Source organism: Rhizobium sp. GW821-FHT14E12 (assembly GCF_058803745.1).
In genome coordinates, this window is sequence record NZ_JBXAPH010000004.1 from 169,953 (window position 1) to 282,435 (window position 112,483).

The window sequence follows — 112,483 nt, forward strand, 5'->3', positions numbered from 1 at the left end:
CGGCCACTGCGGACACGAGCTCATTCTTATTCATGTTTCCACCCCTTTCTACTGGTATGAAACGACTAGTCTGTTAGCGGGGCGCAGAATACGTATGCTCCGGCCCGCCGCAACCCCAAAAGCCCTGCAAATCAAGGAAAAGCAAGCACCGCCAAAAGCTTTTCACAAAAAAAGACCGGCAAAAACGCCGGTCTTTTCTCGTTTTGTGTCAATTTGTCATAAATCAGGCGAAACCGCACTTAATGCGCGATCGTCGCTCCAACATCGTCCACACCTTCGACCGTTGCGATCACCGGTGTTTCGACGGTGCCGTCCCATTCGATCGGCTCGGGCCGGCGAACCAGCGCATGCTTGATCACCTCGCCCATGCGGGATACCGGGATGATCTCCATGTTGTTCTTCACGTTGTCCGGGATCTCCGCCAGGTCCTTGGCGTTTTCCTCCGGAATCAGCACCTTCTTGATGCCGCCGCGAAGCGCCGCGAGCAGCTTTTCCTTCAGGCCGCCGATCGGCAGTACGCGGCCGCGCAGCGTGATTTCGCCGGTCATGGCGACATCCTTGGACACCGGGATGCCGGTCATGATCGAGACGATAGCGGTTGCCATCGCGACACCGGCCGACGGACCATCCTTCGGCGTTGCCGCTTCCGGTACGTGGACGTGGATGTCGCTCTTGTCGAAGCGCGGCGGCTCGATGCCGAAATCGACAGCGCGCGAGCGGACATAGGAGGCCGCGGCGGAAATCGATTCCTTCATCACTTCCTTCAGGTTGCCGGTAACGGTCATGCGACCCTTGCCCGGCATCAGCACGCCTTCGATCGTCAGCAACTCGCCACCGACTTCCGTCCAGGCGAGACCGGTGACGACACCGACCTGATCCTCACGCTCGGCTTCGCCATGGCGGAAGCGCGGAACGCCGAGATACTGGTCGATATTCGCAGCGGTAACCGCGACGGACTTGCTCTTGCCCTTGATGATCTCCGTGACCGCCTTGCGGGCGAGCTTCATCAATTCGCGTTCGAAGTTACGAACACCGGCTTCGCGGGTGTACTGCTGGCTGATTGCCATCAGGGCATCGTCGCTGACCGAGAATTCCTGCGGCTGCAACGCATGTTCCTTGATGGCCTTCGGCAGAAGGTGCCGCTTGGCGATTTCGCGCTTCTCGTCTTCGGTGTAGCCGGCGATACGGATGACTTCCATGCGGTCCATCAGCGGTGCAGGGATGTTCAACGTATTCGCCGTCGTGATGAACATCACGTCCGACAGGTCGTATTCGACTTCCAGGTAGTGATCCATGAAGGTCGAATTCTGCGCCGGATCCAGCACTTCGAGCAGAGCCGAAGACGGATCGCCGCGATAGTCCTGACCGAGCTTGTCGATCTCATCGAGCAGGAAGAGCGGGTTGGACTTCTTGGCCTTCTTCATCGACTGGATGACCTTGCCGGGCATCGAGCCGATATAGGTGCGGCGGTGACCGCGGATTTCGGCTTCGTCACGAACGCCGCCAAGCGCCATGCGGACATACTCGCGGCCGGTCGCCTTGGCGATCGACTGTGCGAGCGAAGTCTTGCCGACACCCGGAGGGCCGACGAGGCACAGGATCGGACCCTTGATCTTGGTCGCGCGTGCCTGGACCGCCAGATATTCGACAATGCGCTCCTTGACCTTTTCCAGGCCGAAATGATCGGCTTCGAGGATCTTCTCGGCATTGCTCAGGTCGGTCTTGATCTTCGACTTCTTGTGCCAGGGGATGCCCAGCAGCCAATCGAGATAGTTGCGCACGACAGTGGCTTCCGCCGACATCGGGCTCATCTGGCGCAGCTTCTTCAGCTCCGCATCGGCCTTTTCCTTGGCTTCCTTGGACAGCTTCGTCTTGGAAATGCGCTCTTCCAGTTCGGCCATCTCGTCGCGGCCTTCCTCGCCGTCGCCGAGCTCCTTCTGGATCGCCTTCATCTGCTCATTCAGGTAGTATTCGCGCTGGGTCTTCTCCATCTGGCGCTTGACGCGCGAGCGGATGCGCTTTTCGACCTGCAGGACCGAAATCTCGCCTTCCATGAAGCCGAGCGCCTTTTCGAGGCGGCCCTTGACGCTGGTGGTTTCCAGCATCTCCTGCTTCTCGGTGATCTTGATCGACAGGTGCGAGGCAACCGTATCGGCCAGCTTCGAATAGTCTTCGATCTGGCTGGCGGCACCGACCACTTCCGGCGAAATCTTCTTGTTGAGCTTCACATAGCTCTCGAACTCCGAAACGACCGAGCGGCTCAGCGCCTCCAGTTCGACCGGATCTTCCTGCGGCTCATGCAAGACGTGGCCGAGGGCCTCGTAGAAATCCTCGCGTGCCGTGTAGGTGTCGACCTCCGCGCGTGCCTTGCCTTCGACCAGCACCTTCACGGTGCCATCGGGAAGCTTCAGGAGCTGCAGTACATTCGCCACGGTGCCGACCTTGTGGATCGCATCCGGGGCCGGATCGTCATCGCTGGCGTTGATCTGGGTGAGCAGCATGATCTGCTTATCAGACCCCATGACCTCTTCCAGCGCGCGGATGGATTTTTCCCGTCCGACGAACAGCGGCACGATCATGTGGGGGAAAACCACGATGTCGCGCAACGGCAATACCGGATAGGCAATGCTCTCATTTGCCGCAGACGTTTTCTTAGTCATGTCATTTCCTTTCCGTCGTCCCGTTCCCGGGCTCTCTGCCGGCCTTAGGGGATTAGCCGGCTCTCTCACTTGGCTTAGAAGTGGAGCTTCACATTATCTATTTCAAGTCGTGCGGGACGCGCGCCGTGAGGCAGCGAGACACGAATTCACAAGGAGGAACGCAACAACAAACATCGGACCCCGGCTACTCGAACACTGCCGGCAACGCGGGTCCCGGAGGATCAAAGCCGGGCGAAAACCCGATCCACCGACGATTCCGGAATCATGCCATCATGGCCGCGGCGGGCGCTCTTCACAACCGGTTTGGACGGCGTTCCCATAAGCTTATCCCGGACTTTATCAGGAAACTGTACGATTTTTCAAATAGAAAGGGGCTCGTCAACGACGAGCCCCTGTATTTAAGCCGCAGATCTGTCGATCAGGCGGTGGCGTTGGCCTTTTCATCCTGCCGATCGGCATAGATGTAGAGCGGACGGGCGGAACCGCGAACCACTTCCTCGGAAATGACCACTTCGCGAACGCCTTCCAGCGCCGGCAGATCGAACATGGTGTCGAGCAGGATCTTTTCCATGATCGAGCGCAGGCCGCGAGCACCGGTCTTGCGCACGATCGCCCTGCGGGCGATTTCGCGCAATGCGTCCTCGTGGAAGTTCAATTCGACGTCTTCCATCTCGAACAGGCGCTGGTACTGCTTGACGAGCGCGTTCTTCGGCTCCGACAGGATCTGGATCAGCGCATCCTCGTCCAGGTCTTCCAGCGTCGCCAAAACCGGCAGACGACCGATGAATTCCGGGATCAGGCCGAACTTGACCAGATCTTCCGGCTCCAGCTCGCGCAGCACTTCGCCGACGCGGCGGTCATCCGGACCCTTGACGGCAGCACCGAAGCCGATCGAGGTCTTCTCGCCACGGGCTGAGATGATCTTGTCGAGACCGGCAAAAGCGCCGCCGCAGATGAACAGGATGTTCGTCGTGTCGACCTGCAGGAATTCCTGCTGCGGATGCTTGCGGCCACCCTGGGGAGGAACGGAAGCGACCGTGCCTTCCATGATCTTCAGAAGCGCCTGCTGCACACCCTCGCCCGAGACATCGCGGGTGATCGACGGATTGTCCGACTTGCGGGAAATCTTGTCGACTTCGTCGATATAGACGATGCCGCGCTGGGCACGCTCGACATTATAGTCGGCAGCCTGCAGCAGCTTCAGGATGATGTTTTCAACGTCTTCACCGACGTAACCGGCTTCGGTCAGCGTCGTGGCGTCAGCCATGGTGAAGGGCACATCGATGATGCGGGCCAGCGTCTGCGCAAGATAGGTCTTGCCGCAGCCGGTCGGGCCGACGAGCATGATGTTCGACTTCGCCAGTTCGACATCGCCGTTCTTGGACGCATGCGCGAGACGCTTGTAGTGGTTATGCACCGCCACCGACAGGATCTTCTTCGCCTGCCTCTGGCCGATGACGTATTCGTCGAGAACCTTGATGATGTCCTGCGGCGTCGGCACGCCGTCACGGGACTTGACCATCGAGGATTTATTTTCCTCGCGGATGATGTCCATGCACAATTCGACGCATTCATCGCAGATGAAGACGGTCGGTCCGGCAATCAGCTTCCGGACTTCATGCTGGCTCTTGCCGCAGAATGAACAATACAGAGTATTCTTGGAGTCGCCGCCGTTGCTGCCGCTGACTTTGCTCATATCCTTTTCCTTCCAGCACGCCGCGGATTTTCCAATCGAAACCGCGGTCCACTCAATGCGCCCGCCGGACCTGCCCCTCGTTTCATCAGCAGATCGCGGCGCTCTTCGGGGTACTGAACGCAGCCCAGTAATCATACCGGGCCGCGGTGGCAACGAATCCCCCTTCGAATGCCGAATGCCATGTCATAAAAACGCTACATAGCATGAATGCGTACTATTACCGTGTTCCGCTCCACATTAAACCCCTATTCGATCACAAATGGGATAGAACTGTGGCGTAGAAGTCACCGCCGCGTGGATAACTCACGTAGCGGCTTCACCTTCCATTTCGGTACGCGACGTCAGCACCTTGTCGATCAGACCCCAATCCTTGGCCTCGTCGGAGGACATGAAATGGTCACGATCCAGCGTCTGCTCGACCTCTTCATAGGTCCGGCCGCAATGCTTGACGTAAATTTCGTTCAGGCGGCGCTTCATCTTGATGATGTCGCGCGCATGGCGCTCGATGTCCGAAGCCTGCCCCTGGAAACCGCCTGACGGCTGGTGAACCATGATGCGGGAATTCGGCGTTGCGAAACGCATGTCCTTGTCACCGGCGGCAAGCAGCAGCGAGCCCATGGACGCAGCCTGGCCGATGCAAAGCGTCGAAATAGCCGGCTTGATGAACTGCATCGTATCGTAGATCGCCATGCCGGCGGTCACGACGCCACCCGGCGAATTGATGTAGAGCGCGATTTCCTTCTTCGGGTTTTCAGCCTCGAGGAAAAGAAGCTGGGCGCAGACCAGCGTCGCCATGTGATCTTCGACCGGGCCGGTCAGGAAGATGATGCGTTCCTTCAGCAGGCGGGAATAGATATCGTAGGACCGTTCCCCGCGGTTAGTCTGCTCAACAACCATCGGCACCAGAGCCATAGCTGTATCGACTGGATTTCTCATGTGCGTCCTTTACCAAGCTTGCCCCGACGGCGATAACGCCGGGAATCGAATAAAATCCTTTATCCCTACATAGAGTGTCCCTGCCCTACACTTCAAGACGCCCGAAGGGATAACGCCAAAAAGGCCTAATGCTCATTAGATGTTGAAGAAGCGTTTCCAATCGCCAATGCCAATAGATCCGATGACGCGATACGCGTACTCCACCGCATTTCCCAACCAAAAGGTGAAGGAAGAGTGAAATCCAGGCGATGTTGGCACAGCGCCGGCCGCAAGCGCAGCTAAAATTTACCAAGCGGCTTAAGAAACTCACCATCTTATTCGGCGACGATACACCGGTTGCAAGCGTTGCCGTGTCCCCTTACGCCGACGCGATCCGCGCCGCGGAAAGGGAGAGACGCCGACCGTGCTCAATATCACCACGGGACTGACCATCTGGTGCTCGGAAGCGATCACGCTCGCCGCCGTGCTTTTTCTCGCCTGGCGGCACGATCGCCGTATGCCGGCCTATCTGATGTGGGCGCTGGGCTTTGCCTTCAGTGCCGTCGGATTTGGCCTCGTGGCGGCGCGTGGCCTCATTCCGGACATTTTCTCGATCGAGTTCGGCAATGGCATCGCTCTCCTCGGCGAGAGCGCCTGGATCGCCGGTTTCCACCGGATGGACAAAGGCAGGCTCCAATGGTCGGCGTTGCTGCCGCCGGCGATCTGGATCGTCGGCATCGGGCTGCCATGGATCCATGAGAGCTATGCCAACCGTATCTTCCTGTATGACCTGGCGGGCACCGTCGGCGCGATGCTGATGGCTCGCGCGGTGCGCCCGACGGAAGGCCGGCGTGAGGCAACGCGCGGCCTCCTTGGTCTCGTGTTGATGGCTCTCGCCTGCGTCTGCCTTGTTTCGTCCATGTCGATGATCCTGCTGAGACCGAGCTTTGAGGAGGCGTTGACCTACCGCGGCTACTCTGCGCTTGCCTGCGCGCTGCTGATCACCATAGCCATTGCGCTCAGCGGCCGGCTGCTGATGGAGCGCGCGGAGCGGCGCTGGCGGATGATTTCGATCACGGACATGCTGACAGGCGTCCTGAACCGGCGCGGCCTGCAGGATTACCTCCCGCTTGTCGTCGAAAAGGCAGCAAGAGGCTCGCACAGGATTGCCGCGCTGCTGTTCGATCTCGATCACTTCAAGGCGATCAACGACCGCTATGGCCACCAGACTGGCGACACCGTGCTTGCCGAATTTGCCCGTATCGGCCGGCAATTCATACCCGGAAGTGGCGCGTTCGGCCGCATGGGTGGCGAAGAATTCATCGCCTTCGTCTCCGTCAACGATCAGGCCGAAGCCGAGGCGATCGCGGAGACGGTCCGTGCCGATTTCTGCCGCACGCCATTGCTCGCCGGCCAATCGCTGGTATCGGCGACGGTCAGCGTCGGGCTGGCGATCATGCCTTGCGACATCGCCAGTTGGGATCGGCTCGTTTCCGCCGCCGATCGGGCGCTCTATGCCGCCAAGAGCGCCGGCCGCAACTGCACCGTCGTCTTCGGCGAGGCGGAAGCAGTAACCGCGATAGAGGCGCCGCCGGATCCGAACGGCGGCGAACTGGTGCCGACGCTCGACGACCAGATCCATGCACTCCGTCGTCTCGGTACGCTCGCCCAGATGTAACGGTCTTTTCCCATCCGAATTATTCCGATAATCCTCTCGTCATGACCATATCCTCCGCTTTTTCCATCGACCCCGCCGCGCGCCGCGTCTCTCTCAACGGCCGCAATCCCGCCTTCTACAGCAACCCGAATGCGGTCTACGCCGCCTTGCATGCCGAATGTCCCACTTTCTATTGGGAAGAGCAGAAGCGATGGTATTTCATCGGCTACGACCATGTGAACGGGCTGCTGCGCGACCGCCGATTCGGCCGGCAGATCCTGCACATCGCCAGCCGCGAAGAGCTCGGCATGCAGGCGCCACTGCTGCATCTGAAAAACTTCGATCTTGCCGAACAACATTCCCTGCTCGAAATCGAGCCGCCGGAACACACGCGGCTTAGAACGCTTGTCAACCGCGCCTTCGTCTCCCGCCATGTCGAGAAAATGAAACCGGAACTGGCGGAGCTCGCCAACCGGCTGATCGGCAAGTTCGAGAAGAACGGCGAAGTGGAGTTGCTGTCGGCCTTTGCCGATATCATTCCCGTCACCATGATCGCGCGGATGATCGGCATCCCGGAGGAGATGGGGCCGCAGCTTCTGAAGTGGTCACATGCCCATGTCCGCATGTACCTGTTCGGCCGCACGCGCGAAGACGAGGACGCGGCGGATCAGGCGGCGAAGGAATTCTCCGACTATGTGAAAACCATCATCCGCGAACGCCGCGCCAATCCGCGCGACGATCTCCTGACGCATATGATCACCACCGAGCACAAGGGGCAGTATCTGACCGAGGACGAGCTGGTGTCGACGACGATCGTGTTGCTGAATGCCGGGCACGAAGCGACAGTGCATCAGATCGGCAACTCTGTCCGCGTCATCCTCGAAAGCGGCTATGCGCCATCAGAGCTTTTCAAGGACGAGGCGACGACCGAGCGCACCGTGGAGGAGACGCTGCGCATCTGCGCGCCGGTGCATATCTTCGACCGCTGGTGCCTGGAGCCGACGGAAATAGACGGGGTCTCCTTCCAGCGCGGCGACAAGGTGGCGATGATCCTCGCCGCCGCCAATCTGGACCCCAAGAAATTCTCCGATCCCCTCACCTTCAAGCCCGACCGCAACGAAGCGCCGAACCTCTCCTTCGGCGCCGGCATCCATTTCTGCATCGGCGCGCCGCTCGCGCGGCTGGAGCTGAACGTGGTGCTGCCGATCCTCTTCGAACGCCTGCCCGGCCTGAAGCTCCAGAAGACGCCCGAGGTCAAGGACGTCTATCACTTCCACGGCCTCGACAAGCTCGAACTGAGCTGGTGAGCTGAGTGTGGCGGGGGCGCCTTTCGGTTCGCTCGATCATGCCTCAAAACGCAAAATGGCGCGCCGGGTGGGCGCGCCATGGTAAAACGACCGACCGCGGGCGATACCCGCTTTTGCCGTATCAGCCGTAACGACCGGTGATGTAGTCTTCCGTGCGCTTGACCTTCGGCGCCTGGAAGATCTGTTCGGTCGGACCGTATTCGATCAGATCGCCCAGATACATGAAGGCGGTGCTGTCGGAGATGCGGCTTGCCTGCTGCATGTTGTGCGTCACGATGACGATCGTGAACTCGCCCTTCAGCTGCGATACCAGCTCCTCGATCTTGGCGGTTGAGATCGGGTCGAGAGCCGAGGTCGGCTCGTCGAGAAGCAGGACTTCCGGACGCAGGGCGATGGCGCGGGCGATACAGAGGCGCTGCTGCTGACCACCGGAAAGGCCAAGTCCGCTCTGGTGCAGCTTTTCCTTCACTTCGCTCCACAAGGCTGTTTCCGTCAGCGCCGCTTCGACGCGAGCATCCATTTCCGCCTTGGAAATCTTCTCATAGAGCCGGATGCCGAATGCGACGTTTTCATAGATCGACATCGGGAACGGCGTGGGCTTCTGGAACACCATGCCGACCTTGGCGCGCAAATCGTTCAGATCGACGTCCTTGGCAAGAATATTGCGGCCGTCCAGCAGGATCTCGCCGGCAACCGTCTGGCCCGGATAGAGATCATACATCCGGTTGAAGGTGCGCAGCAGCGTGGACTTACCGCAACCCGAAGGGCCGATGAAGGCTGTGACCGCATTTTTGCGGATGTCCATATTCACACCCTTCAGAACACGATGGCCGTTCTGATAGGTGAAATCGAGGTTCTTCACCTCAAGTTTCGCGATCATGCCGAGATCCGACTGGGAAACAGCGTTTTTTCCCGGCTGTGCGTTGACGCTCTGGAAATTGTTGTCGCTCATGTTCATGGTCTCATTCCTATCGTTCGGCGGCGTCATTGGCGGCGTCCACTCAAGACACGGGCAAGGATGTTGAGGGCGAGGATGGCAACGGTGATGATCAGCGCTCCGGCCCAGGCCAGTTGTTTGAGATCCTCGCCTGCATCGGCGGCGAGCGTATTAATGGCAACCGGCAGCGTGGCGATCGGACCGGTCAGGCTTGCATTCATGAACTTGCTGTAGCCGGCCGTGAAGAGAAGCGGCGCGGTTTCACCGCTGATACGGGCGACGGCCAACAGGATGCCAGTGAGGATGCCCGTCCAGGCGGAACGGTAGATCACCATCGTCATGGACTTCCAGCGCGGCGCGCCGAGCGCGGCGGTCGCCTCACGAAGCTCGTTTGGCACCAGCAACAGCATGTCCTGCGTCGTGCGGTTGACGACCGGAAGGGCGATCAGCGCCAGCGCGAGGATGCCGGCGAAGGCGGAGTTGCCGTGCATGGGCACGACCACGGCGCCGTAGACAAACACGCCGATGATGATCGAGGGTGCGGACAGCAAGATGTCGTTCAAGAACTTGGCGGCCTCGGCAAGCTTGGTGCCGTTGGCATACTCCACCAGATAGGTGGCGGCGAGAATGCCGATCGGCGCGGCGATCAGGATGGCGCAGCCCGTGACCAGTACTGTGCCGTAGATTGCGTTGATCAGGCCACCGCGCGAACCCTGGGCCGGGATCGACATGGTGAACACGTCAAGATTGAGCGCCGATACACCGCGATAAACCAGGGTTCCGAGGATCACGCTGAGAAAGAATATGCCGAGAATGGCCGCGATGAGGCACAAGACCATCATCACCCGGTTCTTCCCATAACGCCTCGAGACGAGGTTCTGACGAATTGCATTGTCCATGGGTTTATTCCTCAAAGCGCATTGCCGCGGCCGATCATCCACCTCGCCACCGCAAGCACGCAGAAGGAAAGGACGAACAGGAGCAGGCCGAGCGCAATCAGGCTCGACAATTGCAGACCGTCGGCATCGCCGAAGTTGTTCGCGATCTGGGCGGAAATGGTGGTGGACGGCGAGATGATCGACGATTGCAGACGGCTCACCGAACCTATGACGAACGTTACAGCCATGGTCTCGCCGAGCGCGCGGCCGAGACCGAGCATGATGCCGCCGACGAGGCCGCGACGTGTGTAGGGAATCAGGATGTGGCGTGCCACTTCCCATGTGGTCATGCCCGTGCCGTAAGCGGATTCACGCAGCATCGGCGGCACGGTGCTGAACACGTCGCGGGAGATCGCAGTGATAAAAGGCAGGATCATGATGGCCAGCACGAGGCTTGCCGTCAACAGGCCTACGCCCGGCGCCGGCGGCTGGAACAGCAGGCCGATCAACGGCACCTGGCCGATCGTCATCATAAGGAAGGGCAGGATATAGGTCTGCATCAGCGGCACGAGAATGAAGAGGCCGACGATGCCGTAGATAATGGAGGGAATACCGGCCAGAAGCTCGATGGCCGTACTGATCGGACGTCGCAGGCTACCGGGGCAAAGTTCCGTGAGGAAGATGGCGATGCCAATGCCCAGGGGAACGGCAATCAGCATGGCGATGAGCGAACTCACCAGCGTACCGACCACGGCAGGAACGGCACCATAGATATCGGCGGGAGCACTCCACTTCGTGCCCCAGAGGAACGAAAACCCGAAGGCCTGGAAGGTTGGCAGGGCATCGATGATAAGAACCACAATGATTGCCAGCAGCAGAAGCACGACAAGAGCAGCCGAGCCAAGCGTCATAAAATAGAAAATCCGATCCTGTATCCGGAATTTTCTGGTGCTGGCGCTGGTATCCACTCCCTGGAAGCCAGCCGTCTGAGTCGCGTCAGCCATCGATTTCCCCTTGTCCTGTCACGAAAGGCGGACAGGGCCGTGCCCTGTCCGCCGTAACTTCTCAGCTAGCACAAATTACTTCGCGCCAAAGTCCTTCGTCCAGGACTTCTCGACAACCGCGGCAACACTCTCCGGGATCGCAAGATAGGACAGGGCAGTCGCGTCCTTCTGGCCGTGCTCATAGGACCACTTGAAGAACTTCAGCGCTTCTTCATTGAGAGCAGGATCGGCAGGCTTCTTGTAGAGCAGAACCCAGGTCGAAGCTGCAATCGGCCAGCTCTTTTCGCCCGGCTGATTGGTGATGATCAGGTTGAAGTTCTTGGCATTGGCCCAATCGGCGTTGGAAGCGGCAGCCTTGAACGTGTCGAGGCTCGGCTCGATAACCTTGCCGGCAGCATTCTTCATCTTCGCGAAACCGATGTGGTTGGCGATGACGTAGGAATATTCAACGTAGGAGATCGAACCAGCCGTCTGGTTGACAGTGGTGGAAACGCCTTCGGAACCCTTGGCGCCGAAGCCGACCGGCCATTCAACCGCGGTGTTCGAACCAACCTTTTCCTTCCACTCCGGCGAAACCTTCGCCAGGTAGTCGGTGAAGTTGAAGGTCGTGCCCGAGCTGTCGGCGCGATAAACGACGGAGATCGGCGTGGAAGGCAGCTTGACATCGGGGTTGAGGGCCTTGATGGCCGCATCGTCCCACTTGGCGATCTTGCCGAGGAAGATGTCGGACAGCGTCTTGCCGTCGAGAACGAGTTCGCCCGGCTTTACGCCTTCAACATTATAGGAAACGACGATACCGCCGGAAATCATCGGGAATTGGGCAATGCCGTTCTTCTCGAGGTCAGCGTCGCTCATCGGCTTGTCCGAAGCGCCGAATACGATGGTCTTGTCGAGGAGCTGCTTGATGCCGGCGCCCGAACCGACCGACTGGTAGTTGACGACATTGTTCGTCGCAGCCTTGTAGCCTTCAGCCCACTTGGACAGAACCGGCGCGATGAAGCTCGAGCCGGCGCCCGTGATGTCGGCGGCCGAGGCCGAAACGGACATGGCAGCGATAAAGCCTGCCGTCAGGCAAAGCGAACGAAATTTCTGGTTCAGCATGTTAGACTCACTTCCTCAAGTGATGAAAGGATGGCGAGCAGGAGTCCGGCGCGGGGTGTCCCATCGGTTGGTAGCGCCCACCTGAATCTCCTGGCGACAGAGATGCGTCTAAAGGCGCAGTGTTTCAGTTTGATGACAGTTTGGTGAAAGCCCGGTGACACAACCTCTGGCAATGGAAACGACCTTCGCGCGGACGGCACGACAAAGACCGGCGCGCAATCGAAGCGGCACCGGTCTTCATGTTTTGATTCAACTGGCTTTGCGGCGAAATCCAAGGCGCCGTCAGAGACGGATCACATAGTCCTTGCGAGTCGTTTCAATGACTTCCCAGGTCCCCTTGAAGCCGGGCCTTAGGATCATCCGGTCGCCGGCGCGCAGGTGAAAAGTCTCGCCATTCTCGTCGGTTACCACCGAATGACCGGACAGGATGTGGAAATATTCCCACTCGTCATAGACGATCTTCCATTTGCCCGGCGTCGCCTCCCAGATGCCCGCATAGACCCCGCCATCGGCCTCCTCGGCATTCCAGGTGCGGAACTCCGGTGCTCCAGCAATGATGCGATCCTCGGCTGGGGCGCCCGTTTCCGGCTCGATACCGGCGGTATCCAATCGCAAATATGTTGTCATAAATCCCTCATGACGATCTGGAAACACTTGGCCGTAGTGCACTGCATTTGGTCGGCTTCGCAACGTTCAAGAATACCGAAACCTGAAGATCCGGCTATCGACCGCCTCTTGCAAGCCCGTGTTCGATCAGCCGGTCGACGAGCGCCGGGTAGGAGATCCCCGTCGCTTCCATGGCCTTCGGGTACATGCTGATATTGGTGAAGCCCGGCATCGTATTGACCTCGTTCACCACCATGCTCATGTCCGGCCTCACGAAGAAATCGACGCGCGCGAGACCTTCGCAGCCCAATGCGCGAAACGCATCCAGCGAAAGCTCGCGGAGACGCTGGGTGAGATCGGCAGGCAATTGTGCCGGAACGCTGGTCACAGCACCATCCTCATCGACGTATTTTGCGTCATAGGTATAGAAGCTGTGGTCCTGGCCGGTGACGATCTCGCCCGGCAGGGAAACGAACAGCGTGCCATCGGTCTGCTCCAGGACGGCGCATTCGATTTCGCGCGCCTTGACGAACTCTTCTATGAGCACCTTGTCATCATGCTTGAACGCCTCGACGAGCGCCGCGCGAAATTCCTCGGCGTTCGCCGCCTTGCTGACGCCGACCGAAGAGCCCTGTCGCACCGGCTTGACGAAGACCGGCGAGCCCAAGGCGCTCGCAGCTTCCTCAAACGATAGAGTATCGCCAGGTCTCACGGTGATCGAACGGGCGACCGGCAGGCCGGCGTCGCGCAGCAGACGTTTGGCAATGTCCTTGTCGATGGCGGTTGCCGATCCGAGGATGCCGCAGCCAACCAAGGGCACTCCGACAATTCGAGCGAGGCCCTGGATGGAGCCATCCTCGCCATAGAGACCGTGCAGAACCGGAAACAGGATATCTATCGCCTGCAGCTCTCGCGCTCCGGCGGGATCGCCGACAGCAAGAATCCGACCCTTGCCGCCCGGCAACAGGCAGACTTCACGACCGGCATAAGCGACCGGGTCCGGCAGAGATCCCCCTTCCACATCGATCAGCAACCACCGTCCGTCGCGGCTTATGACGATCGGCACGATCTCGTATTTCTCGGCATCGATTGCTTTTATGACGTTGCGGGCGGACAGGAGGGAAACATCGTGTTCAGAGGACTGTCCGCCGAAGAGGACCGCTACGCGCAATCTTGAGATCATGGTTTTCTGGAGCTCACCGTTTCAAATCGTCGCTAAAGTTGTAGCGGACCAATTGTAACGAAATTGAGATCGCCACGAGGCCGTGAACCGAGAAAGTAGTGGGCGCCCGTCAAACCTTCGCCAGGGCCTGCTCCAGATCGGCGATAATGTCCTTCACGTCCTCGATGCCGACCGACAGGCGCACGACATCAGGACCGGCGCCTGCGCCGATCCTCTGCTCGTCGGTGAGCTGCTTGTGTGTCGTCGATGCCGGGTGGATCACCAGCGAGCGCGTGTCGCCGATATTGGCGAGGTGGGAGAACAGTTCCAGCGCCTCCACGAAGCCCTTACCCGCCTCATAACCGCCCTTCAGGCCGAAGGTGAAGACGGAGCCTGCTCCCTTCGGCGAATAGCGCTGCTGCAGCGCATGGTTCGGGTGGTCCTCGAGGCCGGCATAATTTACCCAGGCCACCTTGTCCTGCCCCTTCAACCAGCGCGCGACGGCGATCGCATTGTCGGAATGGCGCTGCATGCGTAGCGGCAACGTCTCGATGCCGGTCAGGATCAGGAAAGCGTTGAAGGGGGAAATGGCGGGACCGAGATCGCGCAGGCCAAGGACGCGGCAAGCGATCGCGAAGGCGAAGTTGCCGAAGGTCGCGTGCAGCACGATGCCGTTATATTCCGGCCGCGGCGTCGACAGCATCGGATAGTTGCCCGAGGCGGACCAGTCGAAGGTGCCGCCGTCGATGATGATGCCGCCCATGGAATTGCCGTGACCGCCAATAAATTTGGTCAGCGAATGCACGACGATGTCGGCGCCATGCTCCAGCGGCCGGATGAGATAGGGGCTGGCCAAGGTGTTGTCGACGATCAGCGGCAGACCATGCTTGCGGGCGACGGCGGCGATGGCGGCGATATCGACGAAGGTGCCGCCGGGATTGGCGAGGCTTTCGATGAAGATGGCGCGGGTGCGTCCGTCGATCTGCGCCTCGAAGGTGGCGGGATCATCGGAATCGGCCCAGCGCACATGCCAGTCGAAATTCTGGAAGGAATGACCGAACTGGTTGATCGAGCCGCCATAGAGCCGCTTGGCCGCGACGAAATTGTCGCCCGGCTTCAGGATGGTGTGGAAGATGAGCAACTGGGCGGCGTGGCCGGAGGCAACGGCGAGGCCCGCCGTCCCGCCTTCAAGAGCCGCCACCCTCTCCTCCAGCACCGCCTGGGTCGGGTTCATGATGCGGGTATAGATATTGCCGAACTGTTGCAGCCCGAAGAGTGCGGCGGCATGATCCGCATCCTGAAAGACGAAGGAGGTCGTCTGGTAGATCGGCGTCGCGCGGGCACCCGTCGTCGGGTCCGGCTGTGCCCCCGCATGGATCGCCAGTGTGTCGAAACCCGGATTGTTCGTCGCCATGGTCTTTCCTCCGTCAACATTATTATCGTGATGACAGGATCATAGCGCCTTGGATCTGAAAGGTAACCGCGAAGATTTCCAAGCTCTTCCTCTTACAGGAAAAACTTGCTCTCTTTCGTTGATACCGCGCGACAAATGGCCAGCGCTCTTTGGCGAGCGCACTGCCCGTGTCAGGCGACCAACCGCGGATATTCGATTGCCGGGCAGCGGTCCATGACGACCTTGACGCCGGCTGCTTCCGCTCTTGCGGCGGCGGCATCGTCACGCACACCGAGCTGCCCCCAAATGACCGGCGGGCGCGGCTCGATCATGATCGTCTCCTCGACCACCGTTCGGAGATATTCCGGCGCGCGAAAGACGTCGACCATGTCGACCGGCTCCGGGATATCGGCCAGATGACCGAAGACCCATTGGCCCATGATCTCCTTGCCGGCCTGTCCGGGATTAACCGGAATGACGCGATAGCCCCGGGCCAAAAGATAGGCCATGACGCCGTTGCTCGGGCGCTCGGGATTGGGTGATGCGCCGACGAGCGCGATGGTCCGCACGGATAAAAGAATATCGGCGATATAGGAATCGTCATAACGGTCGTGGTTCATCACGGAGCCTCCCTATTCGATCACACTTGTGTTTTGTCACAAATCCAGAAGCCAAAGCTTCTCTTTTGGATGTATATATAAGAATTATAACAGTTTCAGGGAGGATTGCCTCGATGAAAAAAATCATCCTGCTGGGCCTGCTGTTCGCCTCGGCCGCCACGCCGGCTCTGGCGATATCGCGCTATAACGCCTTGTCTTTCACCTGTGCCGAAGCCCGGGCGGTCATCAACCGTGAGCGGGCCGTCATCATGCGCTATCCGTCCACGAGGGTGCGCAACATGACGCTCTACGATCGCTATGTCTCTGACAGCAATGCCTGCAATGCCGGCTACTATGCCTATCAGGACTACATGCCGACCAAAGACCGGGCCAACTGCCCCGTTTATATCTGCCGGCCGTCAAGCGACTTCGACGACGACGATATTCTCTTTCGGCGCTGATAGGATTTTCATCGTCACCGGATCAATCATGGCCCGACAAGCATCTGATCGCCCCGGGCCTTTCTCCATTTTCAATTGAGCCCGCCCGGATTCGAATCGGAGCGGCCGTTGTCGCCAGTCCGCCGTTTGCGGCCGTTGCAACGCAAAATAGTTTCTGGCGCATAGATTTTGCGAGTATTGCCCAAAGCGCTTTCAATCGCGCCTGTGTTATTTGGTGAATTCTGTTCTCGTGAAATGCGATTTTTGTTCACTATTCATTCAGAGGCTAATTAGTGAAGCCTCATAATGAGTTGCGAAATGAGAACCGACTGCGAACGGGCGATATATGCCACGACATAAACTTCAACAGAAAAAATATTACAGTTAAAAATCTACAACTCGGCAATAAATATTACTTTTTACTGTTTCAAGCGGGAATACTAGTCGATTTCCTCAGGAAAAGCCAGAGCTACGTCGATATGATGTCGCCCTGAGTTTTGCCCATACGCGGATCCGTTTATCGCCTTTCAATGCCGGAGTATGCGCGTCGCGCGCATCGGGCCGATGACGGCGCATCGCCGGATCGGAAAATTGATTAACCTTGTTTCCCTCCCATATTTTCACAGCGCTTTGGGAACTTATCGAAAAACACTGCCACAGTGCGTTCACTCCACATCCGATTTTTGTTCTCGCTTCATACTCACATGCATTAGAAACGCCTTATAGTTGCATGCCGAAAATAGAACAGACAGGAAACAAGAAGACCCATATATTTACGAGGGTATTTAGGCGGGTCTGAAATACAGCGATACGGCCGCAGCGTCCCACAGGCAGCTCATCTGTTGCTTTTTGATGCATTGAGGATCAAATGGCGGCGAGATAACCACAAATTATCAAGTTTTTTGCCCGCCATAGCCTATTCCCCCGAGGTTTCCGTGTCTCTCGACGTCATCGCTCTCGTCCTTTTCGGCGCTCTGCTGCATGCGACCTGGAACGCGATCATCAAGGCCGGCACGGACAAATCGCTGGATGCGGCATTGGTTTCGGCCGGCGGCGCGGTCACCGCCCTGCCCTTCCTGGCATTTCTGCCGCTGCCAGCCCCGGCTGCATGGCTCTTCATCGGCGCGTCGGCAATCCTGCAGTTTGCCTATTTCCAACTGGTGGCCGCCGCCTATCGCGCCGGCGATATCGGCCTCGTCTACCCCCTGATGCGCGGCGTTGCACCGATGATCATCGCGTCGACCAGCGGCTTCATCCTCAAGGAGAGCCTGTCGGGCGGGGCCATAGTCGGCATCATGACCATCTGCGCAGGCATCATGACGCTGGCCTTCGAAGCAAGGAAGGGTGGTCGGACCGCCATTAAGCTCGCGCTTTCCAACTCTGTGGTCATCGCCACCTATACCTATGTCGATGGCATCGGCGCGCGGCTGTCGGGTAACTCCATATCTTATACACTGTGGATGTCGCTGCTGCCGCCGGTGCTGCTGTTCACCTGGGCGGTCTCACAGCGCGGCGTGAATGCCGTTGCTGCTCATGTCCGCTACAACTGGTGGCGTGGCCTGATCGGCGGCGCCGGCTCCATCGCCTCCTATGGCCTGGCGCTATGGGCCATGACAAAGGCACCCGTCGCCACCGTCGCGGCGCTGCGCGAAACCTCGATCCTGTTCGCGCTGGTGATTTCCGTGGTCATTCTGAAGGAGCGCTCGAGCATCTGGCGCTACATTGCCGGCGCGATCATTGCTGCGGGCGTTCTGATCCTGAAGCTGGTTTGAGGCCGAAAAGTATGTGGTATATAAATACCTTACAATCAACATGCTGATTTTGCTTGTTAATTTTTACAGACGTCAAAATCCGTCATATTGACCTTCTCGCACATTCCCTCTATAAGCCGCCCCAGATCGCAGCCTTTCCGGGCTGCTTTCTTTTTGGCGTGTGTTTCGCTCGCCAAACCAAGCAACAAGAAACGCCCTGATGCCTTCGGGTCCGGGGTCCTAAAAGAGAGTATACAACATGGCAACCTTCTCCCAGAAGCCTGCAGAGGTGGAGAAGAAGTGGATTCTCATCGACGCCGAAGGGCTTGTCGTTGGTCGTCTCGCTTCTATCATCGCTATGCGTCTGCGTGGCAAGCATAAGGCTACCTTTACGCCGCACGTCGACGACGGCGACAACGTCATCGTCATCAATGCCGACAAGATCGTTCTGACCGGCAAGAAGTACGAAGACAAGGTTTACTACTGGCACACCGGTTATGCCGGCGGCATCAAGGAGCGTACTGCTCGTCAGATCATCGAAGGCCGCTTCCCGGAGCGCGTCGTTGAAAAGGCTGTCGAACGCATGGTTCCCCGCGGCCCGCTCGGCCGTCGCCAGATGAAGAACCTGCGCGTCTACGCCGGCTCCAACCATCCCCATGAAGCGCAGCAGCCAGTCGTTCTCGACGTGGCCAAGCTGAACAAGAAGAACGTAAGGAGCGCCTGATAATGGCTGATCTCTCTTCCCTGAAGGATCTCGGCACGGTATCGGAAGCAGCTGCTCCCGTTCACGTCCGCAAGGTTGACTCGCTCGGTCGCTCCTACGCGACCGGCAAGCGCAAGGACGCTGTTGCCCGCGTATGGCTCAAGGCCGGCTCTGGCAAGATCATCGTCAATGGCAAGGATTACACGGCATACTTCGCCCGTCCGGTTCTGCAGATGATCCTGCGTCAGCCGATCGTCGCTGCTGCCCGTGATGGCCAGTTCGACATCGTTGCTACCGTTGCCGGTGGCGGTCTTTCCGGCCAGGCCGGTGCCGTTCGTCACGGCCTGTCCAAGGCTCTGACCTACTTCGAACCGGGCCTGCGCTCGGTCCTGAAGAAGGGCGGCTTCCTGACCCGCGACAGCCGCGTCGTCGAACGCAAGAAGTACGGCCGCGCCAAGGCTCGCCGTTCGTTCCAGTTCTCGAAGCGTTAATCGCTTATCCGAGATCGGATTTTGGAAAGGCCGGGTTTTCACCCGGCCTTTTTGTTTTTCCTGTTCTTTTTTGACGAATGCGATATCGCCATGCAGGCAAAGCGCGCATTTTATGGCAAACTCCCGCATCACTCATGGAGGAGCCTCAGGATGACACGGACGATAGTTGGATTGATCCTGCCATTTCTGCTTGTGATATCGGGCATCTCGCCTGCCCTTTCGGCAGACGCTCCGCAGCCGACGACGCAAGAGCAAACGCAAATGGAAAGCATGAAGGAATTCATACAGGCCAATCCGGATTGCAAGGAGTTCACCGATCAATGCTCGATCTGTACCCTCACCGACGGAAAAGCCGAATGCTCCACGCCGCAAATCGCTTGCGTCAAGCAGGCCTACCAATGCTCGGCTCCAGCCAGTAAATAATAGAGACGGGAAAACCTCTATTCGAAGCCTTGCAGGCATGGACGTTTGCGCGCGTCGAGCCAGCCTGTGTTTTCAGCCTAACCGAAGGAGAAATCCGTGCCGAGCACGTCGATCGATCATGCCTTTACAGCGACCAGCCTGACGTCCGCAGCCAGCGACCCGACTTTCGCCGGCGCGCTCTCCTTCATGCGCCGCCGTTTCACCAAATCGCTTGAAGGCGTCGATGTCGTCGTCTGGGGCATCCCCTTCGACGCGGCCACATCCAACCGACCAGGAACGCGCTTCGGGCCGCAGGCAATTCGCCGCGCCTCGGCGATCTTCGACAACGACCCGCAATACCCCTTCAACCGCGATCTCTTTGCCGAGATGTCCGTGATCGACTATGGCGACTGCCTGCTCGACTATGGCAATCACCAGGAGACGCCGGCGGCGATCGAGAGCCAAGCGAATGCGATCCTCGATAGCAGCGCCTTCCTGCTGACGCTTGGCGGCGATCACTTCATCACCTGGCCGCTGCTCAAGGCGCATGCCGCCAAGCACGGCCCCCTGGCGCTGGTGCAGTTCGACGCGCATCAGGACACCTGGTTCGACGACGGCAGGCGCATCGATCATGGCTCCTTCGTCGCCCGCACCGCCCGCGACGGCCTGATCGATCCCGACCGTTCCATCCAGATCGGCATCCGTACGCATGCGCCGGAGGACTACGGCATCCGGGTTCTCTACGGCCATGAGGTGGAGGATATGAGCGCCGCGGATATCGCGTCGACCATCATTACCCATACCAAAGGCGCGCCCACCTACCTGACCTTCGATATCGATTGCCTCGACCCGGCCTATGCGCCGGGCACGGGAACGCCGGTTGCCGGCGGCCCGTCGAGCGCGAAGATCCTGTCGGTGCTGCAGCGTCTGCATCAGCTCGATATCAGGGGCGCCGATGTCGTTGAGGTGTCGCCGGCCTATGACCATGCCGACATCACCGCCATTGCAGGGGCGACAGTGGCGATGTATATGCTCGGTCTCCACGCTGAAAGGCGTGCGGCTGGACGTTAGGGCATGATCCCGAAAAGTGTGAAACGGTTTTCGGATAAGATCATGATCAGGCAAATGCAGCTGTTATCATTTTGAATCAACTTCATGGCAAACTGAGTCCGAAAACATTCTGAACCTATTGAAAGAGCAGGAATAAAGAACATGGCACCGAAGATCTTCATCGATGGCGAACACGGAACCACGGGCTTGCAGATTCGCACGCGCATGGCCGACCGCCGCGACGTCGAGCTTCTGTCCATTCCGGAAGCGGAGCGGCGCAATGCCGCCATGCGCGAGGACATGCTGAACAGCGCCGATATCGCCATTCTCTGCCTGCCCGACGATGCGTCGAAGGAAGCGGTGAAGATGGTCTCGGCCAACAACAATGTCCGCGTCATCGACACCTCGACCGCCTTCCGCGTGCATCCGGACTGGGCCTATGGCTTTGCCGAAATGGACAAGGATCAGGGCGGCAAGATCACGAGCGCGCGTTTCGTCGCCAACCCCGGCTGCTATCCGACCGGCGCCGTCGCCCTCATCCGGCCACTGCGCGCCGCGGGCATCCTGCCGGACGGCTATCCGGTGACCGTCAATGCCGTTTCCGGCTACACCGGCGGTGGCAAGCAGATGATCGCGCAGATGGAAAATGCCGATCATCCGGATGCGATTACCGCGCCGCATTTCCTCTACGGCCTGCCGCTGACCCATAAGCATGTGCCGGAAATGACGACGCATGGACTGCTCGACAGCGCGCCGATCTTCTCTCCGTCGGTCGGCAAGTTCCCGCAGGGCATGATCGTGCAGGTGCCGTTGCATCTCGACAACCTCGCAGAAGGCGCGACACTGGAAAGCATCCACGCCGCGCTCGCTGCCCACTTTGCCGGTCAGGACATTGTACAGGTCGTTCCGCTTGCCGAAAGCCGCGCCCTGCCGCGCGTCAACGCGGTCGAGTTGGCCGGCAAGGACACGATGAAGCTGTTCGTGTTCGGCACGCCCGGTACCACCCAGGTCAATCTCGTCGCCCTGCTCGACAATCTCGGCAAGGGCGCCTCTGGCGCTGCTGTCCAGAACATGGACCTGATGCTCTCCGCTTAACACTCTCAGCGGCACTTCCAATCTTCGGCGGTCGGGATTTCATTCCGGCCGCCGAATGCGTTTGACGATTGCTTTGCCGATAAGATGAGCGGACCCGCCGCTATAGCGGATTCACCATCTAAGAAAAAAATGATTGTATGTGATAATTACGCCACATTCGCCCCCTACGGCCTGCATCAGCCGCTCCGGGGACGCAGCGGTTATGGGCATTGCTCGTCAGGCAATTTTCAAGATCGCGCCAGCGTAAAGGAATTGGTTACCATAATTCGGCATGCTTTCCGACAACCGGCAAAGTGACGTCCGGACGCAGATTTTGCGTCTCGGCATGGGCCTTTTTGTGAGCCGGCGTGGTGCGTATTTAGTTTGGATCAAGAGTATCATGGCGTTTGCGACCGAGACGACGTTCGGTAACATCAATCCCCGTTCCGGGTCCGCTCTGCGCCGGAAAAAATCCTCCGGGATCAGTCCCGGTACAGTCGTCACCGGCATCTCGGTGGTGGTTTTCGCCTGGGTGGCAGCAACGCTGATCACCACGCAATCGATGGTTCTCTCCCTGCCCGGCGCGGATATGTCGGCGATAGATTCGTTCACGCCGAGGGCGTCTGCCTTTATCGTGCCGCAGAACCATCTGACACGCCCTGCCCGCCTGGCGAGCCAAACCTTGCCCGTGAACCAGCAAAGTCGCACCAGCAGCGTGCCGGCCGACGCGCCGATCGGCGGGGCCGGATATACGGCGACAAGAGACGTCGTCGTTCAGCCCAAGGCAACCGCTGCCGATGCTATGCGGGCACAGCTTGCAAGCGCCCTTGCGCAGCAAGCCTCCGAGTTTCGACAGGCGCAGGCTTCGGCATCCAGTATGAAAGGCAATCGTCCGGTCATAGAGGCCTCTCCGGCCGTGATCGACCATCTGCGCAAGGTGATCGCCGTCAACTTCGCCAATACCGTGCAATCGCTGATGCAGGTCAGATATGCCGCCGCATCCTTGCCGACGGCCGCTCCGACAAATGCCGCTCCGCAGCCGGTTGAAATCGCCTCCGCAGCCCCCCTTGCCGGCGCGCCGGCGGTGGTTGATGCCGTGCCGCTGCCTGCAAAGGACACCGACCTGCCCGCCGCGGAGACCTTGCCGGTCGCCGCGAACCTGCCGAGCGTGATACCGCTCGCTCGCCCGGAACATGTGGTGGAAAAGGCGCCCGTTATCGCCTCGGCTGCGCCCGCCAGGTCCCGCAGCGACGACACCGTTCCCGTGGCGCCGCCCGCACGTTTGATGGCCTATGCCAAGACGGACGACGACGAAACCAGGCCGAAGCGGTTCCTCAATCCCTTCGCGGCGATCAGCCCGCGCGGCGGCAACGGCACCGCCATCTACGATATCTCTGCCGGAACCGTCTATTTGCCGAGCGGCGAACGCCTCGAAGCGCATTCCGGCCTCGGCCACATGCGTGACAATCCCCGCTATGTCGACCGCAAAAACACCGGCCCGACGCCGCCTGAAACCTATAACCTGACATATAGGGAAAGTCTGTTCCATGGCGTGCAGGCACTGCGCCTGACACCCGCGAACGGCGCCCGCGTCTATGGCCGCGACGGCTTGCTCACTCACTCATACATGCTCAGAGGAGGCCGCGGCGAATCGAACGGCTGCGTGGTCTTTAAGGATTACAACCGCTTCCTGGCTGCCTTCAAGCGCGGCGAATTCAAACGTATACAGGTGGTGGCGCGTCTGTCGTCGGCTCCCAACAATAGCAATATTGCGTCGCGCTGAAGCTTCGCGAAACAAGAGGGCGAGGCGATCATCCGCCTCAGTCCCTCACGGCAATGACCGTCTGGCGCGGATACTCTCCGTAAAAACCGCGCCAGTTGGCGATAGCGAAACCGAAGACGATCAGCGCGCCGGCCTGGTGGGTCAGTGCCAGATGCAGCGGCACCTGCAAGAGCAGCGTCGTAATCCCGAGGATCGCCTGGATCAGCACCAGCACGAACAGTACGACCGAGCGGCGGGCATGGGTCGTCTCCGCCGCGGCGCGCAGCGAGATGATCATATTGATCGCCACGACAGCAAAAAGTGCATAGGCGCCGAGCCGATGGACATATTGCACCATCTTCGGGTTCTCGAAGAAATTGATCCAGCCCGGCGACTGCACGAACAATCCGCCCGGCACCACGGCTCCGTCCATCAACGGCCAGGTATTGTAGGACATGCCCGCGTCGAGGCCGGCAACCAGCGCGCCGAGATAGATCTGAAACAGCGACATGAAGGCGATAAGGCCGGCGAGTTTCGCCGAATAGCGTGTCGGCGCCGGCTCGTTCGAATGCGGCGACAGCGCGCGCATGAACCACATGCAGGCAGCAAAGATCAGACAGGCGGTGACGAGGTGAGTGGCGAGGCGATACTGGCTGACATCGGTGCGCGCCTGGAGGCCGGACGAGACCATCCACCAGCCGATCGCTCCTTGCAGTCCGCCAAGCAGGAAAATACCGCCAAGCGGCAGCCATAGCTTGCGCTCGACACGGCCGGTCAGCACGAAGAACAGCAGCGGCACACCGAAGATGACACCCATGGCGCGGGCAAGAAAGCGATGCGCCCACTCCCACCAGAAGATGCCCTTGAACTCGTCGACTGTCATATCCTTGTTCAGCAGCTGAAACTGAGGAATGCGCTTGTAGAGGTCGAACTCCTCCTGCCATTCCTGCGCATTGAGCGGCGGGATGACGCCATGGATCGGCTGCCACTGCGTAATCGACAGACCGGATTCGGTGAGGCGCGTTGCGCCGCCGACCAGCACGAGGGCAAAAAGCGCCAGAAGCACGCAACCGAGCCAGATGCGGATAGCGCGGCGATTGCGGTCCTGACGGGCCACTTCGTTCAAAACAGCCTGTTCCGACGTCAAATTTGCGACAGCCATAGTATCTCCCTTCATGCGCCTGTTGATTTGCCTGATGGGGGCGTGCAAAACAAGTCCCGGGAGTTTGCGGCATGCCGTCGCGGTATGCCGTCGTAAGAGGAGAGACCAACCCGTGCCCCTTCGCCTGCGCAAATTTGTCGGGATGATTTTACTCGTCCTGCTGGTGGTGATCTATGCGATCGTGGCGATGATCGTGGCGGTACGCACGCTGGCCGATCAACCCGGCTGGATGCATTTCCTCTATTTCTTCATCAGCGGCATCATCTGGGTGCTGCCGGCGATGGGGATCATCAAGTGGATGGCCGGCCCCCGCGCCCGATAAACATCTGTTCAAGCCATCGCGGATTAACGTGGGGATAACCGTGATGAGCGGGAAATCCTTCGCATAACCTCTCCTTAAATCAAAAATAAGCCGCCTGAGCGAAGACTGCGCCCGAATGCCGTCCGATCGGAGACATCAGGTGCAGAGGCAGAAACTCGATATCGCTGACATGCCCGCTACGAATGCGGTGCGCGGGGATATTACGTCCGCTGCCGTGCCATCGGCAGCGAGCAGCCGCATTGAGGTCTTCGATAGCATGGCGCCGCTGGAGGCCGAGTGGCGGGCGCTGGAGCGGGACGATCTCGCCTCGCTTCACCAGAGTTATGACTGGTGTACGGCTTGGGCCGAAACCTCTGGGCATCGACTGGCAATCGTCCGCGGCTCTTTCAACGGCCGCACTGCCTTTATCCTGCCGCTGGAGATCATTCGTTCCAACGGCGTGCGCCGCGCCGAATTCATCGGTGCGCATCACAGCAACATCAATACCGGCCTGTTTTCGGCGGATTTTCTGGAAACCACAGTCGATGGCGTGACGGTCTCACTACGGGCGGAGATCGGGCAGGCATTGCGTGGCAAGGCCGACCTGATGCTGTTGCGCAATGTGCCGCTCACCTGGCGAGGCCGCACGAGCCCCCTCGCCTCGCTGCCTGCTGTCGAGAACCAGAACCACGCTTTTCAACTGCCCTTCCTCGGCTCTTTCGAAGCGACGCTGAAGCAGGTGAATGCAAAGCGGCGGCGCAAGAAATTCAAGCATCAGAGCCGCATCCTCGATGAAAAAGGCGGCTATGAGCATGTGATCGCGGGGCCTGATCAACAGGATGCACTGCTCGACCTGTTCTTTCGACAGAAGGCGGTTCGGTTCAACGCCGCGGGCCTGCCGGACGTGTTCCGGGATGCACCAACTCAATCCGCCCTACACCGGCTGTTGGCGCAGCGGGACATGGGAGGATCCAATGCCGCGCTGGAGATGCACGCGCTGCGACTGAAGGGCGAGCATGATGGGCATATCCCGGCGATCGCCGCACTATCGCGCAAGGGCGATCACGTCATCTGCCAGTTCGCCTCGATCGACGAGACGCTGGTTGCGGAAGCGAGCCCCGGCGAACTGCTATTCTGGCTGATGATCGAGCGGTTGCATCGCGAGGGCGTCGCCCTCTTCGACTTCGGCATTGGTGATCAGGGCTACAAGCGCTCCTGGTGCCCGATGGAGACCGTGCAACACGACCTGATCCTGCCGGTCTCGTCGGTCGGCCATATCGCAGCCTTCGCGCAAAGAGGCATGACCCGCGCCAAGGCGGCCATCAAGGCCAATCCTCGGCTCTATGGCCTGATCCAGCGGCGACGCGCGCGGCAAGGCATCAACACCCCCTCGACGGAAGAAACCGACAAGGATTGATCAGGCTGCATACTGGCGGGCGTCGGAGCCACGCTCGACGCGCCAGCCGGACATCAGGATGATGTGTTCATAGCCGGCTTTCTGGAATTCCGTCATCGCCGTCATGAACTGCTCTTCGTCAGGCTCCGGCATGGAGAGCAGGATTTCCGTATCCTTGCTGCGCGTAAGACGTGCGACGCCGGAGACATCGGCGGCACCGCATTCGACCAGGACGATGTCATAGGCAGAGCCAAGCGCGTCGAGGATGAGCGACAGGCGGTCGGCGCCGCGCATGGCGCGGCTGACATCGCTGGTGCCCTGCGGCACGAGATGCGCGTCGGAAAGGCGATCCGGGTGAATGGTATCGGCAAAAGCAGCCTCGCCGCAGAGCAGATCCGTCACCCCTGATAGATCGTCGGATTCGGCCATCAGCCGCGACGGGCAGCCGGTTCCCGTCATATCGACCAGCACGATGCGGCACCCGGCATCGGCGATGGTACGGGCCAGCATCACGGTCGCCGTGGAGCCATTGTTACCGGTCGGCGATATGGCGATGGCAAGGCGGGAGCCGCGATCGATCAGATAGTCGGCGACCGACTGGATGGAGAAATCCTCCTCGTCTTCCGCCTCTTCGGCTGTCTCATGGGGTAAATGCCCGAAATCGACCGCCTCCTCCATCTCGCGCGCCAATGCCTGATCGGCAGCGACGGAGAGCATACTTGCCGGCACGGTACTCTGTTGTGTGTTAGCAGCGGTCAGCGGACGAGCAGCAGCTTCTTTCCGGGCCGAGGGCTCGCGCTCGGCCGGGCCGACCGGACGCAGGGCGCGGCCGCTGAAGAGTTCGATCAGCATAATGACGATGCAGGTCAGGAGAAAGGATGCGAGCGCGGCGACGACGACGATCGGTCCGACCTTCGGGAAATAGGGATCGACCGGCTCAACGGCCTGAGAGACGACGCGGGCATCCGCCGGGCTTGAATTCTTGTTGACGCGGGAGGCAGCCTCGCGATAGCGGGCGAGATAGGTTTCCAGCAATTGCCGTTGCGCGGTCGCTTCACGGACCAGCGCATTGAGGCCGACTTCATCCTGCCCTGCCCGGGCGCTATCGGCCTTCAGCGTGTTCGACTGCGCCACGAGCTGCTGTTCACGCAACTGCGCGACCTTGGCTTCGCTCTCAATGCTGGCCAGGATCTTCTGGGTCTCGCGGTCGATCTGCTGGCGGATGTCAGTCAGTTGGGCGCGCAGGCTCTTCAGCCGGGGATGCCCCTCCATCAAGCTCGTGGACAGATCCGAGATCTGCGACTCCAGGCCGGATTCCGTTGCCTTCAGCCGCTGGATGGTCTGCGAACCCGAGACGTCGGTCAGCGCATCGGTGGAGCGGCCGGAGGCGAGCGCACCACGCACGGCCTGGGCGCGCGCTTCGGCATTGGCCCTTTCACCACGCACCTGCGCCAGTTGACCGGAGATATCGGCAAGCTGCTGCGTCGCGAAGGTATTGGTGTCGCTGGTCTGCAGGAGACCGTTAGCCGAGCGGTAATCGGCGACCTTCTTTTCGGCCTCGCTGACCTTCTCGCGCAGATTGGCGATCTCCGGCTCCAGCCAGCGCGTCGCCTCGCTATTGGAATCGAGCTTGGCGCCGCTCTGCATCGACAGATAGACCTGCGCCATGGCGTTCGGAACGCTGGCCGCCAGATCCGGATCGCGGGAGGTGAAGCTGACGCCGATGACGCGGGAACTGTTGATCTGATAGACCTGCAGCCGGTTGGTGAAGGCATCGAGCATCCGCTCTTCCGGCGCCTTGTCGAGCGAGCTCTTCTTCAGGTGCAGCATGACCAGGATGTCGGAAAAGGCAGAGCTTCTGGTCGCGGCATCGAATTCCGGATGCTCATAGAGCTTCAGATTGGTGATCACCTGCTTGACGAGATCGGCCGATTGCAGGATCTGCACTTGGCTGGCGATGTTGAGCTCGTCCAGCAAGGGAGCCGAGCCGGCGTCATTGTTCTGCGTCGTCGTCGCGAAGGCCGGCGCGCGCTGCTCGATCAGAATCCGGGTTTCGCTGCGATATTCCGGGGAGACAACCTTGGCGACGGCAAACGCCAGGCATGCGCCGACGAGCGTGATGGCGATGACCCGCAGCCGTCGCTGCCATACGGCGCGAAAGAGCAGCGCCAGATCAATATCAACATCCTGCTGGCTGTTATTGACGCCGGGCATATACAAGAACTCCATAATATAAAGCCAAGATTAAATGTAAACGACTATAGTAACCCAAGCGTTAATAGTATTTCTGAGTATTATTTTCGCAATCCCTAATGAATGACATGAAATTTTCTTCGCTCTTTACCGACCGTTAACCCTAACGGATCGATAACGACGACAGTGATTTTCCTCACCCGTGAGCGCGAAATGTCCTTCGCAAAGCCAAAGATTGTTCTGGCACTCGGCATGGCTGCCGTGAGCGCCGCGCTCAGCGGCTGCAACACCTATCAGCCTGCGCCGAAGGCCTTCAGTGAAGCGACGATCCAGCCTTATATGCTGGACAGCGGCGATCGCCTGCGCGTGACCGTCTTCGACCAGGAAGGCCTGACCAACACCTATACGGTCGACCAGGCCGGCTACATTTCCTTCCCGCTGATCGGCCAGGTCCCTGCCCGCGGCCGCACGCTGCAGCAGCTCTCCGGCCAGATCGCGCAGAAACTTCGCCAAGGCTATATCCGCGATCCCGATGTCACCATCGACATCGACCGCTACCGCTCGGTCTACATCATGGGCGAAGTCGGCCAGCCCGGCCAATATTCCTACGTGCCAGGCATGACGATCCAGAACGCCATCGCGGTTGCCGGCGGCTTCAGCAGCCGTGCCAACCAGGCCAATGCCGACGTGACCCGCAAGATCAACGGTCACGTCATGACCGGTCGGGTCGGCATCTCGGATCCGGTGCTGGCGGGCGATACCATCTATATCCGCGAACGGCTGTTCTGACCGTTCACGATCATGACAAAACCGCTCCGCATCCTCCATTGCTTCAGGTCACCGGTCGGCGGGGTCTTCCGCCACATCCGCGACCTGGCGGAGGAGCAGAGCAAGGCGGGCCATGAGGTCGGCATTCTCTGCGACAGCCTCACCGGCGGGGCGCATGAGGACCGGCTGTTCGACGATGTCCGGCCCTTCCTCGCGCTCGGCGTGACGCGCCTGCCGATCCGTCGTCATATCAGCCTGTCCGATATGACGACGCTCTGGAAAAGCTATAAGATAATCAAAAGTTTGCGGCCGGATGTGCTGCATGGGCACGGCGCCAAGGGCGGCCTGCTTGCACGCATCATTGGCTCAGTCCTGCGGGTGAAGAAGTATCGCGTAGCCCGCCTCTACACAGCGCATGGCGGCAGCCTGCATTTCTCGCGCACCTCGCCGCAGGGCGTTCTGGTCCATAGCCTGGAGCGGCTGCTGGAATTCCTGACCGACGGGCTGATCTTCATCTGCGATTTCGAACGTCGAAGTTACGAGCGCAAGATCGGCAAGCCACGGACGCGCACCGCCCTGATTTATAACGGCATCAGCGATAATGACTTCAGGACTGTCCCCACACGATCGGACTCGGTTCATTTCGTCTATATCGGCATGCTGCGGGACCTTAAAGGTCCCGATCTGTTTGTAGAGGCCTTCGCCAAGACCGAACGACGGATCGGACGCCCCCTCTCGGCGCTGATGATCGGTGACGGGCCGGACAGGGACAAATATCGGACGATGATGATCGAGCGCGGCCTCGGCCAACGCATCGGCCTGTTGCCCGCCATGCGCGTGCAGGACGCTTTTGCCCTGTCACAGACCGTCGTCGTTCCGTCGCGCGCCGAGGCCATGCCCTATATCGTGCTGGAGGCGCTTGCGGCGGAAAAAGCCGTAATCGCCTCGCGCGTCGGCGGCATTCCCGAAGCGCTTGGCGATGATAGCGCGGCGCTCGTGGTTCCCGACGATACAGACGATCTTTCGCGCGTGATGGCCGAGGCTATCACCGAGCCGGATTGGGCTCGCCGCGTGATGCCCGATATAGGCACAATCCGCTCAGCGTTTTCAGCCTCGATCATGGCAAGGGATACTGTCGACCTATATTACAATATACTTGAGCCAGGTGCCGAACGTTAGAATACAAGCGAGTGTTGTAAGCGTTTCTTAGCTCATACCTGCTAGGCGATATCCGGTAACGATCGGATGAATTGCCATGAACCCCATCGAGAAGTCCAAGCAATTTGACTTGGACCATATTCGCAAGCAGGTTTCGGAAATCCGCGCCCGCAGCGCCGAGGAAAAGGGCGGCGAGACTCTGTCCGGCGACATCAATGCCTATGCCCGCCAGATCGCCGAGCAGTTTCGCGAAGGCAACCAGACGCCGGCGATCATCATCGGCCAATACAGGCTCTTCGAATTCCTGTGGCTGCTCGTCGTCGGACTTGCGGTTTTCTTCTTCCTGACAGCACCGGGCGATCATTCCTTTCTGGCGAAAGCAACGGTAACGATCTCGCTCAGCACGCTCGCCATCATCTTTCTGCAGGTGGCCGACGCCTATCAAATCCCGATGCTGCGCATGCCGCACCGCTTCCTGCAGCGCATCCTGCTGCCATGGGTGGCGGCATTCGCGGTGGTCGCCATTGCCCTCCTGCCGTTCCACGTCGATGGCGTCTATTCCGTCCGCCTTCTCACCACCTGGTTTGTCGCCGGTGCGATTTTCCTTGTCGGCGCGCGCCTGATGTTCGCCTATGGCATCCGCCACTGGGTTCGCAACGGCATCATGGAGCGGCGCGCCGTCATCGTCGGTGGCGGCGAGCCAGCCAAGGAACTGATCCGCGCGCTCGAGCATCAGCCCGACAACGATATCCGCATCTGCGGCATTTTCGACGATCGCGGCGAGAAACGGTCGCCGGTCATGGTGGCCGGCTACCCGAAACTCGGCACCGTCCCCGAGCTGGTCGAATTCGCCCGGCTGACCCGGGTCGATATGCTGATCATCGCGCTGCCGATGAGCGCCGAAGACCGTATTCTGCAACTCCTGAAGATGCTCTGGGTGCTGCCCGCCGATATCCGCCTGGCAGCGCATGCCAACAAGCTGCGCTTCCGCCCGCGCGCCTATTCGCATATCGGCGCGGTGCCGATGCTCGACATCTTCAACAAGCCGATCCGCGATTGGGATGGCGTTGCCAAGCGCATCTTCGACGTCTTCTTCAGCCTGCTCGCGCTGTTGCTGCTCTGGCCGGTCATGCTTGCCGCCGCAATCGCCGTGAAGACGACCTCGAAGGGGCCGGTCTTCTTCATGCAGAAGCGTCACGGCTTCAACAACGAGATCATCAAGGTCCTCAAGTTCCGCTCGATGTACACGCATATGAGCGACCCGACTGCCCGCAACGCGGTCACCAAGAACGACCCTCGTGTCACACCGGTCGGCCGCTTCATCCGCAAGACCTCGGTCGATGAGCTGCCACAGCTCTTCAATGTGCTCATCGGCAACCTGTCGCTCGTCGGTCCGCGTCCGCATGCCGTACTGGCGGCGAGCCATAACCGCACCTATGCCGATGTGGTCGAGGGTTATTTCGCCCGCCATCGCGTCAAGCCCGGCGTCACCGGCTGGGCGCAGATCAACGGCTGGCGCGGCGAGATCGACAGCGACGACAAGATCAAGTTCCGCACGGCCTATGACCTCTACTACATCGAGAACTGGTCGCTGCTCTTCGATCTGAAGATCCTGTTCCTGACGCCCTTCCGTCTTCTGAACACGGAAAACGCCTATTGACCGCGATCGATCTCCCATACCAGCGTGTCGACCGGCCGCAGCTTGCCACGCTTCGGCTGATCGGCACGGCTTGCGTCGCCTTCGGGGTGTTCCTGTCGGGCTTCGTCATCGCCGAGCCCGCGCCCTATGAGCTGTGGCTCGCCTTTCTCATCGGCGCGTGGTTCATCCTCGGGCTGAAAATCTCGCGCAACACCGCACCACTGCTGGCTCTGTTTCTGGCCTTCAATGTCGGCGGCATGCTGTCGTTGACGCAGATGCGCGATCTCGGTGCCAGCGATCATCTCGACGGTCCGGTCTATATCGCCGTCTCAACCTTCCTGGCGCTCAGTGCCGTCTTCTACGCCGCGATCATCGAGGACAGCGAAAAGCGGCTGAAACTGATCTTCAACACCTGGGTCGTTGCCGCGCTGATCACGGCAAGCCTTGGCATCCTCGGCTATTTCCACGCCGTCCCAGGCTTCGGGATTTTCACGCGCTACGACCGTGCCATGGGCGCCTTCCAGGACCCGAACGTCTTTGGTCCCTACCTGGTGACACCGACGATCTTCCTCATGCACGGCATATTGATTGGTGACCTCAAAAAAGCACCGATCAAGGCGCTATGCCTGATCGTCCTGGCCTTCGGCATCTTTCTCTCCTTCTCGCGTGCCGCCTGGGCGCTGTTCGCCTTTGCCTCGGTGATGCTGATCTTCTGCATGCTGCTGAAACACCGCAGCAATGCCTTTCGGCTGCGCATTCTCGTGATGTCGCTGACGGCAATCGTTCTCATGGTCGCCGTGCTGATCGTCGCGCTGCAATTCCATCAGGTCAGCGACCTGTTCTCGACCCGCACGCAGCTCGTGCAGGATTATGACGGCGGCCATCTCGGCCGCTTCGAGCGCCATCGCCTCGGCTTCATGATGTCGATGGAAAGGCCGCTCGGCATCGGCCCGCTGGTGTTCTCCACCCTCTTTCGCGAGGACGAGCACAATATCTGGCTGAAGACACTCACCACCTATGGCTGGCTCGGCTTCTTCTGCTGGGTCAGCATGATCTGCTGGACCATCTACATCGGCTTTCGCAACCTTTTGAAGGAGCGGCCCTGGCAGCCTTACGTGATGATCGCCTGGATCGTCATTCTCGGCCATGTCGGCATCGGCAATGTCATCGATACCGACCATTGGCGCCATCTCTACATGCTGATCGGTATCGTCTGGGGCTGCGGGGCGCTGGAGCAACATTATCAGCGTGGCCTGTCCCGAAGGGAAGCGGCACCATGAACATCAATGTCGGCGTCAAACGCCTGTCACTGATGCAAGTCCTCGAACCCAGCGGCGGCGGCTCCGGGCGGCACTTCCTCGACCTCTGCCGCGCCATGCAGCACCGGGGCCATTCGGTGACGGCGGTCTATTCGCCGCTGCGTGCCGAAGCCGCCTTCGTCGCGGAGCTGGAGGGCATGGGCCTCGACAGCGTCATTCCGCTCGCCATGCGGCGCGCACCGGGGCCGTGGGATCTCACCGCATGGTGGGGCATTCGCCGGATCGCTGCGCGGCATGGACCATTCCACCTGATTCACGGTCACAGCTCCAAGGCGGGTGCGCTGACGCGTCTGCGGCTACCGGGACCGCATGTCCCGGTCATCTACACACCGCATGCCTTCCGCACCATGGACCCGACGCTCGACCCCAAAGGCCGGACGATCTATGGCGGCATCGAGCGGCTGCTCGGCAGCCGGCTCTCCGACCGCCTGATCTGCGTGTCCCGCGATGAGTATGATCACGCGCGGTCACTGGGCATTCCGGAAGCGCGCCTGCGCATCGTCGTCAATGGCGTCAGCGCGCCACCATCAGGGCAACGCGCCGCTATCCGCGCCCGCTATGGAATCCCACAGGACGCCCTGCTCTTCGGTTTCGTCGGCCGGCTGACGCGGCAGAAGGCACCGGAGCGGCTCGTCCAGGCTTTTGCCCGCATTGCCAGGGAGTTGCCGCGAGCCCATCTATTGATGATCGGGGTCGGGGAGCTGGCCGACACGGTCAAGGGCATGATCAAGACGGCCGGCCTTGAGGATCGGGCTTATCTGGATGATGCCATCCCCGGTGCCGCCGCCATCGATGCCTTCGACGTCGTCGTCATGCCCAGCCGCTATGAGGCCATGTCCTATGTCATGCTGGAGGCCGCGGCTGGCGGCAAGCCGCTGCTTCTGACCGATGTCGGCGGCGCGCGCACGGTGATCGAGCCCGGACGTAACGGCTATATCGTCGCCAATAGCGACGATCCGTCGGAACTGGCGATGACGATGCGGCGCTTTGCCGACCCGAAATTGCTGCGGAACTTCACCACTGAGGCCCGCCAGCGCAAGGATGGCTATACGCTCGCCGGCATGGCCGACGCGACAGAGGAAATCTATTTCGAACTGCTCGGCTATCGCGCACCCGCGCCGTTGCGAAGACAGGAAAAACTCCTGCTGCGCAGCGCCTCCTGAAGGATGCACGAAAAAGGCGGCATTCTTTAAATTTGCAGGTGAACTCTCTCCGAAATCGGTTCCGATTTTCGGGTTTTTGCGCTAAATTTCAACCATGATCACATCAGCGCAACTCCGCGGCGCACGCGCCATGCTCGGCCTCACACCGGAGGCGCTTGCCGCAGAAAGCAAGCTGCCCCTGGCAACGATCAAAACGCTGGAAACGGATGTCAGTTCGGCGGACGCCAAATCGCTCGTCGCCGTGCGCTCCGTCCTCGAAGCCCATGGCGTCCTGTTTCTCGCCAACGGCAGCGACGGAAACGGCGGCGCTGGCATCCGCTTCAAGCACTGGGCGGAAAATGGCGGCACGCGGCCGGAAAACCTGAACGCCACCAACGACGACTGACCCTTACGCCAGCTTCCAGCTTTGAACCAGCTGCTCCGGCGCCGAGATGGCGGCCGACAGGATGAAGCGCTCGGTATCGTTAGCCGGCTCCTTACCTGCGACACTGGAACGGACCGGCAGGCCATGACCGAAATCGTTGAGCGTTACCAGCTCTACAACCACGTCGCCATGGTCGCCGCGCCATTCGCGCCGCTCGCCGCCTTCGAACAGGCGCAACCGGCCCTTCGTCTGCGGACGCTCATGCACCGCCAGCCACTGCGCCACCGAAGCCTCGGCATTGGCGTATGAGACGGTGCCGTCGTCAGATCCATGCCAGATGGAGACTGACGGGAACCGGACGGCATCCGGCGAGACTTCGCGGACGAGTTCGGCCCATTTTTCGGCCGGGCGCGCAGAACCCCTTCTCATCACATCCAGTGCCGACATGGCATCGCGGGCGGCACCAAAGGGCAGGCCACCGATAATGGCGCCGGCGGCGAACAGTTCCGGATAGGTGGCAAGCAGCGCCGACGCCATTGCGCCACCGGCCGAGAGACCCATGACGAAAATCCTGTTGTCGTCGATCTTGTGCAGCCGGCGGCTGAAGTCGATCATCTCGCGGATAGACCCCAGTTCGCCGCGATCGCGCGTTACCGAACTCGGACGAAACCAGTTGAAACAGAGATTGGGATTGTTGAACGGCTTCTGCTCGGCATAAAGAACGGCGAAGCCATGCTTGCGCGCCAAGGCCGTCCAGCCACTGGCCCGATCGAAATCCTCGACATTCTGCTGACAGCCATGCAAGACAACAACGAGCGGCATCGGCCCCTCGACGCCTGGCGGCACATATTCCAGCATGCGCAGGTCACCCGGATTGCGCCCGAACCACAAGACCTCCGTCAGGCTCTGCGGCACGAGCTGCGTGGATACGCGCTGACGTGCCGGCTGCGAGCGCGGCCGCGTTACGGGAAACTTGAGCTGTGGCAACTCGACGGAATCGACGAGCAAACGGCGCAGCCGGCTCGGAACCTTGAAATTCATCCTAGACCTTTCAAATTATCCGCACCCGCCGTTGTTGATCTTGTTTGGCGGGCAGCGACCGCACTCCGTCCCCAAGGGGCCGGCATCGAGCAATGCGACTCTATTTGTGCGATGCAGCAAATATAGGGCGGAGAACGGGATTCGAACAGTCACAATGCATCATTGCAGCTATGTGAAATCAGCTTAAATCGATTAGATTATCGTCAACAAAAAAGCCTAGATGTCAGAGATAGGCTCGCGCCAGCGCGATGAGCTTCGCGTCTTCCTTCACGCCCTGACGATAGAGCTGGATGATCAGCGCGCCGAGACGCTCCGCCTCCGGGCCGCGATGATCGATGCCGCGATCCTTGCAGACTGCACCCAGCACCTTCTCCAGACGATCCAGATCGTCCGAAAACAAGGGTAAATCCTGGGGGTGGATGGAGGTTTCCAACATCTGCGCTGCCTCGTCCGTCGGGCGGAAGCACGCTAGTACACTCGCCGGAGCCCGCTTTATAACCGGCACATCGTGGGTAACTATGCGCCCTGTCCTAGGGCTTGGCAAGGAAGGTTTTGTCGTACTGCCAGTTCACAGCCGTACATTGCAATCTGCAAATGCGCAGCTGCAACAATCGAAAAACCAACGGATCGGTAAGAAATCGCGGCGATAATCCCCCCGCAATTAAGGGATGACACCATGGCAAAAGCGAAACGACGCACGCGGCGCAAGCCACAGTCCAAAGCGGGCAATTCGATGTGGCTATGGGGCATGGTCGGCCTCGCCGCCATAGCCGGCATCTTCGCCTATGAGCATCGCCGGGAAATGCCGGCACTGCTGGCCAATGCCGGCGCCACCGGCGCCCGGCATATATCGCAGGTGACAGAGGCAGTACAGGCGGCACCGACGCCGGCCGTGAAACCGAAGATCAAGACGGCGGTCGTCGTGCCTGAGCGCCCGGACTCTGCAATGCCTGTTCCGCCCGCCGCCATTCCCATCTCCTTGCCGGCGGAGCGGGCAGCGCCGGTTCTGGCGACCGCCCCGGCCCGCGAGAGCGGCGGCCGATTCGGCCTATGTGGCGGCACGACCGGGATCAATTGCGTCGTCGACGGCAGTACCTTCTGGCAAAATGGGATCAAAATCCGCCTGGCGGATATCGATGTACCTGACATCGCCCCCTCGCGCTGCACCGGCGAACAACAGAAGGGCGCCGCCGCGAAACTGCGGCTGCAGGCGCTCCTCAACGACGGCACGTTCGCACTCTCCGGCAGTGCCCGCGGCGAAGATCAAAATGGCGGCAAATTCCGCATCGCCATGCGCGCCGGCCGTTCCATCGGCGATCAACTGGTGTCCGAAGGGCTGGCACGCCGCTGGACAGGGCGGACAGTGTCCTGGTGCAGTTGATCAGTGAGAATTTGATTGGGAGTTCAAGGAGATAAATGGTCGGGGCGACAGGATTTGAACCTGCGACCCCTTGACCCCCAGTCAAGTGCGCTACCGGGCTGCGCTACGCCCCGACCTGCCTAAAAAGGCCTGATTGCATTAGTCTGTCAGCCATGGCAGCGCAAGAGGTAAAATCGCGGCCTGGGAGAAAAATGGCGTGCAGAGCGAGAAAACCCTCGCTCTCTTGCTCACCTGCATTCCCGACGTGGCCCTCGGTTCGGCTGGTAGGTGTTGTCCGACGCGCGGTAGGATTGATGGCGGCTGGCACAGGTGCGTGCGTGGCCATCATAATAGCGTTCCGCGTGCTGCCTATAGAACAGCGTTCCGGTCACGAAGGACTTGAAGAGCACGCCGCTATCCGAATTGTCGTCGTAATAGCTGTCGGAGCCATGGCGCTTGTGGCCGCCGCGCCAGTGGTTGTGGCTATGCCAATGGTCGTGAACCTGGATGATGTCGGACTGCTGTTCCGGCACCGAAAGCGCGGGCATGGTGATGGCGCTGACGGGCGCGACCGCGCTGGCGGCCAGCAATAGACTGAGACCAACGGCAGCCATCGACCTGGTGATCATTCGCATCTGTAGCTCCTTCCAAGTCCGACAGCGGCGGATCCAAGCACTTCTGCGTGAAAAACCTTGCCGCCGACCACTCCGACATTACCTATATATAGTGGGTTCAAGCCACGCTCACAGGTGTCTTTCCGTCTTTCTTCCCGACGGATTGTCATTGAATAAGAAGTCATTGGAACGTTACACGATGAAGCCGCTGATTGCCCTTCTGCTATGCGCGCCGATGCTTGCCGCATGCACAACGACCGAACAATCCCTGCAGCCGATCCCCGGCAGCATCACCTATCGCGGCCAGCCGGAGATGAAGCTGACGCAATCGCCTCCAGGCACGCGTCTGCCGCATCATTTCACCAATCAATGGGGTGAGGATGTTTATGAGACCTACATCATCCAGCCGGATCACAGCCTGAAGCTGGTCAGCCGCCAAGTGATGACGCGGCCGCTATAGGCTGAGAGCATATTTGCAAACAAAAACTCCGCCGGCGCAGCGTCGGCGGAGTTTTTGTATTCTGTCGTATCCGGCTTACCAGCAGCGATAGCAGCGGCGATAATAGGGCCGGCCATAATAGCCGCGGTGATGATTGTCGCTGACCGCAGCGCCGACGAGAACGCCGCCGATGACGCCGGCGGCAATGCCTGCCGCAGCCTGGTTTTCGGCCTGCTGTGCCTGCGAGCGATTTGCCTGATAGGTGGCGCCGACGCAACGGCTGTAACGCTGCGTGCCCGGACGCAATCCCTGGGATTGGCAGGTCATTTCGGCGCTTGTGGCGGATTGTTCGGGTGTCTGGCAGCTTGTCAAAATGGTCGATATGGCAAAAAGACCAACCGCCATGGTAGCACGTACGCGCATATTCCTCTCCAGCAATCTAAAGTGTTGTCCCGGAGTTGAGAAATACAGCCAAAGGTATTTCAGCGCAAGTCGTTCATTACCAATTAGTTAATAAGGAGACACCATGGACAAGGCGCATTTCGCCCGGCGCATGCTCGCGAGATGACGTCAAACAAAAGGGGCCAGCACAACGGCTAGCCCCTCTTCCATTCTCTTATCCCTGACCCTGTTACACGAAGGTCAGCGAGATCATGTCCGATCAGAAGTTCCGCTCGAAACGCAGAATGCCGGCAACGGTGTCATCGTTGATGAAGTCATAATGCATGTAGGTCAGTTCCGGCTCGATGAGCAGGTCCTTGACCGGGTTGAACTTCAGGTTCGTCGTCGCCTCGAAGATCTTCGAGTCGGTATAGGCAAGCTGCAGGTTCCACTTCAGCTTGTCGTTGACCGGCACGCCAATGCCGCCCCAGACGGCCCAATCGCCCCAGCCGCACTTTGCCCCATGAACAACGCCATCGGAGGTCGTGCAGGCCGATTCATCCTGATAGGTGCCGGCATACTGGTTGAGCTTCTTGCCGTCCGTATTCCAGCCGCCCATCAGGAAAGCTTCCACGCCGCCGAACTTGGCGTCGACGCGGGCCTTGATGGCGCCCTCCTCGACGATGGAGTCATAACCGCCGACGACCTTGAAGCCGAGTGTGCTGGTCGTATAGCCCAGACCGGCAACGACGTTGGGCGCGTATTGATCGGCCTTCGAGGTAACCCAGGCGCCGCCGTAGCTGTCGGAATTTGATCCGGAATTGCTGTCTTCCAGCGAGATGACGGCAGAGAAACCCGTGCCGGTATCATATTTGTAGGTCAGCTGATTGAGCTCATACGGGCCATCATAGATCGCATCGTCGTTGATGACGTCGCCGGCGTAACCCGCATAGAGATTATACTGCGAGTCAAGCTTGCCGACGGTGAAGCCGGCCAGGCTGATATTGGCAAACAGCAGCTTATCGGCCGTGGCGCCTCCGTCATTCCATTCCCAGCGCAGGATCATGTTGGTCTTAAGGGGACCATATTCCGTGTCCGTCGCCGTATCGACATTGAGCTCAACGCGCTCATGCCAGAGCGTGCCGACCTTATTCGTCGGATTATAGGCGTCGTACCATTCGCCCTCGGTGCGAACCTTGCCACCGATCTTCAGGCAGGTCTCGGTGCCCGGAATGAAGAAATAGCCGGTGCCGTAGGCATCGCAGATGCGGACATATTCCAGTGGCTCTGGTTCGGCCGCAACGATGGCATCGGCCGCATGGGCGCCGCTCACCGTTGCCAGCGCGGCAGCGGAGCCGAGAAGAAGGCTCTTGATGTTCATGGTATCTCCATTCGAATATCCATCAGGGGATGGAGTCCGCGGTAGACAACTTCACACCGCCCCATAGCCTGATTTGGCATCTCCCCATGACGGGGCGAAGCAATAATGCTTCATTAAGAAAATTGAACCCGGGGCAGAGCGCTTGCAAGCCAATAAGCATAGCAAGCTAATTGTCACATTGGCATGGATTGTCGTTCGTGACAAAAATATCACTGCCTTTGATCCGGCGGGACGGCGCTCACGCTGCGCCAGGCTATATTGAAGGGCGGCGATACATAAATATAATCGCCAGCCGGGTTCAGGAGGCGGTCGCGATCACACGCGATGCCAGTGAGGTATGATTCGGAGGAGAATCGATGGCTTTCAAAATCTTAAGCGTATGCCTGCTCATCGTCGGCATGGGCACGGCAGCAATGGCCGCCTCCGGCGGAAACGGGGGCGGCGATCGAGGCGGCTGGGGAGATAGCCCTGGCGCCGAAGACAACAACTATCGCAGTACCATCATCGACAGAAGCGACACCGACGGTACGGACGAAAAAGATCCGAATGCCTGCTGGACGCTGCCACGCTCCGCCGACGGCAAATCCATTGTTGCGCCGAGCCAGGCTAAGCCCATCGTTCCGCGGAAGTGCAATTGACCAGACAGTTTTGAAGCAGAAGGCTTCGCCTAGCGCACCTGGTCGAGCAGTCGCTTGCATTCCAGGAGGTCGTAGAGCGTTTCCTGAAGCAGCGCCCTGTCTTCCTTGCCGACGCTCGACTTGCCGAGGGAAACATCCGGCACGTCGTCTTCGCCGCTTACGAAGTTGAAGAAGCGGCGGCTGATCGGCGCCTTGGCGCGTCCGACGATCTGATCCTCGTCGGGATGGCCGGATCCGACGCGCGGCTCGGCCGGGGCCGGTTCCTGCGCGGCGGCGGCAAGCGCCTCGACACTGGCGAGATCGCCATGGCCGACGGCGATGACGAATTTATTGCCGTTGGTTTTCAGGAGTTTCTGGACACCCTTGATCGTATAGCCGTGATCATAGAGCAGATGGCGGATGCCGTTCAGCAGATCGACGTCCTCGGGCCGGTAGTAGCGCCGGCCACCGCCCCGTTTCATCGGCTTAATCTGCGGAAAACGGGTTTCCCAGAAGCGCAGGACATGCTGCGGCAGATCAAGGTCTTCCGCGACTTCGCTGATCGTGCGAAATGCATCCGGGCTCTTGTCCATCGTCATACTCCCACAGCATGTTTCCGACGCCACGCGGGCCAGACCATGCAAAACCGGATATCCGCACCGCAGCTCGTCGCGATACGACTCACCATATTTCAACGGTTTGCCGGGAGAAATTCAAGTCATCTCTTCGGTTGTTTCACAAGCAAGTCGAAAAACAACGCAGAAAGGCCGGGAAAACGGCGCGACCGCACCGGTGCCAGGTCACGCCGGCAGCAGTTTTCAATGGATCAGGAAGCGGGATTTGCCGGCCGTGCCTTCGCCTTGCGGCTGGCATGGGCCTTCAGGATACGCGTCTTCAGGACGTTCGACGCCTTGAAGGTCATGACGCGACGCGGAGAGATGGGCACCTCTTCGCCGGTCTTCGGATTTCGACCGATGCGCTCATTCTTGTCGCGCACCTGAAATGTCGCGAAAGAAGAGAGTTTCACAGTTTCGCCACGCACGATGGCGTTGCAAATCTCATCGATCACCGTCTCGACGAGTTCCGCAGATTCGGTCCGTGAGAGGCCAACTTTCCGGAATACCGACTCCGCCAGGTCTGCGCGCGTCACTGTCTTGCCCGTCATGGTTCCCCGCCCAAATTGCTGCGTATTATTATCCAAGTCGCGAGAGTATTGCCCTTGCGCCAAACGGTCAAGCTCTTGTTCGGAATCGGATTTTAGAGACTTGGCCTACCAGCGCAGCAGAACCGCGCCCCAGGTGAAACCGCCGCCCATGGCCTCCAGCATCACCAGATCGCCCCGCTTGATTCGGCCGTCGCCGGCAGCAACAGCCAGCGCCAACGGGATCGACGCGGCAGACGTATTGCCGTGAAGATCCACCGTCACCACAACTTTTTCGGGAGCAATTCCGAGCTTCTTGGCCGAGCCGTCGATGATGCGGCGATTGGCCTGGTGCGGCACCAGCCAATCGAGATCATCGGCCGTCACCTCGGCTGCCTTGAACGTCGCTTCGATGACATCGGTGATCATGCCGACCGCATGCTTGAACACCTCGCGGCCAGCCATGTGCAGCACGCCGACCGTCCCCGTCGAGGACGGTCCGCCATCGACATAGAGCTTGTCCTTGTGCGCGCCGTCCGAGCGCAGGCTTGCCGTCAGCACGCCGCGATCTGTATTGGCGCCCGTCCCCTCGCCCGCTTCGAGAATCAACGCGCCGGCGCCGTCGCCGAAGAGAACGCAAGTGGTACGGTCGGTCCAATCGAGAATGCGAGAGAATGTTTCGGCGCCGATGACCAGCACTCGCTTGGCAACGCCGCCGCGAATATAGGCATCGGCGGTGGTCACGGCATAGACGAAGCCCGAGCAGACAGCCTGAACATCGAAGGCGAAGCCATGATGCATGCCGAGCCGGTTCTGGATGTTCACCGCCGTGGCGGGAAAGGTGTTATCCGGCGTCGAAGTGGCGACGATGATCATGTCGAGATCGTCGGCCGTCAATCCGGCATTGGCAAGGGCTGCCCGTGCCGCCTGCTCGCCGAGCGAGGCCGTGGTTTCGCCTTCGCCGGCGATATAGCGCTGGCGAATACCGGTGCGTTGGACGATCCAGTCATCACTGGTGTCTACGACTTGCTCCATATCACGGTTCGTCATGACGCGCTTAGGCAGCGCCGACCCGAATCCGCGAACAACTGAACGAATCATTCCTGTTATACCCCGTCACTCATGCCGCTTCAGGTCCGATCGGCGGCTGCCGCCTGGCATGGTATCTTTTCAGATCATTTTCGATTTTTTGTGTCAGGCCATTCTTGGCCATATCGTAACCGACATCGATGGCCGCCGCGAAAGCCTCGGCGTTGGCGCTGCCATGGCTCTTGATGACGATGCCATTGAGGCCGAGGAAGACGCCACCATTGACCTTGCTGGGATCGAGCTTCTCGCGCAGCAGGTCGAAGGCACCTTTCGCGAAGAGATAGCCGATACGGGCAAGCAGGGTGCGCGTCATCGCCGCGCGCAGGTAAGCGCCGATCTGCTTTGCCGTGCCCTCGGCGGCCTTCAGCGCGATATTGCCGGAAAAGCCTTCCGTCACCACCACGTCGACCGTGCCCTTGCCGATATCGTCGCCTTCGACGAAGCCGGAATATTCGAGCGATTCAAGATTGGCTTCGCGGATCAGACGGCCGGCTTCCTTGACGTCTTCCTGGCCCTTGATTTCCTCGACACCGACATTCAGGAGGCCGATGGTCGGGCGTTCGATCTCGAAGAGGGCGCGGGCCATCGCCCCGCCCATCAATGCGAAATCGAGCAATTGCTGCGAATCGGCGCCGATCGTTGCGCCGACATCGAGCACGATGCTTTCGCCTCGAAGCGTCGGCCAGATCGCGGCAATCGCCGGGCGTTCGATGTTGGCCATGGTGCGCAGGCAGAACTTAGCCATCGCCATCAGCGCGCCGGTATTCCCCGCGGAAACGACGACATCAGCCTCGCCGACTTTCACCGCCTCAATCGAGCGCCACATGCTGGAGACGTAGCGGCCACGACGCAGCGCCTGGCTCGGCTTTTCGTCCATGCTGATGGCGACATCGCATTCGTGGAAGACGGATTTGTCGCGGAGCTTTGGATATTTGCCCAAGATCGCTTCGCAACGATCCTTCATGCCGTACATGATGAAGGTAATATCGGGATGCCTCTCCAGCGCCTTGGCCGCGCCAGGAATAACAACCTCAGGGCCGAAATCGCCACCCATTAGGTCAAGAGAAATTCTGATCACGCGTCCCTAGTCCTTCTTGTCCGCCGGGCCTGGCGAAATTGGCGTCAAAATACCGGTTTCTCCCCGCGTTACAACTGAATTGTGTTCAATTGCCAGGGGTGTCTATTCCTTTTTCCAGTCTTTCAGGACAGCGAATGGCGACGGTTTCTTGTCATTTTCGCCTGTGTCTTCGATGTGGTCTTCAAACTCGATACCGGGCTTGCGCGGGTAAGGATCGATGGCAAGCGCGGCGAATTCCGCGACGGCCGCACCGGCGTCGATCGTATCGCCGGTGAAGGTTTCCGGAAGATCCGCACCATCCGGGTCAAGCACCATTTCCCCGGCATCCACGGACGGCACCCGCGCCAGCTTCGACCCCTCGGGGACGAAGATCTGCTCGAATTCCTCGTCGATATCCGATTCGACCGGCTCGAGCGTCACGACGCAGGCCTGGACGATCTTTGCGCGCACATTGCCCTTGAGGCGAACGCCGTCACGCTTCCATCGCGCTATCTTCAGGTCCGCCTCAAGTTTCGGCACGGAGAGCACATTCCAAAGCTTGGCGAGACCCTCAAGCTCCCGGTTGTCGGCTGCAAGACGCACCTCCACCGGATTGGCGGAGATGTGGCCGACTTTTACCGGATAGGAAAAGGGCGTTTCATCGGAGTTCGGTTTCTTCATTTTCTTGTCTCCTAGGCTACGTCTTTGTCGATCCCGCCGGGCTGCGGGAGGATTGCCGAACCGGTGGCGATCTCGGCTTCCGGCACGCGCGCCAGATGCGCCTCTGCCATCATCATCCAGTCCGCCAGGCCATGCATCGAGGGAGCATCCTTTCCCGGCTTGGGGTAGATATTGCGCTGAAGTGCCGCGGCCAGTGCATCGCGATCATTACCATCCATAGCGGCCGCATAGCTTTCGAGCCGCCCGTAGAACATGCCGGCCAGCTTCTTCATCCGCTTCGGCACGCTGTTGTCACCGATTCCAAGTTCGCGGATGGAATAATCGATATCCTCGAAAAAGGCATCGATAATTTCCTGCGCAAGTTCCTGGCCGCTGGTCGCGGAAGAACGCGTTCGGCGAAAAAACAGGATCATCACCGCCGACAACAGTTCGAAACGCCCCATGACCGTGTCCGGCACGTCATAGTCGGTATAGAAAACCGGTTGGCGCGCCATTGCGGTCAGAACATCATATTGTCTGACGACGATGATCTGATTGTGATTTCTTTTGCGGAACAGCCCAAAAATCATGAAAATTCCCGGAATTGGCCATTCAGAGCGCCGTGTCGCGCTTGGCCTTGTTGCATCCACTTAAAAGCTGGTTTACCGAAGCAGGCGCGAATTGCAATGCCGTTTGTGCCCGCTTCAAGGCCCCGCCCCGACCCGTCGTCACGCTGTGCACGATTGGTGATGAAGAGTGCCGAACAACATCGCTAATGCCTTACCCAATCGCGGAAAGGCCACAATGATGTGCACAGCAAGATCTTATTGGCCGCTCGGCCATCGGTTTGATTCATTAGGGGAGATGGGATGTCGTTGACGAAACGGTATTTCAAGTCTGACAGAACTTTCATCAGCAGTGCCGCCATCGCCCTGGTGATCGGGACCGCGGGGCTTACGAGTTGCAAGACCACAGAGGTCATGAACAACGGCTACATCTTCGATCAGCAATCGCTCAATCTCGTGCCCGTCGGCTCGAGCCGCGAGCAAGTGCTGCTTTCGCTCGGTACGCCATCGACGACGGCGACCTTCGACGGCGAAGTCTTCTATTACATATCCCAGAAGCGCACCCGCGCCGCGGCCTTCATGAAGCCGAAGCTGGTCGACCAGAACATTCTGGCGATCTACTTCGACAAGGATGGTATCGTGAAGCAGGAAGCCAACTATACGCTGAAGGACGGCAGGGTCTTCGACATGATCAGCCGTACGACGCCGACCGGCGGCCGCGACATCACCTTCCTGCAACAGATCCTGCAGGGCGGCGGCAACGGCGTCAACGGTGCGAGGAACTTCCTCAACAACCTCAATCCGGGTCAATAAACCGGATAGACCGCATCAAAAAACCCGCGAGGCGCGAGCCCCGCGGGTTTTTCATTGGTTACGCTTTCGCCCTTAACCGGCGAGAACGGCAAGCAGCAGCAGCGCGACGATATTGGTGATCTTGATCGCCGGATTGACCGCGGGGCCAGCCGTATCCTTATAGGGATCGCCGACGGTATCGCCGGTCACGGACGCCTTGTGTGCCTCCGAGCCCTTCATGTGGCGCGTGCCGTCCTTGTCGACAAAGCCGTCTTCGAAGCTCTTCTTGGCATTGTCCCAGGCACCGCCGCCCGACGTCATGGAAATGGCGACGAACAGGCCGTTGATGATGACCCCCAGCAACGAAGCCCCGAGTGCCGCGAAGGCCGAAGCCTTGGAGCCGGAGATCAGCAGCACGCCGAAATAAACGACGATCGGCGCCAGCACCGGCAACAACGACGGGATGATCATCTCGCGGATGGCGGCCTTGGTCAAAAGGTCGACGGCGCGGCCGTAGTCAGGACGCTCCGTGCCCAGCATGATGCCCGGCTTTTCGCGAAACTGCCTGCGCACCTCCTCGACGATCGCGCCCGCCGCACGGCCGACGGCCGTCATGGCAATGCCGCCGAAGAGATAGGGAATGAGCCCTCCGAACAGCAGGCCGGCGACGACGTAGGGATTGGAGAGATCAAAGGAGATAGGCCCCACATCGGCGAAATAGGGGAACTGATCCCCGTGGAACGCGAAATACTTCAAGTCGTTCGAATAGGCGGCAAACAGCACCAGCGCGCCGAGACCGGCCGAACCGATGGCGTAGCCTTTCGTCACCGCCTTGGTGGTGTTGCCGACGGCGTCCAGCGCATCGGTCGATTTGCGCACTTCCGGCGGCAGGTGCGACATCTCAGCGATGCCGCCGGCATTGTCGGTGACCGGGCCGAAGGCATCGAGCGCGACGATCATACCGGCAAGGCCGAGCATGGCGGTGACCGCAATGCCGGTGCCGAACAGGCCGCCGAGCTGGTAGGTGGCGAGAATACCGCCAACGATGACGATCGCCGGCAGGGCCGTCGATTCGAGCGAGACGGCCAGCCCCTGGATGACGTTGGTTCCGTGACCGGTGACAGACGCCTGGGCGATCGAGTTGACCGGCCGCTTGTTGGTGCCGGTGTAGTATTCGGTGATCACGACGATCAGCGCCGTGACGATCAGCCCGACAATGCCGCAAAGGAAGAGGTTCGTTCCGGTAATATCGAAACCTGCGACGGCACCGATCGAACCCCAGCCGATGGTCAGCTGCGTGGCCACGCCGAGACCGATGATCGACAGGAGGCCGGTGGCAATCAGACCCTTGTAGAGCGCACCCATGATCGAACCATTGGCGCCGAGCTTGACGAAGAAGGTGCCGATGATCGAGGTGATGATGCAGGTGCCGCAGATCGCCAGGGGATAGACCATGGCGGAGGCCAGCACCGGCGTGCCGGCGAAGAAGATCGCGGCGAGAACCATGGTGGCGACGACCGAGACCGCATAGGTTTCGAAGAGGTCGGCGGCCATGCCGGCGCAATCGCCGACGTTATCGCCGACATTATCGGCAATGGTCGCGGGATTGCGCGGATCGTCCTCGGGAATGCCTGCTTCCACCTTGCCGACGAGGTCGCCGCCGACGTCGGCACCCTTGGTGAAGATACCGCCGCCGAGACGGGCGAAGATCGAAATCAGCGACGCACCGAAACCGAGCGACACCAGCGCATCGACGACATCGCGCGAGCCCGGCTCATGGCCGAGAATGCCCGTCAGCACGTAAAAATAGATGGAAACGCCCAACAGCGCGAGGCCGGCGACCAGCATGCCGGTGACGGCGCCCGACTTGAAGGCGATATCGAGACCGGCCGCCAGGCTGTGCGACGAGGCCTGCGCGGTGCGGACGTTGGCGCGCACGGAGACATGCATGCCAATGAAACCGGCAGCGCCCGACAGGACCGCACCGATCAGGAAACCGAAAGCGGCTTCGGCCGAAAGCAAAAGCCAGGCCGCGATGAAGACGATGACGCCGACAACGGCGATGGTCCTATATTGACGCGCCAGATAGGCCTGCGCGCCTTCTCGAATATAACCTGCAATCTCCTGCATGCGTGCATTGCCCTGGTCGGCGGCAAGCACCGACCGGGTTGTCCAGATGGCATAGACCACCGAGAGCAATCCGCACGCGATAACACCAAAAAGAATCGACATTTCGCTTTTTCCCTCCAAAAAAGCCGGCGGTTCACTCCTCCTCCGGCCGCCTGCGACAACGGTGACCCCCCTCCTCCAAGGCGGTCGACAGATGTGCATAGCGGAGATTGCGTTTGGGAAAACGTCGCGTCAAGACCGCCCGCGGGTAAAACACCCGATGGCGGTTCAAAAGAACATTCGTAGCTGAAATCAGGCGCGAACGAAGCAAACGAAAGTAGACGGCGCCATCAACGGCGCCGGCATCGCTGCTTATTTCTTGGCTTCGCCGCGAACTTGCTTCGCGATTCGATCGAGCACGGCGTTGACGAGCTTAGGCTCATCATCATCAAAGAAGGCGTGGGCGATCTCGACATATTCGGTAACGATGACCGCGACGGGGACATCCTTGCGGTCAAGAATCTCGAATGTGCCGGCGCGCAGGATGGCGCGCACGGTGCTGTCGAGACGCGACAGCGCCCAGTCGTCCTGAAGCGCGGAACCAATCAGCGGATCGAGGCGGGTCTGCTCGCGCACGACGCCAGAGACGATGGAGCGAAACCAGGATGCGTCGGCCTTCAGATAGGTGTCGCCATCCAGCTCCTGCCCGAGACGATGCGCCTCATATTCGGCCACCACCTCCAGCACGCCGGTTCCGCCGATATCCATCTGATAGAGCGCCTGAACGGCGGCAAGGCGGGCTGCCCCGCGCTGGTTCGCGGTCTTTGCCGGTCGCTCGTTATCCTGATTGCTCATGAACTTATGCACCCAACTTTTGTTTCAGCGCGATCATCGTCAGCGCTGCGCGAGCGGCAAAGCCGCCCTTATCCTTGTCCGAACGGCGCGCGCGCGCCCAGGCCTGGTCATCGTTCTCGACGGTCAGGATCCCGTTGCCGATCGCCAGGGATTCGCAAACGGCGAGATCCATGAGCGCGCGCGAGGATTCGTTGGCGACGATATCGAAATGATAGGTCTCGCCGCGAATGACCATGCCGAGGGCGACATAGCCCTGATATTCCGTGCCGCCGTTGTCGGCGCCGTCGAGCGCCATGGCGATGGCAGCCGGAATCTCCAGCGCGCCGGGCACGGTGACGATGTCATAGGTCGCTCCGGCTTCTTCAAGCGCGGCCTTGGCGCCATCGAGAAGGGCGTCAGCCATATCATCGTAGAAGCGGGCTTCCACGATCAGGATGTGGGCATTGGTAGAGCTGGACATACGTCACCTGCGGAATGAGAGGGCGGGCAGCACCGATAACGGCGGGTCAAACCACGGCGGGCCGCGCTTGGCAAGTGTTTTTCGGCTATCCGCCCCGATTCTGATCGGGATTTGGGGAAGATCGGGCCTTGCTGGAAATTGCATCTTCCGCCGCCGCACTCGCTCCGATAATAATTCGCGACCGGCAAGGGAGGGCCTCATGACAAAGAAGACCAGACGCGCCGTCAATATTGGCGAGCTTCAGCTCGACCATTGGCAGCAGGGAGATTTTTTTGCCGGTAGTGACGCCTCTTTCGGCGCGCTGCTCGGCCTCAAGGATCTCGGCATCAGCTACAACGAAGTACCATCAGGCAAATCAGGCTGTCCGTTTCACAATCATCATGTCGAGGAAGAGCTTTTCGTCATCATCGACGGCGAAGGCGAATATCGTTTCGGCAATGAACGCTTTGCCGTTGCAAAAGGCGATGTGCTGGGGGCTCCGGCCGGCGGCCAGGAAACCGCTCACCAGCTTATCAACACCGGTCCGGGCGTGCTGATCTATCTTGCCATCTCGACCAAGGCGCAGACGGAGATCGTCGAATATCCCGATTCCGGCAAGTTCCTGGCAAAGACCAACCGGGCCGACGAGACACGGTTCCGCTTTATCGGTCGCGACGGCACGCCCGTGGACTATTGGGATGGCGAGCCGGGAGCGTGAAAAGATGAGCATGAATTCTGCAATGCCCGAAAGGAAGGAAATCGCCCCCGCCATGACCACCATTCCCACCTTGACGACAGAGCGGCTAATCCTGCGCGCCCACCGGTTGGAGGAGTTCGAGGATTATGCCGATTTCTGGAAACAGAACGACCTGATGCGCTTCGTCGGCGGTGAACCGCCATCACGCGAGCAGACATGGGCGCGTTTCCTGCGCTATACCGGCATGTGGCATCATCTGGGCTTCGGTTTCTTCGCCATCGAGGAGCGTGGCAGTGGCCGCTTCGTCGGCGAGGCCGGCTTTTTGGACTCCCATCGCGATATGAATCCGACGACGGAGGGCACCCTGGAGACAGGCTGGGCCATCTCGCCGCCGTTACAAGGCAAAGGCTACGCAACGGAAGCCATTCGGGCGGCAATCGCATGGGCCGACGGGACTTTCGCGGATCGGCGCATGACCTGCATCATCGACCCTGAAAACACGCCATCGCTGCGGGTCGCCGAAAAGATCGGTTTCCGCCGGATCGGCGAGACCGTCTACAAGGGTGGAACAAACGTCATGCTCGAGCGATGGAAATAAAGCGACCGCGACCGTCGAAGGGGTCGATGCCCATGAATTCACCAGATGACATCGGCATCAGGGAATATGACGCTACGGACGCTAGCGCGACCATCGACATTTTCCTGCGAGCAATTCGGGAGGTCGCGTCGAGGGATTACAGTCCCGCGCAGATCGATGCCTGGGCAAAGGTCGATGATCCCAAAGTCTGGGCGCAGTGGCGTGCCAGCAGGCCGACCTGGCTGGCGATCTGCGCGATGCAGCCCGTTGGATTTGCCGATCTGAAGGCGGACGGCTACCTGGACATGATGTTTGTCTACCCAGACCATCAGGGCAAGGGCGTCGCCAGCCTGCTTTTAAAAACCGTGGAAGCCGCGGCCCACCATCAGGGGCACCGGCGGATTTTCACCGAGGCCAGCCTTACCGCCAGACCCTTCTTCGAACGAAAGGGATTTATTGTCCTCGCCGCTCAAACCGTGGAAAAGCGCGGGCAGACCCTTCCAAACTTTCGCATGGAAAAGATGCTCGCCTGATTGGGTCGAAGGTCAGCCTTCCCGGACAGCCGGGAATTCCGCCAGCCGTGCAGCATAGCGGGCCATGGTGTCGACTTCGAAATTGACGAAATCGCCGGCCTTGCGCTCGCCCCAGGTGGTGACTTCCAGCGTGTGGCGGATCAGGAGCACGTCGAAATCGGTGCCGTCGACGGCATTGACCGTCAGCGACGTGCCGTCGAGGGCAATCGAACCCTTGGGCGCGACGAACTTGGCAAGATGTTCTGGCGCGCGCAGGCGATAGCGGGTGGCGTCGCCCTCCTCCGTCACCGAAAGGATTTCCGCCTTGCCGTCGACATGGCCGGAGACAATATGGCCACCGAGCTCATCGCCGATCTTCAGCGAGCGTTCGAGGTTGATGTTGCTGCCGGCCTGCCACTTGCCGATGGTGGTCAGCCGCAGGGCTTCCTCCCAGGCTTCCACCTCGAACCAGCGCCCATTGCTGCCCGCTTCCGGCAGACCGGTCACCGTCAGGCAGATGCCGGAATGGGAGATCGAGGCGCCCATGTCGATCGTCGCCGGGTCGTAACTGGTGGCAACACGCAGCTTGATGCCTTCCTTGAGAGGGGAGACGGATTCGACCGTGCCGATATCGGTGACAATTCCGGTAAACATCAAAAACCTCTTTCAAATTCGTCGCAGCGATCATCGCCAAACTGGCTCGCGCGGATATGTCTGAAACTGGGTGGGATATTGGTCTTCGTAACCGGCGATTCAATACCGCCCTCGCCGATCACATCCGGCCCCTGGAACAGAAGGATACGGTCGACCAGATCGGAATCGAGAAAACGTTGCGCTACCCTTGCGCCGCCCTCGACGAAAAGAGAGGAGATGCCACGCGTACCGAGCGCTTCCAGCAATTCACCCAGTTCGCTGGAATTGGATTGCAGCACCTCGACGCCGGCGGCGTCCAGCGCGGCGCGGCGCCCCATGAAGGCCTTGTCGGTATTTTCATCGAAGGGTGGCGGATGACCGGCAACGGCGATGACCGGATATTGCCGCGCCGTCTTGACGAGCTTGCCACCGAGCGGAAGCTGGAGTTGCTCATCGATGACAATGCGCAGCGGCGTTCGTTCTTCCAAGCCCGGCAGGCGGCAGGTCAATTCCGGATCGTCGGCGATGGCCGTGCCGATGCCGACCAGGATGGCATCGCTTTCGGCGCGCAGGACTTGCACCTGAGCGCGGGCGACATCGCCGGTGATACGTACCTGCCCTGTACCGGCCTTGCCGATCATCCCGTCTGCGGAAACGGCAAGCTTGAGAGTCACATAGGGCCGGTTTCTCGTCTGGCGCATGAGATAGCCGGCGAGCGCACGCCTGCCCTCTTCCTCGAGAATGCCGATATCGACCTCAATCCCCGCATCCCGCAGCATGGCGATGCCGCGTCCGGAAACGCGCTGATCGGGATCAGTGACGCTGATGACGACACGGGCGACGCCATAGGCGATGAGCGCCTCGGAGCATGGCGGTGTCTTGCCGTAATGGGAACAGGGTTCGAGGGTGACATAGGCCGTGGCTCCCCTCGCCGCCTCGCCGGCGTCGGCCAGCGCCTGCGTCTCGGCATGCGGCCGGCCTCCAACCGCGGTAACGCCGCGGCCGATAACGGCGCCGTCCTTGACGATCACGCAGCCGACGGAGGGATTGGTGGAGGTAAGCCCCAGATGCCAGCGCGACAGGCGGATCGCCGCGGCCATGAAACGCTCGTCGTCAGGCCGCGTCGCCATGGTCAGGGGTCCAGCGGATCGCGGGCGATCTTGGCGTTGATCTCGGTGATCACGTTCTCGAAATCCTCCGCATGCGAAAAATCGCGGTAGACGGAAGCATAGCGCACGAAGGCGACATCATCGAGGCTCTTCAGCGCTTCCAGCACCTGCAAGCCGATCTGTTCCGAGCTGATTTCCGTCTCGCCTGAGCTTTCAAGCCGGCGGACGATGCCGGAGACGGCGCGCTCGATCCGATCCCGGTCGACCGGGCGCTTGCGCAGCGCGATCTCGAAAGACCGCACCAGCTTGTCACGGTCGAAAAGCACCTTGCGGCCTGTCTTCTTGATGACCATCAGCTCGCGCAACTGCACACGCTCGAAGGTCGTGAAACGGCCGCCGCAATCCGGACAGATCCGCCGCCGGCGAATGGAGGTATTATCCTCCGCCGGCCGCGAATCCTTGACCTGGGTATCTTCCGAACCGCAATAGGGGCAGCGCATTCGCTCTCCTCAGCCCATGTAGCCGTACATCGGGAAGCGATCGGTGAGCTTGACCACCTTCTCGCGCACGGCAGCCTCGACAGCGGCATTGCCTTCATCGGAGTTGGCGACCTTCAGGCCATCCAGCACTTCGATGATGAGATTGCCGATCTCGCGGAATTCAGCTTCCTTGAAGCCGCGGGTCGTGCCGGCCGGGGTGCCGAGACGGACGCCGGAAGTGACGAAGGGCTTTTCCGGGTCGAACGGGATACCGTTCTTGTTGCAAGTGACATAGGCGCGGCCAAGAGCAGCCTCGGCGCGCTTGCCGGTGGCGTTCTTCTTGCGCAGGTCGACCAGCATCAGATGGTTGTCGGTACCGCCGGAGACGACGTCGACGCCGCCGGAGATCAGCGTTTCGGAGAGCGCCTTGGCGTTCTTGACGATCTGCGCGGCATAGTCCTGGAATTCCGGCTGCAATGCTTCGCCGAGCGCCACGGCCTTGGCGGCGATGACGTGCATCAGCGGGCCGCCCTGAAGGCCCGGGAAGACGGCCGAGTTGAACTTCTTCGCCAGATCCTCGTCATTGGTGAGGATCATGCCGCCGCGCGGGCCGCGCAGCGACTTGTGGGTCGTGGTGGTCGCGACGTGGCAATGCGGGAACGGCGACGGATGCTGGCCACCGGCGACGAGACCGGCGATGTGCGCCATGTCGACCATCAGATAGGCGCCGACGCTGTCGGCGATCTCGCGGAAGCGCTTCCAGTCCCAGATACGGGAATAGGCGGTGCCGCCGGCGATGATCAGCTTCGGCTTGGTTTCTTCGGCCTTGCGCTGAACCGCTTCCATGTCGAGCAGGTTGTCGCCTTCACGCACGCCGTAGGATACGACGTTGAACCACTTGCCGGACATGTTGACCGGCGAACCATGCGTCAGGTGGCCACCCGAATTGAGGTCAAGACCCATGAAGGTGTCGCCCGGCTGCAGCAGCGCCAGGAACACGGCCTGGTTCATCTGCGAACCGGAGTTCGGCTGGACGTTGGCGAAGTTGACACCGAACAGCTTCTTGGCGCGCTCGATGGCGAGCTCTTCGGCGATATCGACGTACTGGCAGCCGCCGTAATAGCGCTTGCCCGGATAGCCCTCGGCATATTTGTTCGTCATGATCGAGCCCTGCGCTTCCAGCACGGCGCGAGAAACGATGTTTTCCGAGGCGATCAATTCGATCTCGTGCCGCTGGCGACCCAATTCCTTGCCGATTGCGCCAAAGATTTCCGGATCGGTATCGGCGAGCGAGCGATTGAAGAAAGGTTCGGTGGAAGCGGTGGTCATGGTGGAAGCTCCTGAACAGGCCGGAACGGCAATGGAGACACGGTATTAGCGTCAGGGTTGCCCGAGGGCAATACGATCAGCGACATTTGCTGGGCATTCTACGATGAGCACCTCTCGCAAACGAAAAAGCCGCATCCGAAGACGCGGCTTTTCACAAATTTCCTCAAAGCAACGCCGATTATTGAACCGGCTGCTCCATGCCCTGCGTCGTGTCGAGCGCGAGCTGGGAGTTGCCGTCGAGATTATAGATATCGTCGCGGAACTGGACGATGCCGTCGGCAGCGCTCCAGGCGGAGATATAGACGAAATAGACCGGCACTTCCGTGGCCAGCTTAATCGGTGTGTTGACGCGCGTGGAGATGACCTGCTCGATGTGCTGACGCGGCCAGCCCGGTGTGTCGGTCAACAGCCAGGTCGCCAGGTCGCGCACGTTCTGAACGCGCACACAGCCCGAGCTGTCGAAACGCATCAGCTTGTTGAACAGGCCCTGTTCAGGCGTGTCGTGCATATATTCGTTGTTGGGATTATAGAAGTTGATCTTCGTGGACGCCATGGCGTTGGTCTTGCCCGGATCCTGACGGAACATCAGGTTCGGAGCCTTGTCCGAATTCCAGTCGATCGTCTCAGGCGCAACTTCCTGGCCCTTGCCGTCGAGAAGGCGGATGTTGTTCTTCGTCAAGTAGGTCGGATCCTTCCGCATCAGCGGCATGATGTCCTTGATGATGATGGAGCGCGGCGCCGTCCAGTATGGGTTGAGGATGACCTCGTAGATCTTTGAGTTGATAAGGTGCGTCGGTCGCGATTCCCGGCCGACGATTGCCTCGTGACGCAGCGCGACTTGACCGTCCTCTACGGCTTCGACACGGGTCGCCGGAATATTGACCATGACGTGACGACGGCCCAAATCGGCCGGGAAGGTCTGCAAGCGAACGAGGTTGGTGTTCAGCTGCTGCAGGCGGAGATTGGCAGGGATGTTCATTGCCTTCAGCGTGAAGTCGCCGATGACACCATCCGGCGGCAGGCCGTGGCGGGCCTGGAAGCGCTTCACGGCGCCATCGACATAGGAGTCGAAGGCGGAGGAAATGCCGGCTTCTCTCGGCAGGTCGCCCGTTATCATCAGATGTTGGCGCAGCGCCTGAACGGCGCCGTCGGTGACGCCAAGCTGCAATTTCTGATCGCCGGGGGTAATCTGCGGCCAGCCGCCATTGGCTGCGATGTTCTGATACTGGGCAATCGCCTGTTGGATGTTCGGGACGGAATCAGGCCCGAGGATCGGCGTGTTCGACTGGACGGCGGCGGCCGTGCGTGCCGCGGCCTTTGCGTCGAACTGGTCATCCCAGTTGCCACGGGCGCGGTTGTTGATCAGCGCGTCGAGAGGCGTCTGATCCTGCTGTGCAAGAGCAGGAGCCGCCAGGGCAGCCACGCCAAAAGTTGCCGCAGACCGCAGGAAGGAGCGGCGCGAGAAAGGTTCAATTCCGTTTTTCTTCGACATATCCCTACCGTTCGACGCTGCGATCAATTCCATCCGCAGCCAAGAGAGGAAGCAGCAAATACCCCGGCTCGCGCCAAGTCGTGCAGCTCAGTATCAATCCGTTGCCTCAAAGCACCACAAAAACTTCGTCACGGACCGTCACAATATTGCGAGCCCAAAGCGCTCAGGCATGAAGATCAAGACTTGAAGCGCAGCTTGCCGTTCGTTTCCGCTGTCATAGCAATATGGCCGATTCGTGTCGCCCGGCATGAAACTTGCCTTCGTCTGCCGGATCGGAAGAAATGCCATGTTGCACTTGCTAAAATACCACTAGATGAGCGCGGTTAATAGCGCCTGTTGATCCGGCGTCAATGGTGCAAAGGTCGCGGACGACGCTACTCCCGTAAGGTCGCGACGGGACGTGGCAAAAAGCCCACAGAACGGGGCACATATCCCTCCCCTTGAACAAACACAGCCGGACGCGCAGGGAACGCATCCGGCTTGTTTTGACTGGAGAGTCTTGCGGTCAATCCGCTGACATTGCTTACAGGCGATACAGGATCTGGTCGTTCCAGAAGCGGTCGAGGCGCTGCAGGAGCTTGTTCATCTGGGTGAACTCGTCGGTGCCGATGCCACCGACCTTGTCGATCGAGCCGATATGGCGGTCGTAGAGCTTGGCGACGGTTTCGGCGATGTCCTGGCCGCTCTCGGTCAGGCTGATGCGGACCGAGCGACGGTCGATGCGCGAGCGCTGGTGGTTGATGAAGCCGAGGTCGACCAGCTTCTTGACGTTGTAGGAAACGTTGGAGCCGAGGTAGAAGCCACGCGAGCGCAGCTCGCCGGCGGTCAGCTCGGAATTACCGATGTTGAAGAGGAGCAGCGCCTGGACGGCGTTGACGTCGTCGCGACCCTGGCGGTCGAACTCATCCTTGATCACATCGAGGAGACGGCGGTGAAGACGCTCCACCAGGTGGAGGGATTCCATGTACAGACCACGGATGTCCTCGACCTGCTGGTCCCGAGCGGTTGCAACTGCCTGCGGCTTGATTTTCGTGTTCATCATGACTTGGCCTCACTGTTTGTTTGGCGGTGTCGTTTTCTTCCCGCCTTGAGTGAGACCCTATCGAATACACATAAAATTCTACTTAAACTGCAAGCTTAACAGCACCTTACCACGACGGGTTAGTGTCTCAGGGTAAATCAACCATTACCTGCTGCTGGCGCCGGCGCTTTTCCAGCCATAACAAAATGCGGAAAGCACAGTAGAGAACGGCCACGCAGGCATGCAGGATTACGATCAATAAATTGGAGCCGAAGATCTGCGGCCAGAGGCCATACATCAGCGCCTGGCCGCCCGCGGCCAGCACCCAGATGACCGGCCCCCAGGAGACCGTCAGCCACAGGCCGAGCGCCGCAACGGGGAAGACGACGGCCAAGCCGGCGCTCGCCACTTTCCAGGGCAGATTGAGCAGATCGAACCGGGCCTGGCCCGCCAGCGAATAGCCGACCAGCATCGACCAATATTGCAGGCCGAGCCAGAAACAGGCGATGGCGATCAGCCGCAGGAACACGACGAACAGGATGTCCGTCAGCGTGCTCTTGGGTATGGCGGAAGAATCAGGTTCCATGCGCGAACAATACGTAGGAGGCCTCGGGCTCGCCAGAGTTATAATGGCTGCGGCCTTTCGCCTGGTTTTGAATCCTGGGGACAGCGTGATAGGTACGCTGCCTGTATATTAAGGCTTTAGATAGACCAAAGAGGACGGCGGGACCATGCAGGACAAGACGCATCTTGTTGACGAGATAACCGGGCATCGGCGGATGCGGCGCAACCGCAAGGCCGCCTGGACGCGTCGCCTGGTGCAGGAAAACCGCCTGACCGTCGACGACCTGATCTGGCCGATCTTCATCATTCCCGGCAGCGGCATCGTCGAGCCGATCCCGGCCATGCCCGGCGTCAACCGCATGACGGTCGACAAGGCCGTGGAGGCGGCAAAGGAAGCCGCCGATCTCGGCATCCCGGCGCTCGCCACCTTCCCGAATATCGAAATGGAACTGCGCGACGCGACCGGCTCGAACAGCCTGGAAAAGAATAATCTCATCAATCTCGCCACCGCCGCCATTAAGAAGGCCGTGCCGAACATCGGCGTTATCACCGACGTCGCGCTCGATCCCTTCACCAGCCACGGCCATGACGGCATTCTGCGCGGCAACGAAATCGTCAACGACGAGACGGTCGAGCAGGTGATGCGCGCCGCGGTCTACCAGGCCGATGCCGGCGCCGACATCATCGCGCCGTCGGAAATGATGGACGGACGCATCGGCGCCATCCGCCAGGCGCTCGACGCTGCTGGCCACCAGGGTGTCGGCATCATGAGCTACGCCACCAAGTTCAGCTCGGCCTTCTACGGCCCCTACCGCGAGGCCATCTCGACCGGCGGTCTGCTGAAGGGCGACAAGAAGACCTATTATATCGACCCGGCGAACGGCACCGAGGCCATTCGCGACGCCGCCCTCGACGTCGAGGAAGGCGCCGACATGCTGATGGTCAAGCCCGGTCTGCCCTATATCGACATCTGCTGGCGTCTGAAGGAGGCATTCGGCCTTCCAACCTTCGCCTATCAGGTCTCCGGCGAGTATTCGATGATCAAGGCCGCCGCCGCCAATGGCTGGATCGACGGCGAGCGGGTGATGCTGGAAACGCTGCTCGCCTTCAAGCGCGCCGGCTGCGACGGCATCCTCACCTATTTCGCCATGGATGTGGCGAAGCTTCTGGCAAAGAGGTGATTGCTCACCACAGACTTATTGCATTTGCCGAACCTCACACCATATGTTCCGCGAATGTTTCTCTAAGGAAGAAGACAATGAGCTCCAATCCCAGCCCTCTTTATGCAGCACCGGACGACTGGCGCGCCTATAGTGGCGTGCTGAGCCGGCGCATCTTCGCGTTCATCATCGACTACGTCATCGTCGCCCTGCTCTGCATCCCGGCGGCCGTCGTTCTGTTTTTCGTATCGGTCCTGACGCTCGGGCTCGGCTTCTTCCTCTACCCAGTCCTCTTCATCCTCGTGGCCGGCCTCTATTTCGGCTGGACGCTCGGCGGACCGCACCAGGCCTCGCTCGGCATGCGCGCCGTGGGCATCGCCATGGTGCGGGTCGATGGCCGGCGTATGGATTTCCTGACCGCCATCGTGCATCTGGCGCTGTTCTGGATCCTCAATTCCGTCCTGACGCCGCTGATCCTGCTGGCAGGCCTGTTCATCGAACGCAGCCGCCTGATTCATGACCTGTTGCTCGGCACGGTTATCGTCAAGACAGCGTAGAACAGGGCGATATCCACCTTAGATATACTCGCGGCCCGGTTATCCGGGCCGTTTATTGTGCATCGAAAGGCATTTTGCATCAAAACAGGGCAGGAAACTGTGATCTCACATGAAGGACATGGTTGACGTTTTCCAAACTTGGGCCATGCTTGTGCGATGTCGAATGCCGGATGAAAGGTCAACCAGCGGCAGATGAATACGCAGTCGACGCCATCTCCGCAGTTTTATCTGACGGCACCGGCAGCCTGCCCGTACCTGCCGCGTGAGATGGAGCGCAAGGTCTTCACCCATCTCGTCGGCCCGCGCGCGGCGGAGATGAACGATATTCTGACCCAGGGTGGTTTCCGCCGCTCGCAGAACATCGCCTACCGCCCCGCCTGCGAAGCCTGCCGCGCCTGCATCTCCGTCCGCATTCTCGCCCAGGAGTTCGAGCCCAGCCGCTCGATGAAGCGTGTGCAGTCGACAAACAGCGACATCATCGCCACCGAATTCCCGGCCCAGCCGTCCAGCGAGCAATATTCCCTCTTCCGCCGCTATCTCGATTATCGCCATCAACAGGGCGGCATGTCCGACATGACCGTGCTCGATTATGCGATCATGGTCGAAGACACCCACGTTAACACCCGCATCATCGAATATCGCCGGCGCGAGGAAGGCTCGGGACTGGAGCAGAGGCCGAAGGGCGAACTGCTGGCAGCCGCCTTGACCGACGTGATGAGCGACGGGCTGTCGATGGTCTATTCCTATTTCAATCCCGATCAACAGGATCGCTCACTCGGGACCTTCATGATCCTCGATCATATCAGGCGGACCAAGGCGCTCGGCCTGCCGCACGTCTATCTCGGCTATTGGGTCAAGGGCTCGCGCAAGATGGACTATAAGACCCGGTTCCAGCCGCAGGAGCATCTGACGCCGCGCGGCTGGGAGCGCTTCGATCCCGCGGATGCCGGTGAAGATCACTCCCGCTGAATGGCCTCGCATCTCTCCGATCACAGGAAAGGCCTGCTGCTGAGCACGATCGGCGGTCTCGCGATGTCGGTGGATATTCCGTTGATCCGGCTTTCGAGCGGCGACGCCTGGTCGGTGCTGTCGGCGCGCAGCGTCGCGACCGTCATCGTGTCGCTTCTCGCACTTGTCGTCATTCGCCGCCTCACCGGCTCCCTGCGCAGTGTCCTGCCGGGCTGGGCCGGACTTCCCGTCGCCCTGCTCTACGGCCTGACGACCATCGCCTTTGTGCTTGCCGTCTATTACACGACGGCGGCGAATGTCGTCTTCATCATCGCCCTCAATCCGATGTTCGCGGCACTCCTCTCCTGGATCTTCCTCAAGGAGCGCCCTGCCTTTTCCACCATCCTCACCATGATCACCATGATCTTCGGCGTCGGGCTGATCGTGCGAGATGGCATGGAAAGCGGCCATATCCTCGGCGACGCGCTCTCGGTTTTCGCGTCCTTCGCCATTGCCTGCGCTATTACCATCGGCCGCGCCTCGCGCCGGGACATGGGCTTTGCCTCGCTGCTCTCCGCCGTCATTCCGGCCGCGGTCGCCCTCTATCACATCGTTCCCTCGGGCCTCAGCATCGACCATCCCGGCTGGATCCTACTCGACGGCGGGATCCTGATGCCGCTGGCCTTCTGGTGCCTCGCGACCGGCACACGTTTCCTCTCGGCGCCGGAAGTGGCGATGTTCTACCTGCTGGAAACGATCCTCGCGCCGATCTGGGTCTGGCTGATCTTCGCCGAAGCACCGAGCAACATGACGCTCGCCGGCGGACTGGTGTTGATCGTGGCGTTAGCGGCGCATTCGCTGTGGCAGGCGCGGGTCAGGGCAAGAGCGGTGGCGGCGGGGTGAGGCGTTGCGCCGGCGGTTTCCTAGTGTTATAACTTTGTTATTACACTAGGAGTATCGAGCATGAACATCGTCATCCGCAAGATCGGCAATTCCGAAGGCGTGATCATTCCGAAGGAAGTTCTTGATCAGTTTGGTCTTGAAGCTGGCGACGCGCTTGAACTCCATGTCGACAAAGACGGCTTCCGATTAGAGCCCACTGACAAGGATTTCGCTCGGCAGATGGAAGCAGCACGCATCTGCATGGAACAGTACAAGGTCGCACTCAAGAAGCTTGCTGAATCGTGATGCCGATGATCTTTCTGGATCAAAGGCTTGCAATCCGCATGCATGCCAAGCTGATCAAGAAGTTCGGCGGCATTTCGGGCTTACGTGACGACAACCTGCTAAAATCCGCGCTCGCGCGAATACCCCAAAAAGCCAGTTACGGCAATCAAGACATTTTCGAATTGGCTGCCGCTTATCTGTTCGGCATCAGCAAAAACATGGCCTTCATTGATGGCAATAAGCGCATATCACTTTTGGTAGCCATCGTCTTTCTCAACGAGAATGGTTACGAGATCGAAGCAACGGATGCCCACCTCTATGCGCTCACGCTTGGTGTCGCGAGCGGCGAGATCAACGAAGAAGGAGCCACGCGTTTCTTTAGAGATTTTGCCAAGTCGCGCGCATAGCGAAAGGCTCTCCATTTGTCGCACCACCCAGCCCTTCGCTTAAGCTCAGGGCATTCGTCGTCTGAAACGCCCCAACGGGGCGTTTCATCAACTACGCCGACCATTCCTCACCCCGAAAACTTGCCCGTCCTGGGGAAGCCCTTCGGCACAGCACGGCCAGCGGCGGAGCGATCGCCCAGCCATTCGGCCAGCTCGTCCTTGGTCTTGGTAAAGGTGCGGCCGGCGCTGTCTTCCCAGGTCAGGCCATCGGCGATGGCGAAGCATTTGATATCCGAGACACCGCCGTCCTTGTAGCGCTGCAGGCGAACGCCCTTGCCGCGCGACATTTCTGGGACCTGCGACAGCGGGAAAACCACCAGCTTGCGGTTCTCGCCGACAACGGCGACATGATCGCCAGAGACGGGCACGAGCAGCTTCGTCTCGTCCGGGGTCGTGAGGTTCATGATCTGCTTGCCCTTGCGGGTATTGGCGACCAGCTCCGTCTCCAGCACGACAAAGCCATTGCCAGCCGTGGAGGCGACGAGTTGCTTGCGCTGCGGATCGTGGACGAAGGCGGTCAGCACGTCCTGGTCGTTTTCCATGTCGACCATGATGCGCAGCGGCTCGCCATGACCGCGCCCGCCGGGCAGCTTGTCGCCGCCAAGCGTATAGGCCTTGCCGCCGGTGGTGACGATCAGGATCTTGTCCGTCGTCTGGGCTGGGAAAGCCACCTTCAGCGCATCGCCTTCCTTGAAAGTGAGCGTTGAGGTCTCGGAGATGTGACCCTTCAGCGCGCGAATCCAGCCCTTTTCCGAAACGACGACGGTGATCGGTTCCTTCTCGATCATCGCCTGCTGGAGCGCCGCATCGTCAGCCTCGGGCGCTTCGGCAAATTGCGTGCGGCGGCGGCCGATCTCGGTCGCCTTGGCGAACTTCTTCTTCACTTCGCCGATTTCCCAGGCGACTGTCTGCCACTGCTTTTCGTCGGAGGCGAGCAATACCTCGATCTCGGACTTTTCCTTGCTGAGGCCATCGAACTCCTTGCGGATTTCGAACTCCTCGAGCTTGCGCAAGGAGCGCAGTCTCATGTTGAGGATCGCTTCGACCTGATTGTCCGTGAGCCCGAACCGCTCCATCATCACAGGCTTCGGCTCATCCTCCTCGCGGATGATGGCGATGACCTCGTCGATGTTGAGGTAGGCGATCAGGAAGCCGCCGAGGATTTCCAGGCGTTTCTCGATGGCCGCGAGCCGGAAGCGCGAGCGGCGCTGCAAGACTTCGCGGCGGTGGTCGAGCCACTCCTTCAGCACCTCATTCAGCGCCATGACCTTCGGGATGCGGCCCATGGACAGGACGTTCATGTTGAGCGGGAAGCGGCTTTCCAGCTCCGACAGCTTGAACATCGATTCCATCAGGATCGTCGCATCGACGGTGCGGCTCTTCGGGATCAGGACGACGCGGATGTCCTCGGCGGATTCATCGCGAATGTCTTCGAGCAGCGGCAGCTTGCGCGCCAGAAGCAGCTCGGCGATCTTCTCGATCAGCCGCGACTTCTGCACCTGGAACGGGATTTCCGTGATGACGATCTGGTAGCCGCCACGACCGAGATCCTCGATCTCCCATTTGGCGCGAACGCGAAATCCGCCGCGTCCGGTCTTGTAGCTCTCGATGATGCTCTGGCGATCATCGATGATGATACCGCCGGTCGGAAAATCGGGGCCGGGAATATAGAGCTCCACCAGCGTTTCGACGGTAGCCTCGCGGTCCTTGATCAGATGCAGCGCTGCGTCGCAAAGCTCGTGGGCGTTGTGCGACGGGATCGAGGTCGCCATACCCACGGCAATGCCGGAGGAGCCATTGGCGAGCAGGTTCGGGAAGGCGCCGGGCAGGACGATCGGTTCGGAATTCGACTCGTCATAGGTGTCGCGGAAATCCACGGCATCCTGGTCGATACCTTCGAGCAGCAGCTCGGAGACCGCCGTCATCTTGGATTCGGTATAACGCATCGCGGCCGGGCTATCGCCGTCGATATTGCCGAAATTACCCTGGCCGTTGACGAGCGTGTAGCGCTGCGAGAAATCCTGCGCCAGGCGGGCCAGCGCATCATAGATCGATTGGTCGCCGTGCGGGTGATAGTTACCCATCACTTCGCCGACGATCTTGGCGCATTTGCGGAAGGCCGAGTTGGGGCGCAGGCCCATCTCGCTCATTGCATAGACAATACGACGATGAACCGGCTTCAGGCCGTCACGAACATCCGGAAGCGCGCGATGCATGATCGTCGACAAGGCATAGGCCAGATAGCGCTCTTCGAGCGCGGCCTTCAGATCGACCGGAACGATGCTGTTGTCGTCTCCGCCACCAGGCGGTAAAAGATTTTTTCCCATGGCTCTTGACTAGCGGAGAAGCCGATTCCCGGCAAGAAATCACTGGAAAGCACTTGTGGATGACGCCTCAGTTCAAGCACATTCTCGCGCAAGGTTGCACACAACTCCCGTGCTCGCGCCTGCAGCCGCCATTGTCATTGGAATTTCAGGCAAAGGTGAATATATACCGCCGCAGTACACGCAGAATCTGTACGCCCGCCGACAACAGCTCAATGAGGAAACGCCACCATGACTTTCTATCGGACAACACGGCTGATGCTGTCCAGCGCCGTCATCCTGTCTTTCGCCAGCTCCGCCTTTGCGCTCGACGGTAACGACCTGCTGAAGAAGATCAATGACGCCTATGCACAGCAGGGCGGTTCGATCGCTGCGGAGAGCGTCGATGTCAGCGGCACGACGGTGACGTTGAAGGGCGCAAGCTTCAAGGCAGCCGGCACGCCTGACGGCGTCAAGCTGGGCGACGTTACCTTCTCCGGCGTCGCTGAAGCGGGCGGCGGCTATACCGTCGATCAGGTGGCCTTTCCCGACGTGGCTTTGAACAAGGACGGCGTGGCTATCACCGCCGCCGACCTCAAGCTGAACGGCGTCGAAATCCCGGCCGACACGACAAAGGGCGATCTCGACTCCCTGCTCTTCTACAAGAGCGCGCATGCAGGTGCGATTTCCGCCACCAAGGACGGCACGCAGGTCTTCGCAATCTCCAACGCCGACGCCACGATGACCAAGCGTGCCGACAAGTCCGGGCTTGATTTCGGCGTTGAAGTCGACGGCGTTACGGCTGACCTAAGCAAGGTCGATGACCCGCAGAGCAAACTGGCCATCGAACAGCTGAACCTGAAGCAGTTGAACGGCAAGATCGCCATGAAGGGCGGCTGGGAGCTAGCTCCGGGCAAGATCGACATCACCGAATACTCCTTCGATTTCAAGGATATCGGCAAGCTGAACATCGCGCTCAGCCTTTCCGGCTATACGCCGGCCTTCGCCAAGTCGCTGCAGGAAGCGCTGAAGACCGTTCGCTCTAACCCGAACCAGCAGGATGCACAGCAGTCCGCCGGCCTCGCCATGCTCGGCCTTCTGCAGCAGCTGACCTTCAACAGCGCCCAGATCCGCTTCGACGACGCTTCGATCACCTCTCGCGCGCTGGAATTTGCCGGCAAACAGCAGGGCGTTACCGGCAAGCAGCTGGCTGACACGCTGAAGGCGATGACGCCGATCATGCTGGCACAGCTCAACATTCCTGAACTGCAGAATGCTGTCTCCACCGCCGTCAGCGCCTATCTTGACAATCCGAAGAGCCTGACGGTCACGGCTTCGCCGGACAAGCCGGTGCCGCTGCCGATGATCATCGGCGCCGCCATGGGCGCTCCGAATTCGATCCCGCAGGTCATCGGCCTCAAGGTTTCGTCCAACGATTGATCGGACCTTCGATCGCAACAATAAAAAGAACCCGGCGATTTCGATTGCCGGGTTTTTTCATGGCTTCATTTCACCGCGACCGACCCAAGCGAATGCCGCATCAGCTCGCCGCGGGCGTGAGCAACGATCTCGAGCAGCTCCTCCCTGGTCGCGCCGTCCCGCGCCTGGACGGACATGCCCTGCACGATCGCTCCGAGAAAGCGGGCCAATGACCGCGCATTCGCATCCGGCCGCATGTCCCCCTCCGCGATGCCACGCTCGATCCGTGCCGCAAACAGGTCGAGCGTCTGCAGGCGCATGGAAGCAACATGATGGGCGACCGGCTCATTCTCTTCCGCACAATTCAGCACGGCCGTCGATATCATGCAGCCCTTCGGGTGTTCCGGCGCAGTAAATATCCCGGCTGCATTGCGGAGAAAGCGATCGAAAGCGGTGACGGTGTCCACCGCTTCCTGCAACGGATTGCCCGGCTCGGGTCGTGGCATGCGTCGATATTGCTCCAGCGCTTCGCGGTAGAGATCAGCCTTAGAACTGAAGGCGGCATAAAGGCTCTGCGGCGTGATCCCCATGGCGACGGTGAGATCGGCGATGGATGAGCCGTCATAACCATGCTTCCAGAAGGTATCGCGCGCGGCCGCAAGAACCGTCTCGCGATCGAAGGCCGGCGGCCTGCCGCGCTTGCGTTGAGTGGATTTTTTCATGTCTTCGCTATTTTTCACAATGGTCACTCTAGAAATATCTCGCAATCTGGTTTATTCAGGAGCGGTCATTGTGATTATAGAAGGTTTCTCACCATGAGTCTTCCCCTTGAAAACGCCTCTCGGCCATCCCTCGGCTCCCTAGCCGAGGGCGTCGATGCCGCAATCGATGCTGCCCTGACGGATAAGAGACTGGTCGGAGCCGTGGTTCTGATCTCACGGAATCGCGAGCAGATTTATCGTCGCGCCGCCGGCCTGGCGGATCGCGAGAATGCCGTGGCGATGCGGGAAGAGACCATCTTCCGCCTCGCCTCCGTTACCAAGCCGATCGTCGCCATCGCCGCCATGCGGCTTGTCGAACAGGGCCGGATAGGCCTGAACGATCCGATAACGAAATGGCTGCCGGATTTCCAACCACGTCTGCCGGACGGGACCGAAGCGGTCATTCGCATCCGCCACCTGCTGACGCATACATCCGGACTGGGCTACGCATTCGCCGAGGAAGAAGGCGGCCCCTATCACCGAGCCGGCGTGTCCGATGGGCTTGGTGAACCGGGTCTCGCGCTTGCCGAAAACCTGAAGCGTCTCGGAAGTACACCGCTGCGCTTCGCCCCCGGAGATGGCTGGCAATATTCGCTGGCGATGGATGTGCTCGGCGGCATCATTGAAAAGGAAACCGGCGGCAGCCTCGACAAGGCCGTCGCAGAGTTGGTGACTGGGCCGCTTGGTCTTGTCGACACTGCCTTTTCCGTGCGTGACCCGAGCCGCCTCGCCGCTCCCTATATGAACGGTTCCCCGGAACCGCAGCGGATGGGAGACGAGGCCGTGGCGCCCATACTCGACGGCTTCATTCGGTTCGCGCCGGACCGGATATTCGATCCGGCCTCCTACCACTCCGGCGGCGCAGGCATGGCCGGAACGGCGGACGATGTACTCGCCATTCTCGAAACCGTACGCAAGGGTGGCGCTCCGCTATTGTCGGCCGACACCGTGAAGACGATGACGACGGACCAAGCGAACGGGCATCTCCAGCCGTTACAGCCCGGCTTTGGCTTTGGCTACGGCTGGTCCGTCGTCATCGACCCCGTCGCGGCGAATGTTCCGTTCTCCGTCGGTACGATAAAATGGGGCGGCGTCTACGGTCACAGCTGGTTCGTCGACCCCGCAAAGGGGTTGACCGTCGTGGCGCTGACCAACACGGCGCTCGAAGGCATGTGGGGCCAGTTCACCGTCGACCTTCGTGACGCGGTCTACGCTGCCCTCTAAGTCTCTTCCGAGACCAATAAAAAACCCGGCGATTTCGGTCGCCGGGTTTTGCATGTTCAAAGCTCGTGAAGAGCCTCAGTCCTTCTTCACCGGCGGAACCGGGCGGATCGCCAGTTCGCGCAGCTGCGTCGGTGTCGCCACAGACGGCGCGCCCATCAACAGATCCTGCGCCTGCTGGTTCATCGGGAACAGCGAGATTTCGCGCAGGTTCTTGGCGCCGACCAAGAGCATGACGATACGGTCGATACCGAAGGCGGCACCACCATGCGGAGGTGCGCCGTACTGGAAGGCACGGTAGAGGCCGCCGAAGCGCTCCTCGACGTCAGCCTGGCTGAGGCCGACCTTTTCGAAGGCGGCGACCATGGTTTCCGGCGACTGGTTACGGATCGAGCCCGAGGCGATTTCGAAGCCGTTGCAGACGGCGTCGTACTGGTAGGCCTTGATCGTCAGCGGATCCTGGTTCTGCAGCGCCTCGAGGCCGCCCTGCGGCATCGAGAAGGGGTTGTGAGCGAAGTCGACCTTCTTCTCTTCCTCGCTCCATTCGAAGAACGGGAAGTCGACGATCCAGCACAGCTCGAAACGGTCACGGTCGATCAGGTTCAGTTCGTCGCCGGCGCGGGTACGCGCTTCACCGGCGAACTTGTAGAACTTGGCGGGATCGCCTGCCACGAAGAAGCAAGCATCGCCATCGTCAAGACCGAGCTGCGTGCGGATCGCGTCGGTACGCTCCTCGCCGATGTTCTTGGCAAGCGGGCCGGCGCCCTCGAGCTTTTCACCTTCCTTGCGCCAGAAGATGTAGCCAAGGCCGGGCTGGCCCTGGCTCTGCGCCCAGGCGTTCATGCGATCGCAGAATGCGCGCGAGCCGCCGGTCTTGGCCGGGATCGCCCAGACTTCAACCTTCGGGTTCGACGCGATCATGTTCGCGAAGACCTTGAAGCCGGAACCGGCGAAATGGTCGGTCACGGCTTCCATGACGATCGGGTTGCGCAGGTCCGGCTTGTCCGAACCATACTTGCGGATTGCGACGTCGTAGGGAATGCGCGGCCATTCCTTGGTGACGGGCTTGCCCTCGGCGAATTCCTCGAAGATGCTGGTCATCAGCGGTGCCATCGTGTTCCAGACGTCTTCCTGGGTCACGAAGCTCATTTCGAGGTCGAGCTGGTAGAATTCGCCCGGCAGACGATCGGCGCGCGGGTCTTCGTCGCGGAAGCACGGCGCGATCTGGAAGTAGCGGTCGAAACCGGCAACCATCAGCAGCTGCTTATACTGCTGCGGCGCCTGCGGCAGCGCGTAGAAGGTGCCCGGATGGATACGGCTCGGCACGAGGAAGTCGCGCGCGCCTTCCGGCGACGATGCCGTCAGGATCGGCGTCGTGTATTCGGTGAAGCCGACTTCGCCCATGTGGCGGCGCATCGAGGAAATGACCTGCGTGCGCTTGACGATGTTCTTGTGCAGCGTGTCGCGGCGCAGATCGAGGAAGCGGTACTTGAGGCGCACATCTTCCGGATAATCCGGCTCGCCGAAGATCGGCAGCGGCAGCTCCTTGGCAGCGGAGAGCACTTCGATCTCCTGCGCGTAGAGCTCGATCTCGCCGGTCGGCATGGTCTTGTTGACGGTGTCTTCCGTACGGGCCTTCACCAGGCCATCGATGCGGATGACCCATTCGCCGCGCACGGTCTCGGCCAGCTTGAAAGCGGGCGAATCCGGGTCGGCGACGACCTGGGTGATGCCATAGTGATCGCGCAGGTCGATGAACAGCACGCCGCCATGATCTCGGACGCGATGAACCCAGCCGGAGATGCGGACAGTCGAACCGACGTCGGACTTGCGCAGGGCGGCGCATGTGTGGCTGCGATAGCGATGCATAGTATATATCCTGGACTTGGCGGTCGGCGGCGAATACGGACAAAAGCCCCTCGCCTGCCGACGAGAAAATCGGGCGGAAAAGCGCATGGTGCGCCTGATTTGTCAAGGCTCGAAGCACTGGGGAGCTGGTTTAATACTGCTTTCGTGAAGTTACAACCACCGCCACCGCCAGTAGCCGATGCGGCGGTTTGGCTACCTCAATGCTATTGCTGAACACCGCGCTCAACTTTAAACAAGCAGGCACAGTCCCCGCGTCCCTGGAGCCCCGCATGCCGATCCTGACCCGCCGCAACCTTTTGAAAGCCTCTGCCTTGGCCGGTGCCTATGGCGTCGGGCTTGGCATAGCCGGCAAGTTCAGCGGCAAGGCGCTGGCGGCGGAACCGCAGGTATTGAAGACCGTGAAGACCCAGGCCGGCCTGGCGGATGGCGGCGTGACCAGGGATGTGTTGACCTATGGCGATGCGGGCCAGCCGCCGGTGGTGCGCATGAGGAAGGGAGAACCCTTCGCCGCGCGGCTGATCAACGGCATCGACGACCCCACGACGATCCACTGGCATGGCATCCGGCTGCCCAACAAGATGGATGGCGTGCCGTTCCTGACGCAGCCCTATGTCTATACCGGCGACCACTTCGACTACGCCTTCACGCCCCCGGATGCCGGCACCTTCTGGTATCATCCGCATTGCAACACGCTGATCCAGATGGGCCATGGCATGACCGGTGTCATCGTCGTGGAAAATCCTAGGGATCCGACGTTCGATTCGGAAGTGGTGCTCAATCTGCGCGACTGGCGGCTCGGCGGCGACGGGCAATTCATCGCCCAGTTCCGACCGCGCGATGCCGCCAAATCCGGCACCTATGGGACGGTGCGAACCGCCAACTGGCAGCAGCAACCGCAATATGATGCGCCCTCCGGCGGGCTGGTGCGCCTGAGGCTTGCTATTACCGACGTCACGCGCATCTACTCCTTCCGAATGGATGGAGCCCAGGCGACGGTGATCGCCATCGACGGCAATCCGGTGCCGGAGCGTTTTCCGCTGGATCTGTTGCAGCTCGGCCCCGGCCAGCGCCTGGAGCTGGCCGTGCGGATGCCGGACGAGGAAGGCGCGATCGTCAAGCTGGAGGATATCCGGGGCACCGATCCGAAAGTGCTGGCGACGTTGCGCTCGGTCGGCGGCTCGCTAAAACGCGACGTCCGCGATCTGGCGCCTCTTGAGGACAATCCCGTCGCGAAGGTCGACATCGGTGCCGCGCAGCACATCCCGCTTATCCTCAGCGCCACGGCGGAGGATACCGCCACCGACAGCATCTGCGGCTCGCTCGGCTATAGTTTCTGGGCGATCAATAAGGTGCCGTGGCCGGGCGATACGCCCGATCCGACAGCACCACTTGCCGAACTGAAGCTTGGCAAGAGCTATGTCCTCGACATGGAAAACGTGACGCCGCATGCCCATCCGATTCATCTGCACGGGATGAGCTTCACCGTACTCTCTTCCTCGACCCGGCAGGTGCAGCCCTTCGTATCCGACACCTACCTGATCCAGCCGGACGAAAAGGTGCAGCTCGGCTTCGTCGCCGACAATCCCGGTGACTGGCTGCTGCATTGCCATATCATCGAGCATCAGAAGACGGGAATGACCAGTTACATGCGCGTCGCCTAGAGCAGTGGCCTTTTTGACGAATTTTCCGAAAAGCGGAATGCTGTGAGATACTTCCTCTCTCCACGTATTGACTTATCCGGCCGAAAGGAGAAGGAAGATTAACAAACTATTTTACCGATGAATGTGTTGATATGATCGAAACTACCGCCCAGTTAGAGGCGGCCTGCCAAGAGCTGGCCAAGTCAGAATTCATTACCATCGACACCGAATTCCTGCGCGAGACGACCTTCTGGCCGGAACTCTGCCTGATTCAGATGGCAAGCCCGACGACTGAAGTGCTGGTCGATCCGCTGGCCAAGGGCCTCGATCTGAAACCCTTCTTCGAGCTGATGGCCAATTCCGCCGTCATGAAAGTGTTTCATGCTGCCCGCCAGGACATCGAAATAATCTTCAATCGCGGCAATCTCATCCCGCATCCGATCTTTGACACGCAAGTGGCCGCCATGGTCTGCGGCTTCGGCGACTCGGTCTCCTACGACCAGCTGGTCAGCCGCATCAAGAATATCCAGATCGACAAGTCCTCGCGCTTCACTGACTGGAGCCGCCGGCCGTTGTCGGAAAAGCAGCTTGACTATGCGCTGGCCGACGTCACCCATCTGCGCGATGTCTATCTTTCGCTGAAGGAGCAGCTCGAGCGCGAAGGCCGCGCCTCCTGGCTGCTCGAGGAAATGGCGATCCTCGAAGCGCGCGAGACCTACGACCTGCACCCGGATGACGCCTGGCAGCGGCTGAAGATGCGGCTGCGCAAGCCGCAGGAACTGGCCGTGCTGAAATATGTTGCCGCCTGGCGCGAGCGCGAGGCGCGCGCGCGCAACGTGCCGCGTGCCCGCGTGCTGAAAGACGATGCCATCTACGAAATCGCCCAGCAGCAGCCGAAGGATACGGAAGCGCTCGCCCGGCTGCGCACCATCCCCAAGGGTTGGGAACGTTCGGCATCGGGCGCTGCCGTGCTGGAAGCAATCAATCAGGCGCTAGCACTACCCAAGGCCGACATGCCGCACGCACCACGTCATCAGCAAGCCCCCGAAGGCACGGCTGCCGCCGCCGAACTGCTGAAGGTTCTGCTGAAGCTCACCGCCGAAAAGCATGGCGTCGCTCCGAAGGTCATCGCCAATAGCGAAGATCTGGACAAGATCGCCGCCGAAGGTGAGAAGGCCGACGTAGCCGCCCTCACCGGCTGGCGGCGCGATCTTTTCGGCGAGACGGCGCTGCAGCTCATCCAGGGTCAAGTCGCCTTGCGTTTTGTCGGCAAACGGGTCGAGACGGTCGCCCTGTAATCGCGGTGCGCTCTTTTCCGGCCGCAACCACGAATACGCCGTAAATCTCTTGGAATGAACGCTTGGCGTCATCATATCCTTGATGACGCATAGTCTTTGCCGAAACGCTCCGTTTTTGGCAGTATGCGTCATCTCTGGGTGGGCCGGCCGAATGGGAACGTTGCCTTCAATACGTAACTGGATCCTGACGGTGCTCTTCGTCGCGGGAAGCGGCGTTGCCTATGGCAAGATGTTCTTCCCGGAAGCGCCCATGTATATCGGCGCCGTCTTTGCTCTGTTCACCGGCATGCCGCTCTTGGCCTTCGAACGCCGCATGATCCTGCCGCGCCTGAACCACTGGATGCATCGCCTGCCCACGCCGGCCTTCGTCGCCTCCGCGCTTATCGTCGATTTCGCCCTGATCTCCATCGGCTTTGCGATCGCCGGTAGCCTGATGAAATCCCTGGGGCTGATAAATGGCTCCTGGGCCGACGTGACGCTGCTGCAGATCAACGTCTATCTCTATGCCGTGGCGGTGACCGCAATCGTCATCTTTATCGGGCGCGTCCGCGAACTGCTCGGCCGCGACGTCTTCCTCAGCCTGTTGACCGGCCGTTATCGCAATCCGGTGCAGGAAGAGCGCGTGTTCCTGTTCATCGACCTTGTCGGCTCGACGGCGTTTGCCGAAGAGCATGGCGACCTCAAGGCGCAGGAGTTCCTTGGCTCGCTGTTCAGCGCCTTCGCAGAGCCGGTGCGGCGACACAAGGGCGCAATCGACGACTATATCGGCGACGCCGCCATCATCACCTGGCCGCTGGAACGCGGCATCAAGGATGCCCGCTGCGTGCGCTGCGTCTTCGATATCCTTGCCGACATCGAGGCAAACGCGGAGAAATGGCTGAAATCCTACGGCCGGGTGCCGCGCCTGCGGGCAGCGCTACACGGCGGGAATATCGTCACCGCCGAAATCGGCGTCGATCATCACAAGATCGCCTATTTCGGCGACACGGTGAACACCACGGCAAGGCTGGAATCCTTCTGCAAGACGCTGGAGCGTCAGGTACTGATCTCGACCGACCTCGCACGACAGCTGGAGCTTCCCGATGGGGTCATCAAGGAAGACCTTGGCGACCATGCCGTGCGCGGTCGCGACCAGACGCTCGGCGTCATTGCCCTGCACATGCAGAGGCGCGCAGTGCCGCAGGCCATCAGTGGTGTGCAGTAGGCAGGTCTTCATCGGGCGCCGACGGACTACAGCCCATGAGTTGTGCACAGTCACCAAAGCTTCACTTAAGCGTTAATTCGCCGACATAGCTCGCCTGTTAAGCGAGGGTTGTCTTGCCAACCCAAGCCAACAAGGTGACATGATGACCCGAATTCTTTTCGCTTCCACGGCACTTCTTGTTCTGATGGCCGCCTCGGTTCAGGCCGATGAGCAGCAGTTTCCCGCCAAGCTGACCTCGCAGGCCATTCTTCCGGCCAATACCATGGTCGCGGCCCCCGCCGACGCACCCGACTTCCTGAAGACCTCCGGCAAGTTCACCACGCCGGACCGCAAGCGTACCGAAGCGCTTGGCACGGTTCCGGGCAAGGACGGCGCGCGCGTGACCGACCTGAAGCTGCCTTTCGACGGCCAGCCGATCCAGGGCTTTTCCGGCATCAAGGCCATGCCCGACGGCAGCTTCTGGACGCTGTCGGACAACGGCTTCGGCTCCAAGCAGAATTCGAGCGACTCCATGCTGTTCCTCCACCAGCTCAAATTCGACTGGGACAATGGCAAGGTCGATGTCGTCAAGAACCTATTCCTCTCCGATCCGAACAAGAAAGCCCCCTTCCCGATCGTTCTCGAAGGCTCGAATACGCGTTACCTGACGGGCGCCGATTTCGACATCGAATCGATCCAGCCCGTCGCCGACGGCTTCTGGATCGGCGACGAATTCGGCCCCTATCTCTTGAAATTCGACACGAATGGCCAACTGACCGACGTTTTCCCGACCACGCTCGACGGCAAGCCGGTGATGTCTCCCGACAACGCCCTGCTGCAGCTTCCGGGTAACCCGACGCTGAAGATGCCGGTCTTCAACCTGAAGCGTTCCGGCGGCTTCGAAGGTCTCGCTTTGTCCAAGGACGGCTCTAAGCTCTACGGCCTGCTGGAAGGCGCACTCTACAAGGATGACGGCCAGATGGAGAGCCTCGACGGCCACACCGCCATCCGCGTCATCGAGTTCGACGTCGCCTCGAAAAGCTGGACCGGCCGCAGCTGGCTCTATCCCTTCGCAGACAAGGGCGTATCGATCGGCGACTTCAACATGCTGGATGACAAGACCGCCCTGGTGATCGAGCGGGACAACGGCGCCGGCACCAAGGAAAAAGCCTGCGCCGATCCGAAGCAGCCGAAGCCGGATTGCTTCGAGGCGCCGGCCGAGTTGAAGCGTGTCTACAAGATCGAATTCAGCGACGCCAATGTTGGCAAGGCCGTGCGCAAGATCGGCTATATCGACCTGCTGCGTATCGAGGATCCGGACCACAAGCGCCGGCAGGGCGGCGGTGACGGCTTCTACGACATGCCGTTCGTCACCATCGAAAATGTCGACCGTGTCGATGCCACCCACATCATCATCGGCAACGACAACAACCTGCCCTTCTCGGCCGGCCGCGCCGTCGACAAGGCTGACGACAACGAGTTCAGCATTCTCGAAGTCGGTGATTTCCTGAACGCGAAGTAAAAAGCCAGCCTTCTCCCTTCGGGGAGAAGGCTTTTCTATTCAAACCGGAACGCCAGCCGCCGGTTCGTCAGCTTAGCGAGCTGTTGCAGTCGGCCGTCCAGCCGTTCGCCGGCGAAATCGTGGTACTCGGCCGGGACGACGAATTCGAGATCCAGATCCGGGCTTGACGAACGGCGGATCGACAGGTTGCGCACGATGCCGGGCATCGAGGCCGAAAACAGATAGACGACGCGCAGCAAGCCGCCCAGCAGCTTGGCGCGCTCGATGAGCTGCGGCGTGGCGATGGTTGCCAGCGGCTCGGTCGCGCCGTCGTCGTGCAGGCCTTCGAAACGATAGTAGTTGGCAAGCGCGATGAAGGCGCGGCCGGCATGGGTGATGCCGACGAAGGACGTGTGGGCGATGATGTTCAGCGCCTGCAGGCCACGATAATCGGGATGGGCGCGCCAGCTAATATCGGCAAGCAGACAGGCCGCCTGGCGATAGCGGCTCTCTTCCTCTGTCTCGGTGATGCCGAAGAAGGGCATCATGCGGCCGGTCCATTCGGCAAGCTCGCGGGCATGCTCCGGCGAGCGGGCACGCAGGATGGCAAGTTCGCCGGCGGCCGTCAGCAGCGGGTCGCTATTGCGCTCCGCCTCGGTCAGCAGCGAATAGAGATAGCCTTCGCGCACGCCCTGGGCCGAGAATGTCACGACGGACGGCTTCATCGCCGCCAGCACTTCCCGCATCGCTACGGCACCAAAGGGTAGCAACGAACGGCGATGCTTGGAGATCGACAGGAATGCCGGATCCCGCGTTTCCTTGGCTTCGCCGATCTGATCGAGGAAGCGCATCATCTCATCGACCGGCACTTCATAGCCCTGCATCATGTGCAGCGGGTATTTGCGGATTTCCATGTGCAGCTTGGCGATGTTTCGCCAGGTGCCGCCGACCGCGTAGAAGGTCCGCCCCTCGCCCTGGCCGAGCAGCTTTGCCGTCTTTACATGCTTGCGGGCAAAGCTGCGGGCTTTCTCGATCGAGCCATTGGCATATTCCGACAATCGGAGACCGCCGAGCGGCAGGGTGATACCCTTGCCGATCTCCCGGTCCTTGATGTCGATCAACTCCAGCGAGCCGCCGCCGAGATCGCCGGCGATGCCGTTCGGATGGAAAAAGCCGCTGACAATGCCGAGCGCCGAAAACCGTGCCTCTTCCTCGCCCGATAGCACGCGCACTTTCCGCTGCAGGATCGTCTCGGCCTTGTGGATGAATTCAGGACCGTTGCTCGCCTCGCGGGCGGCAGCCGTCGCCAGGACATAGATGGTCGATGCACGCGCCTGGTCGGACAGCGCCTTGAACCGGTGCAGGGCGGCGAGCGCGCGCGCGACGCTCTCCTCGTCCATCTTTCCGGTCAAGGCTATGCCCTTGCCGAGGCCGCACAGCACCTTCTCGTTGAAAAGAATGGTCGGCGACCGCGAATGGCCTTCATAGACGACAAGACGAACGGAGTTCGACCCGATATCGACAACGGAGACCGGGGCTATACCGGGAAGGCGCCCCTGGGCTTCTGATTCAACCATGCAGGTCCAGTTATTTCTTGCGGCCCGACAACAGCCCGGCGATCAGTTTCGGCGCACTGGATTTCAGAGCTTCACCACGGCCGGACAGGCTGGGATTGGTCATGAAATACTGCTGCGCGTTGAACGGCTCTTTCCCCGCGCGCACCTCAGTACGCCTCGAAGTACCGTCCGGCAATATCTCGTAGCTCTGCTGATTGTCAATGATGTTGCCCAGCATGATCTGTGAAAGAACCTGCTCATGCACGGTCTTGTTGGTCAGCGGAACGAGGGTTTCGACACGGCGATCGAGGTTTCTCGGCATCATGTCGGCTGAGCCGATATAGACCAGCGCCTTGTCCGACGGCAGGCCATGGCCATTGCCGAAACAGAAGATGCGGCTGTGTTCGAGGAAGCGGCCGATGATCGACTTGACGCGGATATTCTCGGACAGACCTTGCACCTGCGGACGCAGGCAGCAGATGCCGCGCACGACGAGATCGATCTCGACGCCGGCATTGCTGGCGCGATAGAGCGCATCGATGATATCGGGATCAACAAGCGAATTCATCTTCATCCAGATCGCCGCCGGCTTACCGCTCTTGGCGTGCTCGATTTCCTCCTCGATGTGCTGAAGGATGCGCGGGCGCAGCGTATAGGGCGAAACGGCGATCTTCGTGCTCGGCTCAGGCTCGCCATAGCCGGTGATGAAATTGAAGATGTTCGCCATGTCATGGGCGATCTTCGGGTCGCAGGTGAAGTAGGACAGGTCCGTATAGATCTTGGCGGTGATCGGGTGGTAGTTGCCCGTGCCGAGATGGCAATAGGTGCGCAGCTTGCCGTCTTCGCGGCGTACGACCATCGACATCTTCGAATGCGTCTTGAGTTCGATAAAGCCGAAGACGACCTGCACGCCGGCACGTTCCAGATCGCGCGCCCAGCGGATGTTGGCCTCTTCGTCGAAACGGGCCTTGAGCTCGACCAGTGCGGTCACCGACTTGCCCAGATCGGCGGCGTCGATCAGCGCACGCACGATCGGGCTGTCGTTGGAGGTGCGGTACAGCGTCTGCTTTATCGCCAGGACGTCAGGATCGCGCGCAGCCTGGAGAAGGAACTGGACGACCACGTCGAAGGATTCGTAAGGATGGTGAACCACCATGTCCTTTTCGCGGATGGCGGCGAAGCAGTCGCCGGCATGCTCGCGGACGCGCTCAGGAAATCGCGCATTGTAGGGCTCGAAGCGCAGATCGTCGCGCGGAGCCTTGCAGATCTCGGAGAGGGTGTTGAGCGCCAGCAGGCCCGGCAGAACGGCGATGCGGTTTTCCGGTACGTTCAGCGATTCCACCACGAACTGGCGCAGTTCGAGCGGCATCTCCGAGTCCGTTTCGATACGGATCACCGACCCGCGGCGGCGGCGCTTCAGCGCCGTCTCGAAGAAGCGCACCAGATCTTCGGCTTCTTCCTCGACTTCGATATCGCTGTCGCGGATGAGGCGGAACGTACCTGAACCCTGCACCTCATAGCCGGGATAGAGCCGCTGAATGAAGATGTTCACGACATCTTCGAGCGTGATGTAGCGGATGACGTTGCTGGCGTCGGGCAAGCGGACGAAACGGTCGAGCGCCGGCGGCAGGCGCAGAAGCGCAGTCATCGGCTCGCGGCCGTTCATGCTGTTCAATTGCAGCGCGATCGAGAAGCCGAGGTTCGGAATGAACGGGAACGGATGCGCCGGATCGATGGAGAGCGGCGTCAGGACCGGGAAGATCGCCTGTTCGAATTCATTGGCGAGCCACACCCGGTCGGTGTCGGACAGAGCCGGCGGCCGGACGATCAGAATGTCTTCCTTGGCGAGGTATTGCTGCAGCACGGCAAGCGATGCCTGCTGCTCCATCTGCAGATTGTCGATCTCGCGCAGGATATCGTCGAGCTGTTCGGCGGGCGTCTTGCCGTCCGGCGTGCGCACGAGGATCTTCTGGCGAACCTGGCCCTCGAGGCCGGCGACGCGCACCATGAAGAACTCATCGAGGTTGCCGGCGGAAATGGAGAGGAAGCGGATGCGCTCCAGCAGCGGATGCGCCGTGTTCAGCGTTTCCTCGAGGACGCGGCGGTTGAACTGCAGCCAGGAGAATTCACGGTTGATGAAGCGTTCGGGGCTGCTCAGCAACTCGTTGATCGGCGGCGTGGCCTCCGGGGCTGGCTGATTGGCGTCCTGATGTTCCGTTACTGCCGAGTCCATGTTCCACCTACCCTCATCTGAGACCTTGCCACGTATAGCAGTTTGACGACGGAACTGTGACAGTTCCCCTGCCGCTCAATCTGCCGGGCCGGAATTGCCCAATTCATTCAAGACTTCAGCGGCCAGTATGCGTGTAATTCTCGTGCCGCGGCCAAGCGCCAGCCGGTCCAGCCGGTCGACGATCAACTGCGCGGCATTCAGGGACCGCTCCATCCGATTGACGATATAGAGGACAAGTTTGTCATCGATATAAAGCTGTCGGTCGGCAAAGAGTTTTACGATCACCTGCGACAATAATTCTTCATCCGGCTCGCCGATCTCGACGACGGTTGCCGCTTTCAGCCGCGAGCGCAGGTCGGGCAGCGTCACCGGCCAGGACATCGGCCAGAGCCTGCTTGTCATCAAAAGGCCAGTGCCGTTTTCCCTGACACTGTTGATGACGTGGAAAAGTTCAGTGTCGTCGAAGCCCAGACGATCGACGTCCTCGAAGATGACAGGCCCGTTTGCCGCGATAACGGCTGCGTCCGAGCCGGTTTGCGGATGGATCGGGACAGCGCCGCTTCTCTCGCACCAGATGCTGGCGAGATGCGATTTTCCCGAGCCGACGGGGCCGGCGAGAATGACCACCGGCGACGGCCAGTGCGGCCAGGAATCGACGATCTTTACCGCCGCGCTCAAGGGATCGGCGACCAGCAGGTCGTCCCGGCCGCTCGCGGCGTCATGGGTAAAGGCCAGGGGTAGCTGTTCGGCGGGCTTGCGCCTCAAATCAGCGTTCTTCACATCGGTCATGTCTAGTTTTTCTCAGGATTGCCGGCCTTGGCCCTACGCGCCTTATCGGCTTCCGAGTGTCCATAATAAAGGTCGCTCTGAAGGTATCGCGAAAGGGCAAAGCGAACAAGCACGCCGCAGGCGGCCGCAGCCGGAACGGCGACCAGCAGGCCGACGAAACCGAAGAGTGCACCGAAGGCGAAAAGCGCGAACATCAGCCAGACCGGATGCAGGCCGACGCTTTCGCCGACCAGCTTGGGCTGAAGCACATTGCCTTCCAGGAACTGGCCGGTGAAGAAGACGGCGAGCGTGAGGCCGACCCAGATATAATCCGGCCAGAACTGCACCAGCGCGACACTGACCGCGATGAACAGGCCGACCAGTGAGCCGACATAGGGAATGAAGCTGATCATGCCGGCGAAGAGGCCGATCAACAGGCCGAAATTCAGGCCGACCAGCGACAGGCCGACGCCATAATAGATGCCGAGGATAATGCAGAGCGAGCCCTGGCCACGGATGAAGCCTGCGATCGACTGGTCAATCTCAGTGGCAATCTGCCGGACGGTGGCGACATGATCGCGCGGCACCCAGGCGTCGACCTTGGCGATCATGCGATCCCAGTCGAGCAATATATAGAAGGCAACGACGGGCGTGATGACCATCAACGAAAGGATGTTGACCAGCGCCTTGCCGGAACTCCAGATCTGCGCGAAGAGGCCGCCGACAAAGCTCAGTCCGTCCGACATGATATTAGAGATATTGTCCTTGATGACGCCGATCTGATTGCGGATCCAGTCCGGCAACACCATCGTCTGGGTCTTGGCGATCAACTGCTGAAGCTGCTGCACATAGCCCGGTATGTGCTGGACGAAATCATTGAACTGATTGATGATGATCGGGATGAAAATCGTCAGCGCCAGGGCGAAGACCAGCACGAAGGCAACCAGAATGACGATCGTCGCCATCAGGCGGCTGAGGCCGATCCTTTCCAGCCGGTCCGCCACCGGATCAAGGAAATAGGCAATCGACATGCCGGCGATAAAGGGCAAGAGGATCGAGCTGAAGAGGTAGAGAAAGACAATGAAGGCGCCGAGCACAATCAACCAGAAGGTGACTTGACGCTTGAGGCTTGTCCCGCTGACTTGTTGCTTCATCGTCGTCCCCACTGCTCGCCGGCCTGCTGCCGCTCGCTTAGGACATAGGATGACGCCGCAATTATGGTCAAGCCTGCGGCCGGAAATCGGCCTTCAAGCACTGTGAAGCGGGGAAAATCGAGGCTTTCCCTATGTTAGCGCCTTGCATAAAGGCCCACGTCATGCAATGGCGACCCGATCAAGGCCCTGTCGCGATTGAAGGGCGGCCATCGGAGGCGTAAGCATGAGCCAGTCTGGAAAAAACGGTCTGACCTATAGCGACGCGGGCGTCGATATCGATGCCGGCAACCTGCTGGTCGAAAAGATCAAGCCCGCCGTGCGTTCGACGCGCCGTCCTGGCGCCGACGGCGAAATCGGCGGCTTCGGCGGTCTCTTCGATCTGAAGGCCGCGGGCTTCACCGATCCGGTGCTGGTTGCCGCCAATGACGGCGTTGGCACGAAGCTGAAGATCGCCATCGACGCCGATTATCACGACACTGTCGGTATCGACCTCGTCGCCATGTGCGTCAACGACCTCGTCGTCCAGGGCGCCGAGCCGCTGTTCTTCCTCGACTACTTCGCCACCGGCAAGCTCGACCCCGACCAGGGTGCGGCGATCGTCGGCGGTATTGCAGCCGGCTGCCGCGAGGCGGGCTGCGCATTGATCGGCGGCGAGACGGCGGAAATGCCCGGCATGTATTCCGATGGCGACTACGATCTGGCCGGTTTTGCCGTGGGTGCGGCCGAGCGCGGCCAGCTTCTGCCCTCCGGCGATATCGCCGAGGGCGACGTCATTCTCGGCCTCGCCTCCTCCGGCGTTCATTCCAACGGCTTCTCGCTGGTGCGCAAGATCGTCGATCTCTCCGGCCTCGCCTGGGATGCACCCGCTCCCTTCGCAGAAGGCAAGGCGCTGGGCGAAGCCCTGCTGACGCCGACGCGTATCTATGTGAAGCCGCTCCTGAAGACGATCCGCGAGACCCATGCCATCAAGGCACTCGCCCACATCACCGGCGGTGGTTTCCCGGAAAACATTCCGCGCGTGCTGCCGAAGCATCTGGCCGCCGAGATCGATCTGGCCGCCGTCGAGGTGCCGCCGGTATTCTCGTGGCTCGCCAAGACCGGCGGCGTCGAGGCCAAGGAAATGCTGCGCACCTTCAATTGCGGCATCGGCATGATCGCAGTTGTCTCCGCTGAGAATGTCGACACCGTCAAGGCCGCCCTTGAGGCCGAAGGCGAATCCATCGTCACACTCGGCCGCATGATCGCCCGCGACGAAGGCGCTGCCGGCACGGTCTACAAGGGTACGCTGGCAATATGAGTTCGGCCCGCAAACGCGTCGTCGTCTTCATTTCGGGCAGCGGCTCCAACATGATGGCGCTGGTCAAGGCGGCTGCGGCTTCGGACTACCCGGCCGAGATCGTCGGCGTGATTTCCGACAAGGCGGATGCCGGCGGACTGGCGAAGGCCGCCGCCGAGGGCATCGCCACCTTCGCCTTCGTGCGCAAGGATTTCGCCAGCAAGGACGCGCATGAGGAGGCCATCCTCGCGCAGCTCGAGGCACTGTCGCCCGACATCATCTGCCTTGCCGGCTATATGCGTCTGCTCACCGGCCGCTTCATCCAGAGCTACGAAGGCCGGATCATCAATATTCACCCATCGCTGCTGCCGCTTTTCCCCGGCCTACATACACATCAGCGCGCCATCGACGCCGGCCAGCGGATCGCTGGCTGCACCGTGCATTTCGTGACCGAAGGCATGGACGAAGGTCCGGTGATCGGCCAGGCCGCCGTGCCGGTGCTCACCGACGATACCGCCGATGCTCTGGCCGCCCGCGTGCTGACGATCGAGCATCAGCTCTATCCGCAGTCGCTGCGACTGCTGGCGGAAGGCAAGGTACGGATGGAAGGCGGCAAGGCCATTGCCACGGCAAAGACACCGGCTGTCGCCGGACAGCAGATCCTGTCCCTGCTTGGCGACGTCAGCCGGATCTAGTCGAACTTCCCCCTCAGGCAGCCATCGCCATCAGCGGATGCAGCGTGCCATCACTATAGACGACGCGGCCGTTGCGGAAGGTCGCGCGGATGCGGTGAACCGCACCGTGCTCGACAGCCACCAGATCTGCCTTCTGTCCGACAGCGATCGCGCCGCGGTCCGTCAAGCCGGCAGAGCGCGCAGCATTTGCCGTCGCCATGGCGACCGCCGCAGGCAGGCCACCACTGGCAACTTCGGCAATCTTGAAGATCGCCGGCACGAAGGCAGCCGGATGATAGTCGGCGGCGATGATGCCGAGCAGGCCCGCTTTCGCCGCATCGAGAGCGCTCAGATTGCCTGACATGGACTGACCCCGCAGCGCGTTCGGGGCGCCCATCAGCGTCCAGAGGCCACGACGATGCGCCTCTTCGGTAGCCGGCAGCGTCACCGGGAATTCGCTGATCGTCACGCCAAGATCATGCATCTCGGCCACCTTCTCTGCGCTATCGTCATCATGCGACGCCAGCGACAGCTTATGCTTCAAGGAGAGGCCGACGATGTCGTGCAGCTTGCGCTCGATATCCGGGTCCTGCCGCATGGCGATACGCCGGGCCACCATCTCTTCCGCCGCTTCCCGTGACATCGAGCGGCGCTCGGACATGCTGAGCACATAGGCCTCGATATTATTGTATTGCCCCTGCCCCGGCGTGTGGTCGGTCAACGACACCATATCGACGACGCCATCCTCCAGCAGCCGCTCCAGCGTCGGTGCGGCGCCGACATTGGTGATCTCGTAGCGAGCGTGGACGCGATGGTCGATCAGCAGGTGATCGCGTAGGCTGCTGATGCCCTTGATGACTGCCGAAGTGGTCTCCAGCGAGCGCACATGACCGTAGACGCTTTCCGTGGCGAAGGAGACGGCTGCGTAAGCGGTGGTGACGCCGGCTGCGGCAAGCTTCTTGTCGAGTTCGTGGATGCCGAAATCGATCGGCATGGTCGCATTCGGGCGCGGCGCGATCTCGCGCTCGATCATATCGCCGTGCAAATCGACAAAGCCCGGCATCAGCAACCGTCCACCGCCGTTAAAGGTCGCGTTCGCCACTGGCTCGGCGCGGATTTCGGCGATCACGCCGTCCTCGATGCGAACGGAACCCTGATCGACGACCTCATTGGGAAGAACGAGCGTGAAATTGCTGAGCCACATCGGCTTTCTCCTAGAATAGCGTCAATTGTTTCAAACACATGACAATAGTCCGGACCTATCCGGCGAATGCCTCCCGATAGGCGCGATTCGTGACACCGTGATGAAGATCGCAGCACTGATTTTGACAGTGCTTGCACGCTTCCAAACGACCTATCCCAAGCTCGCCCTGTTCAAGGCGGCCCATTGCAGCAACATGACCGTCTTGGCGTCGTAGATCTCGCCGGCCTCGATCATCGCCACCGCATCGGTCAGCCGGACTTCGAGCACCTCGATGTCCTCGTGTTCCTCAGCAAGCCCGCCGCCGTCAGCGATACGGTCCGTGGTGTCGATGACGGCGGCGAAGAAATGGATGATTTCGGTGACCGCGCCCGGCGAGGTGAATGTCTTGAAAAGAAACCTGATATCGCGGACGCGGAAGCCGGTTTCCTCCATCGCCTCGCGGCGGATCGCCTCTTCCGGATGATCGCCATCGAGCAAGCCGGCCGGCACTTCGATCATCCAGGCGGGAAAACCGGTGAGATAGGCCGGCAGGCGGAACTGCCGCACGAGGATGACCGTCTCGCGCTTGGGATCGTAGAGCAGAATGCAGGCGGCCGGTGTGCGATGATAGATCTCGCGCTTCAGCCTGTGCGTCTCACCGCTGGAATCCGTATAGTCGATGTCGTAGTTGCTAAGCCGCGTCCATTGATCCGAGAGCGTCTTCTCGTTGACGATCTCGACCTTCGCCTTTTCGAACTTCGTCATCTCGCATCCTTGCGCAGCCAGACCTTGTTGTCGTGAACGGCCGCGCCGCCATAGGGAGCGACGGGATCAGCGCCGGTGAGCACATTGATGCCCTCGCCATCGACATGCGCCTTGTTCGGCCACAGCCCCTCGGCGATCAATACACCGGGCTTCACTTCCGTCGTGATGCGCGCATGGAGGCGGATGTCGCCCCTGATATTGCCGATCTGGATGAGATCGCCATCGATGACGTCAAGCGCTGCGGCGTCCGCTGGATTGATCATCACCTCTGGGCGGCCCTCCTTTAGGCGTGAGGTCTTGGTTTCCGCGAAGCTCGAATTCAGGAAATTGCGCGCCGGCGAAGTCGCAAGCCGGAAGGGATGGTCCGGATCGGCAACTTCGATGACATCGACTTGATCCGGAAACTCCGGCAGTTCAATGTGCGGACCGAGCAAGCCGACAGCTTCCGGCGGGCGGTTCGGAGCGGGCTGGTTGACCCAGTCCGGACGGAAACGGAACTTGCCGTCGGGATGGGCGAAGCCGTTGAGGAAGTGCGCCTCCTCGAAAGCCGGCTGACGGTCAAACCATTTATGCTCGAGGAAGTAATCGTAATCCGGCAGGCCGCTATCCGACAGGAGACGGTCGACCATCTCGCGCGCGGAAAAGCCGAAACCGGGACAATTGGCGACGCCGAGGCGCTTGGCCAGTTCCTCGATAACGAAGAGATTGCTGCGCACCGCCGAAGGCGGCTCGACCAGCTTGGGGCCGAGCAGGATGTGGTTCTGGCCACCGGCGCGATAGATATCGTCATGCTCGACGAACATGGTGGCGGGGATGACGATATCGGCCATTTCGGCGGTATCGGTCATGAATTGTTCGTGCACGGCGACGAAGAGGTCGTTGCGGGCAAAGCCGCGCTTCACCAGCCGCTGTTCCGGCGCGATGTTCACCGGATTGGTGTTCTGGATCAGCATCGCCGTCACCGGCCCGCGATGGCGCAGCGCCACGGCATCGCCAGTGAGCGCGCGGCCAATCTGCGACTGGTCGATCATGCGGATATCCTGATCCAGCATCGACCGGCCAGTCAGTTCGCTGCTGTCCATGCGAAAAATATCGCTGTTGGAATGAAAGGCACCGCCGCCCTCATACTGCCAGGAGCCGAGCACCGTAGCGATCGAGGCCGCCGCATGCATGGCGACGGCGCCGTTGCGCTGGCGGGTGAAGCCGTAGCCGAGACGGAAATAGGATTTCTTCGTCGTGCCGACGAGTTTGGCGAAGGTCTCGATCTCATCTACGGACAGGCCGGTGATCGCTGCCGCCCATTCCGGTGTCTTGGTCTGCAAATGCGCTTCCAGACCGGCGGGATCGTCAGCATACTTGGCCATATAGGCGCGGTCGGCATAGCCGTCGCGGAAGGCGACGTGCATGACGGCGCAGGCGAGTGCCGCATCCGTGCCCGGCCTGACGATCAGCGCCAGATCGGCCTGCTTCATCGTCGGATTGTCGTAGATATCGATGACGACGATCTTGGCGCCGCGCTCCTTGCGCGACTTCACCGCATGGGTCATCACGTTGACCTGGGTCGCAACCGCGTTGGTGCCCCAGATCACCACACAATCAGTACGGCCCATTTCATGTGGGTCCGGGCCACGCAGCGTGCCGGTCGCCATGGTAAAGCCGGTCCAGGCGGGATTGGTGCAGATCGAGGAGAAGAAGCCGGAATAGCGCTTGGCATGCCGCAGGCGATTGATGCTGTCGCGCTGCACCAGGCCCATGGTGCCGGCATAGTAATACGGCCAGACCGCCTCGCTGCCGTCCCTCGCCTCGGCCTTGACGAAGGCATTGGCGATCTCGTCCAGCGCGTCGTCCCAAGAGAGCTCCTGCCAGCGTCCGTCGCCCTTAGCGCCAGCGCGGCGCAGCGGCTTCATCAGCCGGTCGGGATGATAAAGCCGCTCGGCATAGCGGGCGACCTTGGCGCAAATGACGCCCGACGTATAGGAATGGTCCCTCGCGCCGCGCACGCGACCGACCTTGCCATCCTCGGTCAGATCGATCTCCAGCGCACAGGTGGAGGGACAGTCGTGCGGACAGGCCGTGTGACCTATCTTGGATTTGGCTGGAATGGGGGTCGCAATGTTCATCGTATTTGTATATTTCAAGCCATGTCCGGCCAAAAGGCATAATCTCGCCCATCGCAACAAATCATACGGACTTCACCGAAAATGAACTATCGGCATATCTACCACGCAGGCAATTTCGCCGATGTGCTCAAGCACGCGGTGCTCGCCCGGCTCGTCCGCTACATGCAGAACAAGGACAAGGCGTTCCGCGTTCTGGACACCCATGCCGGCATCGGACTCTACGACCTCTCCTCGGAAGAGGCGCAGAAGACCGGCGAATGGCAGGACGGTATCGGCCGGCTTCTCGACGCCGAACTCGTGCCGCAGCTCGCCGATCTGCTGGAGCCCTATCTGACCGCCGTTCGCGAGCTCAATCCCGATGGCGGCCTGCAATTCTATCCCGGCTCGCCGAAGCTTGCCCGCATGCTGTTCCGCCCGCAGGACCGGTTGTCGGCCATGGAACTGCACCCCGAGGACTTCCAGCGGCTGCACCGGCTGTTCGAGGGCGACCACCATGCCCGCATCACCGAGCTCGACGGCTGGCTGGCGCTCGGCGCGCATCTGCCGCCGAAGGAGAAGCGCGGCATTGTGCTGGTCGATCCGCCCTTCGAGGAAGACGGCGAATATGAGCGGCTGGCGGATGGCCTTGCCAAAGCCTGGCGCCGCTTTCCCGGCGGCACCTATTGCCTTTGGTATCCGATCAAGAAAGATGCGCCGATCAAGGCCTTCCACGAGGCGCTGCAGGCATTGGAGATCCCCAAGATGCTCTGCGCTGAACTGACGGTCAAAAGCGACCGCGGCTTCACCGGGCTGACCGGCTCCGGTCTCATCATCGTCAACCCACCCTTCACGCTGAAAGACGAGCTGCACGCGCTGCTGCCGGCGCTGAAAGATATGCTGGCGCAGGACCGTTTTGCCTCGCAACGGGCCTTCTGGCTGCGCGGCGAGCACTGAATTTCATTCCGTACATGACAAGGTGAATCCATGAAGCTGCTCTGCTCGTCCACCTCCCCTTTTTCCAGCAAGGTGCGGATGGCCGCCCGGCATCTCGGCATCGAGATCAACGAAATCCGCGTCGACACCAATGCCGGACCTAACGTGCTGGTCGACAACAATCCGCTCGGCAAGATCCCGACGCTATTGACGGATGACGGCGAAGCGATCTTCGACAGCCGCTCCATCATGCAATATTTCCATCGGCGGAAAGGCAAGAAGCTCTATCCCGCGAAAGACAGCAAGCGTACTGAAGCCGAAGTGCTGGAAGCGCTTTGCGACGGCACCAACGAATGCCTGCTATCGATCGTCTACGAACGCCGCCTGCGCGATCCGGACAAGCAGCATCAGCCCTGGATCGACCGCCAGTGGACGAAGGTCGGCCGCGCCCTCACCCATCTCAATGCCGAGCCGCCGAAGATCGGCAAGAAGCTGCATGGCGGGCACTTTGCGCTGGCTTCCCTGCTTGGCTACCTGCAATTGCGGTTCGAAGGAGAATGGGAAGCGGACCACGCTGACCTGATCGGCTGGGCACGCAAGTTCGAAAAGCATTTCCCCGACTATCAGTCGATGAAGCCGCAGGGCTGATTGTCGTCAAGCTCCCGCATGACGAATGCGCGGATCCACCAGCATACTGAAACGAAAAAAGCCGGGGCAAAACCCCGGCTTCTTCGTCAGACATTGCTGTCAGATGATTAGAACTTCACGCCGATACCGACCTTGACGCTCTGCTCGTCGTAACCGCGAGAGAAGTTGCCAGAGTCGAGGTTGAACTTTTCCTTGCCGTAGTCGGTGTAACGATATTCGATACGAGCCGTTACGTTGTTGGTCAGGAAGGTTTCAGCACCGGCACCAACCGTGTAGCCGACAGCGGTCTTGCTGTCAGACGAGGTGTCGTCGGAAAGCTTGTTCTGGCCGACAGCCAGACCGGCCGTGCCGTACAGCATGAACGGGTTGAAGTCGTAGCCGAGACGACCGCGAACCGAGCCGTTGACGCCGTTCTTGGCAGTCAGGCCGTTGCGGCTCGCGTCCAAACCGGAGTAGCCGAGGTCAGCTTCAACGCCGTATACGATCTGGCCCTGCTGCCAGTTGTAACCGGTGAACGCCTGGCCGCCGAAGCCGTAGCCGTTGCCAGTGCGCTTGTGGAATTCACCCTTCTGCCAGTCACCTGCACCACCGATGTAAAAACCGGACCAGTTGTTGATGGCCGGAGCGGCGTCCTGTGCAACAGGCGGCTGCGGAATCTGCTCTACGGCGTCTGCGGCATGAGCTGCATTGAAGCCGCCAATAGCAAAGGCGGAGACCATGAGGGTCTTGATAAGAGTACGCATACTTTTCTCCTTTCAGGCTCGTGTTCTTGGTCTACTGTTGTCGACTTCGGAGCACCACGAGCAATTACTAAATGTCCCCTCCCGGATCGACACTGAAATTGGAATGCAAATGAGGAAATCGAAGAGCTAAATTATGATATCATTGTGGCACACGCGTGGCTGAATTTCGATGTTGCTTCAGCGCAACAGACGAATTGTTAACCATAACGAGTGGTTAAAGCGCGTATACTTATTTTACTCCAAATATATCTAAAGATTTACACCGGTCATCGTCGTCGCTTGTGTTGCATAAGCACCATTTCATATGGTGTATCGACGCCCTATATGAGCTTCTGTTGGGTAACGGCGAGGAAAAGGCAGCATCTTGAGCCAGGAAAAACTACACACCGCGCTGATAACGGGTGCATCAAAAAGAATAGGCCGAGCAATGGCCGAGGATTTGTCGGCCAACGGCTTTGCGGTGGCGCTGCACGCCAACCGATCGTTCGCCGAGGCGGCCGAGATCGTGGCGGAATTGCGGCAACAGGGCAAAAAGGCAATTGCGATCAAGGCCGACCTGCAAAATTCGACAGAGACCTCGATGCTGATCGAAAGGGTCGTTTCGGAGCTTGGACCGCTGGATTTGCTGGTCAACAACGCCTCTGTTTTCCAAGGCGACTCCGCCGACCGATTCGATGCCGAAGCCTTTGACGCGCATTTTGCCGTGCATGTCCGCGCGCCCTCGATCCTGGCAGCCGATTTCACGCGCCAGCTTCCGGACGGCGTTCCCGGGCTGATCGTCAACATTGTCGACCAGCGCGTCTGGGCGCTCAACCCGCGCTTCTATTCCTATACGCTGTCGAAGGCCGCGCTTTGGACGGCGACCCAGACGATGGCACAGAGCTTTGCGCCACGCATCCGCGTCAACGCCATCGGCCCGGGGCCGACAGTGCGCAGCGTCCGGCAGACGGAAGAGGACTTTCAGGCGCAAATCGACGGTCTCATATTGAAGGCCGCGCCCGGACTTGGGGAATTCGGCCGCACCGTCCGCTTTCTTTTTGACACGCCCTCGATCACGGGCCAAATGATAGCGCTCGACGGCGGCCAGCACCTTGCCTGGGAAACGCCTGATGTTTCGGAGAGCATGGAATGAACGGACGAAAGCTGCCCGACGGCGGCATTCTCTATGACGAATCAGAAGACATCGAAGACGACATCGAGGTAGAGGGCGATGCTGGCGCCTCCCCTGTCGCGCCCGTCGACTGGAACGAAGGCGGCAAGAACGAGACCGGCCTTCGCGGCGCCGAGTTGATCGCTGAATTCGTCAAGCGGCTGCCGAACAATCCCGGCGTCTACCGCATGTTCAACGAAGCCGGCGATGTGCTCTATGTTGGCAAGGCACGCAGTCTGAAGAAGCGTGTCGCAAACTATGCGATGGGCCGGGTGCATTCCAACCGCATCGCCCGCATGGTGCGCGAAACCGCGAACATGGAGTTCGTCACCACCCGCACAGAGACGGAAGCGCTGCTGCTGGAAGCGAATCTGATCAAGCGCTTGCGGCCACGCTTCAATGTGTTGCTGCGGGACGACAAGTCCTTTCCCTATATTCTCATCACCGGCAATCACCGGGCGCCGGCAATCTTCAAGCATCGCGGCGCCCGCGCCCGCAAGGGCGAGTATTTCGGTCCCTTCGCCTCGGCCGGCGCCGTCGGCCGCACCATCAATTCGCTGCAACGTGCCTTCCTGATCCGCACCTGCGCCGACAGCGTCTTCGAAACCCGCACCCGGCCCTGTCTACTCTACCAGATCAAGCGCTGTTCCGGCCCCTGCACGCATGAGATCAGCGATGCAGGGTATGCCGAGCTGGTGCAGGAGGCGAAGGATTTCCTGTCCGGCAAGAGCCAGAACGTCAAGGCGCATATGGCCGAGGCGATGAACGCCGCCGCCGAGGATCTCGATTTCGAGCGCGCCGCCGTCTTTCGTGACCGGCTGGCCTCGCTGTCGCATGTGCAGAGCCATCAGGGCATCAACCCCGCCGGCGTCGAAGAAGCCGATGTCTTCGCCATCCACCACGAGGGCGGTATCTCCTGTATTCAGGTGTTCTTCTTCCGCACCGGCCAGAACTGGGGCAACCGCGCCTATTTCCCGAAGGCCGACCCATCGCTTTCAGGCGCCGAGGTGCTGAACTCCTTCCTGGCGCAGTTCTACGACGACAAGCCGGTGCCGAAGCAGATCCTGCTGTCGGAAACGGTGGAGGAGATCGAGCTGCTGGCGGCCGCGCTCAGCGAAAAGACAGGCCACAAGGTCTCGATCCTGGTGCCGCAGCGCGGCGAGAAGCGCGATCTGGTCGATCATGTCGTTGCCAACGCCCGCGAGGCGCATGGCCGCAAGCTTGCAGAGACGGCCTCGCAATCGCGGCTGCTCGAGGGCTTCAAGGAGACCTTCCAGCTCCCCTACGTGCCGCAGCGCATCGAGATCTACGACAACTCGCACATCATGGGCACGAATGCGGTCGGCGGCATGGTGGTGGCCGGGCCGGAAGGCTTCGTCAAAGGCCAGTACCGCAAGTTCAACATCAAATCGACCGACATCACGCCCGGTGACGACTTCGGCATGATGCGCGAAGTCATGACAAGGCGCTTCTCCCGTCTATTAAAGGAAGAGGGCATACCGGATCGCAGCGGCGCGGCGGAGGCTGCCGTCGTAGATGCAGCCGATCAGCCCTTCCCCGCATGGCCGGACGTCATCCTCATCGACGGTGGTCAGGGGCAGATGACGGCCGTGCGCGCCATTCTCGAAGAGCTGGGAATCACTGACAGCGTCATCGCCATCGGCGTTGCCAAGGGTGTCGACCGCGATGCCGGCCGCGAGCGCTTCTTTGCCGCTTCCCGCGAGAGCTTTACGTTGCCGCCGCGCGATCCCGTGCTCTACTTCATCCAGCGCATGCGCGACGAGGCGCACCGTTTCGCGATCGGGTCGCACCGGGCGCGGCGCAAAAAGGAGATGGTGAAGAACCCGCTGGACGAAATCGGCGGCATCGGCCCCTCGCGCAAGCGGGCGCTGCTGCAACACTTCGGCACGGCCAAGGCCGTGTCGCGCGCCGCGCTCTCCGATCTGATGGCGGTCGAAGGCATATCGGAAGCCGTGGCAACGCAGGTCTACAACCATTTTCACGAGGACGCCGCGAAATAGGAACAGCCCGTCGCAAATTCCACGGAATAGTGACGAAAAAACAGAAACAATGTTGACGGTAAGGTTCTCAAACCATCATCTAGGACATGGTCTCAAAAAGTGCCGAGCGGTTTTTGGGCAAGATCATGCTAAATCAAATGACTGGAACGAGATGGCGTCCTCAAGGACAAGTCCATCTAGGTCCGGTAAAACAACCGAAACGAAACGAATCCCATGGCTTCGCGCGCATACAGCATTCCCAATCTGCTCACCTATGGCCGCATCCTTTGCGTACCGCTGATCGTCCTGTGCTTCTTCGTCGAAGGCAGGCTGGAAGGATCCGATTTCGCTCGATGGGTAGCGCTCTGGATCTTCATCATCGCCTCGCTCACCGATTTCCTCGACGGCTATCTGGCACGCATCTGGAATCAGACCTCGAATATCGGCCGCATGCTCGACCCGATCGCCGACAAGCTGCTGGTCGCCTCGATCCTGCTGCTGGTGGCCGCCGACGGCACCATCGCTGGCTGGTCGCTCTGGGCGGCGATCATCATTCTCTGCCGTGAGATACTCGTCTCGGGCCTGCGCGAATATCTGGCGGCGCTGAAGGTCAGCGTGCCGGTGACGCGCATCGCCAAATGGAAGACGACCGCGCAGCTCGTCGCCATCGCCTTCCTGCTGGCTGGGCCGGCCGGCGACAAGGTGCTACCCTATACGACGGAGCTCGGCATCGTCCTGCTCTGGATCGCGGCGCTCCTGACGATCTATACCGGCTACGATTATTTCCGTGCCGGCCTGAAGCATATCGTGGACGAAGAGTGATGACGAAGCTCGTTTATTTCGCCTGGGTGCGGGAGCGGATCGGCAAGGGAGAGGAAGAGATTTCCCTCCCTTCTGACGTGGTCACCGTCGGCGATCTCCTCAACCATTTGAAGACCTTGGGCGAGGAATACGAAACGGCGCTTCAGTTTCCCGAGGCGATCCGCGTCGCCATCAATATGGAACATGCCGATCACGACGAACCGATCGCCGGCGCCCGCGAAATCGGCATATTTCCGCCGATGACGGGTGGGTGAAATATTATGACTGCCGAGCCGCGCGTCAAAGTCCAGCGTGAGGATTTCGATCTCCAGACCGAGATCGATCGCCTGACAAACGGACGGCATGATATCGGCGCCGTCGTCACCTTTTCCGGCCTCTGCCGCGATGAAGGCGGCAGCCTCGCCGCACTGGAGCTCGAACACTATCCCGGCATGGCGGAAGCGGAGATCACCCGCATCGCGACACTCGCCATCGAGCGATTTAACCTGCGCGGCCTGACCGCCATTCACCGTTACGGCAAGATCGCCCCCGGCGAAAACATCGTCCTCGTCATCGCCGCCGCCTCGCATCGGCAAGCCGCCTTCGACGGCGCCAATTTCGTCATGGATTTCCTGAAAACCTCCGCACCCTTCTGGAAGAAGGAACACGCCAAGGACGACACGGAAGGCGACTGGGTTTCGGCCAAGGATGCCGACGATACCGCGCGAAACAAATGGGCCGGCGACAAATAGGCTTTCAGGGAACCACGCGCTCGCGCCGGCTCAACACCAGCAGCAGGACGAGCAGCGAGAAGATCACGAAATCACGCCACAGGAATGGGCCATAGGCACCCCATAGGGTCTCGAACAGGCCGAGCAGTGCAGCCCCACCCGCCGATTTCAGCGGATCGGAATAGCCGCCGACGGCGGCGATCAAGAGCACCTTCAGCCCGAACATCAGCCCGGCGCCGAAATCCATCGTGCCGTAGTAGGAGGTCGCCAACAGGCCGCAGACGGTTGCGACCAGGGCGGAGGCGACATAGGCCAGAAGAAAGACCCGATTGGCGCTTGTGCCGCAAAGCTCGGCGGCCAGCGCATCATCCGTCACCGCCCGCCAGATGCGGCCCCATCCGGTATATCTGAGCACATAGGCTCCGCCGAGGATTATCAGGACCATCAGCGCCGAATTGATGAGCTGGATCTTGGTGAGCGTGACGCGGAAATCACCGCTGTCCCAGAACACGATCATATCGTTGAGGAAAGGCGGCAGCCAGATGCCGCGCGTATTGGAGGCGAGCCGCGCCGTCTCCATCAGGATGATCATCATGCCGAGAGCTGCGACGATCACCGTATTCGGCGACTTGCGCGATAGCGGCAGCATGATCGCGCGGCCGACGAGAAGGCTTGTTCCCAAGGTATAGAATGCCGCGATGGCGGCGCCGAAAGCAAGAGCCGCTGGCAGGATCAGGATGAGCCTCGTATAGCCGACGTCGGTAAACAGGACCAGCATCTGGCCGGCAAAAGCGAAGAGCGCGCCATAGGTGATATCGGCCCGCTTCATTACCCCAAAAGCGATGGCATAGCCGAAGGCCAGCGCCGCATAGAGCGCGGCGAGCGGAACGGCATTTGCCAATTGCTGTAGGAGATAGGCCATTCATCCTCCGACGATCAGCAAATAGTAACTGGTAAAACTGATTTTACCAGTTATAATTTCGGCATGAGCTTTTCCTGGACTCCGCATCGTTTTTCCGGTGGCGCGCTGGCGCTGGATGTCGCCAACAGCGTCATTCTGCGCCATGACGGCGAGCGGCGAACCGACCGTTTCGAGGCGCCGGGGCAGATGGAGAGTTTTCCGAAGGCGGCGGCGAATTTCTGCGCCGAACGGGTGCTGTTCGGCGACATCTTGCCGGTGCAACCGGAGAACAGACCTGACTTCATCGCGCTTCGCGAGGCGATCGACCGCTATTTTCGCGCCCGTGTTCTCGATCGCGGTGCCAATGCGCAGCTCGCCGATCTGCTGGAGGCGCTGTCGAGGGTGCTGAGACAGGCCGCCTCTCCTGATGGGCTCGACGCCGCGACGGTGCACTCCACCCTGCGGCTGATCGCAATGCCCGATCCCGAGCGCATGAAGATCTGCCGCAATTGCGGCTGGCTGTTCATCGACCGCAGCAAGAACAAAAGCCGGGCCTGGTGCGACATGGCGGTCTGCGGCAACCGCGCCAAGGCGAGCCGGCATTATCGCCGCAAAAGGGAGGAGAGCACGCCATGAAGACCGGGATGATCGTTTTGATGGCGGCAATTGCCGGGCTAACCCTTGTCGGCTGCCAGCGAGAAGCGGAAAGCGGGCCGACCGAACTCAGCGGCCGGCTCTTCGTCTTCAACTATCGCGTCGCGACCGCGAGCTACATGATCACCCTGAAGAAGATCGCACCGATCCCGGAGGGTACGACGGCCATCGCGGAATTCGAAAATCCGGCGGGCGGTGATCCCCTGGTGGTGCGGCAGAAGATCTTTGCGTTCTGGGACAAGATCACACTCGAGAGCCCGGACCTGCGCTGCGTGCGCAAGGACCGTCCCTATTCCGTCTCGATCAAGCTGGTCGATGCCAGTGACAAAACGATCCAGACCATCAAGACCGAGGTGAAATCCGATCTCGACCAGACCGTGCTGCCGACGAAGCCGCTTGTCGTCGGCCCGGTCTACACGGAAAATCCGGAGGTCTTCAAAGCCGATGGCAGCGTCGACTACGGGCACGATAGCGCCTGCCCGGCATAAAAAAGCCGGGGCGCAAGGCCCCGGCTTTTTCTCAATCAATTCAGTCTTTTCAGCGCTTCGTCTGAAAAGTTGATTCAGCCAACGATTTCGGTTTCGGCGAACCAGTAGGCGATTTCGACGGCAGCGGTTTCCGGAGCGTCGGAGCCGTGAACGGAATTTTCGCCGATCGACAAGGCGTGGATCTTGCGGATCGTGCCTTCAGCAGCGTTGGCCGGGTTGGTTGCGCCCATGATTTCGCGGTTCTTCAGGATGGCGCCTTCGCCTTCCAGGACCTGAACGATGGTCGGACCAGAGGTCATGCCTTCAACGAGCTCGCCGAAGAAAGGACGTTCCTTGTGAACGGCGTAGAAGCCTTCGGCTTCGCGCGTGCTCATCCAGACGCGCTTGGAAGCGATGACGCGCAGGCCATTGTCTTCAAAAATCTTGGTGATGGCGCCGGTCAGGTTACGCTTGGTTGCGTCCGGCTTGATCATCGAAAAAGTGCGTTCAATCGCCATGGGTCAATTCCTTGTATTCAGAGAAAAGTGGGCGGTCTTTACCCGCCCCACAGCCTGAAAACAAGGGGCATGCACCAATTTCACGCCGCTGTCACAGTCCGGACAGGCGATTCGCGGCGCGGCCGACTGAGGAACAGCAATCCCATCGTCAAATTTCATTGATGCCATCAGCCCCATTTGCTCAATTTTATTCTAGGCTTGCAGCAAAGCCCCCAGAGGAGAACCAATATGCACAGACACTTCGGAATGTTCGCCCACTACAATCGCTGGGCCAACACCCTGCTATACGATGCTGCCGCTCAGCTCAGCGATGCGGAATTTCACGAAAACCGCGGCGCCTTCTTCGGCTCCTTGCGCAACACGCTCAACCATCTGCTGGTAGCCGACCGGATGTGGATGCACCGTTTCACCGGCACAGGCGAGGCCGCAGCGATACTGAGCGCCATTCCACATGACGCTCTCGCCGATCTCCGTGCCGCACGCGAGGCCGAGGATCAGCGCATCATCAATTGGGTCGAGACACTCGACGATGCCCAGCTTGCAGCAGACATCACCTATTCGCCGGTCACCCGGCCAGGCGCCATTACCCATCCATTGAGAGCCGCGGTCGCACAGTTCTTCAACCACCAGACCCATCACCGCGGCCAATGTCACATGACGCTGACAGCCTTGGGCAAACCGTCACTGGAACTCGACCTGATCTACTTCCTGCGCGGTGAAGGAAGACACTGGATGTAAAGTCAAAGGCGAGCCATTGGTCCGCGATTGCAGTCGTGCATTGTCGTGTCGTCTAATTTTGATGCAAGATCACACCGATAAGCCGTTTCGTTCATGCTGCCTTAACCTGCGAGCCTGCAAATTGAGGAGATATATCAGCTGGGCGGTAAATTAGAGAGAAGGCATGAAAAGTTCGAAGGCAAGTGTTTCGGCATATTCCATCGACGATGACAATGGCGAGGCGGAGACCGAGCTTGAAGCGATCGGCCGTCATATGGCCAAGCTAAAGGTCAGGAACCTGCCGCGCAACTACCAGCTCTTCCATGAGGCGCTTTATGGCCATGATCGCGGGATCGCCACCGAAATCGCGTCCCTAGGCCCCACCCCGTCGCAAACCAAACTCGACGATATCGGCTTGAAACATCACCTCGTCAGCCATTGCGGCCTGGTCGCCCGAAAGTCGGAAACCGACGCGGCCGAGATGCTGCGCGATGTGGCCAATCAGCTGGCCGAAGGGCTGAGGAAGAAACAGCGTTTCACCCGCGAGGTCGACGCGGCGGCGCATGCCGCCGACGCCATGGACTGTCTTAACGCCTCGCTCAGCAATCTGTTGCTTTACGAGACCGAGCTGACCGAGCGGCTGCGGGACTGTGCCAACCTGCCCGTAGAAGCACGCAACACGCAAGCCTAAGGGTTACCTGCTCTTGCCTTCGGCGCGGAGTTCGGCCAAAACCGCGCCATGATTTCGATTTCCGACCTTTCCGCCCGCATTGCCGGCCGTCTCCTCATCGACCATGCCAACGTGACGCTTCCGGCGGGCACGAAAGCCGGGCTTGTCGGCAAGAACGGCGCCGGCAAATCCACACTGTTCCGCGTGATCACCGGCGATTTCGCCGCCGAAAGCGGTTCGGTCGCGATCCCGCGCAACGCCCGCATCGGCCAGGTGGCGCAGGAAGCGCCGGGCACGGAAGAGCCGCTGATCGAGATCGTGCTGAAGGCCGACAAGGAGCGCACCGCCCTGCTGGCGGAGGCCGAGACGGCAACCGATCCGCATCGCATCGCCGACATCCAGACGCGGCTTGCCGATATCGGCGCCCATTCCGCCGAAGCCCGAGCCGCCAGCATTCTGGCCGGCCTCGGTTTCGACCATGAGGCGCAGCACCGCCCGGCCTCTTCCTTTTCCGGCGGCTGGCGCATGCGCGTTGCGCTTGCGGCCGTGCTGTTTGCCGAGCCGGACTTGCTGCTGCTCGACGAACCGACCAACTATCTCGACCTCGAAGGCACGCTCTGGCTGGAAGACTATATCCGCCGCTATCCGTACACGGTCATCATCATCTCGCATGACCGCGACCTGCTGAACACGGCCGTCAACGCCATCGTCCATCTCGACCAGAAGAAGCTCACCTTCTATCGCGGCTCCTACGACCAGTTCGAGCGGCAGAAGGCGGAGGCCGACGAACTGCAGACGAAGGCGAAGGTGAAGAACGACGCGGCGCGCAAGCACCTGCAGAGCTTCATCGACCGCTTCAAGGCCAAGGCAACGAAGGCGCGACAGGCGCAGTCGCGCGTCAAGGCGCTGGAGCGCATGGGCACGGTCGCCGCCGTTATCGAAGATCATGTGATGGGCTTCAGCTTTCCCGAGCCGGAAAAGCAGGCGGCCTCGCCGATCATCGCCGTCACCGGCGGTGCTGTCGGCTACGAGCCCGGCAAGCCGATCCTGAAGCGCCTCAACCTGCGTATCGACGCCGATGACCGCATCGCGCTGCTCGGCTCGAACGGCAACGGCAAATCCACCTTCGCGAAGTTCGTCTCCGGCCGTCTCGACGCCGATAGCGGCGACGTGAAGCTCGCGCCAAACCTGAAGATCGGCTTCTTCGCACAACATCAGCTCGACGACCTCGTGCCGAACCAGACCGCCGTCGAGCATGTGCGCCGCCGCATGCCCGACGCGCCGGAGGCGAAGGTGCGCGCCCGCGTCGCGCAGATGGGGCTTGCGACCGAGAAGATGGACACGCCGGTGAAAGATCTTTCCGGCGGTGAAAAGGCGCGGCTACTGATGGGCCTTGCCGCCTTCGATGCACCGAACCTGCTGATCCTCGACGAACCGACCAACCATCTCGACATCGACAGCCGCAACGCGCTGATCCAGGCGCTGAACGATTACTCCGGCGCCGTCATCCTGATCTCGCACGACCGCCACCTGATCGAGGCGACCGTCGATCAGCTTTGGCTGGTGCGCGACGGCACGGTTTCCACCTTCGACGGTGACCTTGAGGAGTATCGCAGCCTCGTCATAGCCAGCCCCAAGGCGAGAGACGACAAGGCCAAGGTGAACGGCGCCGATGATGCCGTCTCCAAGGCGGATCAGCGCAAGCTCAATGCCGACCGCCGCGCCTCGCTCGCGCCGCTCCGGAAAAAGATCAACGAAATCGAATCCTTGACGGCTAAGCTGGAGAAACTGATTCAGGCGCTTGATGTGGAACTTGCGGATCCCGCGCTCTACGAGAAGGCGCCCGCCAAGGCCGCCGAAAAGGCCAAGCAGCGCTCCGACGCGGCGGAGAAGCTTGCCGCCGCCGAGGAGCAGTGGCTGGAGCTTTCCTCGGAATATGAAAGCGCGATGGCCGGCTGAAACGGTTGCTTCCGGAGGCGGCCGCACACCGATCCTAACCGATCATTAACCATAGTCGGAGAAAATACGCCCAACATTCAATCACATATGTTGAGCGCTTCCGATGACCTACCGTCTCCTATTGGCCGGCCTTGCCGTGTCCCTGTCCCTTGCCGGTTGCGCCACGAAGCCGGGGGGCGAGGCATCGCTGAAGACGAGCTTTGCCGCTGAGGAGCCGCAACGCAAGGCGTTGAAGGCCAACGACCCCATCGACATGGAGCCGACAAAATGGGCGAGCACCGATGTTGAGACGCGCGAAACAAACGACGAAGCCCGCTCCCACACACTCGCCGGACGCACGCTGGAAGTTTCCTCCCTGCAAGACCTGAAGCTTGCCGACAAGGAAGTCATCCTGAGCTTCGACGACGGCCCAGCCCCCGGCAAGACGGAGCGTATTCTCGCGACGCTCGACAGGTTCGGCGTCAAGGCGACGTTCATGATGGTCGGCGAGATGGCGCAGGCGCATCCGGAGACGGCACTCAAGGTCGTTGCCGCAGGCGAGACTATCGGCAGCCACACGTTCCACCATGCCGATCTCGACAAGATGAGCTTCGACATGGCGATGGCCGAGATCATGCGCGGCAAGAACGCTGTCGCCAAGGTCGTCGGCACGGATGTCCCCTTCTTCCGCTTCCCTTACCTTGCCGATTCCAGACGCCTGCGCGCAGCCGTCACCATGCGTGATCTCGTGATCATGGATGTGGATGTCGACAGCAAGGACTATTTCACCCTGTCGCCCGCCGCAGTCGCGGCGCGCACCATGAACGAGTTGCGCAAGCGCGGCCGTGGCATCGTCCTGATGCACGACATCCACCAGCGCACCGCCACCATGCTGCCGGCTCTTCTGACCCGCATGGAAAAAGAGGGCTACAAGGTCGTGACGCTGAAGTACAAAGCCGCCCCCAAGCCGACTTCGGATCTGGTCGCCCAGGCCGATATCAAGATGGTGCGCTGAGGCGGATAGACAGCAGAAATCTGTATGACGGGATGCACTTGGGGAAGCACGGTTGCTTCTCCGGGTGCATTTTGATTTGTTTATATGCGATTCACATCATCAATAGCGTATCAGGTATCTTATGCATCTCCATCTCGAGCACGACGACGACCCCCTCACCCTGCAATTCGTCGCCGAGAGGAATGTGCAGTCGGAACGGGCTCTCGTGACGCCGGAATTCGAGGCCGACAGCGCCGCGATCAAGGCGATGATCGAGCGCGAGGACCGGCTGATCCAGCCGGTTCGCCGTGGCAAGTGGCTATTCGATTTCCACCGCAGCGCGGATCATCCCCTTGGCGTGTGGCGCCGACTTCCGGCCGACCTGGACCCGGTGCCGAGCGCTCCCTGGGAGCCGATCTTCGATCTCGACGCCTTCTGCGGGTCGGAGAACAAGCTCTGGATCTGGCGCGGCGCAATCACCTGCCCGTGGGAACCGACACGAGTGCTGATCTGCCTCTCCGACGGCGGCTCCGATCTCGGGCGGTTGCTGGAATTCGATTGCGAGGCGAAGAGCATCGTCGAAGGCGGCTTCGATACGCCGCCGGCGCGTTGCCATGCAACCTGGCTTAGCCGCGATGAGATCGCCTATTTCGGCTCGATCGACCGCCTCTCCGCAACGCGCTCCGGCTGGCCCCGCGTTGGTCGCCGCCTGAAGCGCGGCCAGGCGCCAGCAAACGCGCCGCTGCTCTACGCCACGGCCGATACGGATGTCTACGGATCCTGCGTGGTCATCGACCCGGTGCTCTCCGGCATTGCGAAGAAGGGGACCGCCAAGCCGATCCGCCTGTTCATCACCGGCCACGAGATCGGCAGTTGCAGCGTCTTCGTCAAGGATCCGGATTTTTCCCTGCGGCGGATCGATCTGCCGAGGGACATCGACGTCCAGTTCAATTATTCCTATTGCCTCTGGCTCGCCAAGACCGATGAGCGTATCCCCGCCGGCGCTTTGGCGCTGCAGCCCTTGCCGCGGCAGGCCAGCGATATCAGCGCCGAGGCGACGCGCATCCTGTTTTCGCCCAGCGAGCGGCAATCCGTATCGCAGTTCCTTCTGATGCGCGAATGGTGCGTCTTCGTCGTCTCCGACAATCTGCAGCCCCGCCTTTTCGTCCTGGACCTGACCAGGCCGGATGCGGAGATCCAGGGGATCCCGCTGCCCGGCGATGTCGAGACGATTGCACTTCAGCCGCTTTATTCCGAACTGCATCTCGGCGACGACACGCTACAGGTCTATGGCGAAGGCTTTCTGCAGCCACCAACCTGCTATCGCCTCGAACTTTCCAACCGCAAGAAGCCGCTCGAACTCGTTCGGGGTGCCAGCTCGCCCGCCTATTTCGACGGCGACGGCATGACCTCCGAATTGCTCGAGGCCACATCCGAGGACGGCACGAAGGTGCCGTATCGGTTGGTCTTGCCGAAGACGTGGACGGAAGGCGAACTGCCGGTGCTGATGTACGGCTATGGCGGCTTCGACGTCTCGCTCAGCCCGAATTATTCCGGAGTCATCGGCCGCTGGCTGGAACAGGGCGGTGCCTATGTGCAGGCCTATATTCGTGGCGGCGGCGAGCTCGGGCCGAACTGGCATCGCTCCGCCAAGAGCCATGGCCGCCACAGGGCGTTTGCCGACTTTGCCGCCATCGCCCGCGATCTCGTCACCCGCGGCTACACCAAGCCGTCGCATATCGCCGCCAATGGCGGCAGCAATGGCGGGCTTTTGACCGGCGCGATGCTGACCCGCTATCCTAGGGATTTCGGCGCGATCTGGTGCCAGGTGCCGGTGCTGGACATGATCCGCTTTCACACCTTCCCCGCAGGCCAAGCCTGGGTCGACGAATATGGCAATCCCGACGACCAGGCCGATCGCGATTATCTGCTCTCCTATTCGCCGCTCCATAATCTTAAACCCGCCTCGGACGTCACCTATCCGCCGATCTATGTCGAAAGCTCCAGCAATGACGACCGGGTCCATCCTTCGCATGCGCGGCGATTCGCGGCACGGATGGAGGAGCTTGGCCACCATCCGCTGTTCCACGAATTCGGTTCCGGCGGCCATGGCGGCGATGGCGCGTCGAGCGACCTCGCGGCGCGTATCGCGCTCGGATACAGCTTCCTCCGCGAGACGATCGTGAAGCCGGACGGCGCCTGAATTCGGCCTTCCTGATATCCTTGGAAAATCAGCGGTTGCAGATCGTTCGGTGCGCTTGAAACGCATCGAACGACATGATTAGTTGCAGCGTGATCACGAAGAGCGGGCCAACCCGCCCGCTCATATCCTGGGGGGAGTACATAGATGGATCGTCGTTCATTTCTGAGGAAAGCCGGCGTTGCCGGTGCGGGCTCGGTTGCTGCCGCGGCCCTTGCGGCTCCGGCCGTTGCTCAGAGCAATCCGAAAATCAACTGGCGCCTGGCGTCATCATTCCCGAAGTCGCTTGACACGATCTATGGCGGCGCGGAAGTGCTGTCGAAATATGTATCGGAAGCGACGGACGGCAATTTCACGATCCAGGTCTTCGCGGCCGGTGAAATCGTGCCCGGCCTGCAGGCGGCCGACGCAGCGTCCGCAGCCACGGTCGAGGCATGCCACACCGTCTCCTATTATTATTGGGGCAAGGATCCGGTCTGGGCGCTGGGAGCGGCCGTTCCCTTCGCGCTCAATGCCCGTGGGATGAACGCCTGGCAGTATCACGGCGGCGGCATCGATCTCTTCAACGAATTCCTGGCAACGCAAGGGCTGATCGGCTTTCCCGGTGGGAATACCGGCGTGCAGATGGGCGGCTGGTTCCGCAAGGAAATCAACACGGTCGCCGATCTCAAGGGCCTGAAGATGCGAATTGGCGGCTTTGCCGGCAAGGTGGTGGAGCGCCTTGGCGTCGTGCCGCAGCAGATCGCCGGCGGCGACATCTATCCCGCCCTGGAAAAGGGCACCATCGACGCGGCCGAATGGGTCGGCCCCTATGACGACGAAAAACTCGGCTTCTACAAAGTCGCCCCCTACTACTACTATCCCGGCTGGTGGGAAGGCGGCCCGACGGTGCATTTCATGTTCAACAAAGCAGCCTATGAGGGCTTGCCCAAGGCCTATCAGTCGCTGCTTCGCACCGCGGCCCAGGCGACCGACGCCAACATGCTGCAGAAATACGACTATCTGAACCCGGCCGCCATCAAGCGTGTCGTCGCCGAAGGCGCCAAGCTGCGGCCGTTCAGCACGGAAATCCTGAACGCCTGCTTCGAAAAGTCGAACGAGGTCTATGCCGAAATGGAAGCCTCGAACCCGACCTTCAAGAAGATCTGGGAATCGATCAAGGGTTTCCGTGGCCAGCACTACCTCTACGCCCAGGTCGCGGAATACAGCTACGACGTCTACATGATGACGCAGCAGCGCGCCGGCAAGATCTGATCCTCGCCCGCCGTCAAATGAAACCCCCGGAGTATTGCTCCGGGGTTTTTCTTTTTGAACGCATGAAGAGCAGCAAGCCCTGCCCTCATTTAAACGATGGCGGCTGGCTGAGATCGTTGTTGGTCGGCGGATTGGCCTGTCCGCCGTTCTGATCGGCCGGCTTGTCCTGCAGCGAATTGCCGCCTGGAAGCTGCAGGCCCGGCAGGCCGAGACCGCCGCCATTATCCTGGCCAGGAGTGCCAAAGCCTGGCACGTCGATCTTGATCGTGTTGGGATCGATGCCCGTACCCGCGCCCTTGTAATGCATGACCATCTGCGGGAACATGATCGTCAGAGCTACCATCAGGATCTGGATGCCGACGAAGGGCACGGCACCCCAATAGATCTGCCCGGTCGTCACCGGCGCGGTGTTCTTGCCCGTCACCTTGTCGAGATAGGGCACCTTTGCCGCGACCGAGCGCAGATAGAACAGCGCGAAGCCGAAGGGCGGATGCATGAAGCTCGTCTGCATATTAACGCCGAGCAGCACGCCGAACCAGATAAGGTCGATGCCGAGCTTTTCGGCAGCGGGCGCCAGCAGCGGCACGATGATAAAGGCCAGCTCGAAGAAATCGAGGAAGAAGGCCAGCACGAAGACCAGCAGGTTGACGGCGATCAGGAAGCCGACCTCGCCGCCCGGCAGCGACACCAGCAGATGTTCCACCCAGACATGGCCGTTGACGCCGTAGAAAGTCAGCGAGAACACGCGCGAGCCGATCAGGATGAACAGCACGAAGGACGAAAGGCGTGTGGTCGAGGCGAGCGCCGAACGGACGACGTCCATGCTCAAGCGCCCCTTGGCCAACGCCATGATCAGCGCGCCCACCGCACCCATAGCGCCGCCTTCGGTCGGCGTCGCAATGCCGAGGAAGATGGTACCGAGCACGAGGAAGATCAGCGCCAGTGGCGGGATCAGCACGATGATCACCTGTTGCGCCAGCCGCGACATCAGGTTGAACTTCATCGTCTTGTCGATGACGGCGATGGCGTAGATGAATGCGACGCCAACGGTTGCGCCGAGAATGTCGGCATTTTCCCCGTAGATCGGCGTCAGATAGACATGGGCGGCATAGGCGACGCCGGCACAGACCAGCAACGCGACGAAGAGCGAGGTCACGCCCGAACCGAGCGAACGCGCCTCCTTCGGCAGCGCCGGCATGGAGTTGGGCCGGACGATCGACATGATCAACACGTAGAGCATGTAGAGGCCGGTCAGTATCAGGCCGGGGATCAGGGCGCCGGCATACATGTCGCCAACCGAACGGCCGAGCTGGTCGGCCAGCACGATCAGCACCAGCGATGGCGGAATGATCTGCGCGAGCGTACCCGAGGCGGCGATGACGCCGGATGCAACCCGCCGGTCATAGCCATAGCGGAGCATGATCGGCAGCGAGATCAGGCCCATGGCTATGACCGAGGCGGCAACGACGCCGGTGGTGGCGGCCAGCAGCGCGCCGACGAAGATCACCGCATAGGCAAGGCCGCCGCGGATCGGGCCGAAGAGCTGGCCGACCGTGTCGAGCAGATCCTCGGCCATGCCCGAACGCTCCAGCACGATGCCCATGAAGGTAAAGAACGGGATCGCCAGCAGCGTGTCGTTCGACATCACGCCCCAGAAGCGATCCGGCAGCGCGTTGAGCAGCGGCCAGGAGAGGTTGATCGAGCCGCCGGAATAAGGCGCCAGCTCGACGCCAATCCAGAAGAACAGCAGGCCGTTGGCGGCGAGCGCGAAGGCGACGGGATAGCCGATCAGCAGGAAGATGATCAGCGAAGCGAACATGATCGGAGCCATGTTCACGGCAATGAATTCCAACATCAGCGCACCTCCCCTGCATGCGTCTCGATATCGAGAGGTGCATGGGTCGGCACATAGGGTGTCGGATCATCCATATCGCCGCGCATGATGGCGATCTTCTTGATAATCTCGGAGACACCCTGCAGCGCCAGCAGAAAAAAGCCCGCCAGCAGCAAGGCCTTGCCCGGCCAGATGATCAGGCCGCCGGCGCTGGAGGAAACTTCACCGGACATGAAGGACATCCGCACATAGGGGATGAGGTCATAGATCATCAACAGCACGAAGGGCATCAGAAACAGGCAATGGCCGAGGAGGTCGATCCAGTGCTGCACGCGCCGCGACAGGGAACCGTAGAGGATATCGATGCGGATATGTTCATTCTGCCGCAGCGTATAGGCGGCGGCGAGCATGAAGGCGGCGCCGAACAGATACCATTGCGCTTCCAGCCAGGCATTCGACGAGACGTTGAACAGCTTGCGGACGATGGCGTTTCCAGCGCTGACCAAAACGGCAACCAGGATGAGCCAGGAGACCGATTTGCCGATGATCTCCGTGACATGATCTATGAGCCGGCTGAAGCCGAGCAATGCTTTCATGATTTTTTCCCCCCGCGGCAGTTTCTTCCCAGGATCCTTTCGCCGCGCACAGGCAGAGTGCCGATTTCACGCTGTCAATCAAGAGCCTAAGCTGGTTTTCCAAGTGTGATGGTGGCAGGGTGAGCGTGGCCTTGCGGGAGCAGCGCCGCATTTGCGCTTTGCCACCCTTGCCCACCTCTGATGTTCTGATAAAAGACCTACCAATAATCATACTAATCGAGAGACACCCCATGTCCCCCATCAACCTCGCTATCGTCGGCGTCGGCAAGATCGTCCGCGACCAGCATCTTCCGTCCATCGCCAACAATGCGGATTTCAAACTGGTCGCCACCGCAAGCCGCCATGGCACGGTCGAAGGCATTCCGGCTTTCACCACCATCGAGGCCATGCTGGACGCGGTTCCCGAGATCGATGCGGTCTCGCTCTGCATGCCGCCGCAATATCGCTATGAAGCCGCCTACAAGGCGCTCCAGGCTGGCAAGCATGTTTTCCTGGAAAAGCCGCCGGGGGCGACGCTGAGCGAAGTTGCCGATCTTGAGGCGCTCGCAAAGACAAAAGGCGTTTCGCTGTTTGCCAGCTGGCATTCGCGCTACGCGCCCGCCGTCGAAGCCGCCAAGGCTTTCCTCGACGCGACGACGATCAAGAGCGCGCATGTGATCTGGAAGGAAGATGTGCGTCACTGGCATCCGAACCAGGAATGGATCTGGCAGGCCGGCGGTCTCGGTGTCTTCGATCCGGGCATCAACGCGCTGTCGATCGTCACCCACATCCTGCCGCCGCTCTTCCTGACCGGCGCCGTGCTGGAATTCCCCGAAAACCGCGATTCGCCAATCGCCGCCGACCTGCAATTCAAGAGCGGCCAGGGGCTTCCGGTTCACGCCGAATTCGACTGGCGCCAGACCGGCAAGCAGAGCTGGGATATCGTCGCCGAAACCGAAGCGGGCCAGATGGTGCTCGCCGAGGGCGGCTCGAAGCTCTCCGTCAATGGCGAACTGACGTTCACCGCGCCGGAGGCCGAATATCCCTCGCTCTACCGCCGCTTCGCCGAGATCGTCAAAGCCGGCACGTCGGACGTCGACCTCGCACCACTACGCCATGTCGCCGATGCCTTCATGCTCGGCAAGCGCAAATTCGTGGAAGCTTTCCACGACTAGGCTCGATTGACCGGTGAGATGCGCCGCGCCACATGCTAGAGTGGCGCATCTTCATTTGTCAGGGAGATTGCGATGTCCTCGGAAAGCGGGCGAAATTTCGGGCTGGGCGTCGGCAACAAGTGCGTTACCCTTGCTGTACCGAATGCCCGATGGCAGGAAGCCTACACGCTCGAAGCGGCAGCCATTCGCAAGGCACTCGGCGATCTCGCCCTCGATATCCAGCATATCGGCAGCACGTCGATCCCTTCGATCAAGGCGAAGCCGATCATCGACATTGCCGTCGGCGTCAGACGCTTCGACGACGGCTTGGCGTGCATCAAGCCGATGGAGGAGATCGGCTACTGCTATGTCGGCACCGATCTCGTTCCCGACGATCATATTTTCGGCCGCGATGTCGAAGGCCAGACGCGCACGCATCTTGTTCATATCGCTGAATATAACAGTATCAACTGGAATCAGTGGATTCGATTTCGCGACAAGCTCCGTGCAAATCCCGATCTGGCACTGGCCTATGAAATGCTGAAGATCGACCTGGCCGGAAAATATGCCGACAACCGCGCCGCCTATACGGCGTCGAAGAAAGACTTCATCGAAAAGGTTCTTGCGAACAGCAGCCCGATCTGACGTGCTGTCTTATCCCTGTCGCGTGTCGCATATCACGACCTGGTTGTGTCCTCGGGCTTGCCCTTCGCAAAGCTGATGCTGATCGTCCTCGCCCGTATGAACCCGCAGAGCCCAAAACAGGGTCGCAGTTCAATCTCAACATCCTCGGGATGCGGGTCGCGGCCATAGTATGGCCGCCTGTCTTTTCGCTCGGGCGCCAACCGAACCGTAAGGCCGTTCAGAACATTTTGATGGCTGAAATTCTCGAACTGAAGATCGGCGATATCGGCCAATAAAAAGGTGACAACGACATGTTTGGCAATATCGAACGGATCGTTGCTCCAGGTATGGATTGAGATCGAACTCCGGGAGCGACGGTTGAATATGACCTGCACGATCTCGGCATCGTGGAACTCCGGATCGTGGCCGAAATATTCCGTAAGTTCTCTACCGCCCGGTATCTCATACCAGGGAACTTGATCCTTTGCCTGATAGTTGAACTCCATCACGCCTTCTTTTCCCAGCGGCCTTCCTGGGTCTGCTGCCAATAGGTGAGGTTATGCCCCTCGCCCTTCAGCTTCTTCCATTGCGCGCGGGCGCCTTCCAATTGTTCCTGATCGTAACCGTCGAAGATGAAGACGACGCGCTGGTAGGTGTCGATATCGGCGGCTTCGGCGCCGTCGATGAAGAAGCGGACGCTGGCACTGTCCAGATTGTCCGGCGAGACGGTCAGGAGGACCGGCTGCTTGTCCGCCATTTCGCTTTCATCCGTGCCATGCGGCAGGAAGCTGTCCTCGCGATAGGTCCAGAGATGGGCATCGAGCGCATCGCGCCTGGCAGGCTCGCGCGTCTGGATGGCAACCTGCCAGCCGCGCTCGACACTCTTGTCGATCAGCGGCGGCAGGGCATCTTCAAGCTTCGATTCGGTCAGGTGATAGAAGAGAACGTCGGTCATGCCGCCTCTCCTATCTCAAACACGTCCGAAGGTCACGATTCGTAGTTCTCGCGAACCAGCTCGTCGAGCAGGCGCACGCCGTAGCCCGAACCCCAGGACTGGTTGATTTCGTCCAGTGTGGAACCCATCGCCGTGCCGGCGATATCGAGATGCGCCCAGGGCGTTTCCTGCACGAAGCGCTTGAGGAACTGCGCGGCGGTGATCGAGCCGGCATAGCGGCCGCCGGTATTCTTCATGTCGGCGAACTTGCTGTCGATCATCTTGTCGTAGTCCTTGCCAAGCGGCATACGCCACAGGCGCTCATTGGTGACAAGGCCGGCGGCGGTGAGCTGGTTTGCCAGCTGGTCGTCATTGCTGAACAGGCCGGCCTGCAGATTGCCGAGCGCAACCAGGATCGCGCCGGTCAAGGTCGCCAGGTTGATCATGAATTGCGGCTTGAAGCGGTCATTGGTGTACCAGAGCGCGTCGCAGAGCACGAGCCTGCCTTCGGCGTCCGTATTGATGATCTCGATTGTCTGGCCGGACATGGAGGTGACGATATCGCCCGGACGCTGGGCATTGCCATCGGGCATGTTTTCGACCAGGCCGATGACGCCGATGGCGTTGACCTTGGCGCCGCGTGCAGCAAGCGTGTGCATCAGGCCGGTCACTGCGGCGGCCCCGCCCATGTCACCCTTCATGTCTTCCATGCCGGCGGCGGGCTTGATGGAAATGCCGCCGGTGTCGAAGACGACGCCCTTACCGATGAAGGCGACCGGCTTCTCCTTCGCCTTGCCGCCCTTCCATTGCATGATCACCAGGCGCGGCGGACGCACGGAACCCTGCGCCACACCAAGCAGTGCACCCATGCCGAGCCGGCGCATCTCGCGCTCCGTCAATATCTCCACTTCGACGCCGAGCTTTTCCAGCGCCTTGGCCTTGGCGGCGAACTCGACCGGGCCAAGCACATTCGGCGGCTCGTTGACGAGATCGCGCGCCAGAATAACGCCGTCGGCAATCGCTTCCGATGCGGCGAAAAGCTTCTTTGCGGCCGCGGCATCCGGGGTAACGATAGTCACCTTCACGGGTTTCTGCGCACCGTTCTTGTCGTCGTCATCGCCCTTCTTCGTCTTGTACGTGTCGAAGCTATAGGCGCGCAGCAGCATGCCGAGCGCAAAATCGGCAGCCGCCTTGCCACCGGCTTCCACGCCGGGCAGATCTATGAAGATCGCAGCCTTTTCGACATTGCGGATCCGTGCCGCCGCAGCCCCACCGAGCTTCAGCCAGTCATGCGCGTTCAGTTCCTTTGCCCTACCGGTGCCGATCACGATAATCCGGTCGACCGGCGATCCCTCAGGCGCAACAATATCGAGACTTGCCAGGCCCTTGGCCGTGAAACGAGCGATGCGTGCGGCCTTGGCGAAAACATTCGCCGGATCGGCGCTTGCGGCCCCTGCAGGCGATTCGCTGTCCGTGTCTTTCAGCAGGATAGCCAGACCGCCATTCAATCGAACCGTTTTGGCAAAGGAAATCTCGAATTTCACAGACATTTCTGCTCCGATATATATGTGTATCGCAAAATAGAATTATAGACTTCGATCATTCAAGCTTTCCCCCTCAAATACAAGCTTTTGGCGAGACATTCGGCAAAGAAGCGTCCACTGCCACCTTCAAATCCCTGTCATCTATTGTCGCTAACCTATTGGCGCATGCGTTGCGTGCCGCCGCCTGCCCGGCGTTGTCACCGACAGGAACGCTACCTTGATCATCGATTTCAGCACCTTCGATCGCCAGGACCGCTTTCCCGAGATCCTGCGACCGCGCACGGCCGGCGACGCGTTCGTCGCTCTCTTCTGTCTATGGTGGATACTGCTCGGGTTATTTTCGATTTTTCCACAGATCGATCTCGCCGTCGCCAATCTGTTCTTCCTGCCAGAACAATGCATCGTCCCTGTCAAAGCCAGCCAGATCTGCGGCATTTTCCCCTATGGTGACGATCCGCATATGCGCCTGCTCAGGGAGATATTCTTCCAGCTTCCCTACATTGTCGCCGCCGTCCTCTGTTGGATGCTGATCCAGTGCTGGCAGCATCACGGCGCAACGTTCAAGACCTCGCGAGCCTGCAATTTGAAGATTGCGCTCGGCTCGCTGCTTCTCGGCCCCGTGCTGATCGTCAATCTCTGGCTCAAGGCGTTCGCAGGCCGCCCGCGGCCACGACAGACCGACCTCTTCGGCGGCACGCTCGATTTCGTTCAAGCAGGTTCCTTCGCCGGGAAGTGCGTCAGCAACTGTTCGTTCGTCTCCGGTGAAGCGGCAGCGGCCGGCTGGCTCTTCTGCCTGATCTTCATCATCCCGCAGCCGGCCCGTACCGCTCTTGCGCCGCCGGTCGCAGTCATCTCGATCCTCATTCCAACCCTCAGAGTGGCTTTCGGAAGCCACTATCTGTCGGATGCCGTGCTTGGCTGGCTCTCTTCCCTCGTCATATTCGCGGCACTTATGGCTCTCTCCCAAACGACACACAGCAGAAGAATCTCAGAAAATTAACGAATTTTTTGCGAGTGGGTTGTCGCCAAAAAAACGCAAACAGCGTAGAGGAGGATGAATCTCTGCCGGCTCGCCCGATGGAGCGTTGCGTTTAAGGGCCGGCATGAAGTTATTCGAAACATATATCGTACGGCGTGTCGGCATGATGTTCCTGGTAGCGCTGCTGCCGGTGCTCGCTATTATCTGGACGACTCAGGTACTGCAGCGCATCAATCTCGTGACCGACAGCGGCCAGTCGATTGGTTCGTTCGCGAAGCTTGCGACCCTTATTCTGCCGACCATCATTCCCGTCGTTTTGCCGTTCGCATTGGTC

The 112,483-nt window shown here is 60.4% G+C and carries 111 protein-coding genes and 1 tRNA gene (2 of these 112 only partly in view); 58 read left to right on the forward strand and 54 right to left on the reverse strand.

Annotation, left to right across the window (positions count from 1 at the left end; all coding sequences use genetic code 11):
• The 4 genes from hupB to clpP all read right to left on the reverse strand — a co-directional run.
• Positions 1-34: the 5' end (the start) of a DNA-binding protein HupB gene (gene hupB / locus AC1RO0_RS17655; protein WP_034507562.1), read on the reverse strand. 242 nt of this gene lie to the left of the window's left edge; the window shows 34 of its 276 coding nt (coding positions 1-34); the start codon lies at positions 32-34; its stop codon lies beyond the left edge, outside the window.
• A 205-nt stretch (positions 35-239) separates the two neighbouring features.
• Complete coding sequence (gene lon / locus AC1RO0_RS17660; protein ID WP_498594149.1) at positions 240-2,660, reverse strand: endopeptidase La; 2,421 nt, start codon at positions 2,658-2,660, stop codon at positions 240-242.
• Between the two features lie 418 nt (positions 2,661-3,078).
• Positions 3,079-4,356 (reverse strand): ATP-dependent Clp protease ATP-binding subunit ClpX, encoded by a 1,278-nt coding sequence (gene clpX, locus AC1RO0_RS17665; protein WP_007692709.1) that lies wholly within the window; start codon positions 4,354-4,356, stop codon positions 3,079-3,081.
• A 303-nt stretch (positions 4,357-4,659) separates the two neighbouring features.
• Positions 4,660-5,292: an ATP-dependent Clp endopeptidase proteolytic subunit ClpP gene (gene clpP, locus AC1RO0_RS17670; protein WP_007692710.1), complete on the reverse strand. Its 633-nt coding sequence runs from the start codon at positions 5,290-5,292 to the stop codon at positions 4,660-4,662.
• Positions 5,293-5,695: 403 nt separating this feature from the next.
• Here clpP and AC1RO0_RS17675 point away from each other — a divergent pair, with 403 nt between their 5' ends.
• Entirely contained in the window at positions 5,696-6,949 is a 1,254-nt protein-coding gene (locus AC1RO0_RS17675; RefSeq protein ID WP_498594150.1) for a GGDEF domain-containing protein, read from the forward strand.
• A 41-nt stretch (positions 6,950-6,990) separates the two neighbouring features.
• A complete protein-coding gene (locus AC1RO0_RS17680) occupies positions 6,991-8,235 on the forward strand; it encodes a cytochrome P450 (RefSeq protein WP_498594151.1) in 1,245 nt (414 codons plus the stop codon).
• 121 nt (positions 8,236-8,356) lie between these two features.
• Here the strand turns inward: AC1RO0_RS17680 and pstB are convergent, their stop codons facing one another.
• From pstB to AC1RO0_RS17720, 8 genes are all read right to left on the reverse strand, one after another.
• Entirely contained in the window at positions 8,357-9,115 is a 759-nt protein-coding gene (pstB, locus tag AC1RO0_RS17685; RefSeq protein ID WP_498594428.1) for a phosphate ABC transporter ATP-binding protein PstB, read from the reverse strand.
• Between the two features lie 104 nt (positions 9,116-9,219).
• Positions 9,220-10,071, reverse strand: coding sequence for a phosphate ABC transporter permease PstA (gene pstA, locus AC1RO0_RS17690; RefSeq protein ID WP_498594152.1), 852 nt, complete (start codon positions 10,069-10,071; stop codon positions 9,220-9,222).
• A gap of 11 nt (positions 10,072-10,082) precedes the next feature.
• The gene (gene pstC / locus AC1RO0_RS17695) at positions 10,083-11,054 is read right to left on the reverse strand and encodes a phosphate ABC transporter permease subunit PstC (RefSeq protein ID WP_498594153.1); all 972 of its coding nucleotides are present in this window, start codon (positions 11,052-11,054) and stop codon (positions 10,083-10,085) included.
• Between the two features lie 75 nt (positions 11,055-11,129).
• Entirely contained in the window at positions 11,130-12,101 is a 972-nt protein-coding gene (gene pstS / locus AC1RO0_RS17700; protein WP_498594429.1) for a phosphate ABC transporter substrate-binding protein PstS, read from the reverse strand.
• Positions 12,102-12,437: 336 nt separating this feature from the next.
• Positions 12,438-12,782, reverse strand: coding sequence for a cupin domain-containing protein (locus AC1RO0_RS17705; protein ID WP_498594154.1), 345 nt, complete (start codon positions 12,780-12,782; stop codon positions 12,438-12,440).
• Between the two features lie 94 nt (positions 12,783-12,876).
• Entirely contained in the window at positions 12,877-13,944 is a 1,068-nt protein-coding gene (locus tag AC1RO0_RS17710) for a D-alanine--D-alanine ligase family protein (RefSeq protein WP_498594155.1), read from the reverse strand.
• A 109-nt stretch (positions 13,945-14,053) separates the two neighbouring features.
• Positions 14,054-15,337 carry an O-acetylhomoserine aminocarboxypropyltransferase gene (locus AC1RO0_RS17715; RefSeq protein WP_498594156.1) on the reverse strand — a complete coding sequence of 428 codons (1,284 nt, stop codon included), beginning with the start codon at positions 15,335-15,337 and terminating at the stop codon, positions 14,054-14,056.
• 170 nt (positions 15,338-15,507) lie between these two features.
• Entirely contained in the window at positions 15,508-15,936 is a 429-nt protein-coding gene (locus AC1RO0_RS17720) for a CoA-binding protein (RefSeq protein ID WP_498594157.1), read from the reverse strand.
• A 113-nt stretch (positions 15,937-16,049) separates the two neighbouring features.
• Here AC1RO0_RS17720 and AC1RO0_RS17725 point away from each other — a divergent pair, with 113 nt between their 5' ends.
• From AC1RO0_RS17725 to AC1RO0_RS17760, 8 genes are all read left to right on the forward strand, one after another.
• On the forward strand, positions 16,050-16,376 hold the full coding sequence (locus AC1RO0_RS17725; RefSeq protein ID WP_498594158.1) for a hypothetical protein: 327 nt from the start codon (positions 16,050-16,052) through the stop codon (positions 16,374-16,376).
• A gap of 914 nt (positions 16,377-17,290) precedes the next feature.
• The gene (locus AC1RO0_RS17730; protein WP_498594159.1) at positions 17,291-18,127 is read left to right on the forward strand and encodes an EamA family transporter; all 837 of its coding nucleotides are present in this window, start codon (positions 17,291-17,293) and stop codon (positions 18,125-18,127) included.
• A gap of 238 nt (positions 18,128-18,365) precedes the next feature.
• Entirely contained in the window at positions 18,366-18,830 is a 465-nt protein-coding gene (rplM, locus tag AC1RO0_RS17735) for a 50S ribosomal protein L13 (protein ID WP_007692724.1), read from the forward strand.
• Positions 18,831-18,832: 2 nt separating this feature from the next.
• Positions 18,833-19,300: a 30S ribosomal protein S9 gene (gene rpsI / locus AC1RO0_RS17740; protein ID WP_498594160.1), complete on the forward strand. Its 468-nt coding sequence runs from the start codon at positions 18,833-18,835 to the stop codon at positions 19,298-19,300.
• A 21-nt stretch (positions 19,301-19,321) separates the two neighbouring features.
• Positions 19,322-19,723: a hypothetical protein gene (locus AC1RO0_RS17745; RefSeq protein ID WP_498594161.1), complete on the forward strand. Its 402-nt coding sequence runs from the start codon at positions 19,322-19,324 to the stop codon at positions 19,721-19,723.
• 96 nt (positions 19,724-19,819) lie between these two features.
• Positions 19,820-20,773, forward strand: a complete 954-nt coding sequence (speB, locus tag AC1RO0_RS17750; RefSeq protein WP_498594162.1) for an agmatinase — start codon at positions 19,820-19,822, stop codon at positions 20,771-20,773.
• A gap of 141 nt (positions 20,774-20,914) precedes the next feature.
• Entirely contained in the window at positions 20,915-21,847 is a 933-nt protein-coding gene (gene argC / locus AC1RO0_RS17755; protein WP_498594163.1) for an N-acetyl-gamma-glutamyl-phosphate reductase, read from the forward strand.
• Between the two features lie 379 nt (positions 21,848-22,226).
• The gene (locus tag AC1RO0_RS17760; protein ID WP_498594164.1) at positions 22,227-23,609 is read left to right on the forward strand and encodes a DUF2778 domain-containing protein; all 1,383 of its coding nucleotides are present in this window, start codon (positions 22,227-22,229) and stop codon (positions 23,607-23,609) included.
• A gap of 37 nt (positions 23,610-23,646) precedes the next feature.
• Here AC1RO0_RS17760 and AC1RO0_RS17765 read toward each other — a convergent pair whose 3' ends face one another.
• Positions 23,647-24,750: a COX15/CtaA family protein gene (locus tag AC1RO0_RS17765; protein WP_498594165.1), complete on the reverse strand. Its 1,104-nt coding sequence runs from the start codon at positions 24,748-24,750 to the stop codon at positions 23,647-23,649.
• A gap of 112 nt (positions 24,751-24,862) precedes the next feature.
• Here AC1RO0_RS17765 and AC1RO0_RS17770 point away from each other — a divergent pair, with 112 nt between their 5' ends.
• Positions 24,863-25,072 (forward strand): DUF2842 domain-containing protein, encoded by a 210-nt coding sequence (locus tag AC1RO0_RS17770; RefSeq protein WP_183692525.1) that lies wholly within the window; start codon positions 24,863-24,865, stop codon positions 25,070-25,072.
• Between the two features lie 139 nt (positions 25,073-25,211).
• Positions 25,212-26,468, forward strand: coding sequence for a GNAT family N-acetyltransferase (locus tag AC1RO0_RS17775; RefSeq protein WP_498594166.1), 1,257 nt, complete (start codon positions 25,212-25,214; stop codon positions 26,466-26,468).
• Here AC1RO0_RS17775 and AC1RO0_RS17780 read toward each other — a convergent pair whose 3' ends face one another.
• Positions 26,469-28,661, reverse strand: coding sequence for a GumC family protein (locus tag AC1RO0_RS17780; protein ID WP_498594167.1), 2,193 nt, complete (start codon positions 28,659-28,661; stop codon positions 26,469-26,471).
• 192 nt (positions 28,662-28,853) lie between these two features.
• Here AC1RO0_RS17780 and AC1RO0_RS17785 point away from each other — a divergent pair, with 192 nt between their 5' ends.
• The 6 genes from AC1RO0_RS17785 to AC1RO0_RS17810 all read left to right on the forward strand — a co-directional run bounded on the left by AC1RO0_RS17785 (position 28,854) and on the right by AC1RO0_RS17810 (position 35,072).
• Positions 28,854-29,429: a polysaccharide biosynthesis/export family protein gene (locus tag AC1RO0_RS17785; RefSeq protein ID WP_498594168.1), complete on the forward strand. Its 576-nt coding sequence runs from the start codon at positions 28,854-28,856 to the stop codon at positions 29,427-29,429.
• Positions 29,430-29,441: 12 nt separating this feature from the next.
• The gene (locus AC1RO0_RS17790) at positions 29,442-30,587 is read left to right on the forward strand and encodes a glycosyltransferase family 4 protein (RefSeq protein ID WP_498594169.1); all 1,146 of its coding nucleotides are present in this window, start codon (positions 29,442-29,444) and stop codon (positions 30,585-30,587) included.
• 76 nt (positions 30,588-30,663) lie between these two features.
• The gene (locus AC1RO0_RS17795) at positions 30,664-32,226 is read left to right on the forward strand and encodes an undecaprenyl-phosphate glucose phosphotransferase (protein ID WP_498594170.1); all 1,563 of its coding nucleotides are present in this window, start codon (positions 30,664-30,666) and stop codon (positions 32,224-32,226) included.
• Positions 32,223-33,485, forward strand: a complete 1,263-nt coding sequence (locus tag AC1RO0_RS17800; RefSeq protein WP_498594171.1) for an O-antigen ligase family protein — start codon at positions 32,223-32,225, stop codon at positions 33,483-33,485. Before AC1RO0_RS17795 ends, AC1RO0_RS17800 begins: the two co-directional genes overlap by 4 nt.
• The gene (locus AC1RO0_RS17805; protein WP_498594172.1) at positions 33,482-34,687 is read left to right on the forward strand and encodes a glycosyltransferase family 4 protein; all 1,206 of its coding nucleotides are present in this window, start codon (positions 33,482-33,484) and stop codon (positions 34,685-34,687) included. The genes AC1RO0_RS17800 and AC1RO0_RS17805 overlap by 4 nt, the downstream gene beginning before the upstream one ends.
• A gap of 94 nt (positions 34,688-34,781) precedes the next feature.
• A complete protein-coding gene (locus AC1RO0_RS17810; RefSeq protein WP_498594173.1) occupies positions 34,782-35,072 on the forward strand; it encodes a helix-turn-helix domain-containing protein in 291 nt (96 codons plus the stop codon).
• A gap of 3 nt (positions 35,073-35,075) precedes the next feature.
• Here the strand turns inward: AC1RO0_RS17810 and AC1RO0_RS17815 are convergent, their stop codons facing one another.
• Positions 35,076-36,092 carry an extracellular catalytic domain type 1 short-chain-length polyhydroxyalkanoate depolymerase gene (locus AC1RO0_RS17815; protein ID WP_498594174.1) on the reverse strand — a complete coding sequence of 339 codons (1,017 nt, stop codon included), beginning with the start codon at positions 36,090-36,092 and terminating at the stop codon, positions 35,076-35,078.
• 223 nt (positions 36,093-36,315) lie between these two features.
• Positions 36,316-36,528 carry a hypothetical protein gene (locus AC1RO0_RS17820; protein ID WP_498594175.1) on the reverse strand — a complete coding sequence of 71 codons (213 nt, stop codon included), beginning with the start codon at positions 36,526-36,528 and terminating at the stop codon, positions 36,316-36,318.
• Between the two features lie 240 nt (positions 36,529-36,768).
• Here AC1RO0_RS17820 and AC1RO0_RS17825 point away from each other — a divergent pair, with 240 nt between their 5' ends.
• Positions 36,769-37,473, forward strand: coding sequence for a thermonuclease family protein (locus tag AC1RO0_RS17825; RefSeq protein WP_498594176.1), 705 nt, complete (start codon positions 36,769-36,771; stop codon positions 37,471-37,473).
• A 36-nt stretch (positions 37,474-37,509) separates the two neighbouring features.
• Here the strand turns inward: AC1RO0_RS17825 and AC1RO0_RS17830 are convergent.
• Positions 37,510-37,586 (reverse strand) — tRNA-Pro (locus AC1RO0_RS17830).
• A 114-nt stretch (positions 37,587-37,700) separates the two neighbouring features.
• Complete coding sequence (locus AC1RO0_RS17835; RefSeq protein ID WP_498594177.1) at positions 37,701-38,087, reverse strand: BA14K family protein; 387 nt, start codon at positions 38,085-38,087, stop codon at positions 37,701-37,703.
• 178 nt (positions 38,088-38,265) lie between these two features.
• On the opposite strand from AC1RO0_RS17835, the gene AC1RO0_RS17840 reads away from it, so the two are divergent.
• On the forward strand, positions 38,266-38,526 hold the full coding sequence (locus AC1RO0_RS17840) for a hypothetical protein (RefSeq protein ID WP_498594178.1): 261 nt from the start codon (positions 38,266-38,268) through the stop codon (positions 38,524-38,526).
• A 75-nt stretch (positions 38,527-38,601) separates the two neighbouring features.
• Here AC1RO0_RS17840 and AC1RO0_RS17845 read toward each other — a convergent pair whose 3' ends face one another.
• Together AC1RO0_RS17845 and AC1RO0_RS17850 are read right to left on the reverse strand one after the other, a co-directional pair.
• The gene (locus AC1RO0_RS17845) at positions 38,602-38,928 is read right to left on the reverse strand and encodes a hypothetical protein (RefSeq protein ID WP_498594179.1); all 327 of its coding nucleotides are present in this window, start codon (positions 38,926-38,928) and stop codon (positions 38,602-38,604) included.
• 238 nt (positions 38,929-39,166) lie between these two features.
• A complete protein-coding gene (locus tag AC1RO0_RS17850; RefSeq protein WP_498594180.1) occupies positions 39,167-40,267 on the reverse strand; it encodes a porin in 1,101 nt (366 codons plus the stop codon).
• A gap of 356 nt (positions 40,268-40,623) precedes the next feature.
• Here AC1RO0_RS17850 and AC1RO0_RS17855 point away from each other — a divergent pair, with 356 nt between their 5' ends.
• A complete protein-coding gene (locus tag AC1RO0_RS17855; RefSeq protein WP_498594181.1) occupies positions 40,624-40,905 on the forward strand; it encodes a hypothetical protein in 282 nt (93 codons plus the stop codon).
• Positions 40,906-40,934: 29 nt separating this feature from the next.
• Here the strand turns inward: AC1RO0_RS17855 and AC1RO0_RS17860 are convergent, their stop codons facing one another.
• The 6 genes from AC1RO0_RS17860 to AC1RO0_RS17885 all read right to left on the reverse strand — a co-directional run bounded on the left by AC1RO0_RS17860 (position 40,935) and on the right by AC1RO0_RS17885 (position 45,421).
• A complete protein-coding gene (locus AC1RO0_RS17860; protein WP_012651214.1) occupies positions 40,935-41,483 on the reverse strand; it encodes a MerR family transcriptional regulator in 549 nt (182 codons plus the stop codon).
• A gap of 227 nt (positions 41,484-41,710) precedes the next feature.
• Positions 41,711-42,049, reverse strand: coding sequence for an integration host factor subunit alpha (locus AC1RO0_RS17865; protein WP_007692773.1), 339 nt, complete (start codon positions 42,047-42,049; stop codon positions 41,711-41,713).
• A gap of 105 nt (positions 42,050-42,154) precedes the next feature.
• A complete protein-coding gene (locus tag AC1RO0_RS17870; RefSeq protein ID WP_498594182.1) occupies positions 42,155-43,126 on the reverse strand; it encodes a beta-ketoacyl-ACP synthase III in 972 nt (323 codons plus the stop codon).
• A 19-nt stretch (positions 43,127-43,145) separates the two neighbouring features.
• Positions 43,146-44,192, reverse strand: a complete 1,047-nt coding sequence (gene plsX, locus AC1RO0_RS17875) for a phosphate acyltransferase PlsX (protein ID WP_498594183.1) — start codon at positions 44,190-44,192, stop codon at positions 43,146-43,148.
• A gap of 102 nt (positions 44,193-44,294) precedes the next feature.
• Complete coding sequence (locus AC1RO0_RS17880) at positions 44,295-44,852, reverse strand: YceD family protein (RefSeq protein ID WP_498594184.1); 558 nt, start codon at positions 44,850-44,852, stop codon at positions 44,295-44,297.
• An 11-nt stretch (positions 44,853-44,863) separates the two neighbouring features.
• On the reverse strand, positions 44,864-45,421 hold the full coding sequence (locus tag AC1RO0_RS17885) for a ubiquinol-cytochrome C chaperone family protein (RefSeq protein WP_498594185.1): 558 nt from the start codon (positions 45,419-45,421) through the stop codon (positions 44,864-44,866).
• A 279-nt stretch (positions 45,422-45,700) separates the two neighbouring features.
• On the opposite strand from AC1RO0_RS17885, the gene AC1RO0_RS17890 reads away from it, so the two are divergent.
• Positions 45,701-46,210, forward strand: coding sequence for an outer membrane protein assembly factor BamE (locus AC1RO0_RS17890; RefSeq protein ID WP_371109387.1), 510 nt, complete (start codon positions 45,701-45,703; stop codon positions 46,208-46,210).
• Positions 46,211-46,282: 72 nt separating this feature from the next.
• On the opposite strand, the gene AC1RO0_RS17895 is transcribed toward AC1RO0_RS17890, so the two are convergent.
• The 3 genes from AC1RO0_RS17895 to ribH all read right to left on the reverse strand — a co-directional run bounded on the left by AC1RO0_RS17895 (position 46,283) and on the right by ribH (position 49,613).
• Positions 46,283-48,421, reverse strand: coding sequence for a sodium-translocating pyrophosphatase (locus AC1RO0_RS17895; protein ID WP_498594186.1), 2,139 nt, complete (start codon positions 48,419-48,421; stop codon positions 46,283-46,285).
• Positions 48,422-48,670: 249 nt separating this feature from the next.
• Positions 48,671-49,153 (reverse strand): transcription antitermination factor NusB, encoded by a 483-nt coding sequence (nusB, locus tag AC1RO0_RS17900; protein ID WP_007692786.1) that lies wholly within the window; start codon positions 49,151-49,153, stop codon positions 48,671-48,673.
• A gap of 4 nt (positions 49,154-49,157) precedes the next feature.
• Positions 49,158-49,613, reverse strand: coding sequence for a 6,7-dimethyl-8-ribityllumazine synthase (ribH, locus tag AC1RO0_RS17905; protein ID WP_498594187.1), 456 nt, complete (start codon positions 49,611-49,613; stop codon positions 49,158-49,160).
• 199 nt (positions 49,614-49,812) lie between these two features.
• Here ribH and AC1RO0_RS17910 point away from each other — a divergent pair, with 199 nt between their 5' ends.
• Genes AC1RO0_RS17910 through AC1RO0_RS17920 form a run of 3 tightly spaced genes read left to right on the forward strand, consistent with a single transcriptional unit; the run spans position 49,813 to position 51,399 of the window.
• The gene (locus AC1RO0_RS17910) at positions 49,813-50,310 is read left to right on the forward strand and encodes a cupin domain-containing protein (RefSeq protein ID WP_498594188.1); all 498 of its coding nucleotides are present in this window, start codon (positions 49,813-49,815) and stop codon (positions 50,308-50,310) included.
• Positions 50,311-50,314: 4 nt separating this feature from the next.
• Positions 50,315-50,887, forward strand: a complete 573-nt coding sequence (locus AC1RO0_RS17915) for a GNAT family N-acetyltransferase (RefSeq protein ID WP_498594189.1) — start codon at positions 50,315-50,317, stop codon at positions 50,885-50,887.
• 32 nt (positions 50,888-50,919) lie between these two features.
• Complete coding sequence (locus AC1RO0_RS17920; RefSeq protein ID WP_498594190.1) at positions 50,920-51,399, forward strand: GNAT family N-acetyltransferase; 480 nt, start codon at positions 50,920-50,922, stop codon at positions 51,397-51,399.
• 12 nt (positions 51,400-51,411) lie between these two features.
• Here AC1RO0_RS17920 and AC1RO0_RS17925 read toward each other — a convergent pair whose 3' ends face one another.
• From AC1RO0_RS17925 to AC1RO0_RS17955, 7 genes are all read right to left on the reverse strand, one after another.
• A complete protein-coding gene (locus AC1RO0_RS17925; RefSeq protein ID WP_498594191.1) occupies positions 51,412-52,032 on the reverse strand; it encodes a riboflavin synthase in 621 nt (206 codons plus the stop codon).
• A complete protein-coding gene (gene ribD / locus AC1RO0_RS17930) occupies positions 52,032-53,141 on the reverse strand; it encodes a bifunctional diaminohydroxyphosphoribosylaminopyrimidine deaminase/5-amino-6-(5-phosphoribosylamino)uracil reductase RibD (protein WP_498594192.1) in 1,110 nt (369 codons plus the stop codon). The genes AC1RO0_RS17925 and ribD overlap by 1 nt, the downstream gene beginning before the upstream one ends.
• A 2-nt stretch (positions 53,142-53,143) precedes the next feature.
• Positions 53,144-53,620, reverse strand: coding sequence for a transcriptional regulator NrdR (gene nrdR / locus AC1RO0_RS17935; RefSeq protein WP_007692797.1), 477 nt, complete (start codon positions 53,618-53,620; stop codon positions 53,144-53,146).
• Between the two features lie 9 nt (positions 53,621-53,629).
• Positions 53,630-54,928 (reverse strand): serine hydroxymethyltransferase, encoded by a 1,299-nt coding sequence (gene glyA, locus AC1RO0_RS17940; protein WP_498594193.1) that lies wholly within the window; start codon positions 54,926-54,928, stop codon positions 53,630-53,632.
• 178 nt (positions 54,929-55,106) lie between these two features.
• On the reverse strand, positions 55,107-56,420 hold the full coding sequence (locus AC1RO0_RS17945) for a L,D-transpeptidase family protein (protein ID WP_498594194.1): 1,314 nt from the start codon (positions 56,418-56,420) through the stop codon (positions 55,107-55,109).
• A 523-nt stretch (positions 56,421-56,943) separates the two neighbouring features.
• A complete protein-coding gene (gene ldtR / locus AC1RO0_RS17950; RefSeq protein ID WP_034519488.1) occupies positions 56,944-57,459 on the reverse strand; it encodes a transcriptional regulator LdtR in 516 nt (171 codons plus the stop codon).
• Positions 57,460-57,589: 130 nt separating this feature from the next.
• A complete protein-coding gene (locus AC1RO0_RS17955) occupies positions 57,590-58,027 on the reverse strand; it encodes a DUF6163 family protein (protein WP_037220664.1) in 438 nt (145 codons plus the stop codon).
• A 145-nt stretch (positions 58,028-58,172) separates the two neighbouring features.
• On the opposite strand from AC1RO0_RS17955, the gene hemB reads away from it, so the two are divergent.
• From hemB to AC1RO0_RS17985, 6 genes are all read left to right on the forward strand, one after another.
• Entirely contained in the window at positions 58,173-59,186 is a 1,014-nt protein-coding gene (gene hemB / locus AC1RO0_RS17960) for a porphobilinogen synthase (RefSeq protein WP_498594195.1), read from the forward strand.
• Between the two features lie 77 nt (positions 59,187-59,263).
• On the forward strand, positions 59,264-59,722 hold the full coding sequence (locus tag AC1RO0_RS17965; protein ID WP_007691495.1) for an RDD family protein: 459 nt from the start codon (positions 59,264-59,266) through the stop codon (positions 59,720-59,722).
• Positions 59,723-59,914: 192 nt separating this feature from the next.
• The gene (locus tag AC1RO0_RS17970; RefSeq protein WP_153366126.1) at positions 59,915-60,691 is read left to right on the forward strand and encodes an arginyltransferase; all 777 of its coding nucleotides are present in this window, start codon (positions 59,915-59,917) and stop codon (positions 60,689-60,691) included.
• The gene (locus AC1RO0_RS17975; RefSeq protein WP_498594196.1) at positions 60,692-61,573 is read left to right on the forward strand and encodes a DMT family transporter; all 882 of its coding nucleotides are present in this window, start codon (positions 60,692-60,694) and stop codon (positions 61,571-61,573) included.
• Positions 61,574-61,633: 60 nt separating this feature from the next.
• Positions 61,634-61,858: an AbrB/MazE/SpoVT family DNA-binding domain-containing protein gene (locus tag AC1RO0_RS17980; protein WP_498594197.1), complete on the forward strand. Its 225-nt coding sequence runs from the start codon at positions 61,634-61,636 to the stop codon at positions 61,856-61,858.
• A complete protein-coding gene (locus AC1RO0_RS17985) occupies positions 61,858-62,244 on the forward strand; it encodes a type II toxin-antitoxin system death-on-curing family toxin (RefSeq protein ID WP_498594430.1) in 387 nt (128 codons plus the stop codon). Before AC1RO0_RS17980 ends, AC1RO0_RS17985 begins: the two co-directional genes overlap by 1 nt.
• Before the next feature lie 107 nt (positions 62,245-62,351).
• On the opposite strand, the gene parC is transcribed toward AC1RO0_RS17985, so the two are convergent.
• Positions 62,352-64,610: a DNA topoisomerase IV subunit A gene (gene parC / locus AC1RO0_RS17990; protein ID WP_498594198.1), complete on the reverse strand. Its 2,259-nt coding sequence runs from the start codon at positions 64,608-64,610 to the stop codon at positions 62,352-62,354.
• A 228-nt stretch (positions 64,611-64,838) separates the two neighbouring features.
• Between parC and AC1RO0_RS17995 the strand changes: the two genes are divergently transcribed.
• Positions 64,839-66,026: an aq_1923 C-terminal domain gene (locus AC1RO0_RS17995; RefSeq protein WP_498594199.1), complete on the forward strand. Its 1,188-nt coding sequence runs from the start codon at positions 64,839-64,841 to the stop codon at positions 66,024-66,026.
• A gap of 65 nt (positions 66,027-66,091) precedes the next feature.
• Here AC1RO0_RS17995 and AC1RO0_RS18000 read toward each other — a convergent pair whose 3' ends face one another.
• Positions 66,092-66,754, reverse strand: a complete 663-nt coding sequence (locus AC1RO0_RS18000; protein WP_498594200.1) for a TetR/AcrR family transcriptional regulator — start codon at positions 66,752-66,754, stop codon at positions 66,092-66,094.
• Between the two features lie 66 nt (positions 66,755-66,820).
• Here AC1RO0_RS18000 and AC1RO0_RS18005 point away from each other — a divergent pair, with 66 nt between their 5' ends.
• Positions 66,821-67,990, forward strand: a complete 1,170-nt coding sequence (locus AC1RO0_RS18005; RefSeq protein ID WP_498594201.1) for a serine hydrolase domain-containing protein — start codon at positions 66,821-66,823, stop codon at positions 67,988-67,990.
• 75 nt (positions 67,991-68,065) lie between these two features.
• On the opposite strand, the gene aspS is transcribed toward AC1RO0_RS18005, so the two are convergent.
• Positions 68,066-69,856 carry an aspartate--tRNA ligase gene (aspS, locus tag AC1RO0_RS18010; RefSeq protein WP_498594202.1) on the reverse strand — a complete coding sequence of 597 codons (1,791 nt, stop codon included), beginning with the start codon at positions 69,854-69,856 and terminating at the stop codon, positions 68,066-68,068.
• A gap of 269 nt (positions 69,857-70,125) precedes the next feature.
• On the opposite strand from aspS, the gene AC1RO0_RS18015 reads away from it, so the two are divergent.
• The 4 genes from AC1RO0_RS18015 (at position 70,126) to AC1RO0_RS18030 (ending at position 75,499) form a co-directional block, all read left to right on the forward strand.
• On the forward strand, positions 70,126-71,517 hold the full coding sequence (locus AC1RO0_RS18015; RefSeq protein WP_498594203.1) for a multicopper oxidase family protein: 1,392 nt from the start codon (positions 70,126-70,128) through the stop codon (positions 71,515-71,517).
• Between the two features lie 131 nt (positions 71,518-71,648).
• Complete coding sequence (gene rnd, locus AC1RO0_RS18020) at positions 71,649-72,794, forward strand: ribonuclease D (protein ID WP_368509887.1); 1,146 nt, start codon at positions 71,649-71,651, stop codon at positions 72,792-72,794.
• A gap of 151 nt (positions 72,795-72,945) precedes the next feature.
• Positions 72,946-73,998, forward strand: coding sequence for an adenylate/guanylate cyclase domain-containing protein (locus AC1RO0_RS18025; protein ID WP_498594204.1), 1,053 nt, complete (start codon positions 72,946-72,948; stop codon positions 73,996-73,998).
• 142 nt (positions 73,999-74,140) lie between these two features.
• Positions 74,141-75,499, forward strand: coding sequence for an esterase-like activity of phytase family protein (locus AC1RO0_RS18030; protein WP_498594205.1), 1,359 nt, complete (start codon positions 74,141-74,143; stop codon positions 75,497-75,499).
• A 35-nt stretch (positions 75,500-75,534) separates the two neighbouring features.
• Here AC1RO0_RS18030 and ppx read toward each other — a convergent pair whose 3' ends face one another.
• The 4 genes from ppx to AC1RO0_RS18050 form a co-directional block, all read right to left on the reverse strand.
• A complete protein-coding gene (gene ppx / locus AC1RO0_RS18035) occupies positions 75,535-77,055 on the reverse strand; it encodes an exopolyphosphatase (RefSeq protein WP_498594206.1) in 1,521 nt (506 codons plus the stop codon).
• Positions 77,056-77,065: 10 nt separating this feature from the next.
• The gene (locus AC1RO0_RS18040; protein ID WP_498594207.1) at positions 77,066-79,267 is read right to left on the reverse strand and encodes an RNA degradosome polyphosphate kinase; all 2,202 of its coding nucleotides are present in this window, start codon (positions 79,265-79,267) and stop codon (positions 77,066-77,068) included.
• A gap of 75 nt (positions 79,268-79,342) precedes the next feature.
• Positions 79,343-80,056: a DnaA regulatory inactivator HdaA gene (hdaA, locus tag AC1RO0_RS18045; RefSeq protein WP_498594208.1), complete on the reverse strand. Its 714-nt coding sequence runs from the start codon at positions 80,054-80,056 to the stop codon at positions 79,343-79,345.
• Between the two features lie 2 nt (positions 80,057-80,058).
• Entirely contained in the window at positions 80,059-81,189 is a 1,131-nt protein-coding gene (locus AC1RO0_RS18050) for an AI-2E family transporter (RefSeq protein ID WP_498594209.1), read from the reverse strand.
• Between the two features lie 223 nt (positions 81,190-81,412).
• On the opposite strand from AC1RO0_RS18050, the gene purM reads away from it, so the two are divergent.
• Together purM and purN are read left to right on the forward strand one after the other, a co-directional pair.
• Positions 81,413-82,486 carry a phosphoribosylformylglycinamidine cyclo-ligase gene (purM, locus tag AC1RO0_RS18055; RefSeq protein ID WP_498594210.1) on the forward strand — a complete coding sequence of 358 codons (1,074 nt, stop codon included), beginning with the start codon at positions 81,413-81,415 and terminating at the stop codon, positions 82,484-82,486.
• Complete coding sequence (purN, locus tag AC1RO0_RS18060; protein ID WP_498594211.1) at positions 82,483-83,160, forward strand: phosphoribosylglycinamide formyltransferase; 678 nt, start codon at positions 82,483-82,485, stop codon at positions 83,158-83,160. Before purM ends, purN begins: the two co-directional genes overlap by 4 nt.
• 13 nt (positions 83,161-83,173) lie before the next feature.
• Here purN and AC1RO0_RS18065 read toward each other — a convergent pair whose 3' ends face one another.
• From AC1RO0_RS18065 to AC1RO0_RS18075, 3 genes are all read right to left on the reverse strand, one after another.
• Complete coding sequence (locus tag AC1RO0_RS18065; protein ID WP_498594212.1) at positions 83,174-84,343, reverse strand: alpha-D-ribose 1-methylphosphonate 5-triphosphate diphosphatase; 1,170 nt, start codon at positions 84,341-84,343, stop codon at positions 83,174-83,176.
• Between the two features lie 150 nt (positions 84,344-84,493).
• On the reverse strand, positions 84,494-85,087 hold the full coding sequence (locus AC1RO0_RS18070) for an NUDIX domain-containing protein (RefSeq protein ID WP_498594213.1): 594 nt from the start codon (positions 85,085-85,087) through the stop codon (positions 84,494-84,496).
• Positions 85,084-87,207, reverse strand: a complete 2,124-nt coding sequence (locus tag AC1RO0_RS18075; RefSeq protein ID WP_498594431.1) for a molybdopterin-containing oxidoreductase family protein — start codon at positions 87,205-87,207, stop codon at positions 85,084-85,086. Before AC1RO0_RS18075 ends, AC1RO0_RS18070 begins: the two co-directional genes overlap by 4 nt.
• 81 nt (positions 87,208-87,288) lie before the next feature.
• Between AC1RO0_RS18075 and AC1RO0_RS18080 the strand changes: the two genes are divergently transcribed.
• Together AC1RO0_RS18080 and AC1RO0_RS18085 are read left to right on the forward strand one after the other, a co-directional pair.
• Complete coding sequence (locus AC1RO0_RS18080) at positions 87,289-88,140, forward strand: 23S rRNA (adenine(2030)-N(6))-methyltransferase RlmJ (RefSeq protein WP_498594214.1); 852 nt, start codon at positions 87,289-87,291, stop codon at positions 88,138-88,140.
• A 30-nt stretch (positions 88,141-88,170) separates the two neighbouring features.
• Complete coding sequence (locus tag AC1RO0_RS18085) at positions 88,171-88,767, forward strand: glutathione S-transferase (protein ID WP_498594215.1); 597 nt, start codon at positions 88,171-88,173, stop codon at positions 88,765-88,767.
• A gap of 107 nt (positions 88,768-88,874) precedes the next feature.
• On the opposite strand, the gene AC1RO0_RS18090 is transcribed toward AC1RO0_RS18085, so the two are convergent.
• Positions 88,875-89,510 carry an outer membrane protein gene (locus tag AC1RO0_RS18090; protein ID WP_498594216.1) on the reverse strand — a complete coding sequence of 212 codons (636 nt, stop codon included), beginning with the start codon at positions 89,508-89,510 and terminating at the stop codon, positions 88,875-88,877.
• 364 nt (positions 89,511-89,874) lie between these two features.
• Here AC1RO0_RS18090 and AC1RO0_RS18095 point away from each other — a divergent pair, with 364 nt between their 5' ends.
• From AC1RO0_RS18095 to AC1RO0_RS18115, 5 genes are all read left to right on the forward strand, one after another.
• Entirely contained in the window at positions 89,875-90,642 is a 768-nt protein-coding gene (locus tag AC1RO0_RS18095) for an SDR family oxidoreductase (protein WP_498594217.1), read from the forward strand.
• Positions 90,639-92,681 (forward strand): excinuclease ABC subunit UvrC, encoded by a 2,043-nt coding sequence (gene uvrC, locus AC1RO0_RS18100; RefSeq protein WP_498594218.1) that lies wholly within the window; start codon positions 90,639-90,641, stop codon positions 92,679-92,681. The genes AC1RO0_RS18095 and uvrC overlap by 4 nt, the downstream gene beginning before the upstream one ends.
• Before the next feature lie 213 nt (positions 92,682-92,894).
• Entirely contained in the window at positions 92,895-93,482 is a 588-nt protein-coding gene (gene pgsA, locus AC1RO0_RS18105; RefSeq protein ID WP_007702600.1) for a CDP-diacylglycerol--glycerol-3-phosphate 3-phosphatidyltransferase, read from the forward strand.
• Positions 93,482-93,736, forward strand: a complete 255-nt coding sequence (gene moaD, locus AC1RO0_RS18110; protein ID WP_498594219.1) for a molybdopterin converting factor subunit 1 — start codon at positions 93,482-93,484, stop codon at positions 93,734-93,736. Before pgsA ends, moaD begins: the two co-directional genes overlap by 1 nt.
• Before the next feature lie 6 nt (positions 93,737-93,742).
• Complete coding sequence (locus AC1RO0_RS18115) at positions 93,743-94,213, forward strand: molybdenum cofactor biosynthesis protein MoaE (protein ID WP_498594220.1); 471 nt, start codon at positions 93,743-93,745, stop codon at positions 94,211-94,213.
• A gap of 4 nt (positions 94,214-94,217) precedes the next feature.
• On the opposite strand, the gene AC1RO0_RS18120 is transcribed toward AC1RO0_RS18115, so the two are convergent.
• On the reverse strand, positions 94,218-95,114 hold the full coding sequence (locus tag AC1RO0_RS18120) for a branched-chain amino acid ABC transporter permease (RefSeq protein ID WP_498594221.1): 897 nt from the start codon (positions 95,112-95,114) through the stop codon (positions 94,218-94,220).
• Between the two features lie 63 nt (positions 95,115-95,177).
• Here AC1RO0_RS18120 and AC1RO0_RS18125 point away from each other — a divergent pair, with 63 nt between their 5' ends.
• Both AC1RO0_RS18125 and AC1RO0_RS18130 read left to right on the forward strand, forming a co-directional pair.
• Entirely contained in the window at positions 95,178-95,729 is a 552-nt protein-coding gene (locus AC1RO0_RS18125; RefSeq protein ID WP_498594222.1) for a CGNR zinc finger domain-containing protein, read from the forward strand.
• Positions 95,726-96,235 carry a hypothetical protein gene (locus AC1RO0_RS18130; RefSeq protein ID WP_498594223.1) on the forward strand — a complete coding sequence of 170 codons (510 nt, stop codon included), beginning with the start codon at positions 95,726-95,728 and terminating at the stop codon, positions 96,233-96,235. The genes AC1RO0_RS18125 and AC1RO0_RS18130 overlap by 4 nt, the downstream gene beginning before the upstream one ends.
• A gap of 74 nt (positions 96,236-96,309) precedes the next feature.
• On the opposite strand, the gene ndk is transcribed toward AC1RO0_RS18130, so the two are convergent.
• Entirely contained in the window at positions 96,310-96,732 is a 423-nt protein-coding gene (gene ndk / locus AC1RO0_RS18135; protein WP_498594224.1) for a nucleoside-diphosphate kinase, read from the reverse strand.
• A 228-nt stretch (positions 96,733-96,960) separates the two neighbouring features.
• Between ndk and AC1RO0_RS18140 the strand changes: the two genes are divergently transcribed.
• The 6 genes from AC1RO0_RS18140 (at position 96,961) to AC1RO0_RS18165 (ending at position 104,505) form a co-directional block, all read left to right on the forward strand.
• Positions 96,961-97,470: a DinB family protein gene (locus tag AC1RO0_RS18140; RefSeq protein ID WP_498594225.1), complete on the forward strand. Its 510-nt coding sequence runs from the start codon at positions 96,961-96,963 to the stop codon at positions 97,468-97,470.
• 163 nt (positions 97,471-97,633) lie between these two features.
• The gene (locus tag AC1RO0_RS18145; protein ID WP_498594226.1) at positions 97,634-98,140 is read left to right on the forward strand and encodes a hypothetical protein; all 507 of its coding nucleotides are present in this window, start codon (positions 97,634-97,636) and stop codon (positions 98,138-98,140) included.
• A 48-nt stretch (positions 98,141-98,188) separates the two neighbouring features.
• Positions 98,189-100,078, forward strand: a complete 1,890-nt coding sequence (locus AC1RO0_RS18150; protein ID WP_498594227.1) for an ABC-F family ATP-binding cassette domain-containing protein — start codon at positions 98,189-98,191, stop codon at positions 100,076-100,078.
• A 103-nt stretch (positions 100,079-100,181) separates the two neighbouring features.
• Positions 100,182-101,072, forward strand: a complete 891-nt coding sequence (locus tag AC1RO0_RS18155; protein ID WP_498594228.1) for a polysaccharide deacetylase family protein — start codon at positions 100,182-100,184, stop codon at positions 101,070-101,072.
• A gap of 121 nt (positions 101,073-101,193) precedes the next feature.
• Positions 101,194-103,254, forward strand: a complete 2,061-nt coding sequence (locus AC1RO0_RS18160; protein WP_498594229.1) for a prolyl oligopeptidase family serine peptidase — start codon at positions 101,194-101,196, stop codon at positions 103,252-103,254.
• A 144-nt stretch (positions 103,255-103,398) separates the two neighbouring features.
• Positions 103,399-104,505, forward strand: a complete 1,107-nt coding sequence (locus AC1RO0_RS18165; RefSeq protein WP_498594230.1) for a TRAP transporter substrate-binding protein — start codon at positions 103,399-103,401, stop codon at positions 104,503-104,505.
• Positions 104,506-104,590: 85 nt separating this feature from the next.
• On the opposite strand, the gene AC1RO0_RS18170 is transcribed toward AC1RO0_RS18165, so the two are convergent.
• Positions 104,591-106,360 carry a TRAP transporter large permease gene (locus tag AC1RO0_RS18170; RefSeq protein WP_498594231.1) on the reverse strand — a complete coding sequence of 590 codons (1,770 nt, stop codon included), beginning with the start codon at positions 106,358-106,360 and terminating at the stop codon, positions 104,591-104,593.
• Positions 106,360-106,935 carry a TRAP transporter small permease subunit gene (locus tag AC1RO0_RS18175; RefSeq protein WP_498594232.1) on the reverse strand — a complete coding sequence of 192 codons (576 nt, stop codon included), beginning with the start codon at positions 106,933-106,935 and terminating at the stop codon, positions 106,360-106,362. Before AC1RO0_RS18175 ends, AC1RO0_RS18170 begins: the two co-directional genes overlap by 1 nt.
• Before the next feature lie 230 nt (positions 106,936-107,165).
• Between AC1RO0_RS18175 and AC1RO0_RS18180 the strand changes: the two genes are divergently transcribed.
• Positions 107,166-108,089, forward strand: a complete 924-nt coding sequence (locus AC1RO0_RS18180) for a Gfo/Idh/MocA family protein (protein ID WP_498594233.1) — start codon at positions 107,166-107,168, stop codon at positions 108,087-108,089.
• Between the two features lie 72 nt (positions 108,090-108,161).
• Complete coding sequence (locus tag AC1RO0_RS18185) at positions 108,162-108,713, forward strand: GrpB family protein (RefSeq protein WP_498594234.1); 552 nt, start codon at positions 108,162-108,164, stop codon at positions 108,711-108,713.
• 32 nt (positions 108,714-108,745) lie between these two features.
• Here the strand turns inward: AC1RO0_RS18185 and AC1RO0_RS18190 are convergent, their stop codons facing one another.
• The 3 genes from AC1RO0_RS18190 to AC1RO0_RS18200 are packed head-to-tail and all read right to left on the reverse strand — an operon-like array spanning position 108,746 to position 111,176.
• Positions 108,746-109,198 carry an Imm50 family immunity protein gene (locus tag AC1RO0_RS18190; protein ID WP_498594432.1) on the reverse strand — a complete coding sequence of 151 codons (453 nt, stop codon included), beginning with the start codon at positions 109,196-109,198 and terminating at the stop codon, positions 108,746-108,748.
• Positions 109,198-109,647 carry a DNA polymerase III subunit chi gene (locus AC1RO0_RS18195; RefSeq protein ID WP_498594235.1) on the reverse strand — a complete coding sequence of 150 codons (450 nt, stop codon included), beginning with the start codon at positions 109,645-109,647 and terminating at the stop codon, positions 109,198-109,200. Before AC1RO0_RS18195 ends, AC1RO0_RS18190 begins: the two co-directional genes overlap by 1 nt.
• Before the next feature lie 32 nt (positions 109,648-109,679).
• The gene (locus AC1RO0_RS18200) at positions 109,680-111,176 is read right to left on the reverse strand and encodes a leucyl aminopeptidase (protein WP_498594236.1); all 1,497 of its coding nucleotides are present in this window, start codon (positions 111,174-111,176) and stop codon (positions 109,680-109,682) included.
• Positions 111,177-111,387: 211 nt separating this feature from the next.
• On the opposite strand from AC1RO0_RS18200, the gene AC1RO0_RS18205 reads away from it, so the two are divergent.
• Together AC1RO0_RS18205 and AC1RO0_RS18210 are read left to right on the forward strand one after the other, a co-directional pair.
• On the forward strand, positions 111,388-112,170 hold the full coding sequence (locus tag AC1RO0_RS18205; protein ID WP_498594237.1) for a phosphatase PAP2 family protein: 783 nt from the start codon (positions 111,388-111,390) through the stop codon (positions 112,168-112,170).
• A 103-nt stretch (positions 112,171-112,273) separates the two neighbouring features.
• Positions 112,274-112,483, forward strand: the 5' portion of a protein-coding gene (locus AC1RO0_RS18210) for an LptF/LptG family permease (protein ID WP_498594238.1). 966 nt of this gene lie beyond the right edge of the window; only the first 210 of its 1,176 coding nucleotides appear in the window; its start codon is at positions 112,274-112,276; its stop codon lies beyond the right edge, outside the window.

Excerpts from the sequence above, each read along its gene's own strand:
- AC1RO0_RS17890 (WP_371109387.1), top strand. The coding sequence starts at position 45,701 with ATGTCGTTGACGAAACGGTATTTCAAGTCTGACAGAACTTTCATCAGC.
- pstB (WP_498594428.1), bottom strand. The coding sequence starts at position 9,115 with ATGATCGCGAAACTTGAGGTGAAGAACCTCGATTTCACCTATCAGAAC.
- AC1RO0_RS17760 (WP_498594164.1), top strand. The coding sequence starts at position 22,227 with ATGGCGTTTGCGACCGAGACGACGTTCGGTAACATCAATCCCCGTTCC.
- AC1RO0_RS18170 (WP_498594231.1), bottom strand. The coding sequence starts at position 106,360 with ATGTTGGAATTCATTGCCGTGAACATGGCTCCGATCATGTTCGCTTCG.
- nusB (WP_007692786.1), bottom strand. The coding sequence starts at position 49,153 with ATGAGCAATCAGGATAACGAGCGACCGGCAAAGACCGCGAACCAGCGC.
- rpsI (WP_498594160.1), top strand. The coding sequence starts at position 18,833 with ATGGCTGATCTCTCTTCCCTGAAGGATCTCGGCACGGTATCGGAAGCA.
- AC1RO0_RS18125 (WP_498594222.1), top strand. The coding sequence starts at position 95,178 with ATGAGCTTTTCCTGGACTCCGCATCGTTTTTCCGGTGGCGCGCTGGCG.
- hemB (WP_498594195.1), top strand. The coding sequence starts at position 58,173 with ATGCAGGACAAGACGCATCTTGTTGACGAGATAACCGGGCATCGGCGG.
- purN (WP_498594211.1), top strand. The coding sequence starts at position 82,483 with ATGAGTTCGGCCCGCAAACGCGTCGTCGTCTTCATTTCGGGCAGCGGC.
- AC1RO0_RS17840 (WP_498594178.1), top strand. The coding sequence starts at position 38,266 with ATGAAGCCGCTGATTGCCCTTCTGCTATGCGCGCCGATGCTTGCCGCA.
- AC1RO0_RS18145 (WP_498594226.1), top strand. The coding sequence starts at position 97,634 with ATGAAAAGTTCGAAGGCAAGTGTTTCGGCATATTCCATCGACGATGAC.
- AC1RO0_RS18180 (WP_498594233.1), top strand. The coding sequence starts at position 107,166 with ATGTCCCCCATCAACCTCGCTATCGTCGGCGTCGGCAAGATCGTCCGC.
- AC1RO0_RS17975 (WP_498594196.1), top strand. The coding sequence starts at position 60,692 with ATGGCCTCGCATCTCTCCGATCACAGGAAAGGCCTGCTGCTGAGCACG.
- AC1RO0_RS17915 (WP_498594189.1), top strand. The coding sequence starts at position 50,315 with ATGAGCATGAATTCTGCAATGCCCGAAAGGAAGGAAATCGCCCCCGCC.
- AC1RO0_RS17925 (WP_498594191.1), bottom strand. The coding sequence starts at position 52,032 with ATGTTTACCGGAATTGTCACCGATATCGGCACGGTCGAATCCGTCTCC.
- AC1RO0_RS18165 (WP_498594230.1), top strand. The coding sequence starts at position 103,399 with ATGGATCGTCGTTCATTTCTGAGGAAAGCCGGCGTTGCCGGTGCGGGC.
- AC1RO0_RS18130 (WP_498594223.1), top strand. The coding sequence starts at position 95,726 with ATGAAGACCGGGATGATCGTTTTGATGGCGGCAATTGCCGGGCTAACC.
- AC1RO0_RS18155 (WP_498594228.1), top strand. The coding sequence starts at position 100,182 with ATGACCTACCGTCTCCTATTGGCCGGCCTTGCCGTGTCCCTGTCCCTT.
- ribD (WP_498594192.1), bottom strand. The coding sequence starts at position 53,141 with ATGGCGACGCGGCCTGACGACGAGCGTTTCATGGCCGCGGCGATCCGC.
- rnd (WP_368509887.1), top strand. The coding sequence starts at position 71,649 with ATGATCGAAACTACCGCCCAGTTAGAGGCGGCCTGCCAAGAGCTGGCC.
- lon (WP_498594149.1), bottom strand. The coding sequence starts at position 2,660 with ATGACTAAGAAAACGTCTGCGGCAAATGAGAGCATTGCCTATCCGGTA.
- AC1RO0_RS17880 (WP_498594184.1), bottom strand. The coding sequence starts at position 44,852 with ATGAAGAAACCGAACTCCGATGAAACGCCCTTTTCCTATCCGGTAAAA.
- hdaA (WP_498594208.1), bottom strand. The coding sequence starts at position 80,056 with ATGACCGATGTGAAGAACGCTGATTTGAGGCGCAAGCCCGCCGAACAG.
- ribH (WP_498594187.1), bottom strand. The coding sequence starts at position 49,613 with ATGTCCAGCTCTACCAATGCCCACATCCTGATCGTGGAAGCCCGCTTC.
- AC1RO0_RS17780 (WP_498594167.1), bottom strand. The coding sequence starts at position 28,661 with ATGCCCGGCGTCAATAACAGCCAGCAGGATGTTGATATTGATCTGGCG.
- AC1RO0_RS18115 (WP_498594220.1), top strand. The coding sequence starts at position 93,743 with ATGACTGCCGAGCCGCGCGTCAAAGTCCAGCGTGAGGATTTCGATCTC.
- AC1RO0_RS17785 (WP_498594168.1), top strand. The coding sequence starts at position 28,854 with ATGTCCTTCGCAAAGCCAAAGATTGTTCTGGCACTCGGCATGGCTGCC.
- moaD (WP_498594219.1), top strand. The coding sequence starts at position 93,482 with ATGACGAAGCTCGTTTATTTCGCCTGGGTGCGGGAGCGGATCGGCAAG.
- AC1RO0_RS17720 (WP_498594157.1), bottom strand. The coding sequence starts at position 15,936 with ATGAACCACGACCGTTATGACGATTCCTATATCGCCGATATTCTTTTA.
- ndk (WP_498594224.1), bottom strand. The coding sequence starts at position 96,732 with ATGGCGATTGAACGCACTTTTTCGATGATCAAGCCGGACGCAACCAAG.
- parC (WP_498594198.1), bottom strand. The coding sequence starts at position 64,610 with ATGGGAAAAAATCTTTTACCGCCTGGTGGCGGAGACGACAACAGCATC.
- AC1RO0_RS17850 (WP_498594180.1), bottom strand. The coding sequence starts at position 40,267 with ATGAACATCAAGAGCCTTCTTCTCGGCTCCGCTGCCGCGCTGGCAACG.
- AC1RO0_RS17870 (WP_498594182.1), bottom strand. The coding sequence starts at position 43,126 with ATGATTCGTTCAGTTGTTCGCGGATTCGGGTCGGCGCTGCCTAAGCGC.
- argC (WP_498594163.1), top strand. The coding sequence starts at position 20,915 with ATGGCACCGAAGATCTTCATCGATGGCGAACACGGAACCACGGGCTTG.
- ldtR (WP_034519488.1), bottom strand. The coding sequence starts at position 57,459 with ATGAACACGAAAATCAAGCCGCAGGCAGTTGCAACCGCTCGGGACCAG.
- AC1RO0_RS17965 (WP_007691495.1), top strand. The coding sequence starts at position 59,264 with ATGAGCTCCAATCCCAGCCCTCTTTATGCAGCACCGGACGACTGGCGC.
- AC1RO0_RS17795 (WP_498594170.1), top strand. The coding sequence starts at position 30,664 with ATGAACCCCATCGAGAAGTCCAAGCAATTTGACTTGGACCATATTCGC.
- AC1RO0_RS18150 (WP_498594227.1), top strand. The coding sequence starts at position 98,189 with ATGATTTCGATTTCCGACCTTTCCGCCCGCATTGCCGGCCGTCTCCTC.
- AC1RO0_RS18075 (WP_498594431.1), bottom strand. The coding sequence starts at position 87,207 with ATGAACATTGCGACCCCCATTCCAGCCAAATCCAAGATAGGTCACACG.
- AC1RO0_RS17835 (WP_498594177.1), bottom strand. The coding sequence starts at position 38,087 with ATGCGAATGATCACCAGGTCGATGGCTGCCGTTGGTCTCAGTCTATTG.
- uvrC (WP_498594218.1), top strand. The coding sequence starts at position 90,639 with ATGAACGGACGAAAGCTGCCCGACGGCGGCATTCTCTATGACGAATCA.
- AC1RO0_RS18040 (WP_498594207.1), bottom strand. The coding sequence starts at position 79,267 with ATGGACTCGGCAGTAACGGAACATCAGGACGCCAATCAGCCAGCCCCG.
- pstA (WP_498594152.1), bottom strand. The coding sequence starts at position 10,071 with ATGGACAATGCAATTCGTCAGAACCTCGTCTCGAGGCGTTATGGGAAG.
- AC1RO0_RS17985 (WP_498594430.1), top strand. The coding sequence starts at position 61,858 with ATGCCGATGATCTTTCTGGATCAAAGGCTTGCAATCCGCATGCATGCC.
- AC1RO0_RS17805 (WP_498594172.1), top strand. The coding sequence starts at position 33,482 with ATGAACATCAATGTCGGCGTCAAACGCCTGTCACTGATGCAAGTCCTC.
- AC1RO0_RS18120 (WP_498594221.1), bottom strand. The coding sequence starts at position 95,114 with ATGGCCTATCTCCTACAGCAATTGGCAAATGCCGTTCCGCTCGCCGCG.
- AC1RO0_RS17920 (WP_498594190.1), top strand. The coding sequence starts at position 50,920 with ATGAATTCACCAGATGACATCGGCATCAGGGAATATGACGCTACGGAC.
- AC1RO0_RS18190 (WP_498594432.1), bottom strand. The coding sequence starts at position 109,198 with ATGGAGTTCAACTATCAGGCAAAGGATCAAGTTCCCTGGTATGAGATA.
- AC1RO0_RS18005 (WP_498594201.1), top strand. The coding sequence starts at position 66,821 with ATGAGTCTTCCCCTTGAAAACGCCTCTCGGCCATCCCTCGGCTCCCTA.
- AC1RO0_RS17945 (WP_498594194.1), bottom strand. The coding sequence starts at position 56,420 with ATGTCGAAGAAAAACGGAATTGAACCTTTCTCGCGCCGCTCCTTCCTG.
- AC1RO0_RS17710 (WP_498594155.1), bottom strand. The coding sequence starts at position 13,944 with ATGATCTCAAGATTGCGCGTAGCGGTCCTCTTCGGCGGACAGTCCTCT.
- AC1RO0_RS17865 (WP_007692773.1), bottom strand. The coding sequence starts at position 42,049 with ATGACGGGCAAGACAGTGACGCGCGCAGACCTGGCGGAGTCGGTATTC.
- AC1RO0_RS17705 (WP_498594154.1), bottom strand. The coding sequence starts at position 12,782 with ATGACAACATATTTGCGATTGGATACCGCCGGTATCGAGCCGGAAACG.
- AC1RO0_RS18050 (WP_498594209.1), bottom strand. The coding sequence starts at position 81,189 with ATGAAGCAACAAGTCAGCGGGACAAGCCTCAAGCGTCAAGTCACCTTC.
- AC1RO0_RS18200 (WP_498594236.1), bottom strand. The coding sequence starts at position 111,176 with ATGTCTGTGAAATTCGAGATTTCCTTTGCCAAAACGGTTCGATTGAAT.
- AC1RO0_RS17725 (WP_498594158.1), top strand. The coding sequence starts at position 16,050 with ATGAAAAAAATCATCCTGCTGGGCCTGCTGTTCGCCTCGGCCGCCACG.
- AC1RO0_RS18185 (WP_498594234.1), top strand. The coding sequence starts at position 108,162 with ATGTCCTCGGAAAGCGGGCGAAATTTCGGGCTGGGCGTCGGCAACAAG.
- AC1RO0_RS18030 (WP_498594205.1), top strand. The coding sequence starts at position 74,141 with ATGACCCGAATTCTTTTCGCTTCCACGGCACTTCTTGTTCTGATGGCC.
- AC1RO0_RS17715 (WP_498594156.1), bottom strand. The coding sequence starts at position 15,337 with ATGGCGACGAACAATCCGGGTTTCGACACACTGGCGATCCATGCGGGG.
- AC1RO0_RS17955 (WP_037220664.1), bottom strand. The coding sequence starts at position 58,027 with ATGGAACCTGATTCTTCCGCCATACCCAAGAGCACGCTGACGGACATC.
- AC1RO0_RS18140 (WP_498594225.1), top strand. The coding sequence starts at position 96,961 with ATGCACAGACACTTCGGAATGTTCGCCCACTACAATCGCTGGGCCAAC.
- AC1RO0_RS17910 (WP_498594188.1), top strand. The coding sequence starts at position 49,813 with ATGACAAAGAAGACCAGACGCGCCGTCAATATTGGCGAGCTTCAGCTC.
- AC1RO0_RS17980 (WP_498594197.1), top strand. The coding sequence starts at position 61,634 with ATGAACATCGTCATCCGCAAGATCGGCAATTCCGAAGGCGTGATCATT.
- AC1RO0_RS17995 (WP_498594199.1), top strand. The coding sequence starts at position 64,839 with ATGACTTTCTATCGGACAACACGGCTGATGCTGTCCAGCGCCGTCATC.
- AC1RO0_RS17820 (WP_498594175.1), bottom strand. The coding sequence starts at position 36,528 with ATGTTGGAAACCTCCATCCACCCCCAGGATTTACCCTTGTTTTCGGAC.
- AC1RO0_RS18025 (WP_498594204.1), top strand. The coding sequence starts at position 72,946 with ATGGGAACGTTGCCTTCAATACGTAACTGGATCCTGACGGTGCTCTTC.
- AC1RO0_RS17895 (WP_498594186.1), bottom strand. The coding sequence starts at position 48,421 with ATGTCGATTCTTTTTGGTGTTATCGCGTGCGGATTGCTCTCGGTGGTC.
- clpX (WP_007692709.1), bottom strand. The coding sequence starts at position 4,356 with ATGAGCAAAGTCAGCGGCAGCAACGGCGGCGACTCCAAGAATACTCTG.
- pstS (WP_498594429.1), bottom strand. The coding sequence starts at position 12,101 with ATGTCCGTTTCGGCCTCGGCCGCCGACATCACGGGCGCCGGCTCGAGC.
- rplM (WP_007692724.1), top strand. The coding sequence starts at position 18,366 with ATGGCAACCTTCTCCCAGAAGCCTGCAGAGGTGGAGAAGAAGTGGATT.
- pstC (WP_498594153.1), bottom strand. The coding sequence starts at position 11,054 with ATGGCTGACGCGACTCAGACGGCTGGCTTCCAGGGAGTGGATACCAGC.
- AC1RO0_RS18175 (WP_498594232.1), bottom strand. The coding sequence starts at position 106,935 with ATGAAAGCATTGCTCGGCTTCAGCCGGCTCATAGATCATGTCACGGAG.
- AC1RO0_RS17855 (WP_498594181.1), top strand. The coding sequence starts at position 40,624 with ATGGCTTTCAAAATCTTAAGCGTATGCCTGCTCATCGTCGGCATGGGC.
- AC1RO0_RS18070 (WP_498594213.1), bottom strand. The coding sequence starts at position 85,087 with ATGACGAAGTTCGAAAAGGCGAAGGTCGAGATCGTCAACGAGAAGACG.
- AC1RO0_RS18160 (WP_498594229.1), top strand. The coding sequence starts at position 101,194 with ATGCATCTCCATCTCGAGCACGACGACGACCCCCTCACCCTGCAATTC.
- aspS (WP_498594202.1), bottom strand. The coding sequence starts at position 69,856 with ATGCATCGCTATCGCAGCCACACATGCGCCGCCCTGCGCAAGTCCGAC.
- nrdR (WP_007692797.1), bottom strand. The coding sequence starts at position 53,620 with ATGCGCTGCCCCTATTGCGGTTCGGAAGATACCCAGGTCAAGGATTCG.
- AC1RO0_RS17790 (WP_498594169.1), top strand. The coding sequence starts at position 29,442 with ATGACAAAACCGCTCCGCATCCTCCATTGCTTCAGGTCACCGGTCGGC.
- AC1RO0_RS17825 (WP_498594176.1), top strand. The coding sequence starts at position 36,769 with ATGGCAAAAGCGAAACGACGCACGCGGCGCAAGCCACAGTCCAAAGCG.
- AC1RO0_RS18015 (WP_498594203.1), top strand. The coding sequence starts at position 70,126 with ATGCCGATCCTGACCCGCCGCAACCTTTTGAAAGCCTCTGCCTTGGCC.
- AC1RO0_RS17815 (WP_498594174.1), bottom strand. The coding sequence starts at position 36,092 with ATGAATTTCAAGGTTCCGAGCCGGCTGCGCCGTTTGCTCGTCGATTCC.
- AC1RO0_RS18065 (WP_498594212.1), bottom strand. The coding sequence starts at position 84,343 with ATGTGGCTCAGCAATTTCACGCTCGTTCTTCCCAATGAGGTCGTCGAT.
- AC1RO0_RS18195 (WP_498594235.1), bottom strand. The coding sequence starts at position 109,647 with ATGACCGACGTTCTCTTCTATCACCTGACCGAATCGAAGCTTGAAGAT.
- AC1RO0_RS17860 (WP_012651214.1), bottom strand. The coding sequence starts at position 41,483 with ATGACGATGGACAAGAGCCCGGATGCATTTCGCACGATCAGCGAAGTC.
- AC1RO0_RS18090 (WP_498594216.1), bottom strand. The coding sequence starts at position 89,510 with ATGCGTACTCTTATCAAGACCCTCATGGTCTCCGCCTTTGCTATTGGC.
- pgsA (WP_007702600.1), top strand. The coding sequence starts at position 92,895 with ATGGCTTCGCGCGCATACAGCATTCCCAATCTGCTCACCTATGGCCGC.
- AC1RO0_RS17680 (WP_498594151.1), top strand. The coding sequence starts at position 6,991 with ATGACCATATCCTCCGCTTTTTCCATCGACCCCGCCGCGCGCCGCGTC.
- AC1RO0_RS18085 (WP_498594215.1), top strand. The coding sequence starts at position 88,171 with ATGAAGCTGCTCTGCTCGTCCACCTCCCCTTTTTCCAGCAAGGTGCGG.
- AC1RO0_RS17885 (WP_498594185.1), bottom strand. The coding sequence starts at position 45,421 with ATGATTTTTGGGCTGTTCCGCAAAAGAAATCACAATCAGATCATCGTC.
- glyA (WP_498594193.1), bottom strand. The coding sequence starts at position 54,928 with ATGACCACCGCTTCCACCGAACCTTTCTTCAATCGCTCGCTCGCCGAT.
- AC1RO0_RS17765 (WP_498594165.1), bottom strand. The coding sequence starts at position 24,750 with ATGGCTGTCGCAAATTTGACGTCGGAACAGGCTGTTTTGAACGAAGTG.
- AC1RO0_RS17810 (WP_498594173.1), top strand. The coding sequence starts at position 34,782 with ATGATCACATCAGCGCAACTCCGCGGCGCACGCGCCATGCTCGGCCTC.
- AC1RO0_RS17845 (WP_498594179.1), bottom strand. The coding sequence starts at position 38,928 with ATGCGCGTACGTGCTACCATGGCGGTTGGTCTTTTTGCCATATCGACC.
- AC1RO0_RS18080 (WP_498594214.1), top strand. The coding sequence starts at position 87,289 with ATGAACTATCGGCATATCTACCACGCAGGCAATTTCGCCGATGTGCTC.
- AC1RO0_RS17970 (WP_153366126.1), top strand. The coding sequence starts at position 59,915 with ATGAATACGCAGTCGACGCCATCTCCGCAGTTTTATCTGACGGCACCG.
- purM (WP_498594210.1), top strand. The coding sequence starts at position 81,413 with ATGAGCCAGTCTGGAAAAAACGGTCTGACCTATAGCGACGCGGGCGTC.
- ppx (WP_498594206.1), bottom strand. The coding sequence starts at position 77,055 with ATGGTTGAATCAGAAGCCCAGGGGCGCCTTCCCGGTATAGCCCCGGTC.
- clpP (WP_007692710.1), bottom strand. The coding sequence starts at position 5,292 with ATGAGAAATCCAGTCGATACAGCTATGGCTCTGGTGCCGATGGTTGTT.